Source organism: Ochrobactrum soli (assembly GCF_003664555.1).
GTDB lineage: Bacteria > Pseudomonadota > Alphaproteobacteria > Rhizobiales > Rhizobiaceae > Brucella > Brucella teleogrylli.
Genome location: NZ_RCHH01000015.1, coordinates 1 through 97,073, shown reverse-complemented (window position 1 = coordinate 97,073; position 97,073 = coordinate 1). Strand labels below are relative to the sequence as shown.

Sequence of the window (97,073 nt, the reverse complement as noted above, 5' to 3'; positions counted from 1 at the left end):
ATTGACCGTATAGCTCTTCGTGGTGGTTCCATCCTGCGCGGTAACAGTCGTGGTAACCGTGTTGCTCCCCACCACCAATGGGATTGAAGCGCTAGACGTTCCATTGGGCGTTGGAGAGCCGTTGACGACAGCCGTTGCGTTGGTATCTGCAAGCGATGGTATGAACGAAATGCTCTCCACATCGTTTGCGACATTCAACGTGTATGAGGTCGTATTTGTGGCAAAGGCAGGCGCCAAAGTACCGGCGCTAGGTAGAAGATTCTGCAAGTCCGGGTTTGGTAAGGGATTAAGTATAAGGTTCAGTGCATTGGAACTGAAGTTAGCATTGCCTGCCTGGTTGACGACGGATCCAGCTGGCACCCTCAATACCGCGACTCCAACTCCCGTCATTGTCACTCCAAAGGTGTAGGTAATATTATCGCTAGTCATCAAGGAATAAGCCACAGCGCTGACGGTCCCGGTTGTATCAAGATCAATGTCGGCCAAGGTGAATCCCGTTACCGGCTCAGAGAATGTAACTGTTACATTTTTGATGGCGTCAAACTGTGTTGAGGAAGTTGAAAGTACAACCGTAGGACTCGCAGTGTTGACCAATACTCCAGACGTCGATCCAACATTATTGAGAGTTAATACCGCTGAATCATTTGAGCTATTACTGATGGCCCCTCCGTTGGTCGAAAGTGCGCCAATTGCAATCCCGTTCAGGTCCATGTCGCCAGGGTGAACATTATAAGAAAACGTGAGGGTGTTGGTACCACTGCCGCCCGCATATGCTGCTGGCTTTGTGTCAGAGCCGATAACAACTGACAATGAAGGCGTGCCAGCGACAAATACAGCTTGATCAAAATTTACCGAAAAATTCAGTATTGAACCGACGCTGTAATAGCCGCTAGCCGGAACCGCAACTGACGTTACTCGCGGCTCGGCTGCTGAAATCGTGAAATACGCTGAGTTCTCCGAGTACTCGTTGCTGACATCCGTAGCGCGGAAAAGAAAAGAATCGTCACCTACAAATCCAGCATTGGGCGTGTAAGTAAAATTGCCGTCGGCATTAAGCACAACAGTGCCAGAGGCCGGGGCTGTCTCTAAACTGAATGTAACCTTATTACCAATAGCCGCGAGATTCCCAGATATCCATTTATTCTTTGAACCACTGAAGTATTGCGGTGAAGTCACCGGGCCGGCGGAGGCGCACACTGAAGATAGAAGTAGACCTAATATTGCTACAAAGGAAATTAAATACTGGCGCCATCTAGATACGCCAACCGTGCCCATTACCCCCATTGCTCGCACCCGCCCCCTGCTATAGCGAATAAATATAGCCTTAGTGTCACTAAAAAAGATGAGCGACAAGAGGCTTACTGGATAAATAGAAACAAAAAAGAAATACGGCAAATGCCGTATTTCTTAAACAGCCCTCACAAAAGTTGTCATGCGTCGTTGCACTGGATCTCGTTCTTCCACTTTTGACAAGAATCCTTCTTTGAACAGCGCCTTGGTTATCATGCCGGCTTTCTTCCGCTGTGCATCGTCGTCAGCGTCCAGTCCTACGGCATAGGCAATTGCCAGCCCAACCCAGTCCTTGGCGTTTGCCGCCTGCTTGTACATGCCGCCGTTTACAGCACCGCGGATGGCTTCTCGCTGTTCATCCGTCAGCCCTTCCGCCACTTCCTCGCTGGATGGCCAATGCCATTCCGTCACGACCGGCGCATGGTCCTGCGGTTGGGTTAGCCCTCGCCCGTTGCCCAGCGCCACACTTTCGATATGTCGCCAGTCCAGCCGGTGTGAAAGCGGCGTAAGGTTCGACTTGCCATATGTGATCGAGAAATATCCGAACCGATCCATGCCGGGAATACCGGCATCATTCGCCTGCCCTTCGGACATACGGTTAAGCACACGCACCGAACGTGCGGCACCGATCAGGGCCACGGCACCGCGCGCGTCTTCAACGGTTGCCTCGCGATCGCTGACCTTGCGCAGGTGGTGCACGATGTCGATCGAGCAATTCGTATAGTCCGCGATCTGCGCCCAGAGCTTTGCGACTTTGTCGATAGCGCCGTTGTCGTTTTCGTTGACCTGATGCGTCGACACAAATGGATCGACGATCATCACATCGATGCCATTGGCAAGGATGGTTTCAGCAACCGCCTCGACGATCGGCTCCTGGATTTTGACGCCCTTCTTGTCGTCAATCGCCACGACAAGCTCCTGCTCACGGCCACTGTCGAGGAACAGGTGCCCGTCGATGTCTTCCGGCTTGAGATTGAAGTGGATGCACGCCGCCATGATACGGCGCTCAAGCTCGTCACGCGGATCTTCGACGTTGAACAGCCAGACCTTCATGCGCTTGGGAGGCTTCACGCCGTTCAAGGCTTTACCCGATGCCATAGCGAGCGCTTCCACAATGCTGTTGGCAGTCTTACCAAGGCCGCCCGGTGCAACGGTCACAGAGACGTACTTGCGGATGAAATGCCGACCGAAAGCAAATTCGCGGCGGGGCAACGTCGACGGGTCTTTCCATTGGAACGGCGTAGCTGCGAGGATGGGCTGGTCGGTGGGCTCTTCTTCTACTACTGACGGCGCATCAGGTTCGTCATTGTGCGCTTCGGGTTCACGCTGCTCATCAACTTTCGCTCGTGCGTTGTCAAGCATGCGCGTGATATCCACGAGCTTGGTATTGTCATTGACGGCTTCCGGTGCCTGACGCGGATGCATCTTGCCAGCCTTCAGGCCGTTGTCGATCGTCTTGCAGCAACGCTGGAAGTCCCTGCCCCAGCCGCGCGCCACGTCCTGTAGCAAGGCCCGTGCTTCGGATTCCGACAAGGCGCCAGCACCGACGAATGTTCCCAGTCGGAACGCCGCGTCGTTCAGACGATTGTTGCGGTTGCCCATCGGTTCCATGGAGAGATCGTCCAGCTCAGACTGTACCGCGCGCTCGACATACCGATCGTTGATCGTGCCCGAAACCGACGGCGCCTGATACATAGTCGTGCTGTCGTATGACCGTGGCAGGACAAGCTCCAGCAGCCAGTCCGGCGCGTCAACCGGTTCCATATCGACCAACCAACGGTAAGGCTGGCCAACAGCAGGCACACTGCCAGCCGCAATGACATAGCCACCGTCGCCGCGAACGTCGATGCCAGCGCCCAATGCGCCACGATTGCGAACGCCAGCCTTGTGTTTGAAGAAGTAGTGTCGGCCGCCGCTCGTGGTTTCAGCCGTCAGCGTCGCCGGTAATGCACCGTGCTCCACTTCCAAAGCCGCGAGCGTATCCGGGCCACCGTGCTTCGGGTCGATATCCAGCACCCACGCAGCAATAGGCGCACCGGTCGGCACGCCGATCATTGCACCGGGATTGCGACGCCAAAGCTCACGCACAATGCGCTCATTCATCGTCGCCCCACGGAACCCGTTTGAAGTCAGCGGAGTTTTGGTCGCGAGAATTTCGATTATGCCATCCTCGTCGACGAATTCCTCGTCAGCGGCACGGCAAGGGAAGACAGGCCAGCTGCGTGCCGTGTAGGACAGGGCGACGTCGAGCATGGGGTCTTCACCCGAAAACACCTGAATGTTATTTTCCATCAATCTTCCTTATTGGAGCCTGTATATGTCCAAAGGACGGTATGAAATGAAGATAATGAGCAACGGCAAATGGTCGGTCGTCGATACTGAAACCGACCACGTGGCCAAGCTGCAAGATTCCTATTTAAGAGACCTCGATATCGATGAGGCCGAGGCAGCGACGGCACTAATGAACCGAATTCATGCCGCAGGCCTAAACGTCACGCCGCAGTGATTGTCGTTGGCGGGCGTTATCTCGGTCGCTAAGTACGCTTCGATGAAGGCTTGCGCTGCGGGTGCAACGATTGCATTGCCGTAACCGCGCAATCGTCCCACTCGGGCGGCAGCCCCATGAGCCAGCGGGAATGTGCCGGGTTCAACTGGCCGCCACTTTCCATCCCGGCAGAAGAGCCAGTCAGCATCTCGCCAGTGGCCGTTAGTCGGGCTGGGCCGGTCATTGCCGCCATTTGCGGCAAGCTGCTGCCCGTCATGTTGGGCGTTACGCCTGTTCCCGCCCTCTCTCCGTCTGTGGCAGACGGCGTCGTCCAGCCCGCCAGCATAGCAAAGTCGTTCAGATCGTTCGATCTCTCCGGGTTTATGGCCCTCGCCGCCTGCCCACCGCCCGATCCGTCCGACGCCTGCGCTGTCGGCCAGCCCGTCAACCAGGCCACTCGACCCAACAGCGCGTTCAGCGGTACGTTCTGGCACTCCGCACCGTCCTTGTGATCCCGACTTGTCGGAGTGGGCCACCCAGTAGAGCCGCTGTCGGATATGCGGCACACCGAAGCCCGCAGCGCAGGTATCGACCGCCCCGCTGGCGTAGCCCGATCCTTCCATGTCAGCTTGTACAAGGTCGAGCCAGCCAAGTCCGTCCTTACTCGCAACCTGCTCGCCAAAGACAACTGGAGGGCGGCAGTTTTCAATAAGCCAGTGGAAGTGCGGCCATAGGTGCCGCTCGTCAGTAAACCCTGCTCCTTTGCCTGCCGCGCTGAAAGGCTGACATGGGCAGGAACCGGTCCAGACGGGGCGGTCATCTGGCCATCCTGCTCGGCGGAGCGCGTAGGACCAGACGCCGATCCCGGCGAAGAAGTGGCACTGTGTGTATCCGATAAGGTCGGAAGGTCGAATATCGACAATTGAACGTTCATCAACATCTCCCGGTGCGATATGGCCAGCCTTGATTAGCTCGCGCAACCAAGCGGCCGCTTTCGGGTCGAACTCGTTGTAATAGGCTGTCATGGCGGCCTCAGAATGGAGCTTCGCTTAAAGCCGCGCGCATCCCACGCCCGCACCCTTCCCATGCGGCTTTCACCAGCATCCGCGCCTCTAGTTCATCCATGTCCTTGAGGTCGGTTTTTTGGATGGACTGCAAGTACTCCCCAACCGCCTCGACACCGGTATCAAGCGCACGCAGCTCGTATGGGTCTAACCGCCGCCGATGTCGGATATGCTCGGCAATGTCGGCGCATTCCTTGCACAGCCAGCGGATAGGCTCGCGGTCTGCCTGCACGCCGATACCTACGGCGTGGCGGGCGCAGACGTGGCAGACGTCGGTCATGCTTCCCTCCGCGAATACCAATGAGTTTTGTTCGGCGACACAATGGAAAAGGAATGCTGGCACAGACGTTCCATGAGGCGAATACCGAGATCACTGGCGCGCTCGACAATACAAGTTTCGTCGGATGGAAAACGTGGATAGTTTATAAACCCGACGCGAACGCCAGCTTCTTCCCCGCCAGTATAAATGAAATTGACAGGCTCGACGGTGACGCAGGCTCCGGCTTCCATACACCATTCGCGACAAACTTGCTTTGCTTGTTCCAGATCGCCGCCAATGTAGATAGATACAATCACTGTGGGTGATTTCTTGATCGTGATCATGCCGTGCACTCCCCTTCGTCGCGCTGGCATAGCGCGTCTTCGTCGTCCAATATCCAGTCGCCTTGGCGCTCCATGAACCAGCGCAGCGCGGCTTTGGAAAATCTCTTTGAGAAGGTTGAATTGTCCGCAGGGCGACCTTTTTGTGTTTCCAATGCACCTATCCGTGCTTCAGCAGCTTCCCACCATGCGTGGCGATCTGGAAAATCTCGTGCCAGGACGGCTTGCGACCGTTCGGATTTCAGGAAACAACCATCGCAGTTGCCGAGCCAGCAGTTACCGCGCACGTTCGGCAATTGAAGATCGAAGGGTTGCCCCTTCCAAAAATCACTGACAATTTGCCGCGTCACACCCGCAGCAGCCAGTGGGTGCCAGTTTACCCAACGGTCTTTGACTGCTTTGGGCTTGCCGTCCTTGTCGGTCAGCCGATGTGGCTCGTCAGCGCGGATGCCGACTGCTGCTGTCCAGCGATCCCAGCCGATGGAGCGAAGATATCGCTTGGCAGTTCTGATTTTTAGTTCTTGGGTACAGAACCGGGATTGTTGGTTGGGTAAATACTGTTTCTTGTCTATGAGCGCGTCGAATGGCTCACCGTTCCGGCTCGCCGCCTGATAACCTACTTCCTCGAAGAATGGCTTCTGCGCGCGATATTCCGTCCATATGATGAGAACACCCCACCGCTGGCCGCACTCGCGGACGAAATCCAGTGTTTCCTCCATTTCGCGCCCGGTGTTTTGAAACATCACTTTAACGCGATCCTCTGGAATTCCCCCGTTGGCTTCGAGGATTGCATGCAGCATATAGGCAGATGTACGACCGCCACTAAACGATATCTGTACATTACCTTCGGGTAGCTGGTAGAGGCCGCGTCGAGGCGCGGCCATTTGCAAAAATTCAGGACGTGCAAGGACGCAGCCGAAAGGCCCGCTCGGTAGCGGTTCATTCATCCTCATCTCCTCGTGTTTCGTGGTGGTAACGCGCCAGTTGGTGGCTGGCGGGGTGTTGATCGTGGCCCGAATATCTGCCAATCAACGCTTCAAAGGGTGGTGGCAGATGAAGAAAATTGCGTGGGCGGCTGGAGTTCTGTTTGCGGTTTGGTTGACCGCATTCATATGGATTAAGTGGTCAGATCTTGGCTGCTCACAAGATTGGACGGTTTGTGCTCATGAGACTGGCATATGGTTTCGTAAGTTGGTTTTGTTAGAATGGGCATCGAAGTGGCAGGCATTAATTGCTGGAATAGGTGCGCTATTGGGCGGCGCCTTTGTGATTATTGCAGCCAATAGAACTGCTGACCTTGCACGTTTTACGGAGCAGGAAACGCGAAAACGCCAAGCAACGATTGCTTGCAGCCTGATATCTGATGAGTTCAGAGATGCCGCTTATCAAATAGCGCACTATGCCCCCGACCGGGCCAGAAGTTATTTTCCCTCAACGTCGACCTATCTGCCAGCTCTTTCGCAAATAAACCCTATGTTGTCCTCGATCGTCAGCTCGACTAAACGAGATGCGTTACTGCACATCGAGGACAGCTTAGCGAAATCGGTGTCCGGCGGTGTTTCTCCCTCTGTTCGCCATATGGAGGCGGCAAAATGTTACGTGATATGGCGAATTTTATCCCACATCTCTGAGAATTTGACCGACACAGGCACATACGATTTATTTAAGGAGGGAAGTATCCCAGCCAATGAACTTCTCTTTATGTTAAAGGGACTCGCCGTTCGACCTCAATCGATTACGGGCCTCAGTGGGTTTTTCGACTGGTCTAAATAGCCCTCACCGCGCCACTCTCTCGTCCCAAACCTTGAACCCCGGCACCTGACGCATACCGGCGCGCACTGTTTCTTCGGCCATCGACTGCACCAGTTCCTTGAAGCGCTCCGGAGCTCGGCCATAAGCCCAATCGAGGGCCTTACCTTCATCCTCCAACTTGCAGTGCCAGATTGTGCGCAGCCCCGTGCCCGTGGTTGCTGACCGATCTTCGCGCTTCGCCCATCGATCGGCTTTCTTGGCCTCGGCAAGCAGTTCTTCGGCCTTTTCGCGCTCTTCAAGGTTGCCTGCGCTGGCACGCATAGCTTCCTGTGCTTCACGAGCAATGCGGTCCGCCTCTTCACGTGCGGCCTTGGCCGCAGCTTCTTTTTCGGCAACAAGCTTATTGCGCCACGGCGTCAACAAGGTCTGCAACGTCTCCTTGCCAAGAACGACCTTACCCTTGACCGACTTCGTATTGCCGATCAGCTTGTTGTAGCGGTCCTGTATCTCAGCCTTCGCATCGTCATGCGGCTTGGCTTCGCCCTTGCGGGCCTCGTCGGCGCGCTTTCCGGCGTCATGAAGCTTGTCGTGTAGTTCAGTGATCGCATCGGCCAACTGTTGATTGTGGATTGCTTCACCGTCTGCGAAATTCTTAGCTTCATCAAACAGGTCTTCGATTTCCTGTTTTACAGTCTCGTACGCGGAAAGCGGCGGCCCATTGTGACCAATAGGCGCCGGGTTATACGGGTCGTAATTGTCCGTCATTGTTGCTCCTCGTGTTTTGCTGGTTGGTTTTGCTGCGATAAGCAGCGGTAGGTAAGTTAACATGCCTCGCGGCGCATCCCGTTAACGGGTTGTCAAAATGGTATGTCGTCTGCCAGTATTTCTGCTAGTCCAGCGGACATGGGCTCATTGTCATTACCAGCCCCCGTCACGTTGTCATTCGCAGCACCTGGCATGGCGTCGACCACTTCCCAATATTTGCCGTTGGGCTTCACGACTATCTCCACGGTAGGCAGCAGCTCGTTTTGGCGCTCCATGAATTCCAGCACAGTTTTCGGGAACGGTGCCTGACCTCCGTGCTTTCGCCACCACCTGTCTGACTTCGACTTGAAGAAGCCGGCATGAGCCGGCCCCAACCATTCGTTGATGGACGACATTCCAACCCAGTAAGACACCTTCACGCTGTCCTGCTTGCCGCCCTTGCCTTCGTGGTATGCAAATGTGCGGCGCTCCACCTGGCGAGTGCTGGCGTTATCCTTCGACAACATCGGCACGTCTTCGGCCTGCGCTGATATCTTCGGCGTTTCATTGACCGGGAATTCGTATCCGCAATCCGGACAGGTGTGCAGCGATGCGTGAATTAGCGAGCCGCAACCTACTAGACCACGATCGTCGGGCTCTTGCGGACACTGCTTGACTGGCGCTTCCCCGTCGCCCTTCTTCATTCCGGGCGGGGTTACGGCATCGATGGGCCCGTGCTTGCGAACAACGCCCGCGAAATCCAGAAAGAGGCAGTTCTCCTTGCCGGGATAAAGACGCAGACCACGACCCGCCATCTGGACATAAAGGCCGGCTGATAAGGTTGGGCGGCAGAATGCGACCAGATCAATGATCGGCAGGTTCGTGCCGGTCGTAAGAACTGAATTGTTCGTCAGCGCGCGGATCTTGCCAGCCTTGAAGTCAGCTAGAATGCGGTCGCGTTCACCTGTCGGTGTGTCTCCAGTCACCGTCTCGCAGCTAAAGCCGCGACTGCGGATTTCGTCTCGCATATGTCGCGCATGTTCAACGCCGCTGCAGAAACAGAGCCAAGCCTTACGCTCAGCGCCCGATGCGGTGCCGTATGTGACGATCTCGTCGACCACGGAAGCGGTGATGTCGTCCTTGTCGATGGCTGCCTGCAGTGCGTTCTGCTTGTAGTCGCCGCCTTGCTTTCCCACACCAGACAAGTCGAATGCTGTCGCCATGCCCTTTGAAATAGGACGGCAGAGATACCCCTCCTCGATCATCTCGCCGATTGGCTTTTCAAAGCAGATGTCGTCGAAAAGCGCGCCGTCACCTTCCGTCAAAAGCCCCTCGCCCAAGCGATAAGGCGTGGCCGTGAGGCCGACCAGCTTCAGGTCTGGATTGATGGCGCGCAGGCCCTCGATCAGCTTGCCATACTGCGTTTCGGAATTGCGCGGCATGAGGTGGGCTTCATCGACCAGAACGACGTCAATATGGCTGATCTGCTCCGCCTTGTTTGCGATGGTCTGCACGCCGCCGAAAACGATCTGCGCCTTCGCATCTCGCCGGCCTACGCCAGCCGAAAAGATGCCAGCCGGAGCGAAAGGCCAGATGTTCAGCAACTCCTGATAGTTCGAGAGAATGAGCTCGCGAACATGTGTCACGACGAGCACGCGCATGTCGGGCCAGCCTTCGATCAGTTCCTTGCAGATCGTACCCAGCACGAGGCTCTTGCCACCGCCGGTCGGCAATACGATAAGAGGAGAGCCGGGTTGTTCGCGCCAGTAGTCATACAGGCCGTCAACAGCGGCGCGTTGATAATCGCGTAATTTTAGCATTTGGGGGAGTTACCTTGTCTGATAAAAAAAGTTGCGATATTTCTTCGGCAGTTCTCTATATTGCGACAGCCCTATACTGCCTCTTGCTTTCTGTATCGATGTGCGTTCTGATTAGTACGAGACCAGAAACGGCAACGTTACTTGAATCTTTTGCGAATTTTGTTAAAGATTACTCTTCCGCCATCGCTGGAATTCCAGTCTTGCTGGGAATTCTAGTCGCACGAGAACAACTGATTGCTAGCCGTCGGCAACATCATAATTTGATGTCATTCAATCTAATGCCTCATTATCAGACTTTTTCAGAAGTTATGGCTAGAGCCAAAGTTATTATTGCCGATATTCAAGACGAGTTCCCTAACGACATCAAATTAGATCCAACTAAAAAGAAGGTGCTTCGCGGATGGTCAATTCATCTTTCGCCGTTCATCGATGATATGATCCAAGCTATGGAAAAAAACTATTTTGAAGCGGAGAAACTCAACGCGACTCAATCAGACCCAATTGAGGCTGAACGTTGCTATGACTTAGCTCGAGATGCCGCTGAGAAAATAATTCAGTCGGTAGCCGCAAGGCAAGCCGCAGTAACCCAGATCACATCGTAGATCTAACCACCCTCTCCCCTCAACCCATCCACCCAAATCTCACCCGTGGCCAGCTGATACGTGACAGTTTCCGCAATCTCGTCCGCATCGATCTGCTCGCCATTTATCAGCCCCGGCAGGTAGAGGTGTGCCGGGCAGCCGTCTCGCTGCTCATCGATCGACAAGGGCTTGTTCCAGCGCGCGCATGACATATGGCAATCTCCGCCATGCTCTGGCTGAACATGAAGGCAAGTGCGGCAGTTTACGCGCGGCTGCACGCCTTCGTGGCAGACGCCACGGTGCTTGCAGAACATGCAGCCGAAGAACTCCGGATCTTCGCTAATCCGGCTGGGTGGCTCATCCGAAAACACGATGCGTTCGCAGCGTGCCAGCAACCGAAGGCAGAATTCGACATCGTATTCGATACGTTCGGCATAGAGTGTGTCGGTGTTCTTACACGAAGCCAGATACAGACAGCGCGTCAGTCCGAAATCGTGCATTCCAAGCTGGCACTGGGCGTAGTGAAGTGGTTTAGCCTTCTGGCAGCCCTGCTTCTGCAGTTCCTTGATGCCCTTCTCATTGCTCGACTTGAATTCCAGCAGGTGCTCGGTCTTCGGCGCTTCGGGTACGCCCATTGCCTTGCCGTCGCACTTGCCGCGCACAAAACCCGAGACCAGCCTGATTTTGTCTTGTTGCCCATAGACGTCGACGCCAATGCGTTCGAGGTCGGCGACTAAGCGATCTTCCTCGATATTGCCGGTGGCAAACAATCGAAGCTGACGGCCAGAATGAACCTCGTGAGCTGAGACCCAGCGGAAGCCGAACCACAAGGCTCTGTCACATTCGGTTCCCGCCTCGCCCACACTGATGCCCCACGAGTCCCAGGACTTAGCCTGGGCCTCGTAAGCGGCGTAGATGGCGCGGACAGTGCTGGATTCAGCTTTTGGAAGGGGCGCCAATTCTAAACCCTCACAGGCATCAAGACCGCGGTCCACTCGCCCTCGCCCTTGATGACGGCAGGCGAGCCTGCATCACCGAGTGCAAAGCGCACATTCGGTTCATCCAATGCTCCAAGCATGTCGTTGACGTACCGGGCGTTAAAGCCGATCTCCAAAGGCTCGCCTTCAAACTCAATCGAAACTTCATCGCTGGCCTTGTCAGCCAGCATTAGCCGCAGCACATCGCCGACGGCGAACTTCACAGCGCGCGATTTGTCGTCTGCAACAGCGGCGACACGCTCGACCGCCTTCATGAGAGCTTGACGGTCAACGGTAAGCACGTTGCTATTGCCGGTTGGAATGACGCGCACATAGTCGGGAAACGTGCCGTCGATCAGCTTGCTCGTGATAACCGTCGAGCCAGACGTGACGCGCACCTTGTTCGGCGACAGTTCAACGGTAACCGCCCCCTTCGGCAGCAACCCGACCAGCTTGCGCGGCAGGATCACGCCGTATTCCAAGCCGCCGGCAGGGCCGGTGTTTCGCATCAGCCGGTGCCCGTCGGTTGCGACAGCAACCAAGCGGCCGTCAACGGTATGGAGATAAACGCCAGCCAGGTAATAACGGGTCTCGTCCGTGGAAATGCAGTGCACACACGGCGCGACAAGCGTAGCCAGATCCAACTCAAGGGTTGTGTCGAATTTCCCGGCGCTGAAGGACGGAAAGTCTTCTGCAGGCAAAACGTCGAGCTTGTAACGGCTGCGACCGGACGCGACGGTAAGGCGGCCTCCATCTAAGGCAAGGGTAACGTCACCCGTCGCGCGCTTTGCGATGTCCGCAAGCATCTTGCCGGGAACAGTCACGCTCCCCGGCTGGCAGTCGAGCACCGGCAGGCTGGTCGTTATCTCGACGTCCAGATCGGTGCCGGTAAGCCGCAGTTGGCCGTCCTCAACCGCCAAGAGCACGTTGGCGAGAATAGGAATAGAATTGCGGCTTTCGATGGCACGGTTGACGGTTGCTAAGGCGTGCGCGAGCTGTGAGCGGTCAATAGTGACTCTCATCAAAGTCTCCTCGTGTTCGGTTCGGTACGGTGGTTGCTACCGGCGCTGTCGCGCCAGTAGCGGGTTGGCGTGGCTTAACCCCAAGGTCGCTTCTTGCCTGCTGCCGCAGCAGCCGGCGCCGGCTTGTTGCTGTTTGCCGCAGCCGGTCGGTTGTCATTGGCAGGGCGGGCCTGCGGTGCAGGCTGATTGGCGTCGATCGAAGGCTGGGGAACGTTGCCTTCATCGGGGAAGTAGTACTTCTTGATCTCTGCTCGTGCCGGGTACTGGCCGTCTTTTGAGGGCTTGCCGAGACCAATCTTTGCCGTAAACGCCTTGAAGTGCAGTTCTTCGGAATCCTCGACTTCCGAGACGCCGATCGCTCGGCAAAGGCTTGCGAACTGCCTCTGCCCGATCTCCTGGGCTTGCGCGTTCTTGTGTTCCAGATTGTAGAAATTGAAGACCTTGCGGCCCTGATATTCGTCAGGGCGTAGAACCGTCATCGTTGTCTTAAGGCCGGTACCGTTAGCGCCTTCCTTGACCTCCGATGCCTCGATTTCCAGCTCATAATCGCCGTTCGGCAGTTCCTCGTAGTCGCGCTGCTCCGTATCGTGAGCAGTCGCATCAAATCTGCTGGCTAGTTTTGCCATCTATAAATTCCTCGTGCTTGTGGTTGGGTTGAATGGTAATTCTTACGGATGTTTAACTATTAACCATTTTCTTCTCATGGTAATTCGCAGCTGCGTAAGTAATCAGGGGAGGAGGATTACTTTGCGCCGTCGCTCCGCGCGCTCCGTCCGCAGCGGAGCGACGTTATTTACTTAAAGAAGCTGCGCTGGGGTTTGGGCGTTTACGCCTTCGCCCGATGAATGGCCGGGCGGAAGAACCCGCCGATGAAACCGAGCGAAGCGCCTATCTGCCACATCGTCAGGCCCGCCGCGTTGATGCCAACGGCGGCAAGGAAAGCGTGGATTGTTTCTGCGAAAAACAGGCCCACGACCCAGCCGACGAATGCCCCTCCCAGAACACCGATGAGCGGTGCGAAGAATAGAATGGCCGCGATTGCTACGAGGCCAGCTAGTACTTTTTCCATTTAGTCCTCCATGCCGATTGTGTGGCGCCAGCCTTCAGTTCCAAACACATCGTCCTCGTCGTGATCGTCGAGAAACATTTCGAGTGCATCGAGATGATCGAAGACCTTCATGATTTCCTCTGGCGAGGCATGGCCGACCATTGCCTTGCCGCGTACCGTGTTGAGGAATTTTTCGGATTGGACGGCCATCAAGCCGCCTCTCTCTGGTCATTTTCATTGGCAACCGGCCAGAACTTAGCGACCTCAGAAAAGCCTTGCCCTTTTCGATAAGGTATAGTGTCAGGCATGCTGAACCTGTTCTTCGCAACGAAACCAGCTGCCTCATTCAGGTGAATCTGTCGCTCCTTGCCGCCTTCTGCATGGCTAACCTTCTTATTGAAACCAACATCCTTCTCTTTGAGAGTGATGCGGTGATTCATAAAGGCGACGACATCGGACTTTTCGCGAACCAATGCGCTTGCCCGTTTATGGGCCTTGATGGTGTATCGCGAATATGGATCGGTGATGGGGCTGTTGAAGGTCACTATTTCCGGGTGGGCGAGCATCACGACATAGAGCCCAGCCCGGGATAGCGCGCCAACTGCAGAAAGGAACTCATTCCACTCCGTATCCGCCTCTACATATCCCCGACCAAATCCAGCATCTTCGATGCTGTTAATACCAAGACGAGCGGCCGTCGCTCGCCAGACAAGCGGTTCCAACCCATCAATGCTATCGACGATTACGCTTTTGCGATCATGATCTTCCGTTAGGAGTTCGCTGAAAACATTCAGAAGATCGTCAAAGGATTCGATTGTGCCAGGCGTCGGCAGTTCAATGTCCGACGGCGTGCGCTCGCCTTCTGTCGGCAGATAAAGCGGATCTGGAAACTCAGCGGCAAGGCTGGTCTTCCCGACGCCATCTGGCCCGTAAATCAGGCACACTGGCGGGTCCACTCTTTTGCTGGATTTCAGGCTTGAAAGAGATAGAGCCATAAGTCTCCTCGTGTTCAGTAGGTGTGGTGGGTAACGGCGATTGCGGCGATGACAGCCGCAAGTATGAGCCAGCCGACAAGCCATGCAGGAGGGCTTGTTAGGGCGGCGGCGCAGTAGTCGCGGGGCGGTCTGATGGGCATTAGTGCCCACCCCACAGATAAAGCAGCCCGTAGAACGGCAGCAGCAGGTTCCAGAACAGGAAGGCTGCGATTGTCGTGGCGATTGCCAGCGTGAACGCTGCAAGCGCCAAGGATTGCCCGATGCGGCCGACACCGGGCTTTCGCCCGGGATCGATGAATGGCATGTCAGCCGTGGCCTTTGTGGCGACGTTCATGCCAGCACCCATGTGTAGAAGCCGACCGTCAAGGCGAGCACGGCGACTACTGCTAAGCCCCACAGAAAGCGGTCACCAAGGCCGAGCATGGTTTCCGGCTCATAGAAGGCGTCACCCTCCGCGTAGTCTTTGGGCGCATAGTTGCGCGTGTGGCTGTACGTGGTGGAGGTCATGCGGCCCTCCGAATAACCACATCGGCAATGCGCGAGTCAGCGAGAGCGAACACACCGAACTTCTGGCCCGGATATTTGACGGCAAGTCGTTCAGCCTCGTCGGTGGCGGACTCTTCGCTTATATGAACCTTCGGCTTTTCCGACGGCTTAGGCTGGCCGTTTTCGATCAGGGCAACGATGGCGGGTTTGGTCGCAGGCGCATTGTCATTGCTGGCTGGATCGTCGACCCATTCGGCGATGAGGTCTCTTTCTGATGGATTGCCGCCGATATCGAACGCGCCGTCAACTGCCCATGCAGCGTCGGTTTCATCAACAAAGCAGAACTTGCCCAATCGCGGTCGCACCCACCGCATCGGCCCAACCTTCCGCCCATCGCGGGTACGGTAGAACTTGCCGGTTTCGATGGTGAGGGGTGCTAGAGCGAAATACTCGGCAAACCAGCCATCGGCCTCGCCATTCTCTTTACGGATGCTAATATGATCCCCATCCACCCGGATCACGGTGGAAATACTTCCCTTCTTGATACTGTAGGCGCTGTCTTTCAGTGCAACAACCCGATCACCCACTTTGAAGTCAGGCTTGCCGGTTGTTTCCGCAGCGGGCACAAATTCGTCTTCATCGCGCGATCTCTCGTCGCCATCGTTGTCGATGAATTCAACGTACGCGCCATCGATCCCGGTTACCGTGAAAATATCGCCGACGCGATATCCGCCAAGCGGGTCGTGCTGCAGGATCTTTACCCGATCCCCCACTTTAAACTTAGCCATCACGCAGCTCCCCTCGTCTTGGTGTTTTTCGTAAGCTTCGCCTTCTTGGTGAAATCGACCGGGATGACGTTGTCATCTTCAGGCTTGTCAGCCTCGACGCCGCCGTCATCCTCTTCAAAATCTGGCTCAACTTCGAAGCGCGAGACCTCAAGCTGCACAAGGCCCGTGCCGGGAATCATGAAACGCACAGTCAGCCAGCGGTAATTGTCCCGCTCCTCGACAATGATGCCCTTCCACTTCCAAAGCCGGTGGACGACGATTTCGCCGGGCAAATCCCAGCATTCAGCGCATTCGCAGGTCATGCGGCACCTCTTTTCGGTGCGCGGTGGTAAGTGACCGGTGCGTTGGAGACGTACGTCCCATTCCGAAGCACGGCGTTCGTGCGCGCCTCTGCTTTTTGCGCAGCTGTCCGATAAGGCTTGCGGTTTGTCATGTCGCGCTCGCCCGTTCGTGTGTATTTCGTTTTCAAGTAATTGCCTCCTCAGTGGGAGGTTAGTCGTCGGCCCCGTCATCCTCGCGGTCGGCCTGCCTCAAAAGGCTAGTGGACTGTGCCTGTAAACGGCCCGTCCAGAATCGTTATGCGGGGCAGTGAGACATAAACGTCCATGCATCCTCCCGAATAACCGCCGTTGTAGGTTGTGCGGCGCACAACGGTCTTCTCAGTCGGGTTTGGCGGGGGTAGCGTGGGCGTTCTTTCCGAAAGCAGCGACCATGCGTGGCCTCTGGTAATGCCCATCAATTCCGCGATCTTCCCAAACGATGCGCCTCTTTTACGGTGCGCGGCGGCAGTTGCCTGCAGTTCGTGTCTTGTTGAATACGGCATGTCTCCTCGTGTCGGTTGGTGACGGTTGACAAGTGCCGCGTCTAACGGCATCTGTCTGGTCGGCCCGGGTGGTACTGGGCAAGGAAATCGTGGTGTAGAAGCGGCTTCGGCCCTCCTCGTGTTTATCGCGACGTACGGGCAGGCTGGGGTAACGGGTGGTGCCGACCCATAACAGCCTGCTTTAGATGTACGCCGAAAGCGCCAGCCGCGTTTCAGCGGCCAGCGTCCCTGATGATTTCTATGGCGGCACTTCAACGAGAGCCGGTTCGCTTCTGTCGGCAACTTTCGTCATTCGCTCTCTCCTCTATTTCGATTGCGCCTGAGCGCGGCTTCTATCTGTTGAGTGCCGATATCCTCGGGAGGATGTTTTCTGGCATCATGAGGTAGGCCCTCCTTCGAACTGTCCGGCGTCTTCTGCGTCGGTTGATGACGTATAGATATGACAGATTCGCATATATGTCAACAAGTGATGACACATTCGCACGTTACATTTTCACAACAATATGCGAAAAGCCCATCATGGATAAGGATTTCGCCTTTCGCCTTAAGAATGCGCGCGTAGCGCGGGACATGAGCCAAGCCCAGCTTGCCGACCTTGTTGGTCGCGACAAGTCTGCAATAAGCTTGCTCGAAAGCGGCAAGCGCGGAGCTAGTGTTGACTTCGTAGCTCGCCTGGCAAAAGCCTTGAATGTGCGCGAGGATTGGCTTGCCTTTGAAAAAGGCGACATGATTAGCCAAGAGGAGCGAATAGCGCTTGAGCGACCTGCCGATGTGTTCACTCCAAAAATTATTCCTGGCAACGAGCTGGTTGGCGATCAACGCGATCTTCCCGTCTATGCAGCGGCCAAGGGCGGCGATGGGCATGTAATTATTACGTTCGATCCAATCAGCTATATGAAGATGCCCGCTGTCCTGCAGGGCGTTAAGGGCGGCTACGGCCTGCTACTGTCGGGGGAATCGATGGTCCCGGCCTATCGCCCCGGCGAAACGGCGCTCGTGAACCCCAACCTTCCGCCCATGCGCGACGAAGATGTGATCCTCTATCACACCAGCGAAATGGACGAGAACGAAGCAATCATCAAGCGACTCGTCGGGTTCAACGACCGTGAATGGATGCTTGAGCAATACAATCCGCACAAGGAATTCAAAGAATTTCGCGGCGACTGGCCCGTATGCCACCGTGTCGTCGGGAAATATAATACTCGCTGACCCAGCTTCACATTATGGCGTCTAAGAAGCTTTCCGGCACTTCGCCTATGGCTGTAATGACCTCTGCACTCCCGGCCCATTTGTAGACGGCGAGAACCGCAGGCTTTGTCTTTGCCAGCCTCTCCGCCAACCGCTCGGCCTGAATAACGTCTCCGACTTGAATTGGTGCGTCTGGGACAACACCCCATCGACCGGCCGTAAACGATTGCACTACGCATACTGGGAACATCCAACCTCTCCTAACTACCCTTATTGATTCCATCAGGCGGCGAACATTTCAAGAACATTTATTAGTTATAAACCATGATTGCCTCGAATGGTGCGTTTTTGTCATCATATAGCGTTGACATTTGGTGACTATTTCGCATATACCTTCTCCTCAACAGCACGAAGACAGCCTCACCAGCTTGATCTGCTGACCCACCGACCAAAACACGAGGAGAAACCCACATGACCGCACCAGCACCGAGAAGAAGCAGCTCCAAAGCTCGCCCGAATGAAATCATCGGCGGCGGATTCTTCGTATTCCGCCGCGGCAAGAAGACTGGCCGCGTTGGCGTCTTCACCACCATGCCATACGAACACGGCTCGTTTGAGCAGGCCTTGGCCGAGGCGACGCGCCTCGCTGCCCTGTGCCCCGGCGAGACGTTCGAAGTATTCCAGACGAGCGGCGCCGTAGCCTGTTGCTCGCCGGTTGAGCTGGCGGAGGCTGCGTAAAATGGAGCGGAACCCAGCCACGGAACTTGAAGCCGCGCCCCTCCCGCGCGGACAGAAGAATATCGTCGATGCGCTGACAGCTATTTATCCGCGTCGCATCTACATCGACGATCTCGTCGACAACGTCTACGCCTTTGACCCAAACGGCGGCCCTGATGGCGCCCACAACGTTGTACGAGTGCAAATCAGTCGCCTCCGCAAGCTTCTACCCTCGTTTGGCTGGACCATCCCGATGAACCATCGGGGCGCGGGCAATCACGGGTTTTATCGACTGGAGCCCGTTGCCGCAAACGACAACGTACCAGCGGCGGAACGGGCGGCAAAAGACCGGAGGGCTGCAGCATGAACCGCGCGCTCCTGGAAATGCTCGCCGACGACGAGTTCGAAACGGAAACCGACGCACCCAAGGCCGGCAATGTCGAGCCTATGCGCCGCCCTGACTACAAGGCTAGGAAACATGGCCGCCCACAGCCGTGGGTGCGCTATGCGGCACGAGAAGCGGTGGAGATGACCGTCATCTTAGCCTTCTGCGTTGCCGCATGGGGCGTTGGGTTGGGGTTATCCGCATGAGGCGCGAAAGATAGCGACGGGGCGCTTAAGCCCCCGAACCTCAAAGAATGACAGTCTTGCGCGTTTTTGCGCCACGGCTTTTTGCACCCACCAAAACACGAGGAGAATAAACATGCACAGACATGTATCGACGACGCACGCCGTTATGGCGCCCATCCTGACCGCCGCCGAATTCCAGCAGCAAGGCACGAACGCCGCGCAAGTCCTATCTATTTCAAAAGCCGTCCGAGCGCTTGGCTATCACTCCGAGGCCGAGACGCTGCGAGACACGGCTTTCGAACTGGCTCGCATTACCGGCGTTCGGTTCCGCTATGGCGCTCCGCGCCAGCGTCGCAGCCCGGCCAACGACAACCGCCGCCGGGCGCGGAGGCAGTAAGAGCTCGAAGCACCTAAGCTGCGATATCTCTATCAAGGTTCATTAGGTATTCAACGAGCTCTTCCGCATCTCTCTTCCGGAGAGAACAGCACAATTGGCCATGAAGGGAGACGGGTTGGTTCGTTACTGTTTCTTGTACTGACCAAAGACCATCTGGTTGTTGAGAAATGTAATAAAAATGAGTTGTCATTTCCAACCCTCGCCACCGTGCATTTGACATCTTATCTCTCCAGCTATTCGATTATTAGGACAAGTAACCCATCAACCAGAGCACCAGAATTACAGGGAGGGGTAATCCAATGAGCCAAAGCAATCCGCCCTTCAGCATGTGCAAAATTCTCCATCATTTCATTCCGCGCTCTAACGCCGGAGGACCCTCGATGGTTCCGCTAAAGCTCATGAATTGGGAAGATTCATTAGCCATTTCGTGGGAGTAGCTATGACTCTCCTCGACCGCTTATCGCATACCGAAGCAGGCCGCGCCGCGCTGGGAGGGAAGTCGTCATGATGAGATTGATACTAGGCGCAACCATAACCACTGTGTTTCTGGGCCTCACAATTATGTTCGCACTGGCCCCGAATGCCGACCTGAAATGGCTCGTCGGCGCTGGCTTTCTTCTGCTTTTCGCTCAACGCGAGCTTCACAGGGATATGGACAAATGACTGACCTCATTACCCGCCTCTCCAAGCTAGACGCGCCGTGCAATCGGACTGACATTTTGATCGAGTTGGCGCTTTTCAAGCCCGACAAACGATATGCTTCCGCCCGCGCAAACAAGGCAGGGACGAAGATTATTTTCACCACAACGAAAGGGGAACGCGAAACGTACTGGGCTTACGATTACACGCTCACGCCAGAGCGACGGGCCAAGTACATCGCCCTCTTGCGCGCAAAGGAGGCATCGAATGCCGAGTAAGGAACTCATCGAGAAGGTGGCTACCGTTCTGAATGAGCAGGAAGGATGCTATTTCCAGCCACAGGATTATCACCGTGGTGCCGCGAAAGAAGTCATCGCCACCATCCGCGCCGCTCTGCAGGAGCCGACAGAGAGGATGCTTGACGCCTCCTGTGATGCATGGAGCGTCATCGCTGACCCAGACACCCGCGAAAATATGGATATGGAATGGCGCGCCATGCTCGCCGCCTCCGCACTTGGGGAGCAGAGCGAATGAAGCTGACAGCCGACGATATTCTGAACGCTCTCATCGCTTATTCCGAAGATAAGATTTGGGCTTCCGAGCTTGCCTTCAACGGCGGGGAGCGGCGCATTGATTTCTGGACGCTTGAGCCTCATCGGTCGAAGGGCTTCCGGTCGAGCGCATATGAAATCAAAATCAGCCGCGCTGACTTCAATCGCGATAGCGAGGAAAAGCAAGCCTATGCCTTAACCTTCACAGATCGCTTTTGGTACGTGACGCCGCAAGGAATGATCGACAAATCCGAAGTCCCGGAATGGGCTGGCCTGCAAGAATGGGATGGCCGTTTCTTCCACATTCGGAAAAAGCCGCCCATGCGCACCAAAGCGGACCCCACATGGGAATTTATCGTGTCGCTCATGCGTAACTCTGGCGAGACGCGCCGCGATATCGGCTTGATGAAGTCAGAGATTAACTTCCTCAAAATCCGCAATGACCGCTTGGAACAGCAGGCTAAAATTCGACAGGACCGAACCTTCCGCCGTTTCACCATGAAAGCGGATACGTCAGGCCGCGCCGCACTGCGGGAAAGGAAGTGAGGATGTCAGCACGAGTCTACAAGCGAATTCTCATCATCATGGTGGCCATTGTCGCCATCATAGTTGCCTATCAGAACATTCCGCAAATTTACATCGGAGAGCGCGCCCAAGGCGGCTACGAGGGCGGGAGCGCGTCCAACGAGGATGTTTCGAAAGCCGTACGGGAAGCGCAAGAAGCGGCAGAAAAAGCAGGGCATGTCGCATCGCAGGAAGGTGAGTAAGGATGACGGCTTACACCTACGCTGACACTGAACGATGGCTGGATGCCATAGCCGGTGTAATTGCCTGCTTCCCAGAATCGGAACACAATCTATTGCCACTTTACGAGCGTGTGGAAGGCATGCAGCGCAATCTCACTGCGAACGATAATATTCGCGACCGCATCAAATCACGGCTGCGTCGAACGGCAGCGTGAATTTTTCCATCTGTTCTTTCCGCCATTCCAAGGAACCGCCCGTGCCATATCGTGGGCGGTCAACTGTATGGCCCATCAACATCCGGCGCAGCTCATCGTCTAAGCCAGCCTCTTTCATGCGATCCTCGAATGAGTGGCGAAGCGAATAGACGGAATAGCCGGCACCCTTCGGAAACAGCTCGTTGTCCTTGAAATATTTATTCAGCGTCGCTGATAGTGTGTCTTCCTTGTTTTTGTAACGAGGGAAGCCATTCCTATGCTTCTTAAAAACCTCATGCGCTATACCGACTAAAGGCAGCTTGCGAACAGACGAAGCAGTTTTAATCTCGCGCGGATCTGCAGCGTCTTTTCGGGGCGCAATCAGGATATGCGGAACCTTATCGGCCAAGAATATGTGCTCGGCCGTAATGTTGCAAAGTTCGCTTGGTCGACAGCCCGTCTCGATCATGGCCAGGACTATACCACGAGCCTCTTCGTTTAAGCTGACGAGGGCCCCATAGGTCAGGAACTTCCCTTTGATGATATCCGTCGGGATCGGTGGGCGTGACTTTTCGACCTTCTCTGCAAAGCTCAAATCGCGGAAAGGGTTTGGCCGATCCCTATCGCCCATGTGCTTGAAATACTCAGCAAAGAGAACGCGCATCCCGCCCATCATGCGGTTGCCCATGCTGGCCGATATCGGCTGCTTCCCTTTGGCTGGCTTCGTTATCATTTGCAGCCAAACCTTATAGAATTTCTGGGCGTCCTCGCGCGTTATGTCCGCGATAGCCTTATCTGAAACAATCTTCACAAAATGATCGATCGCCCGCAGCTTATGCGCACGCCAACGCTTTTTCTGAATTTCGCTCTTACCCGTCAATTCGTCGGGAGTTATCTCATCAAAATAGATTTTCAGGGCTTGCGTCACGGACACCGACGGGGTGCTTGCCGCGCCCACCATCGCCGCATCTTCTACCGGATTGCCAGTTACGTGGTTTAGCCGGGCCGCTAGCGCGTCATCCGTAAAAGAAAGCAGCCTATCGGCTGGCACATATGATATTCCGATGGCTTCTGCGCGCTTAATGGCGGCATCATAAAGCGCCCTTGCCTTATCGCCATCAGCCCCAGCCTTCAGCATCGCCCATAACGCGTCGTCAGCAGATTCGTATTCGTTGCGCTTCGTCATAGCCCGAGCGAGATCGTTTGTTTTCAGGCTTATGCGGATGATGGGAGCGCGACTATCCTTGTCTGCAACAGACGTGGGAACGCGGCGAACATACTGATAAACGCCGTCGCGGTTTTTCAGATATCGGTGTGGATCAGTTTTGATACGATAGCCAGCCATATAGGCATGATAACATAGTGTGACACACATTGTAGCGCATTTTGTAGCACAGTTTGTATCACAAAACGGTACGTTTAAGATCGAACCAACAATAAAAAATCCGCCTAAGCGGTTGTTATCGTTACACAATTTCTAATGAATGGCTGAAAGTAATGGTACGGTCGGTTGGAGTTGAACCAACGACCTCAGGAGCCACAATCCTGCGCTCTAACCAACTGAGCTACGACCGCGTACCTTTGCCGGGATAAGCGCCTCAGCGCCGCCGACAGGGGGTCACATACGGAGAATCGATCCATATTGCAAGCGATTATAGCGCTTTTTTTCAGAAATTCCCAATTGTCGGATTCAATGTCCAATGCCACCGATAATCTAGACAGACTGGTAACCATCGCGGCTGGCTGGCTGTGAACAACCGGATTATTGACCGCAACCTGTAAAATTGCCTTTCCGGCATTAACTAATGAAACAGAAAATCGGGCTCATACCGTATGGAAATATGGACCCGCGGCCTCAGTGAGCTTATTAACAGGCGGTTAATGGCTACGACGGGGCGGTCGAAAGAACAGATAAGGACCGGTATGTCTGGATCATACCCATTCATCGATATTGCCGCGCTGGATACTATCCGCGAGGGCTTTGCCAAGGGCGATGCGCAGATCGTGCTGACGCGCGACCTGTCGGCTGTGCTTTGGGTGAACGGTGCCGGAGCCCGGCTGTTCGGCTTTGACCGTATCGAGGATATGATCGGCAGCGCCATTGATCTGCCCGTCTCAACACGCCGGCAGATTGCAGCCGCCAGCGACGATAACAGCGCTGAACCCCGCTCCGTGTCCGTGCGTCTTGGCGGTGGCCTGCGTTCGGAACTGACGCGTCTCTGGATATCCCATATTGTCCTGCCCGATGGCGTGGCCGGTCTTGCGATGACCACCAGCGGCACATCGAGCGACGCGGAAGACATCATTGCCGGTCTGAGCGATGACGACACCCATGTCGCGCTGATCGATGCCGACTGCAAGGTCATTGCCGCAAGCCCGCGCTTCGCCGCGCTCGATATTTCCGCCGGAACGCTTGAAGATCTGGTCGTGGAAGTCGCCGATGCGGCTGACCGCATCGTCAAGCGCCGCATCCGCGCTGGCCGCCAGTCGGTTCCGGGCGCCATTGCCCGGCTGATCGACGCACCCGCTCTGCATCTTCTGTGCATCGTTGCTGAAGCCCCGGCGCAGGCCGTGGCGAAGCCAGCTGCCCAGCAGCCTGAAGGCGCGGAAGAAATTCTTGAAGAGATGCTCCCTGAACAGGAAACAACCCTTCGGGAAGAGCCGGTCGCCGAACCCGCAGTCGAAACGCCAAAGCCACAGGGCTTCCAGTTCGACCGGGATGCGCCGCCTGCCCGCTTCATCTGGAAAACCAGCGCCGACGCTGTGTTCAGCGAAATTTCGCCGGAGTTCGGCATAACCGTCGGCCCCAACGCGGCTGATGTCACCGGACGCCGTTTCAGCGATGTCGCCAATGTGTTCGGCTTCGATCATGATGGCAGCATTGCTTCGCTGCTCAACAAACGCGACACCTGGTCGGGCAAGCGGCTGATGTGGCCGGTCGAAGGCACCAATCTGCGCGTGCCGGTGGAACTGGCCGCTTTACCGGTCTATTCCCGTGATCGCGTGTTCATCGGTTTTCGCGGTTTTGGTCTCGTGCGGCCTGACGAAGCGGTGGAAGACCCGGAAGAAATCGGCCTCGCTCTGGCCGGAGGCATTCCGCAAAAGCGCAAACCGGAAATTCAGGATGCCATCAACGCCGATGCTCCCGATGACGACGTGCTGGCGCTGACCGAAGAAATCGCCAATGACGATCATCCCGGTGATATTCTGCCGAAGCCGCCGCTCAATATTGCGCCGACAGCCGGTCGTCGCGATTCCGACAAGGTGATCAACCTTCTGAATGCGGCTGCACAGGAAAAGGTGGCCGCCGATCAGGCGAAGCTCCTGAAAGTCAGGGAACGCGAACAGCGTCCCGAAGGCGGGCTGACCAAGACCGAGCGCAATGCGTTCCGCGAAATCGCCGATCGCCTGCGCAAACAGGGACTTTCCAGCACACAGAGCGAGGCGCCTGCCGTTGAGACGCAAGACGTGGCGGCGGAAACGACGCCGGTTCCACCGGTTGCAGATATCCCCCTTGCACAGGTCGAAGAGCCGCAGGCGGATCATGCCGCGCATGAAACGGTGGCCATCGACGAGACAGCCCTTTTGGCCAATCTGCCGGTTCCGGTCATCATTCATTCCGGCGATGAAGTGCATTATGTCAATCAGGCGCTGCTCGACCTGACCGGCTATGACGCCATTGAGGACATTCGCCATGCGGGCGGCGTGGAAGCGCTGTTCAACAGCGAGAGCGACGACAATGCGCCCCGCCAGGGCATGGTGTTGCGCCGTGCCGATGGCAGCGAACAGCCCGTCGATGCGCATCTCAATGCGATTGCTTGGCAAGACGGTCGCGCCCTGTTGCTGAGCCTCATGCCGGTTGCAGAAACCCCAGCCGCGCCAGCACCTGTCGAGGCAACCGTGCCGCAATCCGTCACGGACGACGAAGAAAAGCAGGCGCTGGAAGCCCATGTGGATGAGTTGAAAACCATCCTCGACACGGCAACCGACGGCGTGGTGCTGATCGACCCGGAAGGGCGCATCCGTTCGATGAACCATTCGGCATCCGCACTTTTCGGCTATGACCGCGACGAGACGGAAGGCAAGTTCTTCTCTATGCTGTTCGCCATTGAAAGCCAGCGCGCCGCGATGGATTATCTGAGCGGACTTTCGGGCAATGGCGTGCTGAGCGTGCTCAATGACGGACGCGAAGTGATCGGTCGTGAAGCCAAGGGCGGTTTCATCCCGCTCTTCATGACCATCGGCAAGCTGCCTCAAAAGCGTGGTTTCTGCGCCGTGCTGCGCGATATCACGCAGTGGAAGCGCACCGAGGAAGAACTAACCAATGCGCGCAAGGAGGCCGAACGCGCCTCCAACCAGAAGACCGATTTTCTGGCGCGCATCAGCCATGAAATCCGCACGCCGCTCAACGCCATTATCGGTTTTTCCGAACTGATGGCCGACGAGAAATTCGGCCCCATCGGCAATGACCGCTATCGCGATTACCTGCGGGATATCAACCGCTCGGGCAATCATGTGCTGGCGCTCGTCAACGACCTGCTGGATATTTCCAAGATCGAAGCCGGTGCGCTGGAAATGCAGTTTGAAGCGGTGTCGCTCAACGATGCGATTGCCGAGGCGATTGCGCTGATGCAGCCGCAGGCGAACCGCGAGCGCATCATCATCCGCTCCAGTTTCCAGTCCAATCTACCCGACATCGTCGCCGATGCGCGTTCGATCAAGCAGGTGGCGCTCAATCTCCTGTCCAATGCGGTGCGGTTTACCGCGCCCGGTGGTCAGGTGATCGTTTCGACCAGCTATGAGATGAATGGCGACGTGGCCATGCGGGTGCGCGACACCGGTATCGGCATGACCAAGTCTGAAGTCGAACAGGCATTGAAGCCGTTCCGTCAGGTGAACGCTTCGCAGCGCCGCCAAAGCGAGCAGTCGCGCGACTGGCGCAATGAGGGCACCGGCCTTGGCCTGCCGCTCACCAAGGCGATGGTCGAAGCCAACCGCGCCCAGTTCGCTATCGACTCGACGCCTGGACGCGGCACTGTTGTGGAAATCCTTTTCCCGCCAACAAGGGTTCTGGCTGACTAATCAGTCTCAGCATAACCAGACCAAAAAAAAGCGCCGGATAAAACCGGCGCTACGAGAAACTCAGAGACAAAGACACAATAGCAACTTGCAAGAGGATGCCGGAAACGGCGGCTCGATCATTACCCGTTGTGTTAACGCTTTCTCGCATAATCCCAGTTAATGCGAAATTAATCTCACCGTTCCAAATTTACGCATTGGTAGCCACTGTAAAATCAGGGTTAAATTTCAGCACACAATTGATTAACCATAGCGCGTTGCCAGCAAAATTGTGACACGGTTTTGCGTCAGGAACTGCGCGAAAACAATTTGAGCGATTCCCTTGAAGGAAGAACCGTTCTAAACCGAATCTGCGAAGGCGGCTTTGCTTTGTGATTTCGCTCGTTTAAACGATAGTAAGGGGAATTAGGGATCGGATGGTTGATGCGCTGGCCTAAATTCGCACGCCTTGTCATCGCGCTCGTCATTCTTTGTGCCGCGGCTGCAGCGACCTTGCTGGCCGTGGTGCCTTTCATCGTCTCGACCGACGCAATCCGCGTGCGTGTGGCGCAGGAAATCAGCGCCTGGACCGGCTATAGCGTGGAATTGCGCGAAGCCCCGCGCCTCAAAGTCTTCCCCATGCTGCGCGCCTCGCTGAACGGCGTCACCTTGAGCAAGATGACGGATCAGGGCCAGAAACCCTTCATGAGCGCCGCCCGCATCGATGTGGAACTGTCGCCGCTCGATGCGATCATGGGACATATTTCCTTTTCGGAAACGCAGATCGTGCGCCCGCATGTCAATCTTGATGGGCCGGTTTCCAATTTCCCTGCCTTGCTCGATGCCATTGCCAATTCCAACGGTCGGCTTGGCACGGCCATCCGCGCCCAGCGCGCCTTGCAACAGCGCGGCACGAACAACGACACGCAGGCCACCGAACAGGCATCGCAGCCTTTTGGCCGTGTGGTGGTGCGCGACGGCACGGTTTCGTTTCCGCGTGCCGAAAACGGCGCAGACACCGCGAAAGACGACCAACTGACCAATGTGAACATGACGCTGGAATGGCCCCAGACGTCGAGCGCAGCGACCTTGCGCGGCAGCGGCAAATGGCGCAACGAAGAATCGCAATTCAGTATCACGGCAGCGCAGGCTTTGCCGCTTCTGGCAGGCGGCACGTCCGACGTAACGGCGAGCCTCACGGCCAATCCGCTGAGCCTGACCTTTCAGGGCAAGGCCAATATTTCGGAAGACCGCTTCTTCGAAGGGGACCTCAGCGCCAAGACGCCGTCCTTGAGCGGCGCGGTGCGGTGGCTGAGCCTGCCGCCGATTGCCGGCAGCTCGGAAGTCGGGGCTTTCTCGCTGGAATCCACCATCACCGCCACGCCAAAGCGCTGGAAATTTGCCGATGTGAACATGACCGCCGGTGACAGCCTCGCCAAAGGCGTGATCGAGATCGGCCTTGAACAGGAACAGCCCGCCGTCACGGGCACGCTCGCCTTCGACAAGCTGGACCTGCGCAGCCTTTTTGCCGCTTTCGTGCCCTTGCCGGATACAACCGCGCGCGCGCCGAATGATCGCGGCAATGTCGACACCATCAATACCAGCTTCTTCGACCGCTCCGAATTCGACCTGCGCCTTTCCGCCCAGAATGCTACGGCAGGCCCTGTGGCGCTGACGGGTGTTGCGGCGGCGATCCAGATTCGCGGTGGCCGCGCAATTTTCGACATTGGCGACGCCAAAGCGTTCAATGGCACCTTGCAGACGAATGTGCAGATCGTGCGCGATCTCAAGAGCGCCACGGGCGAATTGCGGTTCAACGCCAGCGATATTGAAAGCACGCAGTTTCTCACGGCGCTTGGTTTCGAAAAGCCGTTCATCAGCGGCAAGGGCAATGTTTCGCTGTTCATGAAGGGGCCGGTCAATCGCTGGTCCAGCCTGCTTTCCGGCGCGCAGGGCAATGTATCCGTGCAGTTGAACAACGGTCAGATGCAGGGATTTGCCGTTCAGGATTTTCTGACCAAGGCAGAGAGCGAGCGCTTCTTCGCGCTGGAACGGAAAGATAATGTTGCGCTGGCCTTCAACCGGCTCGACCTCAAGGCCAATCTTTCCGAAGGCGTGGCATCGCTGGAAAGCGCGCGCCTCGACACATCCGATGGCACGCTCAATCTGGCGGGCATCGTGCCTTTCGTGGATCGCAGTCTTGCGCTGAGCGGCGAAGTCATCTTCCCCAACAGCCAGCCGGAAACGCCGCAACAGCAACCGCAGGCAGGAACGGAAGGCCAGCCAGCGCCCGCGCCAGCTGAAAACGCCACGCCCGCCAAGCCGCCGCTGCATTTCTTTGTCGGCGGTTCCTGGGACCGGCCTTTCATTTCCCCGTCCTCAATGGGATCGGCGGGATCGGGCGCATCGGGGCAATAAAGCCCCTTCCCCTTTTTTAAGACATACGGAATGCCGCCTGCTCATCGCGGCGGCGCTGCACTTCGCGGCGCTTGTTGACGATGGATGCGACGATGACACCTGTGGTCACCAGCCCAATCAGGATGGTGCAGATCGCGTTGATTTCCGGGGTCACGCCAAGGCGCACCTGGCTGTAAATCTTCATTGGCAGGGTGGTTGCGCCCGGCCCTGACGTGAAGCTTGCGATCACCAGATCGTCGAGCGACAGCGTGAAAGCCAGCATCCAGCCGGACACCACCGCAGGCAGGATCACCGGCAGGGTGACCTTCATGAAGGTTGTAACTGGCGGCGCACCAAGATCCATCGCCGCTTCCTCCAGCGAACGGTCAAAGCTCACCAGACGCGACTGCACCACGACGGCGACGAAACACATGGCAAATGTGATATGCGCCAGCGTGACCGTCCAGAAACCGCGGTCGAAATTCATCGCCACGAAAAGCAGCAGAAGCGACAGACCAGTGATGACATCTGGCATGACCAGCGGCGCATAGACCATGCCGGAAAACAGGATGCGACCGCGAAAGCGGGTATAGCGCGTCAGCGCCAGTGCCGCGAGCGTGCCCAGCACGGTTGCAATCGTTGCCGACAGGAAGGCGACGCGGATCGTCACCCATGCCGCATCCATCAGCGCCTGATTGCGGAACAGTTCCCCATACCACTTGGTCGAGAAGCCTGCCCAGACGGTCACCAGCCGGGATTCGTTGAAGGAATAGATGACCAGCAGCACGATGGGCAGATAGAGGAAGGCGAAGCCGACAACCACCGATGCGATATTGAAACGGGACCAGTTGTTGTTCATCGCTTATTTCCCCTTTTCCTGCTGGCGCGCCTGCACCTGCTGGAAGATCACAATCGGCACGATCAGCAGGATCAACAATACCACCGCCACAGCGGACGACACTGGCCAGTCGCGATTGGAGAAGAACTCGCTCCAGATCGTCTTGCCGATCATCAAGGTCTGCGATCCGCCCAGAAGATCGGGGATCACGAACTCGCCGACAGCCGGGATGAAGACAAGGAAGCAGCCCGCCAGAACACCGGCCAGCGACAGCGGAAAAGTGATTTTCCAGAAGGCGGCAAACGGCGTGCAGCCCAGGTGCTGCGCCGCTTCGATCAGCGAATAATCCATCTTTTCGAGTGACGAATAGATCGGCAGCACCATGAAGGGCAGATAGGAATAGACGATGCCGATAAAGACCGCCGTATCTGTGTTCAAAATGTTGAGCGGCGTATCGATCACGTTGAGCCACATCAGGAACTGGTTCAGCAAACCTTCCGGCTTCAGAATCCCGATCCACGCATAGACGCGGATCAGGAACGAGGTCCAGAACGGCAGGATCACCAGCATCAGCAACGTCGGGCGGATCGTCGTCGGCGCGCGCGCAATGCCATAGGCCATCGGATAGGCCAAAAGCAGCGTGAGGAAGGTCGAAATGGCTGCGATGCGGACGCTCGACAGATAGGCCTTGTAGTAAAGCGGATCGTCGAGCAGCCAGAAATAGTTATCGAAGGAGAGTTGCTTGATCTTCTCCCAGTTCGCCGCAAAGCCCTGCGTCAGATCGAAAGTCGGCATATAGGCCGGGATCGCCATCGCGACTTCCGACAGGGAAATCTTAAAGACGATGAAGAACGGGACGAGAAAGAAAACCAGCAGCCAGAAATAGGGCACCGTGATGACGAGGCGGCTGGCAATGGAAGCGATCAGCTTCTGCATGGTCTTGCCCTCCTCAGGCGGTCAGCACCAGACCGGCATCGGTATCGAAAGAGACCCAGACGCGCTCGTCATAGGTCAGCGGATTTTCCGTCTTGCGGACCGCGTTGAGGCTCGCGGCCTTGATGGTGCGGCCATTGTCGAGGCGGACGTGGAAAACCGTCATGTCGCCGAAATAGGCGATATCCCAAAGCTCGCCCTCGACGGCGTTGACCGCAGCCTCTTCCGGCTTGCTGCGCGAGATGCGGGTCTTTTCCGGGCGCACCGCATACCAGACCTTCTGGCCGGGATTGAGCTCCTCGCGGGTTTCGGTCTGGATATGGAAGCCGAATTTTTCGGTGGCGATTTCCGCCTCGCCATTGGCGGCCTTCACGACTTCACCTTCGATGATATTCACATTGCCGATGAAGTCGGCCACGAATTTGGAACGCGGCGCTTCATAGACTTCCGCTGGCGTCGCCACCTGCTTGATGCGGCCCTTGTCCATGACCGCGATACGGTCGGACATGGTCATGGCTTCTTCCTGATCGTGGGTCACGACCATGAAGGTCATGCCGAGCTTGACCTGCAAATCCATCAGTTCGAACTGGGTTTCCTCGCGCAGCTTCTTGTCGAGCGCGCCAAGCGGCTCGTCGAGCAGCAGCACCTTGGGGCGCTTGGCGACGGAGCGGGCGAGCGCGACGCGCTGGCGCTGGCCGCCCGACAGTTGATGCGGCTTGCGCTTGCCATATTGCTCCAGCTTCACCAGCTTGAGCATTTCGGCAACGCGCGCATCGATTTCAGATTTCGCCATGCCGTCCTGCTTGAGGCCGAAGGCGATATTGTTCTCCACCGTCATATGCGGAAACAGCGCATAGGACTGGAACATCATGTTGACCGGGCGTTTATAAGGCGGAATGCCGCGCATGTCCTGACCGTCCAGCGTGATGCGACCCGATGTCGGCTCCTCAAAGCCTGCCAGCATGCGCATCAGCGTGGTCTTGCCGCAGCCGGAAGCACCCAACAGCGCAAAGAATTCGCGATTGAAAACATTCAGCGACAGATCATCGACGGCAGTGAAATCGCCGAAGATTTTTGTCACATTCTCGAAAGAAATATAGGGCTTGGCCGCCGGATCGTTCCAGGGTGCAAATTTGCGGCGAAAGCTGCCAAAAGATTCCATTCCGTTCCCCTATCGATCTAGCCGTGCCCGATGTTTCGTCAGGTTTTACAAGACGTAGAGCGGCTCTCTGTCCAACAGTGAGCCGCTCTTCACAATGTCATGCCCAAGGGCATTCCGGGATCACACCCCGACTTAGAGCGGCTCCGGTTAAAACGGAATCGGGCAACCGCTCTATCTATTTATTTTTACGCATTATCCTACGCAAAACCGCTACGCACTTTTGCTGGAAATGCTCTAGCGTTCGATTATTACTGGCCTGTGACGATCTTGGTCCAGGCACGGGTAACGACGCGCTGGGTCTTGGTGTCGTAAGGCGTCGGCACGAACAGCTTCTTCATGACGTCGTCCGTCGGATAAATCGCCGGATCTTCAAGGATTTCCTTGTCGATGAATTCCTGCGACGCCTTGTTGCCGTTGGCGTAAAACACATAGTTCGAAGCCTTGGCCGCCACTTCCGGACGCATGATGTAATTCATGAATTCCAGCGCTTCCGGCACGTGCTTGGCGTCAGCCGGGATCGCCATCTGGTCGAACCACATCAAAGCGCCTTCCTTCGGGATCGAGTAACCGATCTCGACGCCCTGATTGGCCTTCTCGGCGCGGTCACGCGCCTGGAAAATATCGCCCGAATAGCCAATCGCCATGCAGATATCGCCATTGGCCAGCGCATTGATATATTCCGACGAATGGAACTTGCGGATATTCGGACGGATCTTCAGATAAAGGTCCTGCGCCTTCTGCAGATCGTCCGGCGACGGCGAATTCGGATCGAGACCGAGATAATTCAGGGCCGGACGCAGCATTTCGCTGGCGGAATCCAGCAGATAAATGCCGCAATCCTTCAGCTTGGCCGACTTTTCGGGGTCAAACAGCACATCCCAAGAATCGATGGTATCCGTGCCGAGCGCTTCCTTGATCTTGGCCTTGTTGTAGCCGATGCCGGTCGTGCCCCACATATAATTGACCGAGTATTCGTTGCCCGGATCGTAGGTGGCAGCGCGGGTGGAGATTTCATCCCACATGTTCTTGAGGTTCGGCAGCTTGTCCTTGTCGAGCTTCAGGAACACGCCAGCTGGAATCTGACGACCCAGGAATTCGCCCGACGGGACAACGAGATCGTAACCGCTGCCACCAGCCAGAAGCTTGGTTTCGAGGATTTCGTTGGAATCATAGACGTCGTAGACGACCTTGATTCCGGTTTCCTTGGTGAAATCCTTCAGGATGGAATCGTCGATATAATCCGACCAGTTATAGATATTGACCACCCGCTCCTGCGCGCTGGCGGAGAATGTGGCGGCGGCGACAACGCTCGTCACGACGGTTGTGGCCAGAAGGAAGGATTTGATCCCCATTTTTTGCTCCATTCTACACGCTCATTTCCGGTGCAGGTACAGGTTTGGATATACTATTCCTTGATTGCACTTTTTTAGATTGCACCGGTTTCGTCAACCGCCTGCGGCCATCACGAACATAAAAAATGCACTCGTGTTTTTATGGTCACTGAAAGTCGAATGCCGAAAGCCCCGCCACCATCTCGTCCAGCCCCAGCGGACGCGTCAGCGGCGGCTCGGCGCGGGTCACGCAGCCTTGCCGCTCGCACAAACGGCAGGCGGGGCCGATCCCTGTATTGCCAGCCTTGGCGATAGCTCCGCCGTAAACGGTTTCCTCCCCCGCATCGAGCGCGCAGCCAAGCAGGATCGCGGTGCGGCGCGGGCGCTCATTAAATGCGCCTTGCGGCCCTTCGAGCGTACGGGCAATGGTCAGGAATGCCGTCCCGTCTGGCAGTTCCGCCGGTTCGACCAGCACCTGCCCCGCCTGCGCAAAAGCCGCATAGACCGGCAGTTTGGGGCACTGGCCGCCAAACCGCGCCGGAAACCCCTCGGCGCCTGCAACGCGCAGCCGATTGCCGGCATGGTCGATTTCCATCACGAAGAAGGGCAGCGCGCTCGCCCCCTGCCGCTGCAAGGTCGTCAGCCGGCTCGCCGCCTGCTGGAACGAAACGCCAAATCGCGAGCGCAGCGCATCGACATCATAGCGCATCCGCACGCTAGCATCGCGAAACTGGCGATAGGGCATCATCAGCGCCTGCGCGGCATAGCGCGCCAGCTCGAACCGGGCGATGCGCTTTGCTTCACCGGAAGACAGTTTCAGCCCTTCGGTCTCTGCGCCGATCACCACCTGCATACGGATCAGCGCCGCCTCCATGGCGATTTCCTGCAACTGATCGAAAGGCGACAGACGCTCCGAAATGAACAGGCGTTGCGAATGGCGGTCATAGCGCCTGCGCCAATTGGGCATGGTAGCGACAGGCAATGTGCGCACCGTGATGCCATGCTCACGCCGCAGCCAATCCTTCAAAGCTGCCGACAGATCGCCATCCGGCTTCAACAACGCGAAAAAACTTTCCGCCTCTTCCTCGATACGCGGATAATGATTGGGCCGTCGCGCCATCACATCGCGCACTTCATCCAGCGGCAGGCGCGTGGCGGAAAGCTGCGCAGCGCTCCCCTCATGCGACAGCAATTGCGAGAGATCGGACAGGCGCTGCTGCTGTTCGCGATAGGCGCGATAAAGCTTCATTATACCCACAGCTGCGTTGGGGGCCGCCTCGCCAATCTCCACCAGTTCCTGATCGCCCGGCAATTCGCCGGTCAAAAGCGGATCGGAAAACACTTCCTTCAGTCCGGTGATCGTCGCGCCGCTTTCTGCCTGCAAACTATCGAGATCGAGCTTGTAAACACTGGCGAGCTTCAACAACAGCTGCACCGTCAAGGGCCGCTGGTTGCGCTCGATCAGGTTGAGATAGGACGGTGAAATGCCGAGCGCTTCGGCCATAGCCGTCTGCGTCAGGGACCGCTCGTTGCGAATACGCCTGATGCGCGGTCCGGCAAAAATCTTGCGTTCGCTCAACTCCGTCCTCCCAAACCCGCAACGGCGACTTTTACAATTCATGACAAAATAGCCGTAAATTCTACTTTTGACAATCTTTACAAATTTACAGAGCCAGTCCGTCAAAGTTCCGACAGCTTAACTTCAATTATCAGGCGTATTTGCTGCTTTTTCTAGCGTCCCACCGACTGCGAATGTAAATTCAGTCACAGAAAGAGCAGCGACCAACCGCTCTTGAAAAACCAGTGATAAGTGTGAGGAGACACCGAAATGACAGATTTTTACAGCCTTATTCCTTCGGCGCCCAAGGGTCGTTTCGACGGTATCGAACGTGCGCATACGGCCGAAGATGTAAAAAGGCTGCGCGGTTCGGTGGAGATCAAGTATTCGCTGGCTGAAATGGGCGCGAACCGCCTCTGGAAGCTGATCCATGAGGAAGATTTCGTCAACGCGCTGGGCGCGCTTTCCGGCAATCAGGCAATGCAGATGGTTCGCGCCGGACTGAAGGCGATCTACCTCTCCGGCTGGCAGGTTGCGGCGGATGCCAACACGGCCTCGGCCATGTATCCGGACCAGTCTCTCTACCCGGCCAATGCGGCCCCGGAACTGGCCAAGCGCATCAACAAGACCTTGCAGCGCGCCGACCAGATCGAAACCGCCGAAGGCAAGGGACTTTCGGTCGACACCTGGTTTGCCCCGATCGTCGCCGATGCCGAAGCAGGCTTTGGCGGACCACTGAACGCTTTTGAAATCATGAAAGCTTTCATCGAGGCCGGCGCAGCAGGCGTGCATTATGAAGACCAGCTCGCTTCGGAAAAGAAGTGCGGCCATCTTGGCGGCAAGGTTTTGATCCCGACGGCAGCGCATATCCGTAACCTCAACGCGGCGCGCCTTGCGGCAGATGTGATGGGCACGGCCACGCTGGTCATCGCCCGCACGGATGCGGAAGCTGCCAAGCTTCTGACCTCGGACATCGACGAGCGCGACAAGCCTTTTGTCGATTACGATGCGGGCCGCACGGCGGAAGGCTTCTATCAGGTGAAGAACGGCATCGAGCCATGTATCGCCCGTGCGATTGCCTATGCGCCTTATTGCGATCTGATCTGGATGGAAACATCCAAGCCGGATCTCGAACAGGCTCGCCGCTTCGCGGAAGCCGTGCACAAGGTGCATCCGGGCAAGAAGCTCGCCTATAACTGCTCGCCGTCGTTCAACTGGAAGAAGAACCTCGACGACGCCACGATTGCCAAGTTCCAGCGCGAGCTGGGCGCGATGGGCTACAAGTTCCAGTTCATCACGCTGGCCGGTTTCCACCAGCTCAACTTCGGCATGTTCGAACTGGCACGCGGCTACAAGGACCGGCAGATGGCAGCCTATTCCGAACTGCAACAGGCGGAATTCGCAGCCGAAGCCAACGGCTACACCGCGACCAAGCATCAGCGCGAAGTCGGCACCGGCTATTTCGATGCCGTGTCGCTTGCAATCACCGGCGGCCAGTCTTCGACCACCGCCATGAAGGAATCAACTGAAACAGCACAGTTCAGACCGGCTGCTGAGTAACACCGGCCATAAAACAGGAGGAACAGTTCCATGAATTCGCCAGCACGCGTCAAGGAAAGAGCAGAAGAACAATCGTCAAGCATGACCACGGATCAGCAGACCGTTATCCGCATGCTCGCCAACGATCTGCATCGCCTCAACTACACCGTCATGAAGGCGGTCGAGGCAGGCGTCTCGGTGGAACTGGTCCGCTCCGCCCGGCATCATGGTGGCGACGGTAACTGGGGTGATCTCTTGATCCCCGTCATCGTCACCCACGAAAAATGATGACGATCCTGACAATCGCCGTCGCCACCATGTTCTTTTATTTTGTGTGCCTTCGGCAACACGGGAATGGCGGCGGTAACTGGGGCGATCTCTTGATCCCCGTCATCGTCACTCACGAAAAATGATGACGATCCTGACAATCGCCGTCGCCACCATAACTATTCTTCATGCCGGTGGCGGCGGCAGCAATCCCACCCCGGCCAACGCCTTCAAAAGGCTTTGACCGGCTCTCTGCCCCATGCCTTCCTTGCCTGAACTCCACCCCGGCTGCCCCCTCCAGCCGGGGATTTTTTGCACCGGAAAAGAAAAACAGGCAACCGACAGACGCTATTTCAATAAATACAGCATTTATCGAAATTTGAATAATTGTGAATATAAATTTAATTCTATATTGGATATCGAAGTAAAATAAATTATGTGTTTTCAATAAAAGCGCAATATAGCGAAAAGGAGAAAAATATGCGTAAGTATATCTTCATTCTTTCAATTGTTTCAAGCGCTTTAATTGCCGAAACAAACTATTCCGCCGCCGCTGCAATGACTGCAGATATGCGCCCGGATCAAGCGGTGCGCGGCCTTATCAACGATTTGTTTTGCTTCTACGAGAAGGGATTTCTCCATCTCGAATGCTGGTATTCATAAACGCAAGTGGCACCCAATAAGCATAAGGATATTCCTATGAATTCACTTCTCATATTTCTGGCGACGGCGCTTATAGCACTGGCATTCGGGCAAAAATATTCGTTTGTTAAAGATGCGAATGCTAACGCGTTAAAAGCGCAGCAAGTATCGAACCCAAATTCCGCAGATCTCAAGCTTCCCATATGCGTTGATAGCCGAGAGTTATGCTCGCCCCGCAAATCGGGACTATAAAGAGGTCGATTGTCTGCGGGTAGCGCATGAACGTCCTCCGCCAACGCCTCCCGCAGATTTTTCTTTATTCTATCCCATATCAGTCAGACGACATGCTGACGCTCGCGAAGGGAAGAACACCGGGCGTTCCAGACAGCGCCACAGATTTACGCAGAAATTTCAGGCCGCACTCAATCGTTATTGACGCCGTGCTTTTTTGACAAAGCATGCCAATAAGATCAATTTCAAACGAATATGAAATATCTTGCAAAAAAATAATTCATTATTGGAATGTATAAATCGAAAAACATTGTGCTTAACTCTAGATGCATTAATTAACATTTAATTTTAAAATTAACATTAGGATCTATATTATGAAGAAATATTTTGTATACACGACACTTGCACTTGCAACCATGGCTGCTACTGCTGGGCAATCTTATGCAAGCCCTCTTCAGGATTCTCAGAGCCAGCTTTCCGCGGACGGCCAGGCCAAGAGCATTATTTGCATCGTAACACCTTTCGGCAAGTGGTGCCCATTTAAGTAAGAACTCACAGATGGAGCTTGGGCATCAGCCCAAGCTTCTCGCGTCAGCAGGTAATTGCCAGGATGCGGAAGGTCCGGCGGATTACCTGTTCCCAAGGCTCCACGCAGCTTGGTCTCAATGGTAACGGCAATCGCATCAGCCCCTCATCACCCGGGCGTCAAGGACAGAACAGTTGCGGTCCGGTGCTCCTGCATGCTCCTGTCTTTTCTGACCGTAGAAAGCCGCAACGATCCTGATCATTCTGGGCATTCAACACCGCCCGGATCACGCAGGATAAAATGTCCGTCCAGTCCATCATCGATAGCGTCGCATTGAAGACCGGCATCGACTCTGCGGTCGCCGAACGCGTTGCGGGGATCATGTTCTCCGTCGTGCAACATGAGAGGCCAGACCTTGCGGCGCGCCTGTTCGACAAAATCCCGGGCGCGGCGGAATTGGCAAACGCCAATGATGTCATGGCACGAAGCACCGAAGGCGGATTGCTCAGCTGGGTCGCCAACGCAGCCGGCAGTGTTGCGGGCGAGAGAATCGGCGCATTGCTGAAGGGGCTCGCCGCGCTGAAAGCAATCGGTCTGACCATGGAGCAGATCAGGCAGGTCGGCTTGCATGCCCTCAGTCACATTCGGGAACTGGACGACCTCCTCGCGGACGAGATCAAAGAGCATTTTCGGAAATTGAAGGCGCGGTTCGGCCTTTAAGACCACCACAACCCTGCCAGCCAGACCCGTTTTCCGGCTCCCAAAAAAGCCTGCTGGCCCCATTTGTCAACCACAGCCGACGCAGCTATCATGCACCCATCGAAATCATTTTCTGGTGATGGATGTCTGCTGATACGACGGAAAAGAAGGTTACGCGTGCGCCGCGTCGCCGTACGCCTGCCTATGTCAAATCCCTGCGTGGGGTGAAGAACTGGAAGCAGGCAACCGAATGGCTGGCCTGGCGGGATATCGAAGACATCGAATGCATCACCCCCGATCAGGCGGGGGTTGCGCGCGGCAAGATGATGCCGTCCAAGAAGTTCACGTCCAACACATCGCTGGCCCTGCCGTCCGCCGTTTTCATGACGACGATTTCCGGCGATTACCCGGAAGACGGCTACGGCTTCCACTATCCCGAAGACGATGGCGATCTCAGACTGTTGCCCGACCTCTCCACCCTGTCGGCGGTTCCGTGGGAATCTGACCCGACGGCGCAGGTAATCTGCGATCTGGTCTATCAGGACGGACGCTTGGTCGAATTCACCCCGCGCAACGTGCTGCGCAATGTCGTCGCCGCATACAACAAGCGCGGGTTGAAGCCGGTTGTTGCGCCGGAAATCGAATTCTATCTGGTGCGCAAAAACCCCGACCCGGATTATCCGCTGACCCCGCCGGTCGGTCGCTCGGGCCGCGCCATTGGCGGCGGACAGGGCTATTCGATTGCGGGCGTCAACGAGTTCGACGAACTGATCGACGATATCTACCATTTCTCCGAGGGTCAGGGTCTGGAGATCGACACGCTGATCCACGAAGAAGGCGCCGGTCAGCTGGAAATCAACCTGCGCCATGGCGATCCTGTCGAACTGGCCGATCAGGTTTTCATGTTCAAGCGCACGATCCGCGAGGCGGCGCTCAAGCACGACATGTATGCCACCTTCATGGCCAAGCCCATTCAGGGCCAGCCGGGCTCGGCGATGCATATCCACCAGTCGATCGTCGACAAGAAAACAGGCCGCAACATTTTCACCAACGAAGACGGTAGCGAAAGCGAAGCCTTCCGCCACTTCATCGGCGGCATGCAGCGCCATGTGCCGAATGCTCTGGTGATGTTCGCGCCCTATGTAAATTCCTATCGCCGCCTGACGCCGGACGCTTCCGCGCCGGTCAACGTTAAATGGGGCTATGACAACCGCACCACGGCCTTCCGCGTGCCGCGCTCAGACCCCAATGCGCGCCGCGTGGAAAACCGCATCCCCTCCTCCGACGCCAATCCCTATCTTGCGCTGGCAGCTTCGCTTGCCTGCGGCCTGATCGGTCTCGTCAACAAGATCGAGGCGGAACAGCCCGCCACCACGAGCGTCAACACCAAGGAAGTGGAGCTGCCGCGCGGCTTGATCGACGCCGTGGAACTGTTCGAAAAGGACGACGAACTGCGCAATCTGATCGGCAGCTCCTTCGTCACGACCTATGCCGCCATCAAGCGCGCCGAGTTCGAAACCTTCATGGAAGTCATCAGCCCGTGGGAACGCGAGTTCCTGTTGCTTAATGTGTAGGTTAGGGGAGTAGGGGAGTAGGGGAGTAGGGGAGTAGGGGAGTAGGGGAGTAGGGGAGTAGGGGAGTAGGGGAGTAGGGGAGTAGGGGAGTAGAAAATATGCGGGGGCATAGATATGGCAATCAATTCTTATCGCGATATTCTTGCGTGGCAGCAGGCAATGGAGCTGGTAACGGCAATCTATAAATCGACGGAGATGTGGCCAAAAGAAGAGGTCTATGGGCTGACAAGTCAGGTGCGTCGCGCAGCAGTATCAATTCCGGCGAATATAGCGGAAGGTTACGGGCGGGATACACGTGGCGCCTACCAGAACTTTTTGCGTATCGCGCAAGGTTCGTTGAAAGAAGTGGAAACCCATATACTGATTGCTGAGAGATTGGGATTCATCAAACAAGACACTATCGATCCGATCATGGCGAAGAGTGAGAGTATTGGAAAATTACTTAGGCTTCTCATTCGCAAGCTATCGGACGGCTAACACACTCCCTTATTCCCTTATTCCCTTACTCCCCTATTCCCCTACTTCCTTAAAGCGCGGAATCGCCGATGCCCCACCAGTCCCCAATCTCCCCCGGCCTTTCGTGGTACGAAGCGAGCGTGCCCGAGCGGCCAGAATATCCGGAACTTGACGGTTCGCGGCAGGCCGATGTTGTTATCATCGGCGGCGGCTATACGGGGCTTTCGGCTGCTTATCATCTGGCGAAACAGGGCGCAGATGTGGTTCTGATCGAGGCCGAACGCTTCGGCGATGGCGCGTCGGGGCGCAATGGCGGCCAGTTCGGCACCGGTCAGCGCACATGGGCAGAAGACCTTGAAGCCGAATATGGCTTCGAGCGCGCCAAGGCCCTGTTCGATGTGGCCGAAGAAGCGAAAGCCTATCTGCTCGCCTTTGCGAGCGAACATCAGATCGACATGGACTATGTCCCCGGACAGATCTCCGTCGTGCACAAGCCGCGCTATCTCAAGCAATATGAGCGCCATGCGGAACTGATGCAGAGCCGCTTCCACTATCCGCATTTGCGTTTTGTCACCCGCGATGAAACCGCCTCTCTGTTAGGGTCGAGCCGCTATCACGGGGGCGTTTATGATGCGGGCACCGGCCACATCCATCCGCTGAAGTTGCTCATCGGCACGGCCAAGGCGGCGAAAGCGGCGGGTGCGCAGCTTTATGAAAACACCAGGGCAACGGGGATAAGCACGTCCAGCGGGCGTGTGGAAGTCGCGACCACAAAGGGCACAATTGTTGCGAAACATGCCTTCATCGCGGTCAATGCTTATGGTGGAACGCTGGAACCGACCAGCGCATCGCATGTCATGCCGATCCGCTCCTTCATCGGCGCGACGGTGCCGCTGGGCGACGACAGCCCGGTGATACCGGGCGGCGAGTCCGTCGACGATTCCCGCTTTGTGGTCCGCTATTTCCGCCGCTCGAAAGATGGGCGACTGTTGTTCGGCGGTCGCGAAGCCTATACGGCGGATAATCCGCGTGAGATCAGCACGCATATCCGCCGCCAGATCGCTGAAATCTATCCCGCACTCGGCAATGTCGAGATCACCCATGCCTGGGGCGGCTCGGTCGGCATAACCATGCCGCGCCAGCCTTTTGTCCGCGAAGTGATGCCCGGCGTCATTTCGGCAGGCGGTTATTCCGGCCATGGGGTGATGCTGGCGAATTTCATGGGCAAGCTTTATGCCGACACCATTTCCGGCAAGCGCGACAAACTGAGACTGTTCGAAGAACTGCGCATTCCCGCCTTCCCCGGCGGGCGCACATTCCGCGCGCCGCTGCTCTTCCTTGCGCTGTCATGGTATGCGCTGATGGATCGGATATGAAATGAAGGCGAGGCGCCATTTGGCGCCTCGCCTTTCTTCGACCTGCATTTTTGCAGACCGCTCCCCTTACACTATTTGCTCCCCGGCCCTCAAAGCCAGACGCTGATAGGTTTCCTCCACCACGTCACGCATCGGCAGAACACCGCTCAGGCACAACAAAGCGCGCATATGCTCGCGTCCGCCCTCATAGCCCATGATCGGCGCGAAGGGCTGCATCACGATGTTCGGCTCGTCGGTATAAAGCTCCTGATATTCGGCGAAGTTCATGAAGCTTTTATAGCTGTCGCCCAGCAGCAGATAGGTCTCCACCGCAGCCCCTTCGGCGAATATCGCTTCATGGCTGTCGAGCAGAATATTGTAGTAGTCGATTGCTTGCTCCATCGGGACACGCGTGATGGAACGCCCGTTGACGAGATCCTTGGCGCGGATCAAAACGCCGTCGATGAAAAGCGCATGGTTGGGCGACAGATAAAGATCGCGTCGCGGCGTCATGCGGTCGAGCGCGTGACGTGCAATACGGATCGGCATCACGTCCTCGCCCCATTCCACACCGCCCTTCCTATAGCGCTGCCAGCCGACCCATTTCACCGGCACCACCTTGCAATTGGCGGTCACGACAAGATCGCCAACGGCCAGGTTTTCCACGGCAACGGGTCCGCTCATTGTTTCAACCAGCGTGCCTTTCAAAAGGCAATTGGTGCCACTGCCACCGTCACCGCCGCCATCCTCCCACCATTTCGTCCCCAAGGCGCGGGCTGGCGTTGTGAAAGACGACGCCAAAGCGCCAAGCGCGGCGGCCTTTGCGGCAGCAGCGCCCGCCACTCCTAAAAAATGGCGTCGCGCACGATTGCGTGGTGAATGCCTGTTTTGTTGTTCTGTCGACATAAGTCCCTCCGCTCCGTCTGTCTGTTTCGACGCATCGCCAGCATCAAGCGCCGCGCGCTTTTGCCGGAAATGCAGTTGAACATCGGCCCGAAAACCAGTGCGGAGTTTTGCAAAGCACGATGCGCAGATTGAAAACCCGAAACGCCGCTCGCCATTACGTGGAAATTCGTCGTTTCGAACGCTTTGCCCCAAGACTACGTTTCTGATCTTAGCCGATCATGCCCCGCTGAATATTCCGGCAAAACGGACGAAACCCACCATAAACAGGCGTAAAACCTACCTCCAAAGGTGCAGGTTTTTGGCATTTTCCCACACGCGTTAAAGCAGTGCGAACTGATCGAGATTAATTCCCATCATCTGAAACATCCGATTCCACTTCTTGTCGAAACGTCAAAAATAGTATACCCCCCTATTTTATAGGAGGCCGCGATATGGGCACGCATCATCCGTATGAACGTCAGCTGGAAGCGCGGCACGACCATGTGTTTCTGGGTGACAACCACCGGCGCAACGAGCGGCGCACGTGGATCGTCATCGCCATTACCGCCGCAATGATGGTGATCGAGATCGTTGCCGGGAACCTTTATGGTTCCATGGCGCTGGTTGCCGATGGCTGGCACATGTCCACCCATGCAGCAGCGATGCTCATCGCAGCACTCGCCTATCTCTATGCCCGCAAGCAGGCCCACAATCCGCGCTTTACCTTCGGCACCGGCAAGCTCGGCGATCTGGCGGGCTTTGCCAGCGCCATAGTTCTAGCACTGATTGCGTTGCTGATCGGCTGGGAAAGTTTCCAGCGTTTCAGCGCCCCGGTCGCCATCAACTTCCATGAAGCCATTCTGATTGCCTGCCTCGGCCTCGCGGTCAATCTCGTCTGCGCCTGGCTGTTGAAAGACGATCACGCGCATCACCACCACGGACATGATCACGCCCATCACCACGAAAGCGGTCACGACCAGAACCTGCGCGCTGCCTATATCCATGTGCTCGCCGATGCATTGACTTCGGTGCTGGCGATTGCCGCCCTTCTTCTCGGCAGTCTTTACGGCTGGCTCTGGCTCGATCCGGCCATTGGCATTGCCGGTGCCTTGGTGATTGCGCGCTGGTCCTGGGGCCTCATTCGCGATGCGGGCGCGACGCTTCTCGATTACATCCCTGAAGGCGAGGACCTCCCCGAAGAGATCACTGAAATCATTGAGAAGGAAGGCGGCGAAATCGCCGATCTGCATGTCTGGCAGCTTGGGCCGGGCCATCACGGTGCCATCGTGTCGATTGTCACGGCCACGCCAAAGGCGCCGTCCTATTACCGCAAGAAGCTTGCAGCGATCCACGATTTGTCGCATGTGACGGTGGAGGTGGAAGTCCGCCCCGCCTGACATATCGCAAAATCAGGAGTCCCCATGACCCATACCCTCCGCGAAAAGCAGAAGCTTATCAACCGCGTGCGCCGCATTCGCGGGCAGCTTGAAGGTGTGGAGCGGATGCTTGAGGAGGAAAAGGGCTGCTCTGAAGTCATGCAGGTGATTGCCGGTGTGCGCGGCGCGGTGAACGGGCTGATGGTCGAGGTGATCGAGGATCATATTCTCATGCATGTCGCCGATGGTGATCTGCCGCAGAAGGAGCGCGACGAAGGCGCTGGCGAACTTGTGGACGTGGTTCGCGCCTATCTCAAATAATGTGAGCACAGCGCTCATATTTCATCAACCCGTGCTATCAGACACATAATCCTTCGACAGATTCGGATTTTCTGCATGGCGACAGGTTCAGCCTCCACCGACAAGACGCACGCAATCCCCTCAACCGTGTGGGTTCTGGGCGTTGTCAGCCTGTTGATGGATATCTCATCCGAAATGGTGCAGACGCTGCTGCCGCTTTATCTGGTGGCGGGATTGGGCGCATCCGCGATGACGATCGGCTTTATCGAAGGCCTGTCGGTTGCCATCGCCACGGTGACCAAGCTCTTTTCCGGCGTGATATCCGACTGGACTGGCCGCAGAAAGCCGCTCGCGGTGGCAGGCTATGGTCTCGCCGCCCTCTCCAAGCTGATCTTTCCGCTTGCCACCACGGCTGGCGGCATCGTCACCGCCAAAGCCATCGACCGCGTTGGCAAGGGCATACGTGGCACACCACGCGACGCCCTGATTGCCGATGTGACGCCGCCGGAAATTCGCGGCGCGGCCTTTGGCCTGCGCAAGTCACTCGATACGGTTGGCGGCTTTGTCGGTCCGCTTGTCGCTATCGGCCTGATGGTGGCGACAGGCGGCAATATTGTCGCGATCTTCTGGATTGCCGTTATCCCGGCCTTCCTTGCGGTTGCGCTTTTGATCGTCGGTATTCGCGAGCCGGAAACACCCCCTGCCCGCTCTAAAGGCTTGCCCCGTTTTGCCGATACGGGAAAACTGAACACCGCCGTCTGGATCGTCATCGCCGTCGCGTCGGTCCTGACGCTTGCCCGGTTCAGCGAAGCATTTCTGCTGCTCAAGGCGCAGGAAGCCGGTTTTACCGCCGCTTGGGTGCCAATCACCATGGTCGTCATGCATGCCGTCTATGGGCTGACCGCCTATCCCGTCGGCAGCCTGTCGGACCGGATGGGCCGCAAGGGCCTGCTCGCCGCAAGCCTCGGCTTTCTCGTTGCCGCCGATCTGGTGATCGCTCATTCAACGACGATCTATCCGTTTCTGGCGGGTATTGTCCTGTGGGGCCTGCATATGGGCTTTTCACAAGGCATTCTGGCGACGCTTATCGCCGATACCGCACCCCCGCATCTCAAAGGCACCGCCTTCGGCATCTTCAATGTGATCACCGGCTTTGTCATGCTGGCGGGCAATGTCGGCGCTGGCTGGCTATGGGAAGCCTATGGCTCGTCCTCGACCTTCCTCGCCGGAGCGATCCTTTCGGCCATAGCGCTTGTGAGCCTGCTCGCGCTTCCCGGAACGCCTAAAGCGGCATCGCCGAAGTCTGCTTGACCGTCTGGCTCGGAACGTCGGTCTTCAGGTTCTGCACGCCTTTGATGCGGCTTAGATATTCCGACTGGAAACGCCGATATTCCTCGATATCCGCCGCGACCACGCGGATCATCGCGTCGTAATCGCCCAGCATGAAATAACATTCCAGCACTTGCGGCAGCTTCAATATTTCGCGTGCAAACTCCTGAAGCGTTTCCTCATCCTGCCTGTCCAGCCGGATGCGGGTGAAGAAGGTCAGCCCCTTGCCGATCTTGGCCGGATTAAGCACCGCAACATAGCGGTCGATCACGCCCGCCTCTTCCAGAAGCTTGACCCGCCGCAGACACGGCGACGGCGACAGCCCGACCTCGCGCGCCAGATCATTATTGGCGATGCGCCCGTCGCGTTGCAGCACACGCAATATCCGCTTGTCGATCTCGTCCAGCTTCATTGGCCACCGATTTCATTTACACCCAAACTATTGGCATTTTCTGCCAAATATTAATGCCATACACTAGCTCCCACAAGGCAATTGCTCAAGATACTGATTACATTAGCGAATACTTCCAGACCAGCGCACCGCATGCGCGAATTTCCGGCAAAGGTTATGAAGCGGCCAGTTTGCCGCGCAAAGCCAGAAAGAGATCAAGTGGTTCCAGCAGCTGTGTCTGGACTGGGAACCACGCGGATAAGGGGCAGCCGCGAGGCCAGCCAACGGGATTTTTATGGATATTCCACCGTTCTATGCATCTCAAGAAAGCACATTTAGCAGCCATCAAATTAGAAGGTCAGAATTCCGCCGCGGAGCCATTGCCGTGCTTCCGGTTCTGCTGGGTGCTTTTCCCTATGCCATGGTTATGGGCGCGCAGGCTGTACACAAAGGCCTCAGCCTGTTGTCCGTCATGTTGATGGCCGGCATGAACTTCGCGGGCGGTTCGGAGTTTTCGGCAATCCGGCTCTGGACGTCGCCACCGCATGTCCTGCTCATCGCGGCGATTACCTTTCTGGTCAACAGCCGCCATCTGCTGATGGGTGCCGCCCTTGCGCCCTTCATCAGCCATTTGCCGAAGCGCACGGCCTTCATCAGCCTGTTCCTGATGTGCGATGAAAGCTGGGCGCTTGGTCTAGCCGATGCGAAGCACCGCCAGTCTAAGGACGTCAACCCGGCGCTGAGCCTGAAATTTTATATGGGCGTTGCCATCCCATTCTACGTGGCATGGCTGTCCGCCGCCACGTTGGGCGCTGTCCTCGGACCGATGGTGGGGGATCTCCGCCCCTATGGCTTCGACATGGCGTTTCCGGCGGTCTTTCTGGTGCTGCTCGCAGGCATGTGGAAAGGCCTTAACGCAGCGCGTCCGTGGTTCGTCAGCCTCGCCGTCGCCGCAGTCACCTACCTCACCATTCCAGGCGCATGGTATGTCGCCGCTGGCGCAGTTTCCGGCCTCGTTGCAGCCTATCTTCTGGCAGATGCAGAATGATTGACCCCTTAGTCCTGCTCACCATCATCGCGATGGCCAGCGTCACCTATCTGACCCGCATCGGCGGCTATGTACTGCTGCGCAATCGCACACTCAGCAAACGGTCGATGGCGGTGATGGAGGCCGCGCCCGGCTGCGTACTGATTTCAGTCATCGCACCGGATTTCGTCTCCGACAGGCCCGCCGATCTTCTGGCGCTGGCGATTACCGTTCTCGCCGCCACGCGCTTTTCCATGCTGCCGACCGTGCTGATCGGCATCGGCACTGCCGGTCTTTGCCGCCACTTTATCGGATAGCTTCTATATCGCCCCGCGCTTCATTGGCCACGAATTCCATTTATGCCGATATTGTTGGCATTCACTGCCAAATATTGCTGCAATCGGCCAATCTTTGCAACCCGATTGCTCAAGACATTGGCTATATTGCCGTTCGCTCTCAAGCAAAGATGCTGGGGCAATAGACAAGGGGCAGCCGCGAGGCCAGCCAACGGCGGTTTTATGGATATTTCACAGGCCTATGTGCCACAGCAAAGTAAACCGGCGTCGGAATTCCGTCGGGGTGCCACCGCCGGACTACCGGTTTTGCTAGGCATTATTCCCTATGCTCTGGTGCTGGGCGCGCAGGCTGCACAAAAGGGCCTAAGCGTCCTCGAAGTGCCGTTGATGACGGGCCTGAATTTCGCGGGCGGCTCTGAATTTGCCGCGATCCAGCTCTGGACCTCGCCGCCGCATGTTTTGCTCATTGCCGCGATCACGCTTCTGGTCAACAGCCGCCATCTTTTGATGGGTGCCGCCCTTGCGCCTTTCATCCGCCATCTGCCAAAGCGCAAGGCTTTCGCCAGCCTGTTTCTGATGTGCGATGAAAGCTGGGCGCTCGGCCTCGCCGATGCGAAGCGCCGTCAGGCGAAGGGCGTCAATCCGGCGCTGAGCCTCAAATTCTATGCCGGTGTCGCCATCCCGTTCTACATTGCATGGGTGCTTTTCACCACGCTGGGCGCGGCCTTTGGCCCGATGATGGGCGACTTGCGGCCCTATGGTTTCGACATGGCGTTTCCGGCGGTGTTTCTGGTGCTGCTGGCAGGCATGTGGAAGGGCTTTGCCGCAGCGCGCCCGTGGCTGGTCAGCCTTGTTGTCGCCGCCGTTACCTATCTCACCATTCCCGGCGCTTGGTATGTCGCCGCCGGTGCACTCTCCGGCCTCGTTGCCGCCTATCTTCTGGCAGGTGAAGAATGATCGATCCGTTAGCCGTTCTCACCATCGTTTTGATGGCCAGCGTCACTTATCTTACCCGCATCGGCGGATATGTACTGCTGCGCAATCGCACACTCAGCAAACGCGCGACCGCCGTTATGGAAGCCGCGCCCGGTTGTGTGCTGATATCGGTGATCGCACCGGATTTCGTCTCCGACAAGCCCGCCGATCTTCTGGCTCTGGCGATCACCATTTTCGCCGCCACGCGCTTTTCCATGCTGCCGACCGTGATCATCGGCATCGGTGCTGCCGGTCTCTGCCGCTACCTGATCGGATAGCGGCAGCACAGGTCAGTGCAGGTGCTGCAACTTGTCGGGATTGCGGACGACATAGATCGCCGCAATCTTTCCGTCTTCGATATCGAGCGCCGTGGTCTGGATCTGACCATCCGATTCCAGCGAGATGAAGCCCGGCAGACCATTGATGAAGGTGGTGCGCACCAGCGTTGAACCATTGGCCCTGAAATAGCCGGCAAGCTTCTCGTGAATTTCCATAACATCGGTAAAGCCGAAAATCGGCTTCGGGAAGGCCGGGCGTTTTCCGCCGCCATCCGCATGCATATGCACGTCGGCGGCCAACATGGTGCCCAGCGCATTCATGTCGCCGCTACGCGATGCCGTGAAGAAAGCCTGCGCCAGCTCAATCCCGCGCTCTCTATCGACCTGAAAACGCGGTCGTTCTTCGCGAACATGCTTGCGCGCGCGGGTCGCGAGTTGTCGGCAGGCCGCCGCATCGCGCTGAATTGTTTTCGCTATTTCGTCGAAGTCGAGACCGAAGACATCGTGCAGCAGAAAGGCCGCGCGTTCCAGCGGTGAAAGACGCTCCAGCGCCAGCATCAACGGCAGGGTCACATCGTCGTCTTCCTCTTCCTCCTCGACCACCGGATCTGGAATCCACGGGCCGAAATAAGTTTCGCGCTGCCGCTGGCCGGATTTAAGCCGGTCGAGACAAAGCCGCGTCACCGTGCGCCGCAGGAAGGCTTCCGGCTCGCGCACCGCGCTGCGGTCGGCGTTCATCCAGCGGATGAACGCCTCCTGCACCATATCTTCCGCATCGGCGACGGAGCCGAGCATGCGATAGGCGACACGGATCAGTTTCGAACGCAGCGGATCGAAAATCTCCGCTGCATCGTCATGCGCCGCCCCCCCTGCCATCAGGCGACCGCCTCAGCAGTCTTTTGGGCCGGAGCCTTTGCCGCCGCTGGTTCAAACCAGAGGCCGAAGCCAACGGCCATGCGGTTCCAGCCGTTGATAATATTGATCATCAGCGTGAGATTCACCTGTTCCTCCTCCGTAAACTGCGCCTGCAGGGCCTTGCGCGCTTCGACAAGATCATGCCCCTGCGAGAGACGCGTCAGCGCATCCACCCAGCCAAGAGCCGCCCGTTCCCGCTCAGAATAGCATGGCGCTTCCTGCCAGGCCGAGAGCAAATAAATGCGCTGTTCGGTTTCGCCCAGCGCGCGGGCTTCAATCGTGTGCATGTTGATGCAGTTTGCACAGGCATTGATCTGCGACGAGCGGATTTTGACCAATTCGATCAGGCTCCCTTCCAGACTGGCAGCAACGGCTTGCGAGGTGGTCATCCAGGATTTCATCAGGGCAGGAGCAGCATTGAATGGGTTCAGCGTGGCAGTCATGGTCTCGTTCCTTTCGGGTTTGATTTGATGGTTCGAAAGACATGACGAGCGAGCATCGCTGAATGTGACATGTGGGCAAAAAAATTTTTGCCGATAGGCGTTATTTTCCAAGTTCTCCCATAATCCATGCCCGAAAAGCCCGGATTTTCGGCACGTTACGGCGGGATTCGGGATAGACCAACCAATAGGAACGGCCATCATCGCAGAGGAGGTCGAAAGGCTGGATCAACAGACCCGCCGCAACTTCCGCCGTGTGAAAGGCAGGGGTGAGGATACCCATACCGAGGCCTGCCGTGGCCGCCCGCCCTTCCAGATGCTGCGCGCCCAGTCGGTTCTGCGTGTTGCCCCGCAGTTGCGGATCAGGAACACCAGCGGCTTCGAACCACAGCCGCCACCAAGGATCGCTGGCATCGATGGCGGGCAGGCGCAACAGATCAGCCGGCTCGCGCACCCCGCCAATGCTTGCCGCAAGTTTCGGGCTCAGCATGGGCGTGAACTGCGCCTTGATCAGCTCATGACTGACCAGCCCCGGCCAGTGGCCGGTGCCGGTGCGGATGGCGAGATCGACCTCGCTCTGGGTGAAATCGATCAGCTGGTCATTGGTATCGAGCCGCACCGCCAGAAGCGGGTGCTCCATCTGGAACGAACCAAGGCGCTGAACCAGCCAGTTGGCGGCGAAAGTGGCGACCGAGCTGATCGTGAGCACGCCTTCCGCATCCTCCCGCAACGTGGCGAAAGCCGTGCGCATCGTTTCAAAAGCCTCTGTAATGGACGGCGCCAGTCGCTCACCAAGCTCGGTCAGTTTCACTTGTCGCGGCATGCGCAGAAACAAGGGCGCGCCGACCCGCTCCTCCAGCATCTTGATCTGATAGCTGACGGCGGCCTGCGTCATGCCAAGCTCTTCCGCAGCCTTGGTAAAGCTTGCATGACGGGACGCGGATTCAAAGACGCGAATGGCGGATAAAGGGGGTAGCGACGACACCATGATACATAAGCCCTCCTTATGTATGGTAATCGACGTTCAATTGGAAAACAACAGCTTTTCCGGCCATATCTATAGGCAGAATTTAACTGAGCTGTCTCCCACAGTTCACAAAAGCAAAGCCGGAACCATGCAAAATATCGAGATCAATGCACCAGCCCATGCAGGCGCTTGCGCTGCGTCTGGCCCTGCCGGCAAAGCCACCACAGGCTGGTATCGTCTTTTCACCCGCTTGTTTCAGCGCAAGCCAGCGCCCTATGTCGTCAGCGAACACTCGCCCGACTATCTGCTGCGCGACCTTGGCCTCATGGAAGGGCGCACCTCCCGCCTTCCGCGCGGCGGACACAGACTGCCGGATTGGCGCTAACTCAAGCGCTGATAACGGCAAATCCCCGCGCCTTCAGGCCGCGACGATCCTCGTGCAAACTGCTGACGAGACGGTCGCGGCTGCCGCCCAGATGCGCGCTCAACAGCTTCGCCGCCTCGTCGGCGTCGCCTTCGCGCACCGCATCAAGGATCGCGTGATGCTCACGCCATGCGCGGGCAAGGGCCGCTTCGTCGCGCACTTCCAGCCAGCGCGCTCGTGACAGGCGCTGCATCGCATCACGCACGCCACGGCTCAAAAACTCATTACCCGACAGTCGCGCCAGTTCGATGTGGAAATCCATGCCGACCCGATGCCATTCCTCCCGCGAGGTTTCGGCGTCGCAACTGTCCAGCATCGCGCCAATCGGCTCGACGCCGCTGCGCTCATCAAGCGTCGCAGTCAGCCGGATCGCCGCCACTTCCAGCGCCTCACGATAAACGCCGATCTGATCGATTTCAGCAAGATTGATCGGCGAAACCGTCCAGCCGCGCCCTTCCCGACAGACCAGCCCTTCGGCTTCCAACCGCAACAGCGCGGCGCGGATCGGCGTGCGCGAGGCGGCGAACTGCGTCTCCACCCAGCGCTCGGTCAGGCGTTCGCCCGGCCCAAGCTCAAGCCCCAGGATCATGTCGCGGAGTTGCGTTTCCACTTGCCTCATCTGTGACATTGCCGACCGGTCTCCTGGAGCGGTTCCGGTTAAAACGGAATCGTGGAACCGCTCTATCTAGTTGTTTCACGCATTATCCCACGCAAAACCGCTACGCACTGTTGCTGGAAATGCTCTCGTTCACCACACCGTGAATGCTTGTTCCTGACGGGAGTTGACAAGACGAAGCAACAGGCGCATGCATGTATTCCGCTTTGGTATCCCAAAATGGAATACAATACAATCCCATTCCCGCATCCGCATTCATTCGCAGGACATGACATGAGTACGACCCAAGCTGCCGCCAGGGACGCCGCCGCGTTAGACGGCACCACTGGCCCTTTGGCTGGCCCGAAACAGGCTGAGGAAAACCACGAGCGCTACTGGAAACAGAACCTCCTCATTTGCCTCATCGGTTCGTTCACCACGCTTGTGGCCATGTCGCTTCTGCTTCCTTTCCTGCCGCTTTATGTGGAGCAGCTTGGCGTGTCCGACCATGCGGCCATCGTGCAATGGTCCGGCATCGCCTATGGCGCAACCTTTCTCGCCGCCGCCTTCGTCGCGCCGCTCTGGGGCAAGCTTGGCGACCGCTATGGTCGCAAGCTGATGCTGATCCGCGCCAGTCTCGGCATGGCCATCGCCATGTCGCTGATCGGCATGGTAACGAGCGTCTGGCAGCTGGTCGCGCTACGCCTGTTCGTCGGCATTGCGGGCGGTTATTCCTCCGGCTCAATGATCCTCGTCGCGACGCAGACCCCGAAAGACAAAACCGGCTGGGCGCTGGGTGCGCTTTCGGCGGGCATCATGGCGGGCAATCTGGCCGGGCCGCTGCTCGGCGGCGCTTTGCCGCCGTTGATCGGCATCCGCGCCACTTTCTGGCTGGCGGGCGGTGTGATCTTCCTGACTTTCCTCGCCACAACTTTCCTGATCCGCGAAGAGCGCAAGCCGCCGAAACCGACCAAGGAACAGAGGGCGGAATCCATCTGGGCTGCGATCCCCGACAGAAAGCCTGTTCTGGCCATGCTGGTGACGGGCATGCTGCTGCTGTTCGCCAATATGTCGATCGAACCGATCATCACTGTCTATGTCATACAACTGATGGACGACCAGACCAAGGTTACGCTGATTTCCGGCGTCGTGATGGCGGCGGCAGCCTTGGGCAGCATCCTGTCCTCATCGCGCCTCGGACGACTGGCCGACCGCATCGGGCACAGATATGTCATCATCGGTGCGCTGGCGATTTCCGCATTGTTGCTGATCCCGCAGGCATTCGTCACACAAGCCTGGCAACTGATCGGCTTGCGCTTTCTGATGGGACTGGCGCTGGGCGGCCTCCTGCCCTGCATCACCAGCGTCATCCGGCACAATGTGCCGGACCGGGTTGCTGGCGGCATACTCGGCTATTCGGTCTCGGCGCAATATGTCGGACAGGTCGCAGGCCCGGTGGCAGGTGGCTTTGTCGGCGGCCATTTCGGGATGCGCGCCGTCTTTCTCGGCACCTGCCTGATGATGGCGTTTGGCGCGTTTTATAACTGGATCGTGCTGCGCCGCGCTTCACAGAACTGACGCAACCAAGGGATACTGGCTGTCATTCCATCGATTCCATGATTCTGGGACATTGAATGACAGACCATATCTTCGCGCCCTTCGAAGCGCTTGCAGCTGAACTTCTGCCGCATGCGCTGGAACATGGTGAGGACGGATCGCACGACCTGTCCCACCTCGCCCGCGTCTGGAAAAATGCCTCAGCCATTCAAAGCGTGGAAGGCGGCGACGCCGAAATTCTTTGCACAGCGGCAATTCTGCACGATTGCGTGAGTGTGGAGAAAAATTCCCCCGACCGGCACAAGGCTTCGCGCCTTGCAGCCGACAAGGCCTCCGCACTGCTGCGCAGCCTCGGCTGGGACGATGAGCGCATTGACCGCGTCGCCCATGCGGTTGAAGCGCACAGTTTTTCAGCCAATATCGAGCCTGTGACCATCGAGGCACAGACCTTGCAAGATGCCGACAGGCTCGACGCCATTGGCGTGATCGGCGCAGCACGCTGTTTTTATATAGCAGGCCGTATGGGAAGCGCCCTTTATGATTGGCGCGACCCGCGCGCGGAAGACCGCGCGTTCGACGATAAAACTTTTGCGCTCGACCATTTCCGCACCAAGCTGTTCAAGCTTGCCTCCGGTTTCAGAACGGAAACCGGACGGCGCATGGCCGCCGAACGCCATAAGCGGCTGGAAGCCATCTATGATGATTTTCTCGCGGAAGCAGGTGCATGAGATGGATTGTGGTTATGGTCAGCCGAAAATGGTGGAGTTTGAGAACCGGAGCGGAGTGTACTTAAAGGTACATGAGCACCGGAAGCGCAAAACAACGCCATTTGCAGGCGGCCAGAGCCGCAATCTCAGATAGAATAGCCGCCGTCGACACTCAGCGCCGTCCCCGTGACCATCGCGGCGGAGTCGGATGCGAGCCAAAGGGCAGCTTCGGCAACATCTTCCGGCGTCGAAAAGCGATCGAGCGGGATGGTTGCTTTCAAGGCTTCACGCGCTTGCGGCGTATCGTCTTCCAAAAACAGCTTCAGCGCTTCACTGTCGCTTTCCGCCGGGCAGATGCAATTGACGCGAATATTCTTGTTGGCCAGTTCCAGCGCCATCGCCTTGGTGGCGCTGATGATCCAGCCCTTGGACGCGCTATACCAGACCAGCCCCTTGCGCGGGCGCAGCGCGGTCGCCGAAGCAGTGTTGATGATGACGCCGCCACCCTGATGCTCCATGATCGGCACGACGATCTGCGTCGAATAATAGAGCGCCTTCATGTTGACGGCATGGATGAGATCGAAATTGTGCTCATCCACCTCGGTCAATGGCATGTTGCGATGCGTGAAACCGGCATTGTTGACCATGATGTCGATGCGCCCGAAGGCCTCGAAGGCCGCACGCGCCACGCGCTCCACATCGTCCTTGCGCGACACATCCGCCTGCACGGACAAGGCATTCTTGCCGATATGCGCCAGCTCGTCTTCTACGCGCTTCACATTGACGTCAGCCAGCACGACTTTCGCGCCTTCGGCTGCAAATCGGTGCGCCATGCCTGAACCGAAACCCGATCCGGCACCGGTGATGATTGCGACCTTATCCTGCAGCCTCTTCATGTCATTCTCCTTTGACAAAGCCGTTTCAGACTTTGTGTGCAAATCACTTGAAACACGATTGTTTGTTCCAATATGGCTTTAAGATGAACATGTCATGTGTGCATAAGCGGTTAACCCGACAAAACCGACAGGCTGCCTCCATGCGCGGTCATATCCCGATATCTGGCCCACATTTGACGCCCAGTTCAAATTCACGAGAATGCGGCAATCGGACGGTTGAATTTAAATCGATTAAATTATAAAGATGGGCCGCGCATATGGCACCGTTGTCATAGTAGGCTATGACTGACAGACTGATTTGCGCGAACGAAAGAAGAGAGCGACAGATGACCAGCCAGACTATTCCGGTAGAGCCTTTCGACTGCATCGTTTTTGGCGGCTCGGGCGACCTAGCCGAACGCAAACTGATCCCGGCATTGTATCAGCGGCAGCGTGCAGGCCAGCTCTCCGACCCGACGCGCATTATCGGCGCTTCGCGCAGCCCCATGACCGATGAGGAATATCGGAAGTTTGCGCGCGATGCCATTCATGAGCACGTCAAGCCTGCCGAAATCGATGAAAAGCAGATCGAAGAATTTCTGACCCGTCTCAGCTATGTCGCTGTCGACGCCAAGTCCGAAGAGGGCTGGGATGCCCTCAAGACCCTGATCGGCAAGAAGCCGGAAAAGATTCGCGCCTTTTACCTCGCAGTCAGCCCGACCCTGTTCGGCGATATCGCCACGCGCCTGAAGAGCCATGGCCTCATCACCCGCGACACCCGCATCATCGTTGAAAAGCCGATTGGCCGTGATCTGGATTCGGCAATGGCGCTCAACGACACGCTGGGCAGCGTGTTCCGCGAAGACCAGATTTTCCGTATCGACCACTATCTGGGCAAGGAAACGGTGCAGAACCTGATGGCGCTGCGCTTTGCCAATGCGCTTTATGAGCCGCTTTGGAACTCAGCCCATATCGACCATGTGCAGATCACCGTTGCCGAAGCCGTCGGCCTTGAAGGTCGCGCCGGTTATTACAACACGGCCGGCGCGCTGCGCGACATGGTGCAGAACCATATTCTCCAGCTGCTCTGCCTTGTGGCCATGGAACCGCCTTCGTCGATTGAAGCGGACGCGGTGCATGACGAAAAGGTCAAGGTGCTGCGCTCGCTCAAGCCCATCACCAATGCCAATGTCGAGGATGTGACCGTGCGTGGCCAGTATCGCGCGGGCGCTTCGGCGGGCGGAGCGGTACGCGGATATCTCGAAGACCTCGAAAGCGACACCAGCAACACGGAAACCTTCGTGGCGTTGAAGGCCGAAATCGCCAACTGGCGTTGGGCGGGCGTGCCGTTCTATCTGCGCACAGGCAAGCGTCTGGCGACCCGCGTTTCGGAAATCGTCGTGACCTTCAAGCCAATTCCGCATTCGATCTTCGGTGAAAGTGCTGGCAAGGTCATTGCCAATCAGCTCGTCATCCGCCTGCAGCCCGATGAAGGCGTCAAGCAGTGGCTGATGATCAAAGATCCGGGCCCGGGCGGCATGCGCCTGCGTCACGTTCCGCTCGATATGAGCTTTGCCGAATCCTTCAACGAGCGCAATCCGGACGCCTATGAACGGCTGATCATGGATGTGGTTCGCGGCAATCAGACCCTGTTCATGCGTCGCGACGAAGTCGAGGCCGCATGGCGCTGGGTCGATCCGATCCTTCAGGGATGGGAGTTGAACAGTCAGCCGGTCCAGGGTTACACCGCAGGAACGTGGGGGCCATCGTCGTCCATCGCATTGATTGAACGCGACGGTCGCACCTGGCACGAAACGTTATAAAGGACCCTGAAAGGAACAGCATGACCATCGAACGGCACGATTTCACCAGCGGAACGGAACTGGCGCAAGCGCTCTCGGAGGCAATTGCAATCAAGCTGGCTGCCGCAATCGCTGAGCGGGGACAGGCGACGCTCGCCGTCTCCGGCGGCACCACGCCGCTGAGGCTGTTCGAAGTGCTGTCGCGCAAGATGATCGACTGGAACCTCGTCACGATCACCCTCGTTGACGAGCGTTTCGTGGCCACAGACAGCGATCGTTCCAACGAAAAGCTGGTCCGCGACCATCTTTTGCGCGATCATGCGGGCGTGGCCAAATTCGTCGGCCTCTATAATCCGGCGGCGACGGCCGAAACGGCGGCGCTGGCCGCGGCCAGCCGCATCGACGCATTGCGCCGTCCCTTCGACGTGGTGGTGCTTGGCATGGGTAATGACGGTCATACCGCTTCATTCTTCCCCAATGCCGACCGGCTCGATCAGGCGATCGACCCGGCAACACGGGCGCTCGTTCTGCCAATCCATGCCGAAGGTGCTGGTGAAAAGCGCCTGACGCTGACCCTGCCACTGGTTGCAGAGGCCGACATGCTGGTGCTGCACATCGAAGGCGCGGCCAAGCAGGCGACGCTGGAAAAGGCGCTGTCCGGCGACGACGAACATGAAATGCCGGTACGGGCGGTTTTCCACCATGCCCGCACCCCCATCCAGCTTTACTGGACCAGTTAATTCTATTCAGGCCAGATTGGCACAGGTGATACCCATGCCCATGCAATCCGCTCACAAACGCATTCAGGAAATCACCGCGCGCATTCGCGAACGCTCCAAACCGACCCGCGAGGCCTATATTGGCCGCGTGCGCGAGGCGGCGTTGAAAAAACCGAACCGAACGGTTCTGGCCTGCGCCAATCTGGCTCATGGTTTTGCGGCCTGCGGGCCGCATGACAAGGCGGCGTTGACTGGCGACGAAGTGCTCAATCTGGGTATCATCACCGCCTATAACGACATGCTCTCGGCGCATCAGCCGTTCGAAACCTTCCCGCAGCTGATCAAGCAGGCGGCCCGCGATGCGGGCGGCGTGGCGCAGGTGGCGGGCGGCGTACCTGCCATGTGCGATGGTGTCACCCAAGGTTTCGCGGGGATGGAACTGTCGCTTTTCTCGCGTGAAGTCATTGCCATGGCAGCAGCTGTCGGCCTGTCGCACGACATGTTCGATGCCGCCGTTTATCTTGGCGTCTGCGACAAGATCGTGCCGGGCCTCATCATTGGCGCGCTGACTTTCGGGCACCTGCCTGCGGTCTTCGTTCCTGCCGGTCCGATGACCAGCGGCCTGCCGAATGACGAGAAGGCCAAGACCCGCCAGCTTTATGCCGAAGGCAAGGTCGGGCGCGCGGAACTGCTGGAATCGGAATCGAAGTCCTATCACGGTCCTGGCACCTGCACCTTCTACGGCACGGCTAATTCCAACCAGATGCTGATGGAAATCATGGGCCTGCATCTGCCGGGCGCGTCCTTCATCAACCCGGGCACGCCGCTGCGCGATGCGCTGACGCGCGAAGCCGCCAAGCGCGCGCTCGCCATCACGGCCTGCGGCAATGAATATACGCCTGTCGGCGAAATGCTGGACGAACGTTCTTTCGTCAATGGCATCATCGGCCTCAATGCCACCGGCGGTTCGACCAACCATACGATCCATCTGATCGCCATGGCTGCGGCAGCGGGCATCAAGCTGACCTGGCACGACATTTCCGAGATTTCGGACGTGGTGCCGCTGCTCGCCCGCGTCTATCCGAACGGTCTTGCCGATGTGAACCATTTCCATGCCGCAGGCGGCATGGGCTTCCTCATCCGCGAGCTTCTGGACGGCGGCATCCTTCATGAAGATGTGCGCACCGTTTGGGGCGAGGGTTTGCGTCCTTACGCCATTGAGCCGAAGCTCGGTGCCGATGGCACGGTTCTGCGCGAACCCGTCCCCGAAAAGAGCGGCGACGACAAGGTACTGGCGAAAATCCATGCGCCGTTCCAGCCAACCGGCGGCATCAAGGTTCTGACCGGCAATATCGGCAATGCCATCATCAAGGTTTCCGCTGTGAAGCCCGAGCGCCATGTGATCGAAGCGCCCGCAAAGGTGTTCAACGATCAGGCCGAGTTGCAGGCTGCCTTCAAGGCGGGCGACCTGACCGGCGATTTCATCGCGGTGGTTCGCTATCAGGGACCGAAGGCCAATGGCATGCCGGAACTGCACAAGCTGATGACCGTTCTCGGCATCTTGCAGGATCGCGGCCAGCGCGTGGCGCTTGTCACCGATGGTCGCTTGTCAGGTGCATCGGGCAAGGTGCCGTCCGCAATCCACGTCACGCCGGAAGCACTCGATGGCGGCGCAATCGGCAAAATCCGCAACGGCGATGTTGTCCGCCTGGATGCCGTCAATGGTACGCTGGAAGTTTTGATCAATCACGCGACATTCGACGCCCGACTGGAGGAACGCCCCGACCTTTCCGCCAACGAACATGGCATGGGGCGTGAATTGTTCCGCGCCTTCCGGCAGATTGCCGGGCGGGCCGATGAAGGCGCTTCGGTGTTCTGAAGCAATTAAGGCAAAGCGGGTTTTGCACCGCTTTGCCTTTCAAATCGCATCAAATTGCGGGAACGAGGCGCGAAAACGCCTCTCAATTATGTCAAAAAACGGGCTTTTTTACGCCAGCACTGCGGCAGGCCGCCGTCAGCGTATTGGCCATCAGCATGGCGATGGTCATTGGGCCGACACCGCCCGGAACCGGCGTGATTGCGCCTGCAACTTTTTCTGCATCCGTAAAATCGACATCGCCGACAAGACGGGTTTTGCCCTCGCCTCTTTCCGGTGCCGGGATGCGGTTGATACCGACATCGATCACCGTCGCGCCGGACTTGACCCAATCGCCCTTGACCATCTGCGGACGGCCAACGGCTGCAACCAGAATATCCGCCGTGCGTGCAATCGCCGGCAGGTCCTTGGTGCGGCTATGAGCAACCGTGACCGTTGCATTGGCGGCGAGCAGCAGATTGAACATAGGCTTGCCGACAATATTGGAGCGACCGATCACCACGGCATTGAGGCCGGAAAGATCGCGTCCGTGAACGCGCTCGATCATGATCATCGCACCGGCTGGCGTGCAGGGCACGAACGCCGTATCGACCTCGCCAGTGCCGAGCTTGCCGACATTGATGAAGTGGAAGCCATCCACGTCCTTGTCAGGCGAAATGGTCTGGATGACGCGGCCTGAATCAATGTGTTTCGGCAGCGGCAGCTGCACCAGAATGCCGTGAATCGCCGGATCGTTATTGAGGCTTTCGATCAGGTCGAGAAGCTCCTGCTCAGAGGCGGTGTCCGGCAGATCGTGCTGGATGGAATGGAAGCCGCATTCCTTGGCCTTGCGGCCCTTGGAGGCGACATAGACTTGGCTCGCCGGGTCTTCACCCACGATCACCACGGCAATACCGGGAACCACGCCGGTCGCTGCAACGAGCTTTTCGGTTTCGGTCTTCACCGTGGAAACCACATCCTCGGCGAGCTTCTTGCCATCGATCAACTGGGCCATAGCGAGCGCTTCTTTCTTTTCGAAATATCGGCTTTGCGAAATAACGGAGCGGAATGTCTGGGAGATACATCACATCCGTCGGGCATACATGCCAATAAGCGTCATGACGCCCGATGACAATTACCGAATACGCGACAAAGGCGAAAATCAGGGCAGGATTTCAGAAGTTTCAGAACCGGACGCCGCGGTTTGCGCGCACGTCGTCGATGGTGCGCTGCAATTCATCCGCTTCTGCGGCTGTATGGGCGCGATTGTTTTCGACTTCCCAGCGCTCGTTCGCTTCCCGAATGACGGCGGCAAGCCGCGTTTCGCCATAGGTCTCAAGCACGTCGTCGACTTCCGGCTCCTCCCGCTCCCGCTTTTCTGCAACGGGCGCGTGCTTGTTTCCGAACAGGCACGAAAACAGACCAAGCCAGAGGCCGCCGAGCAGTCCGGCCAGAACCGAAGTCTGCAAGGACACGCCGCGCCAGCCGTATGAATCCTTGGCTGGCGGAACAAGGCGCACCGTGGCACCCGTCGCCGACAGGGTGCTCATGTCGCCTTGCGCCGCGCGCATTTGCGCATCTTCATAAAGCGCCTGCCGCGCCGCCAGATCGCGCTGCATCGCTTGCAGACGATTGCGGTCTTCATCGCTAGCTGGAGGCGCATTCAGCCCGGTCATGGCCGATGCCGCCTTCTGCTCGTTTTCAACGGCTTTGCGCAAATCTGCCTGAATCAGACTGCGCTGATTGGCGATTTCCGTATCGATTTCAGTGGCAAGGCTTTTGGCCGCTTCGCTTTGCCCGGCTGCGCGATATTGTTCGACCAGCCGGCCCAACGCGCCGGAACGCATATCTTCCGGCAGGCCATCCCGCAACAGGCTTTCCGCCGTCATGCTGCTCAAGCGGCCAGCCTCGGCGACAATCCGCGCCGTTTCGGCCTTGGCCTCGGCAAAGGCCTTTTCAAGCGCCGCCTGGTCGCCGTCGCCGAAATTCCGGCTGGCGCGGAACGCTTCAACCGCCGCCTTAACCGCAGTCGCATCAGCTTCCAGAGCCTGCAATCGCTCGGGCAGACCGGCATCCGGCGCGCCCGTGCTGCCCGTCAGCTGGTCACGGAAGGCCTGTGTCACCGCATTGGCAACCGCCACTGCTGTTTCCGGCTTCGCGGCCTTCACCTCGACCGTGACGATGCCGCTATCGAGCGCCTGCGAAAATTCCAGATGCGGGCGCAGAATGGCCGCACCCGTTTGCGCGGCCTGTGCTGCGGGCGCAGCCTCGCCTTCGGCTGTGGTGAACCGGGCAAGGGCTTGCCGCAGTTGATCGAGAAGCGGCGGCGGCCCGAAATCTCGTGGCGACTGGATATGCGCCAGTTGCGCGGCGCGGTTCAGCACCGCTTCGGATGCAATCTCGCTGCGACGTTCGGAAGGAAACACCTGCATGGATGTCGATACGCGATAATGTTGTGGCTCCAGCATGGCATAACCAAGCCCAAGCAAACCGCCCAGCACGGTAAAACCCACGATGCGACCCCAGCGCAAGCGCCAACGCCTGCGCGGTTTGGCGGACGGTGTATCACCGGTCGGAGCGACAGCGGCGGGCGCTGTTGGCTCCGGCGCTGGCATCGGCAGCTTTGGCGCTTCCTCCGGTTCAAGCCGGGACTGCAATTCGGCCCTGATCGCGCTCATGCGCTGGCGCATATCGGCGGCAGGATCATGGACCGCCGAAGGGGCAGCCGGTTCGCCGTCCAGCATTTCCTGCTTGCGGCGCAAAAGTTCCTCACGCCGCCTTCGATGCTCGCGCTCGGTCAGCAATTCCTCGGCCAGTTCGGCAGTGGTCTTGGTCGGCCCTACATCCGGTGTCCTGACCAGAAACTCGGGAGCATAAGCCAATAAGGGGCGCGCGGCAGCAGCTTGTCCCTTGTTCTTTTGCTCAACCATCGCTTTTTCCCGATGCCTATCCAAGCCCATTGACTGGCCCCTTTGCCCGGACCATCCACCCATGATCTGCCCATATTACAGACCATGAGAATTATGGCATCCATCATGGCAAACAAACCGTTAAAATTGTAGTTTTCCATAATGATTCATATCGATGCGCAACTTGAGGAACCCTCGATGCAAACCAAAATGGAACATCCGGTCGATATGAAACGCCTTGAGGGCATCATTGAGTTCATTCAGGCAGCCGAACGCCTGAAAAGCACATTGCGTTCCGGCCATACTGCCGAGGGCCGCCCGGAAAGCACTGCCGAACACAGCTGGCGGCTCAGTCTGCTGGTCACGCTTTTCGACAAGGAACTTGGCGATTGCGACCGGCTGCGCCTTCTGAAAATGTGCCTCGTACATGATCTGGGCGAAGCGATTTCCGGCGATGTTCCGGCCATTCACCAAAGCGCCGATGATGGCCGCGCCGAACGGGAAAAGGCTGATCTCATCGAGCTATGCGCGCCTTTGCCCGATGATCTGCGGGCGGAAATTCTCGACCTTTGGACCGACTATAATCGCGGTGTCTCCCCGGAGGCGATCTTCGCCAAGGGGTTCGACAAGATCGAGACCATGCTGCAACACAATATCGGGCTGAACCCGCCCGATTTCGATTATGCGTTCAATCTTGGCTACGGCCTCAAGCAGACCGAACGCCACCCGCTCCTGCGCCAGTTTCGCGCCGTGGTGGATGCGCAAACCGCGCGCAATGCGGAGCGGCAGAAGTGATCAGTTCAGCGTCGCGAAATGCCGCAGCGTGAAGATGATCTGATAGAGCAAGGCGAATGTGACGAATATCCCATGATAGCGGCGGCTATCCGTATACATGGCGATGATGCTGAACAGGATGAAGCAGACCGTCTGGATCGGATATTCGATCCCGTAGAGTTGATAGTGATCCACGCCTTTCAGCAATGTGTCGAGCACATCCACCACATGGATCAGCGCCAGAATGCCGAAAAACCATTTGCGCCGCGACATGAAATAATCGCGATAGCCAGTATATTCCTCCATGCTGTCGGGAAACAGCAGCGTGCATTGCAGGAAATAAAGCCCGGCATAAAAGATCACGAAAAGATATTTTTCGAACGTCCATAGCGGAATGGTTCTGAGGCCGAACTCGAACCACCAGAAATGCGCCACCGACAACAGCACGAAGGCGACCCAGGCCAGATGTACCGGATAGATTATCTGTTTGCCGGGATGCTGGATGAAGCGCGCAAAGCCGGTGAGCAGGCGCGATACGCACAGGCCCAGAATGATACCGATGATGATGCGAACGTGACCGAATGCCTCCGCTGGCGGAATACCTGTAGTCAAAGACGGATCCATTGGCCCCTCATTCCAACAGCAGCGCGGATAAGCAAATTATCCGCTCTTTCATGCAATTTCGTCGGGACATACTGGTCGATAATTTATGAGGCATCAATAATTTACGGGCAATAAAGCTATAATTTCCGCAGTTTTATGTTTTGTCCGCGCGCAACGATCAAATTTGGCCGCGCCGCCTTGCAGATTGCAAAGGCGCAAGGCTATACCGGCTTTGATCAATCCTGGCGCAACGGCGCCGACACATTCAGACAGGCGGAACAATCAATATGCAGGACACGGTAATTCTCGTCGGTTGCGGCAATATGGGCTTTGCCATGCTCAAAGGCTGGCTCGACAATGGCATTCTGAAAGCAGGCGATGTTCACGTCGTCGAGCCGACGGATGCGCTGCGCGAACGTGCAGCTGGCGCCGGCGTTCACGCCTATGCCAGCGCGGATGCGCTGCCTGCTGACCTTAAGCCGCGCATGATCCTGGTTGCCGTCAAGCCGCAGGTGATGAACGCCGTCCTGCCTGCCTATAAGCGCTTTGCGCCTGCCGCCACCTTTGTCAGCGTTGCAGCTGGCATTCCGGTTGCGCTGTTTGAAAATCATCTGGGCAACGACGCCGCCATCCTCCGCTGCATGCCCAACACGCCTGCCGCCATCGGCAAGGGCATGATGGTGACCTTCAAGAACGCCAATGTGACCGCCGACAACGAGGCGTTCGTCGCACGCCTGCTCGCAACGTCGGGCAAGGTCGCCAGCGTCGATGACGAAACGCTGATGGATGCCGTCACGGCGGTTTCGGGTTCAGGCCCGGCCTATGTGTTCCACTTCATCGAAGCCTTGACCGATGCTGGTGTTACGGCCGGTCTGCCACGCGAAACGGCGGCACTTCTTGCCATGCAGACCGTGATGGGGGCGGGCGCGCTTGCCGACGCCAGCACCGACACCCCGTCGCAACTGCGCGAGCAGGTGACGAGCCCGAACGGCACCACGGCGGCGGCGCTTGACGTGCTGATGGGTGGCGACCGTCTCAAAACGCTGGTTGCCGAGGCCGTTGAAGCAGCGCGCAAGCGTTCGGTGGAACTCGGCAAGGCCTAATCAGCAAGTCTCGGCACCGCATCAATCAGCGCTCTGGTGACAGGCGCTTGCGGTTTCAGGATCAGCTCCCGCGTCGGGCGGTTTTCAACAATCCGCCCGCGCTCCATCACCGCAATGCGATCCGCCACTTGTGCAGCAACCGCGAGATCATGGGTGATGAAGAGATAAGCCGTCTGCTCGGCCTTTTGTATCTCCTGCAACAAGTCGAGAATTGCGCCGCGCACGGTCACGTCGAGCGCGGAAACCGCTTCATCCAGCACGATCAGCGACGGGGATGTCGCAAGCGCACGGGCAATTGCCACCCGCTGCCGCTGGCCGCCGGAAATTTCATGCACACCGCGCCGAGCAAGCGCTGGATCAAGCCCGACCGTTTGCAACAGGTCTGCGATATCGCGGTCGATGCCATGAATGCGCAGCGGTTCGTGCAGAAGATCGCCCACGCTGGCGCGAGGGTTGAAAGCCGATAGCGGGTCCTGAAACACCATCTGCATCCTTGCGCGACGCCTGCGCAGCGCCGCACCTTGCCATGCCAGCCAATCCTCACCCTCAAAGCGGATTGTCCCGCTCTTCAGCGGCTGCAAGCGCAGCAAGGCACGCGCGAGCGTAGACTTGCCGCTGCCCGACGGGCCGACCAGCGCCAGTGTCTCGCCCCTGTTGACCGCAAGGCCGACATGATCGAGCGCCAATGCAGCGCCATAGTGCACCACCAGCCCGTCCGCCTGCAACAAAGCCTCAGTCATGGGACGCCAACTCCAGTGCAGGCACGGCGGCAATCAGTGCGCGCGTATACTCCGTCTGCGGTGTGCCGATGATTGCGCGCACATCGCCGCTTTCCACCAGCGCGCCCCGGCGGAAGACCGCGATGCGATCCGCCAGCCCGGAAGCGAGTGCGATATCATGCGTGATGAAGATCAGCGTCATGCCGTCTTCACGCACCAGCTTGCGCAGCAGCGCCACGATTTCCCGTTGGACAATCGTATCGAGCGCGCTTGTCGGCTCGTCGGCGATCAGCACACGCGGATTGGCGGCGATGGCGAGCGCTATCGCGATACGCTGTTTTTGCCCGCCAGAGAACTGATGCGGGTAGCGGTGAAAACTATCCTCCGCATCGGGGATATGCACGCGCTCAAGCAGTGCGAGCGCCCGCATCCTCGCGGTGTGGCAATCCAGCTTTTCATGCGCGCGAATGGTTTCGACCAATTGCGCGCCGATGCTCATCAGCGGATCGAAGCTTGATGCCGGGTCCTGAAAGACAAAGCCGATATCGCGTCCCGGCTTCATCGGCCCATCGGCCCAGTCGATCCGCCCTGATACTCGCGCATTGGCAGGCAGAAGGCCTGCAAGCGCCAGCGCCAGGGTGCTTTTTCCGGAGCCGCTTTCGCCGATAATGGCAAGCGTTTTGCCCGCCTCTATATCGAGCTGAACGTTGCCCAGCGCCGTTTCGCGCCCATAGGTGACCGAGAGGTTATCCAGTTTCACGAGCAGGCTCACGATTGCACCTCGCGCCGTGCCGCGGCGGCAGTCACGCCCTCGCCCGCCAGATAGACGCCAACGACGGTCAACGCCAATGCCAGTCCCGGCACAATGGAAAGCCACGGTGCAGAGCGCAGAACCGTGCGGCCTTCCGCAATCATGCCGCCCCATGTGACACGGTTCGGATCGCCAAGGCCGAGAAAGGACAGTGCGGCCTCGATCAATATAGCCGAAGCGACGATCACCGGCACCAGCGCCAGAACCGGCGGCAGGGCGTTGGGCAATATCTGGCGAAAGGCGATCTCCAGCGGATGCATGCCTATGACCCGCGCCGAGGCCACATAGTCGCGCTCGCGGATGGACAGCACCTGCCCGCGCGTCAGCCGTGCAGCCTGCGTCCAGCTTGAGAGTACGATTGCGGCGACCAGAACCGGCAATGACGGCCCGGCAAGACTAACCAGCGCCAGCGCCAGCAAAAAGCCCGGCACAGTCTGGAACGCCTCTGTAACCCGCATCAGGACTTCATCGACGATCCCGCCTGCAAAACCCGCCAGCACGCCGACCGTGCTGCCGACGAGGATGGAGGCCACAGCCGCCGCAAGCCCGACAACCAGCGAGGTGCGCCCGCCGTGGAAAAGTTCGGCCAGCACATCGCGCCCAAGCCGGTCCGTGCCAAGCGGAAAGGCGCTGTTTTCGAACGGTGCCAGCAAGGGAGACGCGACAATCCGCAGCGGATCACCAGGAAAGAGCAGCGGCGCGAAAAGTGCTGCTGCGACGAGGATCGTCAGGATAAGCGAACCTGCCAGACCCTCGCCCGTCTTGAGACTGCGCAGAAAAACCGTCATGCGCTGGCCTTTCCTGTCGGCCTTTGGGCAATACGCGGATCGAGCCAGACATAGAGAAGATCGACAAGCAAATTGACCATGATCACCATGATCGCGCTTGTGAGAATGACGCCCAGAAGCAAGGGCGTATCGCGGCTTGCAACGGCCTCCTGCGCCAGTCGTCCGAGACCGGGAACCGCAAAGACGCTTTCGATCACCACGCTGCCGCCCAACATGCTGGCCGCTTGCAATCCGAGCAGGGTAACGAGCGGCAACAACGCGTTGCGCGCCACATGGCGCAACACAATGCGTGGTCGCGAAATGCCGCGCGCCCGCAAGGCTCGCACAAAATCCATCCGCCATATGTCGGCCATCGCGGCGCGCATGACCCGCAGATAAAGCGCCAGATAAATCAGCGCCAGCGACATGACCGGCAGCACCAGATGGCGCGCTATGTCGCCTGCCCGCGCCAGTCCTTGCTTGCCGGATGCAATGGTTTCGATGCCACTCGACGGTAACCAGCGCAGCCGGATCGAAAACAGGATGACCAGCACCAGCGCCAGCCAGAAACCCGGAATGGCGTAGAGCACCAGAGAGGTAACCGACAGAAACCGGTCGCGCAAACTGCCCGGCCTTGATCCGGCGACAAGCCCAAGCAGTGTACCGATGGCAAAGGACAGTGCCGTCGCCGCACCCATAAGCAGCAGCGTATTGGGCAGCCGTTCCAGAATGACGCCGAGGATAGGGCGGTTGAAACTGACCGACCAGCCAAGATTGCCCTGCAAGAGAGAGGCAAGATAGGCGGCAAGCCGATACCAGACCGACTGGTCCAGCCCCCAGCGGGCACGCATTTCCGCAATCTGCGCCGCATCACCGCCGAAGCTGACGGCATAGGCGTCCACCGCATCGCCCGGCGCCAGTTCCAGCATCAGAAAGCAGCCGACAACGACAATCAGCAGCACAAGGATGCTGCCGATCAGACGTTTCCGGAGAAGGGTTAGAATCTGCGCCACGTCGCGACGATACAATCAACACGAAGCTTCGTCACCGTCTATCGCGGTTCCGGTTAAAACGGAATCGTGGAACCGCTCTAGCTATTTGTTTTAAGCATTATCCCGCGCATCGAAGCAGGATCAGAAATCAGTCCAGTGGACTGATTTCCCTGCGTAGACGCTACGCACTTTTGCTGGAAATGCTCTATCGCGGTTCAACCCAGGTATCGGCCCAGTTGGAAACCGCCCAGCGCGGATTGTTGGAAATATTCTTCACCCGCTCATTGGCAACCGTGATGAAACCCCATTCGGCAACATTGATCAGCGGCAGATCCGCTTCCACTTTTTGCTGGAACTCGTGATAAAGCGCCGTGCGTTTCGTCTCATCGATCTCGCGTGCTGCGGCGGCGATCAGGGCGTCCAGTTCGGCATTGGTATAGCCGCCCTGATTGGAGAACGGCACACCCGCCGGAATGCCACTTTCCACCAGAATGGTGGTGGAGATGGCCGGATCGCCGCGATAGACGGTCGGCGCAATGGCAAGGTCAAAATCGTGATCGGTATAGACCGCCTTTTGATGCGCCGCCGCGTCATTGTTGACGATGCGCGCATCGATACCAATCGCAGCCAGAGCCTGACGCAGATAATCGCCAAACTGTCTGGTCTCGTTGAAATAGGGCGCGGGCAGAAGCTTCAGCGCAAAGCGCGTTCCGCCCCCGCCGCGCTTGTAACCCGCTTCGTCCAGAAGCTCATTCGCCTTGGCCACATCGAACGGATAGGACGGCACATCACGCGTATAAAACTGGTTGTCATAGCGCGGCACGGGGCCGGTCGAGGTTTTGGCGTAGCCAAGGAAGATGGTCTTGACCACGAAATCGCGGTCGATCGCATGGGCAATCGCCTGACGAACCTTCAGGTCCGCCAGTTCCTTGCGACGATGATTGATTTCCACGACAAGCTGATAGGTCAGCGCCTCATAGCCCTTGGAAATAACCGCTAGCCCCGGCACTTTCGAAATGCGGTCGAGGTCGGCCAGCGGCACGGCGGAGAAAGCCGCCAGATCAATCTCTTCCGCTTCAAGCGCTCCGGCTGCGGCAGCCCGGTCCGGCAGAACACGATAGATGATCTCATCGAGATGAGGTTCGCCCTCGCCCCAATAGGCGTCGTTCCGGACCAGTCGATAATATTCGCCGGTCTTGTGCTCGGCATATTTGAACGGTCCGGTGCCAATGAGCTTTTCATTGGCCGGATTGGCCGCAATATCGGTGCCCGCGAAAACATGTTTCGGCAGAACCGCGGTCAGCGCTGGCAGAGCGTTGCGCACGAGCTGAAACGGCGTCGGCTCCGAGAAATGAAAGACGGCGGTATGATCGTCCGGTGTTTCCACCTTATCCAGCGCCTTGAACACGACGCGGCCAAGATTTTGCAGCGGCTTCCAGACTTCCAGTGCGGAGAAGGCCACGTCCGCCGCCGTAAACGGCGTACCGTCATGCCACGTGACGCCTTCACGCAGGCGGAACGTCACAGTCAGCCCGTCAGCCGAGCCTTCCCAGGCCGTGGCCAGTCGCGGGCTCAAGCCGTTTTCGCCGTCGAAAGAGGCTTCGGCCAAGGGCTCGACGATCTTGCTTGCAACGAAAAACACGCCATTGGAGGCGACGATAGCCGGGTTGAGATTACGCGGTTCGGAATCCGCCGCCACTACAAGTCGTCCGCCCTTTTCTGCACTGTCCTGCGCCTGCGCCCATTTCGGCCACGCCACCGATGCGGCCAGAAAGGTCGAGCCGACCAGAAAACCTCTTCGCGACGCAATGAACCGAGACATAACCCCACCTGCCCTGCATTTTTATTCCCATCGGCTTATTTCTATCGCAGCCACGGCCGAATGACAGGGTCAAAACCTGTCACCACGACAATAAATATTGAAAATCATTTCCTTTTTGGGAAATTTTGACCAACAGATAAACGTAGTATAATCCAATAATATGCTCACTGATTGTTCAGTATTTTGCAGAATACTGCTGAATTAATTTTTTACAAAATTGCCATCTTAAGAAATTCTCCCCTTGCCAAAGGGGCGCCTTTGCATAGATCATGGTTAATTATGTGTTGTCGTATTTCGTGAAGAGAGAACCGAATATGGCCAGCACATGACCACAGGAGTTTACCCCCGCTCCTGTTTCGCCCACTTGCAGGCCCGATAGATAAATCCGGCTGCAAGTTTTGAAGCTGAACCACATTGGAAGAGAGGAAACAGAAATGTCTAGTTTGCTGCCCCCGCTTCATGACGGTCACGCACCGATCTATCTACATCACGCATTTCAAGATGCGGTCGATGCTTATGAAGATTGGACACTGGAAACGGCAGAGCCGGTTGTTCAGGTCAATGGCAAGATTACACGTATCAGCGTTGTCTTCCGTCGCCTGTGGAACTGCACCGACATGGTGCCGCGCCACACGCTGGAAGCATTGAAGGATATCGTTCCGTCGACACTGGTTCATGCGGAACGCTGGAAAGAAAACGCAACTTTCTCAGAAGCCGCCCATGTGATGCGCGCGGCTTTGGAACGACGCAAGGCGCGACGGCTTCCGGTCGTGTGCTGATAGCGTGAAACCGGACAGGCGGGCGGGTTTTCCCCGCCCGCTTTTTTGTGCATGACAGGTCGGCCGCCGCTTTTCACTTTTGCTGGAAATGCTTTATGAACCGGACCTGATGAAATCATCCTCCCCAGGTCGCATACCAATTATCTCAGGAGTTCCGATGCGTAAGCTGCTAACCGCCGCCCTTATTCTCGCCGTCTGCACAGCCGGATCGGCGATGGCAAAAACCATACGCGTCGGCGTCACGCCCGGCCCGCATGCCCAGATCATGGAAAAGGTGAAGGAAGTCGCTGCCACCAAGGGTCTGGAAATCGATATTCAGGAATTTTCCGATTACGTCATTCCAAATATGGCGCTGGCCGATGGCGCGCTGGAAGCCAATTCATTCCAGCACCAGCCCTATCTCGATAATCAGGTTGCCGACCGCAAATTCGATATTGTCAGCGTGGCACAGTCCGTCAACTTCCCGATGGGCATGTATTCGAAGAAGCTGAAGAACATCTCCGAACTTGCCGATGGCGCGACGGTGGCGATCCCCAACGACCCGACCAATGGCGCGCGTGCGCTTCTGGTGCTGGCCGATAACGGTCTCATCAAGATCGATCCGGCCAAGGGCTTACGCGCCAGCGTCATCGACGTGACCGAAAACCCCAAGAACCTGAAATTCGTCGAGCTTGATGCCGCACAGCTGCCGCGCTCGCTGGAAGATGTCGAGGCGGCTGTCATCAACACGAACTATGCCATGGAGGCCGGTCTTAACCCGGCCAAGGACCCGCTGATCCGCGAAGGCGAAAAGGCGCCCTACTTCAACGTCATTGCCGTGCGCACCGCCGACAAGGACGCCGACTGGGTCAAGGAACTGATCACCTCCTATCACAGCCCGGAAGTGAAGACCTTCATCGAAGAAACCTTCAAGGGTTCGGTTCAGCCTGCCTGGTAAGCCTATCCCGCAAAAAGAAAGCGCCGGTCCAATTGTTTCGGACCGGCGTTTTTATTGCGTGACGCAAACTATTCAGAGCTTGCGGAAACGCACCCGTGCGCTGCGCTCGATGGCGGCAACCGTCAGCTCGTCCAGCGTCCAGCGGTCGCGCAGCATCTGGAGGAATTCCAGCTCTTCCTGCTCGACATGGAGATCGGCAGCCGCCACTTCCACCGCCAGCGCATAGGCCGTGTCATAAAGCTTTTCAGGCAGCGCTTCATGCGCAAGGTCGAGGATCTTTTCCAGACCGTCTTCATAGGCCAGCAGCGCGTAGCATTCATTGGCAAGACGCGGCAGTTCCGCCGTATCGAAGCCACGGAACACCGGAAGGCGCGTCACCACATTGCCGATGGACTCCAGTTCCGCGTCGGTCATCGTCGTGTCGGCAGCCGACGTCGTGATCATGATGTAGACGAGTGCATCCTGCGGCGAGATTTTCTTCATCGGGTACTCCTCAGCGACACCATGATCGGAATCAGCTTTTCCGGTTACAATTTGCCGGAAAGTTAGGAAGCCTCCCGCGGTTAGGCAAGGAAATTCCGCACCAGCCGTTGACGGCACGGGGTTGTCGCGCCATAGAGCATAGGCACGGATGCGTGCACCGTTTTTCAAGAATAACGCCCTTCACAGGATATCAGGACAAAACCATGACTTCGCATCGTCTGCCCGAAATTACGCTGACCCCGGAACTGACCGCGGCGGCTGCGGACGCGAAAGCCTGGCCCTTTGAAGAAGCGAAGAAAATCCTCAAGCGCTATGCCAAGACCGGCCTGCCGGACACAGTGATTTTCGAAACCGGCTATGGCCCGTCGGGTCTGCCGCATATCGGCACATTCGGCGAAGTGGCGCGCACCTCGATGGTGCGCCATGCCTTCCGTATTCTGACCGAAGACAAGGTGAAGACGCGCCTGATCTGCTTCTCCGACGATCTCGACGGCATGCGCAAGATTCCAGACAATGTGCCGGACAAGGCAGCACTTGAGCCTTATCTGCAAATGCCGCTTTCGTCGGTGCCGAACCCGTTCGGCGGCGAATATAAGAGCTTTGCCGAGCATAACAATGCTATGCTCTGCCGCTTCCTCGACACTTTCGGCTTCGACTACGAATTCGCCAGCGCGACAGATTACTACAAGTCCGGCAAGTTTGATGCGGTGCTGCTCAACGCCGTCGAACGCTATGACGACATTATGAAAGTCATGCTGCCGACGCTCGGCGAAGAGCGTCAGGCGACCTATAGCCCGTTCCTGCCGATCTCGCCCAAGTCGGGCCGCGTGCTTTACGTGCCGATGAAGAGCGTGGACGCCAAGGCTGGCACGATCACATTCGACGATGAAGACGGCGTCGAAACCACGCTTTCCGTCACCGGCGGCAAGGTAAAGCTGCAGTGGAAGCCGGATTTTGGTATGCGCTGGGCGGCACTCGGCGTCGATTTCGAAATGTTCGGCAAGGATCACCAGACCAATGCGGGCGTATACGACCGCATTTGCGAAATTCTCGGCGGACGCGCGCCGGAACATTTCGTTTACGAGTTGTTCCTCGACCAACTTGGCCAGAAGATTTCCAAGTCCAAGGGCAACGGCATCTCGATTGACGAATGGCTGGCCTATGCGCCGACCGAAAGCCTTGCGCTTTACAATTTCCAGAAGCCGAAGACCGCAAAGCGCCTTTACTTCGATGTCATCCCGAAGGCGGTGGACGAATATTTCACCTATCTGTCGGCCTATAACCGTCAAGAGTGGAAGGACCGGCTGAACAATCCGGTCTGGCATATTCATTATGGCAACCCGCCAAAGGTTGACCTGCCGGTGACCTTCGCGCTGATGCTCAATCTGGTCAGCGCATCAAATGCGGAAAGCCCGTCGGTTCTGTGGGGCTTCATCTCGCGCCACGCGCCGGGCGTCACGCCGGAAAACAATCCGGAACTGGATGCGCTGGTTGGTTACGCGATCCGTTACTTCAACGATTTCGTCAAGCCGACCAAGCAGTTCCGTGCGCCGGACGACGTGGAACGCGGCGCACTGGAAGCGCTGGACGCCAAGCTTGCGACCCTGCCTGCCGGGACCGATGGCAACGATATCCAGAACGCCATTCTGGACGTCGCCCGCGCCATCGAACGCTATCAGGATCACACCAAGAAGAGCCCGGAAGGCGGCCCCGGCGTGTCGGTTTCCTTCTTCCAGATGCTCTATGAAGTGCTGATCGGACAGGAGCGTGGCCCACGCTTCGGCTCCTTCGTCGCGCTTTACGGCATCGAGGAAACCCGCGCCCTGATCAAAAAGGCGCTGGCTGGCGAACTGGTCTGAGCCGCTCAATAGCCGAACAAAACGACAAGCCCCGCAGCCACCCGGCGCGGGGCTTTTTTGCGCCCGAAACGCTGGCACATTTGCTCCGATTGACTCTGCATCTCGTAGTAGGTAGAACGGTATACCTATCACAAGGATTACTGCGATGAAGTCCGTTCAAACACCATTTCCGGCTTCCACGGAAAGCGCGCGCGAAAAGCTTTTGAATGCTGCTGCCGTGCTGTTTTACGATCACGGCATCGGCGGCACCGGCATTGACGCCATCGTTGAAAAAGCGGGCGTCGCCAAGAAGAGCCTCTATAATAATTTTGCGTCCAAAGCCGATCTGGTGAACCAGTATCTGGAAGTGCGCCATGCCGAATGGCTGGGCCTCTATGATGCGCGGCTGCAAAAAGCTGTCACACCGCTGGAAAAGGTTCTCGCGGTTTTCGACGCCTATCAGGACCATGCTGAATTTGCCTATGAGCACGGCTTTCGCGGCTGCGGGCTGCTGAATGCTGCTGCCGAATTGATGGTCGGCGATATTGGGCGCCAGGCAGTGAAACACCACAAGCGCGAGGTCGAAGCGCTGCTGGCGGGCCATCTGGCGGAACTGCTGCCCGACGCGCCTGAGAGAGCGGCTGCATTGGCGCGGCAACTGTCTTTTCTGCTGGAAGGGGCAATGTCGCGCGCCGGACTTGAGGGGAACAGCGCCTGCATTCAGGAGGCGCGGGCTATGGCATCGGACATGTTGGGGGCATTGTGAACACATCATCGCGCAATTATGCGATTGGCGTCGCCGCCATTTTGTTTTCCTCTGCCGTCTGGGGGACGACTGGCACAGCCGCAACATTTGCCCCGGAGGTGGGTTCTGCGGCAATCGGCGCTGCGGCCATGGGCGTCGGCGGGCTGATGCAGGCGCTTCTCGCCGGACCCGGCATCATCCGTGCACGGCCGCAACTGGCCAGAAACTGGCGCAACCTCGTTCTCGGCGGACTGGCCGTCGCCATCTATCCCCTCGCCTTCTACGCCTCGATGCGTATGGCTGGGGTCACCATCGGGACCGTCGTCACACTCGGGTCCGCGCCGCTGCTTTCCGCCCTGATCGAATATGTATTCGATGGTTCCCGATTGTCCCGACAATGGCTGTGGGGTGCCCTGATCGGACTGCTCGGCATGATCCTCATATCCATAGCCGAGGGATCGGCGCATAGTGGTGTGCAGACGGGCAACTCTGTGCTGATCGGCATTGGACTTGGCCTGATTGGAGGCTTCACCTATGCGCTCTATTCATGGACTGCGCGCGGCCTGATCCTGCGCGGCATCCATTCATCGGTCGCGATGGGCGCGACATTCGGCATTGGCGGCCTGTTGCTGATGCCGGTGCTGCTGATGACCGGCGCGCCCTTCCTCGCCTCTTGGAACAATGCCGCCGTCGGCATCTATATGGCGGCGGTGCCGATGTTCCTCGGTTATGTCTGCTTTGGCATCGGCCTTGCGCGGGTTCCTGTCAGCATGGCGACGACGATCACACTCGTCGAGCCTGTCGTCGCCGCGCTGCTGGCCGTAGTTATTGTGGGAGAACGTCTCCCAGCCATGGGCTGGCTCGGCGTCGTACTGGTGATCGCTTGCCTCGTGGTGATCACCGTTCCGCTGAAATCAGTATCAGGCAGAAGCCCGAAGGCAGCAGCCGAAGCCTAGTTTGCAGGTGTTGGTGCTGGCGCAACAGGCGCTGGCGGAAATTCACCCTGCTGCGGAGACGGCGCAGAGGGTTGCGGCTCTGGCTCAGGTGCCAGCGGCGATGGATTGCTGAGACTGTTGCCCGGATCAGGCTCCAGACTTTGCAAGGACGCATCCGGCTTGTCTCCGAAAATGCCAAGGCGCGCTTCTTCCGCCTTGCGTCCCGCATCAGCATAGGAACCGTCTGGCGTCGCCCTGGCCCAGCCATTCGTCACCAGCCACTCAGCGGCATCGTCATTGCCAAGCTTGCACCCGGTCGCAATGGCGGCACCGCTATCGTTCTGCGGCAGGCGGCACATGATGGCGCGCGAGCGCAGCCACTGGCGGAAGGCCGTCCGCGCCTGCATACCGCATGGCCAGTTCTGGCCGGATGTGGTCTGGCAGGTCTGCTCGACCGGCAAAACCTCGATGCCCTGCAAATCGATCATGCGTCCCTGACTTTCGAGCCGCCCGGCGGCAACCGCGACTGGCCGCTGCAACAGCTGCATGTCCTCGCCCTCCCCGACAGGCACGGCAGGGGTTGGCGCAACCGGCTCAGCCGGAGCGACCGGCTCCGGCGGCTTTGGTGTCGCCGCAAGACCGAGATCGCTGAGCGGCGGTCGCGGCGCTTCGCGCTGAAGCCCGTTTGCCTCATCGCTGGAATTGCCCGGCTGCGGCGTGGTCTCAGGAGCGGATTGCGCGTTCTGCTGACCATCCGTTTTGGTACCCGGCTCGTCATAATCGAATTGTTCGACGACGATGCCGTTGCCCGAACTGCCGGTCGGCGCGGTCGTGCCGCTATCCGCAGCGATCACCGGCACGGGCCCATCCAGAGCGCCATAAAACGGAGCGATGAAAGCAGCGGCCAACAGCGCGCCGGTCAAACCGGCGAGACTGCCATAGACCATGCGCGAATGGCTTCTCGTATGCGACTGCGCCATTACTGGCTGGCCCATAGAATTCTGGCGATCCATTCCACATCCTTGGTCTCAAAGCTGCGGTTTGAATGCTCTGGATTAAGCGAATGCAATTCGATTGTCCGTGGTGTCTGGCGATAGAGTATCTTGGCCATGACTTCTCCGTCCTTGGTTCGCACCACCACGCGGTCGCCGCGACGCACCGGCGCATTGGGCGCGACAATCAACGTATCGCCGTCACGGTAAAGGGGCAACATGCTGTCGCCCGAAACTTCCAGCGCATACACACCTTCGCTGGCACCCACTGGAAATTCTACAATGTCCCAGCCCTGCCCCGCCGGGAAACCCGCATCGTCGAAATAGCCGCCCGTGCCAGCCTCCGCCATGCCGAGAAGCGGGATCGGTTGCGCGTCCTGCGTATATTCGCCGAAACCCTGGTTCGTATTAACGCCGCCGCCGATCAGGCGGGTGAGTTCTTCAAAGCTTGCCCCGGTGGCTTCCATCACCTTGGCCAGCGATTCCGTCGAGGGCCAGCGCGCGCGCCCGTCGGCGGCGTAACGCTTCGACTTGTTGAAGGTCGTGGGATCAAGACCAGCGCGGCGGGCAAGGCCCGACGCACTCAGGGAATGGCGTTCTGCCAGTGCGTCTATCGCCGCCCAGACGCTGTCGTGAGAAAACATGTGTTATCCGCCAATTTCAGGCAGGCATCGTCCCATGGCGAACTCGGGCCGTGAGAATGCGCCGCGTAGGATTTTAAACCTAATACCCTTACCAACTTTTGTCAGAACCTACCGAAAATTGGTGTTTTACGCAAGACGCATGAAATAACAGGGAAAATTTCCTAACGAGATCGAAAGGGACGCCGGAAAATTAAAAGGCGCGATGTTTTCACACCGCGCCTTCCAGACTTTAAGAGATTACGGATCAAGCCGCTTTTTTGGTTTCGCTCTTGTAGGGATTGAAACGCTGATAGAAACTTTCGCCATTCTCGGCCAGGTCGAGCAGAAGCTTCGGCGCCTTGAACTGCTGGCCGTATTTCTTCTGCAAGTCCTTGGCAAGCTTGACGAATTTCTTCGCACCCATGCCATCGATATAGGACAGCGTACCGCCCGTATAAGGCGCGAAACCGAAGGCGAGGATCGAGCCGACATCGGCTTCGCGCGGATCGGTGACAATGCCTTCTTCCATCACGCGGGCAGCTTCGAGAGCGATGGTGACGAGGAAGCGTTGCTTCAGCTCGTTCACGTCGATCTTGTCGGGGTTCTGCTGCGGATAGAGATCCTTGAGACCAGCCCAAAGATGCTTCTTGGCGGGCTTGGCCGGGTATTCGTAGAATCCCTTGCCATTCTTGCGGCCCTTGCGGTCGAACTCGTTGACGAGCCTGTCCACCAGCTCGACATGGCGCGGATCAACGGCCTTGTCGCCCAGATCGGCAAGCGTGGCTTTCAGGATCTTCTGCGACAGGTCGATGGCGGTTTCGTCGTTGAGCGCCAGCGGGCCGACCGGCATACCGGCCATGCGGGCGGCATTTTCGATCATGGCCGCCGGAACGCCTTCAACCAGCATGTTGTAGGCTTCCGACATATAGCGCAGCACGCAGCGATTGACGTAGAAGCCGCGCGTGTCGTTGACGACAATCGGCGTCTTCTTGATCGCGCGGACATAATCGAGCGCGACGGCCAGAGCCTTGTCCGAGGTCTTCTTGCCGAGGATCACTTCCACCAGCATCATCTTGTCGACCGGCGAGAAGAAGTGGATGCCGATGAAATTCTTCGGACGCTTCGATACCTTGGCAAGACCGCTGATCGGCAGGGTCGAAGTGTTGGACGCGAAGATCGCCGAAGACTTCAGCACTTCCTCGGCCTTCTCGGTCGCGACACGCTTGACTTCACGGTCCTCGAACACGGCTTCGATCACCAAATCGGCACCGTCGAGTTCGGCATAGTCCGGCGTCGCGGTGATGAGCGACAGAAGCTTTTCCTTGTCGGCCTCAGTAGCGCGGCCCTTCTGCATTTCCTTGGTGACGAGATCGGCGGTATGCGCCTTACCCTTGTCGGCGGCTTCCTGATCGCGGTCGATCAGCACCACCGGAATGCCCGCCTTGGCGGTCACATAAGCAATGCCCGCCCCCATGAAACCAGCGCCAATGACGCCGATTTTCTTGAGCTTGGTCGGCTTTTCATCCGCAGGGCGGCGTGCGCCCTTGTTCAGTTCCTGCAACGACACGAACAGCGAACGGATCATCATGCCCGCTTCGGTTGTTTGGAGGATTTCGGTGAAATAGCGCTGCTCTATCTTGAGGCCGGTATCGAACGGCACCAGAAGGCCCTCATAAACCGACTTCAGAATAGCCAGCGCCGCCGGATAATTGCCCGATGTTTCGCGGCGCAGAATGGCGGTTGCGGCGGGCCAGAGATTGGCACCGGCAGCCGAATAGATCGCGCCGCCCGGCAGCTTGAAGCCCTTTTCATCCCAAGGCTGAACCGGCTTGAGGCCGCCCTTGATGAGCTTCTTGGCGGTTTCGACCAGCTTCTTCGCCGGGGCGACTTCCGTGACGAGGCCCATCGCCTTGGCGCGCTGCGCCGTCAGGCTGGAGCCGGTCGTCATCATCTGAAGCGCGTCCTGCTGGTTGGCTAGGCGCGGAACGCGCTGCGTTCCACCAGCGCCCGGGAACAGGCCGACCTTCACTTCAGGCAGCGCAAGCTTCACGCCCGGAGCATCCGACACAACCCGCGCATGGCAGGCGAGCGACATTTCAAACGCGCCGCCCATGCAGGTGCCGTTGATGGCCGAAACCCAAGGCTTGCCGCAGGTTTCAAGCTTGCGGAACAGGCCGCTCATCTTGCCGACATTGTCGAACAGGGACTGAACCGCGCCCTGCGGGTCCTTGGCCTTCTGCTTCTGGAACGCCTTGAACATGCCTTCCAGCATGGTCAGGTCGGCGCCACCGGAGAAGCTTTCCTTGCCGGACGTGATGACCACGCCCTTGATCTTGTCATCGGCAACCACCGCATCGATGATGGCGTTCAGTTCCTGCATCGCCTCGACGGTGAAAACATTCATCGACTTTTCAGGCATGTCCCAGGTGACGAGGGCAATGCCGTCGGCGTCGGTCTCAACTTTGAAATTCGTGTAAGCCATTCGTAAAAACCTCCCTCGCCCTTATACGCGCTCGATGATCGTCGCCGTGCCCATGCCAGCACCGATGCACAAGGTCACCAGCGCGGTGTTGAGATCGCGGCGTTCCAGCTCATCCAGCACCGTACCGAGGATCATCGCGCCGGTTGCGCCGAGCGGATGGCCCATGGCAATCGCGCCGCCATTGACGTTGATCTTGTCGTGCGGAATGTCGAAGGCCTGCATATAGCGCAGCACCACAGCGGCGAAGGCTTCGTTGAGTTCGAACAGGTCGATATCCGAAATCTTCAGCTTTGCCTGCTTGAGCAGTTTTTCCGTCACGTCGACCGGGCCGGTCAGCATCAGCGCCGGGTCGGAGCCGATATTGGCGAAAGCGCGGATACGGGCGCGCGGCTTGATGTCGAACGCCTTGCCAGCCTTCTTGGAGCCAACCAGAACGCCCGCTGCGCCATCGACGATACCCGACGAATTACCGGCATGATGAACGTGATTGACCGTTTCGATTTCCGGATGCGCCTGAATGCCGACAGCATTGAAGCCGCCCATTTCGCCCGGCATCACGAAGGACGGGTTCAACTGGCCCAGCGCCTGCATGTCGGTCGTCGGGCGCATATGCTCGTCATGGTCGAGAATGGTCAGGCCGTTCTGATCCTTGACCGAAATGACCGAATTCTTGAAATAACCCTTTTCCCACGACTTGCCGGCGCGCTTCTGGCTTTCGACAGCATAGGCATCGACGTCGTCGCGGCTGAAACCGTATTTCGTGGCGATCAGATCGGCGGAAACGCCCTGCGGCATGAAATAGCCCGGGAAGCCAACCGATGGATCCATGTACCAGGCGCCGCCCGACATGCCCATACCCACGCGCGACATGCTTTCAACGCCGCCCGCTATCACCAGATCATCGGCGCCGAAGGCAACCTTGGCAGCCGCCAGATTAATGGCATCGAGACCCGAAGCGCAGAAGCGCGAAATCTGGATGCCCGGGGCCTTGAAGTCGTATCCGGCTTCAAAAGCGGCAGAGCGCGGAATGACGGCACCGGCTTCGCCAACCGGATCGACACAGCCAAAAATAATGTCATCGACCTTGGCGGTATCGATGTTGTTGCGGTCGCGCAGGGATTCCAGAACCTTTGCGCCCAGACGCACAGCAGGCACTTCATGCAAGGACCCGTCCTTCTTGCCGCGCCCGCGCGGCGTCCGCACGTGATCGTAAATATAAGCCTCAGCCATTTTTTCTCCTTCCCGCCGGGTCCGAAGAACCCGGCCTAACCTTTAAAATATCGGCAGAAAATCAGAACGCATCCGCAGGCAGCGCCATCATGCTATCCGCACCCGACTGGATGCGCGCCAGATGGGCGGCACTTTCCGGCATGATACGCTCGAAATAGTACCGGGCAGTGACAAGCTTGGCTTCAAGGTAAGCCTTGTTGCCTTCACCTGCCGCCAGCTTTTCCTCGGCGACCTTGGCCATGCGGCCCCACATCAGGCCCAGAGCAACCAGACCGAAAAGGTGCATATAGTCATTGGAGGCTGCACCGGCATTGTCGGGCTTCGCCATGGCGTTCTGCATCAGCCACATGGTGGCGGCCTGAAGGTCGTTGAGCCCCTTCTTCAGATGCTTGGTGAAGAAGGACAGCTTCTCGTTGTCGCGATTGGCTTCGCAGAACTCGCCCGCTTCCTTGAAGAAGGTCGTGACCGCACGACCGCCATTCAGCGCCAGCTTGCGACCGACCAGATCGAGCGCCTGAATGCCGTTCGCACCCTCATAGATCATCGCAATGCGCGCATCGCGCACATACTGGCTCATGCCGTGTTCTTCGATATAGCCGTGACCGCCGAACACCTGCTGCGCCATGACGGCATGTTCAAAACCCTTGTCGGTCAGAACGCCTTTCAGCACCGGCGTCAACAGGCCGACCAGATCATCGGCGGCCTGACGCTCACCCTCATCACCGGAACGGTGCGCGATGTCGGAATTCAGCGCCGTCCACAGGATGAGCGCGCGGCCTGCTTCGTTGAAAGCGCGGATCGTCATCAGGTTGCGACGGATATCCGGATGCACGATAATCGGGTCAGCCTTCTTTTCCGGCTCTTTCGCGCCAGAAAGGGCGCGGCCCTGATTACGCTCGCGGGCATAGATCGCGGCATTCTGATAGGCGGTTTCGGCAATCGAAAGCCCCTGCAGCGCCACGCCGAGACGCGCTTCGTTCATCATGGTGAACATGGCGCGCAGGCCCTTATGCGCCTCGCCGATCAGATAGCCGGTCGCATCGTCATAGTTCATGACGCAGGTGGCGTTGCCGTGAATGCCCATCTTCTCTTCGATAGACCCACAGGAAACGCCGTTGCGCGCACCCGGGTTGCCGTTTTCATCGAGAATGAACTTCGGCACGATGAACAGCGAAATGCCCTTCACACCTTCCGGCGCGCCGTCGATACGGGCCAGCACCAGATGGATGATGTTTTCCGACATGTCATGTTCGCCAGCCGAGATGAAAATCTTCTGGCCGGAAATCTTGTAGGAGCCGTCGCCCTGCGGCGCCGCGCTGGTGCGCAGGAGACCCAAATCCGTGCCGCAATGCGGTTCGGTCAGGTTCATCGTGCCGGTCCAGGTGCCTTCCACCATCTTCGGCAGATAGGTGTCCTTCTGCTCATCGGTGCCATGGGCAAGGATCGCGGCAATCGCGCCCTGCGTCAGACCGGGATACATGGTGAGCGCCATATTGGCCGAGGACATATATTCGCCGACGGCGGTGTGCAGCAGATAAGGCAGACCCTGGCCGCCATATTGCTCCGGCACGGCGAGACCGAGCCAGCCGCCTTCGCGGTAAAGATCGAAGGCCTCCTTGAAACCCTTCGGCGCGGTGACGCTGCCATCGGCAGCGCGCTTGCAGCCTTCGCGGTCGCCGCTGTGATTGACAGGGAACAGGGTGCCTTCAGCGAGCTTTGCACCTTCCGACAGGATTGCCTCGACCACGTCGGGCGACGCGTCGGCAAAGCCCGGCAGATTGTTGTAACGCTGATAGTTCAGAACGTCGTTGAGCACGAAATTCGTATCTTCAACGGGCGCGCGATAGCTCGGCATCAAAATCCTCCAAATTCATCACCTGAGCCAGCCCGTAACGGACGGATACCAGCTCCAAACCGCGTTTCATGCATGCTGTCTGCTTAACTGGCAAAACGCCGTGACAACCTGCATGCTGCAACAAAAAGGACCGTTCTCACTCGAAAACCTGCCATTTTTGCAGCATTCTGGCCAGCCTTAACCCGTTCTCGGGTCGCAGCCGACCAGTTCGGACTCAAAACTAGCGCAGTTTGACGTTTCCGTAAACGTCAAAATTTCGCGAGCAGGCGTGTGGTGTAAAATGGGATTGGGAAGAAGGCCATGGTAGGCTTTGTCGGCGGGACTGGCGCAGTATGGCAGAATCCTTTCGCCGAACCAAAAACTCGCCCGCAAGAATCAACACTATAAAAAGCAATCTCTGATATAAAATTGCCAGCGCTCCTTTGCTATTTCGCGAAATAATAAATGACTTCAATAATAAGCTACCTTCATAAAAAGGCACATTTTAAAAATTGGGAGAAGTTCAATGCATAATCCAAACAACACCGTAAGCAAGCAATCAATTGCATTTGAAGATGTATTGAAGGGACTCTCTTCAACACTCAGCTGTATTGATTTTCTTTATGTTTATGACTGCAACAATAAGAAGAAATAATATTATCTCTGCTAAGAACGCCCGTTACTAACTTCTGGATGGAGATTAGGGGGTAGTTCACTCCCTAATTTTCCCGCTGGAAAGATAACTCTCATGACGAAACACTTTGAAACTCCGGTTATCTTTTCGCTGCCTCACCAGGCCGCAAGCGACTTTTGTGAGCACTATCTCACCAAGAGCGGCATCATGATTTCGCTCGCGGATTTGCGTGACAAGGAACTCGCGGCGGATCTGGCCGACCAGGCCGCACATGTCTTCGCAAACTTGCTCAAAGATTTGCAGTATCAGTTGGATTGCCCGGAAATCGGGATCGTCGCGGTCGATATACCGTCCATCCTTGACGATGCGACATTGGATGCCATTGCGGGTGCGCTGCTGGCCGTTTCGCTGACCCAGGCGCTTATGCCGACGTTAACCGACGGGAGAAACCAGACGCCGTTTTCCGTCTTCACCACTTCCGCAGACAGTCTCGAAAGACTTGAACGCGCCGGATTACAGGATCTAACGCCAACGAACCGATTGGAGTTTCATTCCGACAGTGCACTTACCGGCACAGAGGTGGCCGTTCCCGACTACATATCAGTCTATAACATTGCCATTAATTTCGAGGAACGCGGCTATTTTCATTGGGTTCCGACCTGCAAACTCGATGGTCTGGCAGCGCTTGTGGACAGAATAGGCTTATCGGATGCGTATTATTTCAAGCTCAATCCGACTGTCTATGAAGACGGGCAAAATGACGTGATGGTCATAGAACATCGCGTCAAGGCAACCATTTTCAGCCATGACCAGAACGGCTCGATTACAACTTATATGAGCGGCCAGTTCGACGGGAAGGTGGGCGAGGAGCATACCCAATCCCATGACGTCGTCACTGACATGGTGAATGCCATATCAGAAAACAAATTTCGCTATTCCATCCCGCAGGAAAGCCGCAGGTTGCTTATAATGAATAACGCAAACGGCTTTCACGCCCGCGACGCTCTTGAAAAGCCCCTGCCCGGCGTTGCCGTGAACCGGGTCTATCTTCGCTGCACGTCTGTAGCGGGCAAAGTTGTCGGCGAAATTGTGGGAGAATAGGCCCGATCCGACGCAGACGGGTGGTTCATTGGCTCAACAAAGCCTGCATCCGGTCCTGATTGCGCAGCCCGACTTCCCGAACGATCTCGGCGATCTGCGAGAGTTGCGACGACAGCGGGTTGCTTTTGCGCCAAACCAGACCGATGGTCCGCGACGGGCGCGGTTCGGCAAGGCGGAACATGCAGACATTCGCGGCGAGTGTTTCCGTATAGACCGCCATCTCCGGCACAAGCGTAATGCCGATGCCAGCACCCACCATCTGCACAAGCGTGGACAGTGAACTGCCTTCCATCAATTCACGCGGCGGCGCATTCGCAATATTGCAGAAGGATAGCGCCTGATCGCGGAAACAATGCCCTTCTTCCAGAAGAAGAAGCCGCATTTCATGCAGTTTTTCGGCGCTGGGAACCGGCTTGCCCGCATCTTCCAGCGGGCGCATCAGCACGAATTCCTCTTCAAAGAGGGGCACTTCCTGCAAGGCAGGCTCGGAAATCGGCAAGGCGACAATCGCCGCGTCCAGTCTGGCTTCCAAAAGGTCTTCGATCAGTTTCTGGGTGATGGCCTCACGCGGGCGTGGTTCCAGCCCCGGATAACGCTGGGTGAGCGTCTTGATCACTTCCGGCAGAAGATAGGGCGCAACCGTCGGGATCACGCCGAGACGCAGGCGCCCCGTGAACGGGCCATGCGCTGCCCGCGCCAGCTCTTCCAGTTCGTCGACCGAACGCAGAATGCCGCGCACCCTCTCCGCGAATTCCTCACCGAGCCCGGTCAGGCGGATTTGTCTGCCACCACGCTCCACCAGAGGCGCGCCGATCAGGTCTTCCAGTTCCTTGATCTGCAAGGATAAGGCGGGTTGAGAGATGGAGCAGGCCGCTGCCGCGCGCCCGAAATGGCTCAATCGCGCCAGCGAGTCGAAATAGCGAAGGTGTTTCATGGAGAGGCCAATCATAAGCTGAGCATATCGCAGCCTTTAGAATATACAATTGGAATTTATCGGAAGCATTGATTACCGTACCAAAACTGACTGTGGCCCGGAGTGTCCGCCTTCATAAAGCGGACGCTTTGGCATGCCAGTGTCAGCCGCTCGTTCAATTTAGCGAAAGCCATCTTTGGGAAAGCCATCGGAGAGCAATCATGGACGTTAAGACGAAATCGGCCGGAAAATGTCCGGTCATGCATGGCGGCAATACCGCGCTTGGCAGTTCTGTCATGGAATGGTGGCCCAATGCGCTGAACCTCGACATTCTGCACCAGCACGACAGCAAGACCAATCCGCTGGGCAAGGACTTCAACTATAAAGAAGAGCTGAAAAAGCTCGACGTGGAAGCCCTCAAGGCCGATCTGCGCGCGCTCATGACCGATAGTCAGGAGTGGTGGCCTGCCGACTGGGGCAGCTATGTCGGCATGATGGCTCGCGTGACTTGGCACGCCGCCGGTTCCTACCGCACCTCCGATGGTCGCGGTGGCGCCAGCACCGGTAACCAGCGTTTTGCGCCGCTCAATTCCTGGCCGGATAACGTCAACACCGATAAGGGTCGCCGTTTGCTGTGGCCGATCAAGAAGAAGTACGGCAACCGGCTCTCCTGGGCCGACCTGATCGCGCTTGCCGGTACGATTGCCTATGATGTCGCCGGTCTTAAGACCTTTGGTTTCGCCTTTGGCCGTGAAGATATCTGGGCGCCCGAAAAAGACACCTATTGGGGCAATGAAAAGGAATGGCTGGCGCCAAGCGATGGCCGTTACGGTGACGTGACCAAGCCGAGCACGCTGGACAACCCGCTGGCGGCGGTCCAGATGGGCCTGATTTATGTCAACCCGGAAGGCGTGAACGGTAAGTCCGATCCGTTGGCAACGGCAGCGCAGATGCGCGAAACCTTTGCCCGCATGGGTATGGACGACGAGGAAACCGTGGCGCTGACAGCTGGCGGCCATACGATCGGCAAGACCCATGGCAATGGCGATCCGGCTAACCTCAGTCCCGATCCGGAAGATGCAGGGCCTGAATATCAGGGGCTGGGCTGGATGAATACCAAGGGTCGCGGCATCGGTCGTGATACCGTGGTTTCGGGCCTCGAAGGCGCATGGACCACGGAACCGACCAAGTGGGACAACGGTTTCTTCGAAATGCTGTTCAAGCATGAATGGCATCTGGTCAAGAGCCCGGCTGGCGCATCGCAATGGGAGCCCATTTCGATTGCCGAGCAGGACAAGCCGGTTGACGTGGAAGACCCGTCAATCCGCCTGAACCCGATGATGACCGATGCGGATATGGCGCTCAAAGTAGACCCGATCTATCGCGCGATTTCCGAGCGTTTCATGAACGACTTCGACGCGTTCTCGGATGCCTTTGCCCGCGCATGGTTCAAGCTGACCCATCGCGACATGGGCCCGAAGACCCGTTACATCGGGCCTGACGCGCCGACGGAAGACCTGATCTGGCAGGACCCGGTTCCTGCTGGCCGCACGGATTACGACGTGAAGGACCTCAAGGCCAAGATCGCCGTTTCCGGCCTTTCCGTGTCCGATCTGGTTTCCACCGCCTGGGACAGCGCCCGCACCTATCGCGGTTCGGATTTCCGTGGCGGCGCAAACGGCGCGCGTATCCGTCTGGCTCCGCAGAAGGATTGGGCAGGCAACGAGCCGGAACGTCTGGCCCGTGTTCTCTCGGTTCTGGAACCGATTGCAGCGGCGTCTGGCGCAAGTCTGGCCGATGTCATCGTGCTGGCTGGCAATTACGGTGTGGAACAGGCAGCCAAGGCCGCCGGTTTCGACATTGAAGTGCCTTTCGCACCGGGACGTGGCGATGCGACAGCCGAGCAGACCGATGCCGAAAGCTTTGCTCCGCTCGAGCCGCTGGCAGACGGTTTCCGCAACTGGCAGAAGCAGGACTATGTGGTCAGCGCCGAGGAACTGCTCCTCGACCGTGCCCAGCTCATGGGCCTCACCGCCCCTGAAATGACGGTCCTTGTCGGCGGCATGCGCGCCATCGGCACCAACCATGGCGGCACGGCGCATGGCGTCTTCACCGACAAGGTCGGCGCGTTGACGACGGATTTCTTCGCCACGCTCACCGACATGCGCTACACGTGGGTTCCGACCGGCGAAGGCCTGTATGAAATCCGCGACCGCAAGACCGGCACGCCGAAGTTCACCGCAACGCGCGTCGATCTCGTTTTCGGTTCGAATTCGATCCTTCGCGCCTATGCCGAAGTCTATGCTCAGGACGACAGCAAGGAGAAGTTCGTGAAGGACTTCGTTGCCGCCTGGACCAAGGTGATGAACGCCGACCGTTTCGATCTGGCATAAAAGCCGATCTAGAGCATTTCCAGCAAAAGTGCGAAGCGGTTTTGCGTAGGACAATGCGTGAAAACAAATGGATAGAGCGGCTCCAGCGATTCCAATTTAACTGGAACCGCTCTAACGAAAAAGCCTCCCCCGAAGGTTTCGGTGGAGGCTTTTTTATTTATTTCGCCATGTCGATGGCGGAGCTGAGCTCTTCAACCGCCTGATCAGCCGTCAGCTGGCCATTGAACTGGCGGGTGATGACATCGAACATCGCATTCTTGATCGCGGTTGGCTGTGCATGCGACTGCGAGAAGGAACCAAGCAGCGATCCGCTCTTGTCGGCGGCGGCCAGATCCTTGATCGCCTTTTGTCCGCATTCGTCAAATGCCGTGGTCGGCACATCCGTGCGCGCCGGTGCCGAGCCCTTCACCACATTGAAGGCCGACTGGAAATTGACGTCTTCCACAGCGGCTGCGAGTGCAAGTTGCGCCTTGCGCTTGTCCTCACCCACTTCGAAGACAGCGAACTGATCGGCATTGAAAGCCACGGAACCTTCCGTTCCCGGAAAACGACCGCAAACGAAATCCGCGCCCGGCTTTTTTTCGGCCTTGGTGAACTCGCCCTTGGCCCAGTCGCCCATGAACTGCACGCCCGCCTTGTCGTCGATGACCATTGATGAGGCAAGATTCCAGTCACGTCCGGAGAAGTTGTCGTCCACATAGGTGCGCAGCTTCGCCATCCGCTCGAAGACCTGCTTCATGGTATCGCTCTTCAGCGCTTCCGGATCGAGATCGATCAGCGCCTTCTTGTAGAAATCCGGCCCGAACGACATCACGACACTTGTGAAGATAAGCGCTTCCTGCCAGGGCTGGCCGCCATGGGCAATCGGCGTGATCCCCTGTTCCTTGAACTTGTCGAGCAGCGCGACAAGCTCGTCCCAGTTCTGCGGCACTTTTCCGCCTGCCTTGTCGAGCGCGGCCTTGTTGTACCACGCCCAGTTGGTGGAATGCACATTGACCGGCGCGGCGATCCAGTGGCCGTCATATTTCGAGAAGCGCTGGATTGCAGGCGGGATGACCTTGTCCCAGCCTTCCTTGTCGGCGACTTCATCCAGATTGCCGAGCACGCCCTGCTCCGCCCAATCCAGAATGTCGAAACCCTGCATCTGCACGGCGGCAGGCGCATTGCCCGCCGTCACACGGGCGCGCAAGGTCGTCATGGCAGCCTCGCCCGCACCGCCGGCGACCGGCATATCGACCCAGCCAATACCCTGTTTCTGAAGATTTTCCTTCAAGAGATTAAGCGCTGCCGCCTCACCGCCCGAGGTCCAGTAATGGAGAACTTCCACGCTTTCCTCGGCTTGCGCCAGGTTCGCCCCACCCAAAATACTGACACCCGCCAGCAGCATTCCCATCATCAAGCGCATTCTCATATCTCCTCGTTAAGAGCGCATCCCGAAAAGTGTGAAACGGTTATCGGAGAAGATGCGCGTTATAACAGAAAAATTAGAGCGCGGTTCGATCTGATTCAATCAGATCGAACCGCGCTCTAAGAATGGCGCACACAACCATGTGTCCAGCGAAACGAAATTCACTATCGCGTTGGCGTAAACATGCCGTGGGCGACACGCCTACACTTCATTTTTCAGCGTTTCTTTCTGCGTAATCAGACGCGCTGAGTGCTGCCCCGAAATGAAGACCCAGAGCCAGCTGAGCGCCACCGCCAGACGGCTGCGCGTGCCAATGAGAAAATAGATATGGGCGAGGCCCCATATCCACCATGCAATCCAGCCTTTGAGCCGCAGCGACCCGAAATCGATGACGGCTGCACTTGGACCGATGGTGGCAAGGTTGCCAAGATGCTTGTAACGGAAGGAACCGGGCGCGGCATGATTGGCAAACCGCGCCTTGATCACCTTCGCCACATATTTGCCCTGCTGCTTGGCGGCAGGCGCAATGCCCGGCACTGGCTTTCCATCAGCGGTTTTGACCAGAGCCGTATCCCCGACGATAAAGATTTCGGGATGGCCCTTCACTGTCAGGTCCGGCTCGACCACGGCGCGCCCGGCGCGATCCTGTTCGGCGCCCACCCATTCAGCCGCTTTCGAAGCCTGCACACCCGCCGCCCAGATGACGGTGCGGCTCGCGACCTGTTCGTCACCGATGGAAATGCCCCTGGCATCGCAGGCAGTGACGGGCGTTCCGGTTCTGACCTCCACGCCCATTTTCGTCAGCGACTTCTCCGCATATTCCGAAAGCGACGGCGGGAAAACCGGCAGAATGCGCGGCCCGGCTTCAATGAGTATGATGCGGGCTGTGGATGTATCGATATTGCGGAATTCCTTGACCAAGGTGCGGTGGGCCAGTTCCGCAATGATCCCCGCCAGTTCCACGCCGGTCGGCCCCGCGCCGATGATGCTGAATGTCAACAGCGCTTTGCGAACTTCGGGATCGGCCTCCAGCTCGGCCTGTTCGAAAGCCAGCAGGAGACGGCGGCGAATAGTCGTCGCATCTTCCAGCGCCTTCAGGCCCGGTGCATAAGGCTCCCATTCGTCGCGTCCGAAATAAGCGTGCCGCGCACCGGTCGCAAGCACAAGCGTGTCATAATCAACGGCGTGCCCATCGCGGAGATGCACCTTGCGCGCCTGCGTGTCCACGCCCGTCACTTCAGCCAGCAGGGTGGAAACCTCTTCGCGATTGCGAAAGACGGAGCGGATCGGCCAGGCGATTTCCGATGTTGCAAGAACAGTCGTCGCGACCTGATAGAGCAAGGGCTGGAAAAGATGATGGTTTCTGCGATCGATGATCGTGATCGATGTATCCGGACTTTGCAGATCTTTCGCCAGCTGCAAACCCGCAAAACCGCCGCCGACAATCACTACGCGATGCTGAGCCAATTCGCTTTTCCTTTCGCCGCCTGCATCCTGTCGAGGACTCACCATACACGCGAGCGCTTGCTCTGCCTTTCAAAAACCATCGCAAGCGTGGGGGATGTCCGCTCCATGTAATAAGTAGCGCCGCGCGGAAAAAAGTCAGCCCGCAACCGATGCTCGGATGCGGGCTTTTAAAAGGGCGCGCGGGCTGGCTTCAGCGCAGCAGATAGGCAGGTATTTTGGGATCGAAGCCGACAATGCGCTGCCCTTCGGCAAAGGCTGCGCGCAGCGTCTCGCGAAGCGACAGGCGCGCCTGCATGGCCGCCGCTGGATCTGTCGCAAGCAGCTGGTCGATATCGCCGGGAAATTCGACGCGACGAATATCGGCGGGAAATTCAGGCGCCTGCCCTTTGGAACGGGCTTCGACACGCGGATCGTCCAAGTGCCAGTCGGCTACGATGCGATCCGACGGAAGGCCCGCATTGATGCCGACCATCGGACCATAATAGTCGATGTGATAGGTGGACGACGTGGCGCCAAGGCTTGCAATATTCAACCCGGCATTGACCGCGCGAATGGGATCATAGGTCCAGCGCACATGGGTCACGCCGCGCGCAAGGCACCAGTCACGCTGGAACCACTTCATGCGCGCACCAAGCTTCAGGCCCCGCGCTTCCGGCAAAACCGCCAGACGATGCGAATGCTGGATGCCCGGTGTCGCAGTCGGGAAACCGAAGATGAAACCCAGCATCTTCTCACCATCGAAGGCACCGGCGACAAGCCCGCCTTCATGCTGGATAGCAAGCAACAGATCGGAGGCATCGACAGGATCGTCGTCGCCCCAGACAAGCCGCTGCACAGTTTCCGAATCCTTCATCTCGGCCAGCGATGCGAGTTCGCGGATGACTATTTCGCTCATGCTGCGAATTCCTCGCGATGGTTCGTCACCGTATCGAGGAAGGCGCGGTCGAGCGTCACACCAATACCCGGGCCGTTTTTCGGCACAGCCATGCGGCCGTTTTCGGCTTCCAGCGGCTCATTGACAATGTCGCGCGGGAAATAGCGACTGGCGGACGAGGTATCCCCCGGCTTGGTGAAATTCACCAGCGTCGAAAGATGGATATTGTGCGCACGTCCAATGCCTGCCTCCAGCATGCCGCCGCACCATACAGGTACATCGAAAGCCGCGCAGACATCATGAATGGCCCGCGATGCGCTGTGGCCACCGACGCGCCCGACCTTGATGTTGATGACCCGGCAGGCACGCGCGACGAGCGCCTTGCGCGCATCGACCGAAGAGCGAATGCTTTCATCGAGACAAATGGCCGTCAGCAGTTTTTCCTGCACATGCACATGGTCGGTAATGTCGTCAAACGCCAACGGCTGCTCGATGTAATCGAGCGCGAATGCGTCCATGGCTTTCAAAAGCGGCAGGTCCGACAGGCGATAATCCGTATTGGCGTCAACGGTCAGCTTGGCGTCCGGGAAGCGGTCGCGCACGGCTTGCAGCATCGCCAGATCATGGCCGCGCTTGATCTTGAGCTTCACGCGCTTGTAACCGGCGTCGAGCGAAGCCGCGACGCGGTCAATCGTCGTTGGAATATCGGCGATGCCAAGGCTGACACCAACATCGATGGCATCGCGAACGCCACCAAGCGCAACGCTCAATGGCAGGTTCAGCGCTTTCGCCCACAAGTCCCACACGGCCATTTCGACCATGGCCTTGCTCATCCTGTGCCCGCGCCACGGATCGAGAATGGCGGCAAGATCAGCCGGACCGTTGAAACGCTTTCCAACAATCTGCGGCAGCAGCACATCGCGCAGGAATGAGAGCGAGCCGGAGATGGTTTCTTCGAGATAATCCGGCAAGGGGTCCATCACGCCTTCGGCATAGCCTTCAAGACCTTCCGCCTTCAGGGTGAGGATCGGTATCACCTTTTCAGTCATCGTGCCGGTGGAGATCACGAAAGGCACGAGCAGCGGCAACCGGATAACCCGTATTTCAGCCGCCTCGATTTTTAATCCGGCGAAAATTGGCGCTGTCTGCATCGGATACTCCATCCGTGGGTATGATTGATTACGTCAGATCGAAACGGTTCTAGAGCGGTTCCGATTAAAACGGAATCGTGGATCCGCTCAATCTATTTGTTTTACGCACTATCCTACGCATCGAAGCGGGATTAGAAATCAGTCCAGTGGACTGATTTCCCAGCGTAGGCGCTACGCACTTTTGCTGGAAATGCTCTAAATTCCCTGTTCGCTGGCAAAAGTCCAACAGATTCAGTTGGGACTTTCACTGATGTACTCACGAGAGTGTATCCAGTGGGAAAACCGGACGCCGCAGGCGCGAATAAGTGCGTCTCGAAAGATCCGGCGAACTCAACCCACCAGCATCGGTCACGATGATCTGCGCCGCAATCGGGCCGAAAGCCCCCTTGAAATGCTGCATCGACTTGACCGCAACAATTGCCTTTTCCTTCGGCTCGATACCGACAATCCGGAAGATGTTCTGATCGAGCATCTGCATCCGTTCGGAAACGATCATGATGTCGATCCCCTCCACGCGCAGGCACACGGATTTTCCGGTCGTTCCGGGCAGACCCGTAAACATCGGCCCTTCGAAAACGAAGCTGCCTTCGCTGATCGCCATGACACGGCCCGTCACCGTCAGCGGGCCACCGCCGACCGTTGGATCAGACTTGCCGCCAATCGTCACCGTGAGGGTCTCGCCCACTGCCTTGGCTGCAATCTCGGCCACCGCTTCGGGGTCCAGCAGCGCGCCAGCGGCGGCATCGGTCACACCGGCGTCCAGCATCGCCGCAATCAGCGCGGTGCAATCGCTATAAGCGCCCGAGCCGGGATTATCCGAGAAGTCCGCAACAACAATCGTGCCCTTGGCGCCGCGCGCCTCTTTCAATCGCGCGATGCACGCATCAAGAGGCATCGGCTGCGTCCACTGATCCTTATAGGACCAGATTTCATCACACATCTTGCCTGCAACATCGAAAGCGGCCTGCCGTTCAACACTTTTCGCATCGAAGGTGACAATAACACTTGGTCCCGCCGCCCAAACATCGGCATCGGTGAAACCGGCATTGATCGCCACATTGAGGATGCCCGGCTGCTGCATTTCGCGGTCCGCGCTTTCGAGCAGACGGCACATCGGGCCATTATCCGTCGTGCGACCGTCATCGCAACCGAGCAGCATTGGCGGGCGGGCGATGGCGAGAGCAGGTTCGATCTCGCCCTTCATCGCCCGATCCAGCAGCGAACAAGCCTCAACCCCAACCTCATTCATATCGACATGCGGATAGGTTCGGAATGAAACCGCGATCTGCGCCAGATCGGCCAGTTCGTCGAAAATATTCGCATGAAGATCGAGCGTGATGGCAATCGGTACATCATACCCAACCACCGAGCGGATTTCGCGCAGGAACTGGCTGTCGCCATCCTGATCCGTTTCCGTCACCATGGCACCATGCAGAGCGACGAAGATACCGTTGAACGGTCCGCATTCCTTCAACCGCCGCAGGCATTCGCCTGTGATTTCCAGACGTGCGCTTTCCAGCACCGCGCCATTCGGCTCCGCATGGGCGGCAGTAATATAAACAGGTGTCCATCCCTTTTCATCCGCGACCTTTATCGCGCCGCCGACCTCCGAGCCGGTGCCGCGGAAATTGGCCGGAATCTCATCACCCTTGAAATAGTGGGACGCACGGAAATCGCCAATACTCGTGCGATTTTTCGTGAAGGTATTACTTTCATTGATGAGTTCGATGATCGCAACGCGATAGGACACGGGATCGACCTTTCTTAGAGCGGTTCCGGTGAAAACGGAATCGTGGAACCGCTCTATCTATTTGTTTTTACGCATTATCCTACGCAAAACCGCTACGCACTTTTGCTGGAAATGCTCTATGTCGGCGAAGACCAGTCTGGATTGGTCGAGAATGTAACGGCTGAAGCATGATCGCGCCGCCGCAACCTTGCGCATGGCACAAGGCGGGCACCCGATCTGATGTGGTGCTTCAGATCAGGGCCCTTTCGGAACGAACTATTTTGCGAAGATTTCGCTGGCGAATTTCGGCTTTTCCCGAATGTCGAAGTCAAAATACTTGGCGCGGATCTTGTCGTAGGTGCCGTCCTGGATGATCTCTTCCAGCGCCTTGTTGACGCGCGCGCGCAGCTCCTCATCATCCTTGCGGAAGGCCATGCCAGCGCCCAATGTGCCATCGAGCAGGAACTCGTTACCGACAAACTCGCAGCAGCTCGCTCCCTTAGAAATCCAGTTGCTGAGCGCGAACTTGGATTCAAGCACGAGGTCCACGCGACCGTTTTCAATGTCGAGGAAAGCTTCTTCCAGCGTCGGATAGAGCTTCACCTCATTATCAGGGAAAAAGCGCTGCAAAACATCGACCGCGATAGAGCCGGTCTGGGTGCCTATGACCTTCCCCTTGGCGCTTTCCGGCGTCACGTCCTTCAGGCCAAGTTCCTTCAACGCAACAAACCGCATGGTATTGTAGTAGTAGGGATTGGAAAAATTGACCTGCTGCATGCGCGATTCCGTGATAGCCATCGACGACGCCATCACATCAAATTTCTTCGCCTGAAGAGCAGGAATAATCCCGCTCCATTCATTGGCGCTCCACACGCAATCCGCTTTCAGTTTCTCGCAGATCGCATCGCCGACGTCGATATCGAAGCCCTGCAGCTTCCCATTGGGATCGAGGTAATTGAACGGCGCATAAGCGCCCTCGGCTCCCATGCGGATTTCCTCGGCATAGGATGGGAAAGCACCGAACACGGCGACAACCGCTGCAATAATTCCCATTTTGGCGTGCTTATGCATGTTCCGATCTCCTGTTATTCGCCCTTGCCCGGCAATGTCTGATCCCAGAAAATCAGCGTCACCTGAGATCATCAGCCGGTGGGAATGCTCCCTTGGGCAGCTTTTATTGATTGACGATTATGCTTGTGCCCGCAGCCGATCAATGCAAAAGAACTATTCAATGTTATTAGAAAATTTAATGGGACTATGAATTCACGAGCCGGGCGGAGAAGACTTCCAAGCTTGAAAGCGTTGCGGGCTTTTGAAGCCGTGGCGCACTGCCAGAGCTTTACCGCTGCGGCGGAAGAGCTTGCGGTCAGCCAAGGCGCGGTCAGTCATCAGATCAAACTTCTCGAACAGGCCTTGGGCTGCCAGTTGCTTATTCGCGGGCCTCGTGGCGTGACCGTTACCGCAGAGGGCGCATTGCTGGCCGAAGTTTGTGGGCGTGCCCTTGACGAAATCGGTGCTGTGACGGCCCTTATCGGTCAGGACAACAGGGCGCAAATTCTCCGCGTCCGCGCCGGGCCTTTCTTCTCTATGGAAGTCATTGCCAGCCGCATTGCTGGATTCCTCAAACAGAACCCGGGTATACAGCTGCATCTGAACAATCTCGAGATCGATTCCATTGCGCATGACAGAGAAGACGCGCAGATCAAATATTGCCTGAACGCCCCTGCCGGTGCCTACAGCATCGACCTGTTGACCGAAAAGCTCGTTCCCGTCTGTAGCCCTTCTCTTCTCGAAGGCGTGGCAAACCCGGAAGACCTTCTCACAAACCCCGACATTCCGCGCCTACACTACCGCGACATGAGCGATTGGAAGCGATGGATATCGCACCACGGCATTGGTGATATAGCCGCAAACTCAAATCTGTTTTTCGACGACCAGCACACGCTTCTGGCGGCGGCGCGGTCGGGACAAGGCATTGGCTTTTCTCATCGACCGCTTCTCGAAAGCGACGTGCAGCGCGGCAGTCTCGGCATCGTATCGGAGAAATTCTTCCAGCCCAAGGAATCTTACAAGTTCATTTGCAGCCATGAGACCATTGCCTCAAACCATGCATTACAGCTCTTCCGCGACTGGCTGATGGCTGAGGTTTCGACGATCTGCTAGGCGGCACGACTTTTAAAGCATGTCGCTGTTAACCGGATTCGGGATTCCCGTTTGGCTTGATCTGTGATTCACTTGTCTCATGGAAGGAGATGCACCATGGGCAAGC

General features: G+C 57.6%; 99 protein-coding genes and 1 tRNA gene. 45 read left to right on the top strand and 55 right to left on the bottom strand.

Annotated elements, in window-relative coordinates; genetic code table 11:
* Positions 1-1,284 (bottom strand): cadherin-like beta sandwich domain-containing protein (locus tag D8666_RS19735; protein WP_167836127.1); only part of this gene is annotated, 1,284 nt, incomplete at its 3' end.
* A gap of 123 nt (positions 1,285-1,407) precedes the next feature.
* Positions 1,408-3,582, bottom strand: a complete 2,175-nt coding sequence (locus D8666_RS19730) for a bifunctional DNA primase/polymerase (RefSeq protein WP_235859022.1) — start codon at positions 3,580-3,582, stop codon at positions 1,408-1,410.
* 46 nt (positions 3,583-3,628) lie between these two features.
* Between D8666_RS19730 and D8666_RS19725 the strand changes: the two genes are divergently transcribed.
* On the top strand, positions 3,629-3,796 hold the full coding sequence (locus D8666_RS19725) for a hypothetical protein (RefSeq protein ID WP_167836126.1): 168 nt from the start codon (positions 3,629-3,631) through the stop codon (positions 3,794-3,796).
* Here the strand turns inward: D8666_RS19725 and D8666_RS19720 are convergent.
* Genes D8666_RS19720 through D8666_RS19705 form a run of 4 tightly spaced genes read right to left on the bottom strand, consistent with a single transcriptional unit; the run spans position 3,763 to position 6,386 of the window.
* A complete protein-coding gene (locus tag D8666_RS19720) occupies positions 3,763-4,800 on the bottom strand; it encodes a DNA cytosine methyltransferase (RefSeq protein ID WP_121539121.1) in 1,038 nt (345 codons plus the stop codon). The genes D8666_RS19725 and D8666_RS19720 overlap by 34 nt on opposite strands.
* Positions 4,801-4,807: 7 nt before the next feature.
* Complete coding sequence (locus tag D8666_RS19715) at positions 4,808-5,119, bottom strand: DUF6511 domain-containing protein (RefSeq protein ID WP_121539120.1); 312 nt, start codon at positions 5,117-5,119, stop codon at positions 4,808-4,810.
* Positions 5,116-5,442, bottom strand: a complete 327-nt coding sequence (locus D8666_RS19710; protein ID WP_121539119.1) for a hypothetical protein — start codon at positions 5,440-5,442, stop codon at positions 5,116-5,118. Before D8666_RS19710 ends, D8666_RS19715 begins: the two co-directional genes overlap by 4 nt.
* On the bottom strand, positions 5,439-6,386 hold the full coding sequence (locus tag D8666_RS19705) for a phosphoadenosine phosphosulfate reductase domain-containing protein (protein ID WP_209446000.1): 948 nt from the start codon (positions 6,384-6,386) through the stop codon (positions 5,439-5,441). Before D8666_RS19705 ends, D8666_RS19710 begins: the two co-directional genes overlap by 4 nt.
* Positions 6,387-6,492: 106 nt before the next feature.
* Here D8666_RS19705 and D8666_RS19700 point away from each other — a divergent pair, with 106 nt between their 5' ends.
* Positions 6,493-7,212: a hypothetical protein gene (locus D8666_RS19700; RefSeq protein ID WP_121539117.1), complete on the top strand. Its 720-nt coding sequence runs from the start codon at positions 6,493-6,495 to the stop codon at positions 7,210-7,212.
* A gap of 3 nt (positions 7,213-7,215) precedes the next feature.
* Here D8666_RS19700 and D8666_RS19695 read toward each other — a convergent pair whose 3' ends face one another.
* Positions 7,216-7,956 (bottom strand): hypothetical protein, encoded by a 741-nt coding sequence (locus D8666_RS19695; protein ID WP_121539116.1) that lies wholly within the window; start codon positions 7,954-7,956, stop codon positions 7,216-7,218.
* Between the two features lie 92 nt (positions 7,957-8,048).
* The gene (locus tag D8666_RS19690) at positions 8,049-9,755 is read right to left on the bottom strand and encodes a DEAD/DEAH box helicase (RefSeq protein WP_121539115.1); all 1,707 of its coding nucleotides are present in this window, start codon (positions 9,753-9,755) and stop codon (positions 8,049-8,051) included.
* 14 nt (positions 9,756-9,769) lie between these two features.
* Between D8666_RS19690 and D8666_RS24035 the strand changes: the two genes are divergently transcribed.
* On the top strand, positions 9,770-10,357 hold the full coding sequence (locus D8666_RS24035; RefSeq protein ID WP_147438016.1) for a hypothetical protein: 588 nt from the start codon (positions 9,770-9,772) through the stop codon (positions 10,355-10,357).
* 2 nt (positions 10,358-10,359) lie between these two features.
* Here D8666_RS24035 and D8666_RS19680 read toward each other — a convergent pair whose 3' ends face one another.
* From D8666_RS19680 to D8666_RS19640, 11 genes are all read right to left on the bottom strand, one after another.
* Complete coding sequence (locus tag D8666_RS19680; protein WP_235859021.1) at positions 10,360-11,331, bottom strand: PDDEXK family nuclease; 972 nt, start codon at positions 11,329-11,331, stop codon at positions 10,360-10,362.
* Positions 11,298-12,335 carry a DNA polymerase III subunit beta gene (dnaN, locus tag D8666_RS19675; RefSeq protein WP_121539112.1) on the bottom strand — a complete coding sequence of 346 codons (1,038 nt, stop codon included), beginning with the start codon at positions 12,333-12,335 and terminating at the stop codon, positions 11,298-11,300. The genes D8666_RS19680 and dnaN overlap by 34 nt, the downstream gene beginning before the upstream one ends.
* A 74-nt stretch (positions 12,336-12,409) precedes the next feature.
* Positions 12,410-12,961 carry a DUF669 domain-containing protein gene (locus D8666_RS19670; protein ID WP_121539111.1) on the bottom strand — a complete coding sequence of 184 codons (552 nt, stop codon included), beginning with the start codon at positions 12,959-12,961 and terminating at the stop codon, positions 12,410-12,412.
* A gap of 200 nt (positions 12,962-13,161) precedes the next feature.
* Positions 13,162-13,404: a hypothetical protein gene (locus D8666_RS19665; protein WP_121539110.1), complete on the bottom strand. Its 243-nt coding sequence runs from the start codon at positions 13,402-13,404 to the stop codon at positions 13,162-13,164.
* Positions 13,405-13,593: a hypothetical protein gene (locus tag D8666_RS19660; protein ID WP_121539109.1), complete on the bottom strand. Its 189-nt coding sequence runs from the start codon at positions 13,591-13,593 to the stop codon at positions 13,405-13,407. It abuts the gene before it with no gap.
* Positions 13,593-14,378 carry an ATP-binding protein gene (locus tag D8666_RS19655; RefSeq protein WP_121539108.1) on the bottom strand — a complete coding sequence of 262 codons (786 nt, stop codon included), beginning with the start codon at positions 14,376-14,378 and terminating at the stop codon, positions 13,593-13,595. Before D8666_RS19655 ends, D8666_RS19660 begins: the two co-directional genes overlap by 1 nt.
* Before the next feature lie 14 nt (positions 14,379-14,392).
* Positions 14,393-14,518 carry a hypothetical protein gene (locus tag D8666_RS24585; protein WP_268967060.1) on the bottom strand — a complete coding sequence of 42 codons (126 nt, stop codon included), beginning with the start codon at positions 14,516-14,518 and terminating at the stop codon, positions 14,393-14,395.
* Entirely contained in the window at positions 14,518-14,712 is a 195-nt protein-coding gene (locus D8666_RS19650; RefSeq protein WP_235859020.1) for a hypothetical protein, read from the bottom strand. Before D8666_RS19650 ends, D8666_RS24585 begins: the two co-directional genes overlap by 1 nt.
* Positions 14,709-14,885 carry a hypothetical protein gene (locus D8666_RS24300; RefSeq protein WP_167836125.1) on the bottom strand — a complete coding sequence of 59 codons (177 nt, stop codon included), beginning with the start codon at positions 14,883-14,885 and terminating at the stop codon, positions 14,709-14,711. Before D8666_RS24300 ends, D8666_RS19650 begins: the two co-directional genes overlap by 4 nt.
* Positions 14,882-15,652, bottom strand: coding sequence for a hypothetical protein (locus D8666_RS19645; RefSeq protein ID WP_121539106.1), 771 nt, complete (start codon positions 15,650-15,652; stop codon positions 14,882-14,884). Before D8666_RS19645 ends, D8666_RS24300 begins: the two co-directional genes overlap by 4 nt.
* A complete protein-coding gene (locus D8666_RS19640) occupies positions 15,652-15,954 on the bottom strand; it encodes a hypothetical protein (protein WP_121539105.1) in 303 nt (100 codons plus the stop codon). Before D8666_RS19640 ends, D8666_RS19645 begins: the two co-directional genes overlap by 1 nt.
* A 1,040-nt stretch (positions 15,955-16,994) precedes the next feature.
* Between D8666_RS19640 and D8666_RS19630 the strand changes: the two genes are divergently transcribed.
* From D8666_RS19630 to D8666_RS19585, 10 genes are all read left to right on the top strand, one after another.
* Positions 16,995-17,684, top strand: a complete 690-nt coding sequence (locus tag D8666_RS19630; RefSeq protein WP_121539103.1) for an XRE family transcriptional regulator — start codon at positions 16,995-16,997, stop codon at positions 17,682-17,684.
* A gap of 450 nt (positions 17,685-18,134) precedes the next feature.
* Complete coding sequence (locus D8666_RS19620; RefSeq protein ID WP_121539101.1) at positions 18,135-18,401, top strand: hypothetical protein; 267 nt, start codon at positions 18,135-18,137, stop codon at positions 18,399-18,401.
* Between the two features lies 1 nt (position 18,402).
* On the top strand, positions 18,403-18,747 hold the full coding sequence (locus D8666_RS19615) for a helix-turn-helix domain-containing protein (RefSeq protein WP_121539100.1): 345 nt from the start codon (positions 18,403-18,405) through the stop codon (positions 18,745-18,747).
* Positions 18,744-18,971: a hypothetical protein gene (locus D8666_RS19610; RefSeq protein ID WP_121539099.1), complete on the top strand. Its 228-nt coding sequence runs from the start codon at positions 18,744-18,746 to the stop codon at positions 18,969-18,971. Before D8666_RS19615 ends, D8666_RS19610 begins: the two co-directional genes overlap by 4 nt.
* Positions 18,972-19,083: 112 nt before the next feature.
* Positions 19,084-19,347: a hypothetical protein gene (locus tag D8666_RS19605; RefSeq protein WP_121539098.1), complete on the top strand. Its 264-nt coding sequence runs from the start codon at positions 19,084-19,086 to the stop codon at positions 19,345-19,347.
* Between the two features lie 504 nt (positions 19,348-19,851).
* Positions 19,852-20,010: a hypothetical protein gene (locus D8666_RS24295; RefSeq protein ID WP_167836124.1), complete on the top strand. Its 159-nt coding sequence runs from the start codon at positions 19,852-19,854 to the stop codon at positions 20,008-20,010.
* Positions 20,007-20,264 carry a hypothetical protein gene (locus tag D8666_RS19600; protein WP_121539097.1) on the top strand — a complete coding sequence of 86 codons (258 nt, stop codon included), beginning with the start codon at positions 20,007-20,009 and terminating at the stop codon, positions 20,262-20,264. The genes D8666_RS24295 and D8666_RS19600 overlap by 4 nt, the downstream gene beginning before the upstream one ends.
* Positions 20,254-20,520, top strand: coding sequence for a hypothetical protein (locus tag D8666_RS19595; RefSeq protein WP_121539096.1), 267 nt, complete (start codon positions 20,254-20,256; stop codon positions 20,518-20,520). The genes D8666_RS19600 and D8666_RS19595 overlap by 11 nt, the downstream gene beginning before the upstream one ends.
* On the top strand, positions 20,517-21,083 hold the full coding sequence (locus D8666_RS19590) for a hypothetical protein (RefSeq protein WP_121539095.1): 567 nt from the start codon (positions 20,517-20,519) through the stop codon (positions 21,081-21,083). Before D8666_RS19595 ends, D8666_RS19590 begins: the two co-directional genes overlap by 4 nt.
* A gap of 2 nt (positions 21,084-21,085) precedes the next feature.
* A complete protein-coding gene (locus tag D8666_RS19585; protein WP_121539094.1) occupies positions 21,086-21,304 on the top strand; it encodes a hypothetical protein in 219 nt (72 codons plus the stop codon).
* A gap of 162 nt (positions 21,305-21,466) precedes the next feature.
* On the opposite strand, the gene D8666_RS19580 is transcribed toward D8666_RS19585, so the two are convergent.
* Both D8666_RS19580 and D8666_RS19575 read right to left on the bottom strand, forming a co-directional pair.
* Positions 21,467-22,822 (bottom strand): site-specific integrase, encoded by a 1,356-nt coding sequence (locus D8666_RS19580; protein WP_235859019.1) that lies wholly within the window; start codon positions 22,820-22,822, stop codon positions 21,467-21,469.
* Between the two features lie 153 nt (positions 22,823-22,975).
* Positions 22,976-23,052: transfer RNA gene (locus tag D8666_RS19575), tRNA-His, on the bottom strand.
* A gap of 348 nt (positions 23,053-23,400) precedes the next feature.
* Between D8666_RS19575 and pdhS the strand changes: the two genes are divergently transcribed.
* Together pdhS and D8666_RS19565 are read left to right on the top strand one after the other, a co-directional pair.
* A complete protein-coding gene (gene pdhS / locus D8666_RS19570) occupies positions 23,401-26,559 on the top strand; it encodes a cell-division control histidine kinase PdhS (protein WP_121539092.1) in 3,159 nt (1,052 codons plus the stop codon).
* A 420-nt stretch (positions 26,560-26,979) separates the two neighbouring features.
* Positions 26,980-28,953 (top strand): AsmA family protein, encoded by a 1,974-nt coding sequence (locus D8666_RS19565; protein WP_121539091.1) that lies wholly within the window; start codon positions 26,980-26,982, stop codon positions 28,951-28,953.
* Positions 28,954-28,969: 16 nt separating this feature from the next.
* Here D8666_RS19565 and D8666_RS19560 read toward each other — a convergent pair whose 3' ends face one another.
* From D8666_RS19560 to D8666_RS19540, 5 genes are all read right to left on the bottom strand, one after another.
* Positions 28,970-29,791, bottom strand: coding sequence for an ABC transporter permease (locus tag D8666_RS19560; RefSeq protein ID WP_109367048.1), 822 nt, complete (start codon positions 29,789-29,791; stop codon positions 28,970-28,972).
* A gap of 3 nt (positions 29,792-29,794) precedes the next feature.
* A complete protein-coding gene (locus tag D8666_RS19555) occupies positions 29,795-30,706 on the bottom strand; it encodes an ABC transporter permease subunit (RefSeq protein WP_121539090.1) in 912 nt (303 codons plus the stop codon).
* Between the two features lie 13 nt (positions 30,707-30,719).
* On the bottom strand, positions 30,720-31,865 hold the full coding sequence (locus D8666_RS19550) for an ABC transporter ATP-binding protein (protein ID WP_121539089.1): 1,146 nt from the start codon (positions 31,863-31,865) through the stop codon (positions 30,720-30,722).
* A 248-nt stretch (positions 31,866-32,113) separates the two neighbouring features.
* Positions 32,114-33,217 (bottom strand): polyamine ABC transporter substrate-binding protein, encoded by a 1,104-nt coding sequence (locus D8666_RS19545; protein ID WP_109367045.1) that lies wholly within the window; start codon positions 33,215-33,217, stop codon positions 32,114-32,116.
* A gap of 145 nt (positions 33,218-33,362) precedes the next feature.
* On the bottom strand, positions 33,363-34,775 hold the full coding sequence (locus D8666_RS19540) for a helix-turn-helix domain-containing protein (protein ID WP_109367044.1): 1,413 nt from the start codon (positions 34,773-34,775) through the stop codon (positions 33,363-33,365).
* Positions 34,776-35,024: 249 nt separating this feature from the next.
* Between D8666_RS19540 and aceA the strand changes: the two genes are divergently transcribed.
* Together aceA and D8666_RS19530 are read left to right on the top strand one after the other, a co-directional pair.
* Positions 35,025-36,314: an isocitrate lyase gene (aceA, locus tag D8666_RS19535; RefSeq protein ID WP_109367043.1), complete on the top strand. Its 1,290-nt coding sequence runs from the start codon at positions 35,025-35,027 to the stop codon at positions 36,312-36,314.
* Between the two features lie 30 nt (positions 36,315-36,344).
* Positions 36,345-36,581: an SMc00767 family acetate metabolism repressor gene (locus tag D8666_RS19530; protein WP_006473055.1), complete on the top strand. Its 237-nt coding sequence runs from the start codon at positions 36,345-36,347 to the stop codon at positions 36,579-36,581.
* 112 nt (positions 36,582-36,693) lie between these two features.
* Here the strand turns inward: D8666_RS19530 and D8666_RS24030 are convergent, their stop codons facing one another.
* On the bottom strand, positions 36,694-37,008 hold the full coding sequence (locus D8666_RS24030) for a hypothetical protein (RefSeq protein WP_124916082.1): 315 nt from the start codon (positions 37,006-37,008) through the stop codon (positions 36,694-36,696).
* A gap of 32 nt (positions 37,009-37,040) precedes the next feature.
* Here D8666_RS24030 and D8666_RS19525 point away from each other — a divergent pair, with 32 nt between their 5' ends.
* The 5 genes from D8666_RS19525 to D8666_RS19505 all read left to right on the top strand — a co-directional run bounded on the left by D8666_RS19525 (position 37,041) and on the right by D8666_RS19505 (position 42,064).
* Positions 37,041-37,223: a hypothetical protein gene (locus D8666_RS19525; protein WP_109367042.1), complete on the top strand. Its 183-nt coding sequence runs from the start codon at positions 37,041-37,043 to the stop codon at positions 37,221-37,223.
* A 1,036-nt stretch (positions 37,224-38,259) separates the two neighbouring features.
* Positions 38,260-38,679, top strand: coding sequence for a hypothetical protein (locus tag D8666_RS19520; protein WP_109367041.1), 420 nt, complete (start codon positions 38,260-38,262; stop codon positions 38,677-38,679).
* A 122-nt stretch (positions 38,680-38,801) separates the two neighbouring features.
* The gene (locus D8666_RS19515) at positions 38,802-40,232 is read left to right on the top strand and encodes a glutamine synthetase family protein (RefSeq protein ID WP_109367040.1); all 1,431 of its coding nucleotides are present in this window, start codon (positions 38,802-38,804) and stop codon (positions 40,230-40,232) included.
* 114 nt (positions 40,233-40,346) lie between these two features.
* Positions 40,347-40,709 carry a four helix bundle protein gene (locus tag D8666_RS19510; protein WP_109367039.1) on the top strand — a complete coding sequence of 121 codons (363 nt, stop codon included), beginning with the start codon at positions 40,347-40,349 and terminating at the stop codon, positions 40,707-40,709.
* Between the two features lie 68 nt (positions 40,710-40,777).
* A complete protein-coding gene (locus tag D8666_RS19505; RefSeq protein ID WP_121539088.1) occupies positions 40,778-42,064 on the top strand; it encodes an NAD(P)/FAD-dependent oxidoreductase in 1,287 nt (428 codons plus the stop codon).
* Positions 42,065-42,130: 66 nt separating this feature from the next.
* Here the strand turns inward: D8666_RS19505 and D8666_RS19500 are convergent, their stop codons facing one another.
* Positions 42,131-42,949: a Hint domain-containing protein gene (locus D8666_RS19500; RefSeq protein ID WP_121539087.1), complete on the bottom strand. Its 819-nt coding sequence runs from the start codon at positions 42,947-42,949 to the stop codon at positions 42,131-42,133.
* 431 nt (positions 42,950-43,380) lie between these two features.
* Between D8666_RS19500 and dmeF the strand changes: the two genes are divergently transcribed.
* The 3 genes from dmeF to D8666_RS19485 all read left to right on the top strand — a co-directional run bounded on the left by dmeF (position 43,381) and on the right by D8666_RS19485 (position 45,915).
* Positions 43,381-44,325 carry a CDF family Co(II)/Ni(II) efflux transporter DmeF gene (gene dmeF / locus D8666_RS19495; RefSeq protein ID WP_121539086.1) on the top strand — a complete coding sequence of 315 codons (945 nt, stop codon included), beginning with the start codon at positions 43,381-43,383 and terminating at the stop codon, positions 44,323-44,325.
* Between the two features lie 24 nt (positions 44,326-44,349).
* Positions 44,350-44,625, top strand: coding sequence for a metal/formaldehyde-sensitive transcriptional repressor (locus tag D8666_RS19490; protein ID WP_121539085.1), 276 nt, complete (start codon positions 44,350-44,352; stop codon positions 44,623-44,625).
* A gap of 75 nt (positions 44,626-44,700) precedes the next feature.
* Positions 44,701-45,915 carry an MFS transporter gene (locus D8666_RS19485; protein WP_121539084.1) on the top strand — a complete coding sequence of 405 codons (1,215 nt, stop codon included), beginning with the start codon at positions 44,701-44,703 and terminating at the stop codon, positions 45,913-45,915.
* Here the strand turns inward: D8666_RS19485 and D8666_RS19480 are convergent.
* The gene (locus D8666_RS19480; RefSeq protein WP_109367034.1) at positions 45,887-46,345 is read right to left on the bottom strand and encodes an Lrp/AsnC family transcriptional regulator; all 459 of its coding nucleotides are present in this window, start codon (positions 46,343-46,345) and stop codon (positions 45,887-45,889) included. The two genes, D8666_RS19485 and D8666_RS19480, sit on opposite strands and share 29 nt — an antisense overlap.
* A 274-nt stretch (positions 46,346-46,619) precedes the next feature.
* Here D8666_RS19480 and D8666_RS19475 point away from each other — a divergent pair, with 274 nt between their 5' ends.
* The 4 genes from D8666_RS19475 (at position 46,620) to D8666_RS19460 (ending at position 48,900) form a co-directional block, all read left to right on the top strand.
* Positions 46,620-47,372 carry an AzlC family ABC transporter permease gene (locus tag D8666_RS19475; protein WP_109367033.1) on the top strand — a complete coding sequence of 251 codons (753 nt, stop codon included), beginning with the start codon at positions 46,620-46,622 and terminating at the stop codon, positions 47,370-47,372.
* Positions 47,369-47,668, top strand: coding sequence for an AzlD family protein (locus D8666_RS19470; RefSeq protein WP_109367032.1), 300 nt, complete (start codon positions 47,369-47,371; stop codon positions 47,666-47,668). Before D8666_RS19475 ends, D8666_RS19470 begins: the two co-directional genes overlap by 4 nt.
* A 201-nt stretch (positions 47,669-47,869) precedes the next feature.
* Positions 47,870-48,604 (top strand): AzlC family ABC transporter permease, encoded by a 735-nt coding sequence (locus tag D8666_RS19465; protein WP_109367031.1) that lies wholly within the window; start codon positions 47,870-47,872, stop codon positions 48,602-48,604.
* Complete coding sequence (locus tag D8666_RS19460) at positions 48,601-48,900, top strand: AzlD family protein (protein ID WP_109367030.1); 300 nt, start codon at positions 48,601-48,603, stop codon at positions 48,898-48,900. The genes D8666_RS19465 and D8666_RS19460 overlap by 4 nt, the downstream gene beginning before the upstream one ends.
* 12 nt (positions 48,901-48,912) lie before the next feature.
* On the opposite strand, the gene D8666_RS19455 is transcribed toward D8666_RS19460, so the two are convergent.
* The 3 genes from D8666_RS19455 to D8666_RS19445 all read right to left on the bottom strand — a co-directional run bounded on the left by D8666_RS19455 (position 48,913) and on the right by D8666_RS19445 (position 51,243).
* Positions 48,913-49,776, bottom strand: coding sequence for a sigma-70 family RNA polymerase sigma factor (locus D8666_RS19455; protein ID WP_109367029.1), 864 nt, complete (start codon positions 49,774-49,776; stop codon positions 48,913-48,915).
* Positions 49,776-50,258, bottom strand: coding sequence for a carboxymuconolactone decarboxylase family protein (locus tag D8666_RS19450; RefSeq protein WP_109367028.1), 483 nt, complete (start codon positions 50,256-50,258; stop codon positions 49,776-49,778). Before D8666_RS19450 ends, D8666_RS19455 begins: the two co-directional genes overlap by 1 nt.
* A 100-nt stretch (positions 50,259-50,358) precedes the next feature.
* On the bottom strand, positions 50,359-51,243 hold the full coding sequence (locus D8666_RS19445) for a LysR substrate-binding domain-containing protein (protein ID WP_109367027.1): 885 nt from the start codon (positions 51,241-51,243) through the stop codon (positions 50,359-50,361).
* 127 nt (positions 51,244-51,370) lie between these two features.
* Here D8666_RS19445 and D8666_RS19440 point away from each other — a divergent pair, with 127 nt between their 5' ends.
* Positions 51,371-51,607, top strand: a complete 237-nt coding sequence (locus tag D8666_RS19440; RefSeq protein WP_109367026.1) for a hypothetical protein — start codon at positions 51,371-51,373, stop codon at positions 51,605-51,607.
* Between the two features lies 1 nt (position 51,608).
* Here the strand turns inward: D8666_RS19440 and D8666_RS19435 are convergent, their stop codons facing one another.
* Positions 51,609-52,274, bottom strand: a complete 666-nt coding sequence (locus D8666_RS19435; protein ID WP_109367025.1) for a GntR family transcriptional regulator — start codon at positions 52,272-52,274, stop codon at positions 51,609-51,611.
* A gap of 261 nt (positions 52,275-52,535) precedes the next feature.
* Between D8666_RS19435 and D8666_RS19430 the strand changes: the two genes are divergently transcribed.
* Positions 52,536-53,819: a multidrug efflux MFS transporter gene (locus D8666_RS19430; RefSeq protein ID WP_121539123.1), complete on the top strand. Its 1,284-nt coding sequence runs from the start codon at positions 52,536-52,538 to the stop codon at positions 53,817-53,819.
* A gap of 56 nt (positions 53,820-53,875) precedes the next feature.
* Positions 53,876-54,526: an HD domain-containing protein gene (locus D8666_RS19425; RefSeq protein WP_109367024.1), complete on the top strand. Its 651-nt coding sequence runs from the start codon at positions 53,876-53,878 to the stop codon at positions 54,524-54,526.
* 125 nt (positions 54,527-54,651) lie between these two features.
* On the opposite strand, the gene D8666_RS19420 is transcribed toward D8666_RS19425, so the two are convergent.
* Positions 54,652-55,401: an SDR family oxidoreductase gene (locus D8666_RS19420; RefSeq protein ID WP_109367023.1), complete on the bottom strand. Its 750-nt coding sequence runs from the start codon at positions 55,399-55,401 to the stop codon at positions 54,652-54,654.
* Positions 55,402-55,727: 326 nt separating this feature from the next.
* Here D8666_RS19420 and zwf point away from each other — a divergent pair, with 326 nt between their 5' ends.
* The 3 genes from zwf to edd are packed head-to-tail and all read left to right on the top strand — an operon-like array spanning position 55,728 to position 59,780.
* On the top strand, positions 55,728-57,203 hold the full coding sequence (gene zwf, locus D8666_RS19415) for a glucose-6-phosphate dehydrogenase (RefSeq protein ID WP_109367022.1): 1,476 nt from the start codon (positions 55,728-55,730) through the stop codon (positions 57,201-57,203).
* A gap of 20 nt (positions 57,204-57,223) precedes the next feature.
* Positions 57,224-57,922 (top strand): 6-phosphogluconolactonase, encoded by a 699-nt coding sequence (gene pgl, locus D8666_RS19410; RefSeq protein WP_109367021.1) that lies wholly within the window; start codon positions 57,224-57,226, stop codon positions 57,920-57,922.
* Positions 57,923-57,956: 34 nt separating this feature from the next.
* The gene (edd, locus tag D8666_RS19405; protein ID WP_121539083.1) at positions 57,957-59,780 is read left to right on the top strand and encodes a phosphogluconate dehydratase; all 1,824 of its coding nucleotides are present in this window, start codon (positions 57,957-57,959) and stop codon (positions 59,778-59,780) included.
* A gap of 91 nt (positions 59,781-59,871) precedes the next feature.
* Here edd and folD read toward each other — a convergent pair whose 3' ends face one another.
* Together folD and D8666_RS19395 are read right to left on the bottom strand one after the other, a co-directional pair.
* Positions 59,872-60,771, bottom strand: coding sequence for a bifunctional methylenetetrahydrofolate dehydrogenase/methenyltetrahydrofolate cyclohydrolase FolD (gene folD, locus D8666_RS19400; protein ID WP_109367019.1), 900 nt, complete (start codon positions 60,769-60,771; stop codon positions 59,872-59,874).
* Between the two features lie 169 nt (positions 60,772-60,940).
* Positions 60,941-62,686 carry a GumC domain-containing protein gene (locus D8666_RS19395; RefSeq protein ID WP_121539082.1) on the bottom strand — a complete coding sequence of 582 codons (1,746 nt, stop codon included), beginning with the start codon at positions 62,684-62,686 and terminating at the stop codon, positions 60,941-60,943.
* Positions 62,687-62,863: 177 nt separating this feature from the next.
* Here D8666_RS19395 and D8666_RS19390 point away from each other — a divergent pair, with 177 nt between their 5' ends.
* Complete coding sequence (locus D8666_RS19390) at positions 62,864-63,460, top strand: HD domain-containing protein (RefSeq protein ID WP_109367952.1); 597 nt, start codon at positions 62,864-62,866, stop codon at positions 63,458-63,460.
* Here D8666_RS19390 and D8666_RS19385 read toward each other — a convergent pair whose 3' ends face one another.
* Positions 63,461-64,063: a hypothetical protein gene (locus D8666_RS19385; RefSeq protein WP_109367017.1), complete on the bottom strand. Its 603-nt coding sequence runs from the start codon at positions 64,061-64,063 to the stop codon at positions 63,461-63,463.
* Between the two features lie 266 nt (positions 64,064-64,329).
* Here D8666_RS19385 and proC point away from each other — a divergent pair, with 266 nt between their 5' ends.
* A complete protein-coding gene (proC, locus tag D8666_RS19380) occupies positions 64,330-65,145 on the top strand; it encodes a pyrroline-5-carboxylate reductase (protein ID WP_109367016.1) in 816 nt (271 codons plus the stop codon).
* Here the strand turns inward: proC and D8666_RS19375 are convergent.
* From D8666_RS19375 to D8666_RS19355, 5 genes are all read right to left on the bottom strand, one after another.
* Positions 65,142-65,885, bottom strand: coding sequence for an ABC transporter ATP-binding protein (locus tag D8666_RS19375; protein ID WP_109367015.1), 744 nt, complete (start codon positions 65,883-65,885; stop codon positions 65,142-65,144). The two genes, proC and D8666_RS19375, sit on opposite strands and share 4 nt — an antisense overlap.
* The gene (locus D8666_RS19370) at positions 65,878-66,636 is read right to left on the bottom strand and encodes an ATP-binding cassette domain-containing protein (RefSeq protein WP_109367014.1); all 759 of its coding nucleotides are present in this window, start codon (positions 66,634-66,636) and stop codon (positions 65,878-65,880) included. The genes D8666_RS19375 and D8666_RS19370 overlap by 8 nt, the downstream gene beginning before the upstream one ends.
* Entirely contained in the window at positions 66,633-67,463 is an 831-nt protein-coding gene (locus D8666_RS19365; RefSeq protein WP_109367013.1) for an ABC transporter permease, read from the bottom strand. The genes D8666_RS19370 and D8666_RS19365 overlap by 4 nt, the downstream gene beginning before the upstream one ends.
* Positions 67,460-68,470 carry an ABC transporter permease gene (locus D8666_RS19360; protein WP_109367012.1) on the bottom strand — a complete coding sequence of 337 codons (1,011 nt, stop codon included), beginning with the start codon at positions 68,468-68,470 and terminating at the stop codon, positions 67,460-67,462. The genes D8666_RS19365 and D8666_RS19360 overlap by 4 nt, the downstream gene beginning before the upstream one ends.
* 169 nt (positions 68,471-68,639) lie before the next feature.
* Entirely contained in the window at positions 68,640-70,256 is a 1,617-nt protein-coding gene (locus D8666_RS19355; RefSeq protein ID WP_109367011.1) for an ABC transporter substrate-binding protein, read from the bottom strand.
* Between the two features lie 434 nt (positions 70,257-70,690).
* Here D8666_RS19355 and D8666_RS19350 point away from each other — a divergent pair, with 434 nt between their 5' ends.
* Entirely contained in the window at positions 70,691-71,035 is a 345-nt protein-coding gene (locus D8666_RS19350; RefSeq protein ID WP_109367010.1) for a BRA0787 family protein, read from the top strand.
* Between the two features lie 157 nt (positions 71,036-71,192).
* On the top strand, positions 71,193-71,972 hold the full coding sequence (locus D8666_RS19345; protein ID WP_109367009.1) for a MetQ/NlpA family ABC transporter substrate-binding protein: 780 nt from the start codon (positions 71,193-71,195) through the stop codon (positions 71,970-71,972).
* A gap of 72 nt (positions 71,973-72,044) precedes the next feature.
* Here D8666_RS19345 and D8666_RS19340 read toward each other — a convergent pair whose 3' ends face one another.
* The gene (locus D8666_RS19340) at positions 72,045-72,455 is read right to left on the bottom strand and encodes a tellurite resistance TerB family protein (protein ID WP_109367008.1); all 411 of its coding nucleotides are present in this window, start codon (positions 72,453-72,455) and stop codon (positions 72,045-72,047) included.
* A 203-nt stretch (positions 72,456-72,658) separates the two neighbouring features.
* Here D8666_RS19340 and D8666_RS19335 point away from each other — a divergent pair, with 203 nt between their 5' ends.
* The 3 genes from D8666_RS19335 (at position 72,659) to D8666_RS19325 (ending at position 75,994) form a co-directional block, all read left to right on the top strand.
* Positions 72,659-74,314 (top strand): lysine--tRNA ligase, encoded by a 1,656-nt coding sequence (locus tag D8666_RS19335; RefSeq protein WP_109367007.1) that lies wholly within the window; start codon positions 72,659-72,661, stop codon positions 74,312-74,314.
* A 145-nt stretch (positions 74,315-74,459) separates the two neighbouring features.
* The gene (locus D8666_RS19330) at positions 74,460-75,059 is read left to right on the top strand and encodes a TetR/AcrR family transcriptional regulator (protein WP_121539081.1); all 600 of its coding nucleotides are present in this window, start codon (positions 74,460-74,462) and stop codon (positions 75,057-75,059) included.
* Positions 75,056-75,994 carry a DMT family transporter gene (locus D8666_RS19325; RefSeq protein ID WP_209445999.1) on the top strand — a complete coding sequence of 313 codons (939 nt, stop codon included), beginning with the start codon at positions 75,056-75,058 and terminating at the stop codon, positions 75,992-75,994. Before D8666_RS19330 ends, D8666_RS19325 begins: the two co-directional genes overlap by 4 nt.
* Here the strand turns inward: D8666_RS19325 and D8666_RS19320 are convergent.
* The 5 genes from D8666_RS19320 to D8666_RS19300 all read right to left on the bottom strand — a co-directional run bounded on the left by D8666_RS19320 (position 75,991) and on the right by D8666_RS19300 (position 83,155).
* On the bottom strand, positions 75,991-76,953 hold the full coding sequence (locus D8666_RS19320; RefSeq protein WP_109367005.1) for a thermonuclease family protein: 963 nt from the start codon (positions 76,951-76,953) through the stop codon (positions 75,991-75,993). The genes D8666_RS19325 and D8666_RS19320 overlap by 4 nt on opposite strands.
* Positions 76,953-77,609 carry a S24 family peptidase gene (locus tag D8666_RS19315; protein ID WP_109367004.1) on the bottom strand — a complete coding sequence of 219 codons (657 nt, stop codon included), beginning with the start codon at positions 77,607-77,609 and terminating at the stop codon, positions 76,953-76,955. Before D8666_RS19315 ends, D8666_RS19320 begins: the two co-directional genes overlap by 1 nt.
* 244 nt (positions 77,610-77,853) lie before the next feature.
* A complete protein-coding gene (locus tag D8666_RS19310; RefSeq protein ID WP_109367003.1) occupies positions 77,854-80,070 on the bottom strand; it encodes an FAD-dependent oxidoreductase in 2,217 nt (738 codons plus the stop codon).
* A 21-nt stretch (positions 80,071-80,091) separates the two neighbouring features.
* Positions 80,092-81,300: an acetyl-CoA C-acetyltransferase gene (locus D8666_RS19305; protein WP_109367002.1), complete on the bottom strand. Its 1,209-nt coding sequence runs from the start codon at positions 81,298-81,300 to the stop codon at positions 80,092-80,094.
* Positions 81,301-81,361: 61 nt separating this feature from the next.
* Positions 81,362-83,155, bottom strand: coding sequence for an acyl-CoA dehydrogenase C-terminal domain-containing protein (locus D8666_RS19300; protein WP_109367001.1), 1,794 nt, complete (start codon positions 83,153-83,155; stop codon positions 81,362-81,364).
* 727 nt (positions 83,156-83,882) lie between these two features.
* On the opposite strand from D8666_RS19300, the gene D8666_RS19295 reads away from it, so the two are divergent.
* Positions 83,883-84,869: a hypothetical protein gene (locus D8666_RS19295; RefSeq protein ID WP_109367000.1), complete on the top strand. Its 987-nt coding sequence runs from the start codon at positions 83,883-83,885 to the stop codon at positions 84,867-84,869.
* Between the two features lie 25 nt (positions 84,870-84,894).
* On the opposite strand, the gene D8666_RS19290 is transcribed toward D8666_RS19295, so the two are convergent.
* On the bottom strand, positions 84,895-85,818 hold the full coding sequence (locus D8666_RS19290; RefSeq protein ID WP_109366999.1) for a hydrogen peroxide-inducible genes activator: 924 nt from the start codon (positions 85,816-85,818) through the stop codon (positions 84,895-84,897).
* 185 nt (positions 85,819-86,003) lie between these two features.
* Here D8666_RS19290 and katG point away from each other — a divergent pair, with 185 nt between their 5' ends.
* A complete protein-coding gene (katG, locus tag D8666_RS19285; protein WP_109366998.1) occupies positions 86,004-88,175 on the top strand; it encodes a catalase/peroxidase HPI in 2,172 nt (723 codons plus the stop codon).
* 157 nt (positions 88,176-88,332) lie between these two features.
* Here the strand turns inward: katG and D8666_RS19280 are convergent, their stop codons facing one another.
* From D8666_RS19280 to D8666_RS19255, 6 genes are all read right to left on the bottom strand, one after another.
* Entirely contained in the window at positions 88,333-89,580 is a 1,248-nt protein-coding gene (locus D8666_RS19280; protein WP_121539080.1) for an ABC transporter substrate-binding protein, read from the bottom strand.
* Between the two features lie 204 nt (positions 89,581-89,784).
* Positions 89,785-91,050, bottom strand: coding sequence for an NAD(P)/FAD-dependent oxidoreductase (locus D8666_RS19275; RefSeq protein WP_209445998.1), 1,266 nt, complete (start codon positions 91,048-91,050; stop codon positions 89,785-89,787).
* 190 nt (positions 91,051-91,240) lie between these two features.
* Positions 91,241-91,945 carry a GNAT family N-acetyltransferase gene (locus D8666_RS19270; RefSeq protein WP_109366995.1) on the bottom strand — a complete coding sequence of 235 codons (705 nt, stop codon included), beginning with the start codon at positions 91,943-91,945 and terminating at the stop codon, positions 91,241-91,243.
* Positions 91,942-93,075, bottom strand: coding sequence for an o-succinylbenzoate synthase (gene menC / locus D8666_RS19265; RefSeq protein WP_109366994.1), 1,134 nt, complete (start codon positions 93,073-93,075; stop codon positions 91,942-91,944). The genes D8666_RS19270 and menC overlap by 4 nt, the downstream gene beginning before the upstream one ends.
* Positions 93,076-93,331: 256 nt before the next feature.
* A complete protein-coding gene (locus D8666_RS19260; RefSeq protein ID WP_109366993.1) occupies positions 93,332-94,825 on the bottom strand; it encodes a M81 family metallopeptidase in 1,494 nt (497 codons plus the stop codon).
* A 255-nt stretch (positions 94,826-95,080) separates the two neighbouring features.
* Positions 95,081-95,875, bottom strand: coding sequence for an ABC transporter substrate-binding protein (locus tag D8666_RS19255; protein WP_235859018.1), 795 nt, complete (start codon positions 95,873-95,875; stop codon positions 95,081-95,083).
* 123 nt (positions 95,876-95,998) lie between these two features.
* Here D8666_RS19255 and D8666_RS19250 point away from each other — a divergent pair, with 123 nt between their 5' ends.
* Positions 95,999-96,967 carry a LysR family transcriptional regulator gene (locus D8666_RS19250; RefSeq protein WP_235859017.1) on the top strand — a complete coding sequence of 323 codons (969 nt, stop codon included), beginning with the start codon at positions 95,999-96,001 and terminating at the stop codon, positions 96,965-96,967.
* The last annotated feature ends 106 nt before the right edge of the window (positions 96,968-97,073 follow it).

Bases quoted from the DNA above. Each gene is read 5' to 3' on its own strand.
- D8666_RS19640 (WP_121539105.1), bottom strand. From the start codon at position 15,954: ATGACCTGCGAATGCGCTGAATGCTGGGATTTGCCCGGCGAAATCGTC.
- D8666_RS19655 (WP_121539108.1), bottom strand. From the start codon at position 14,378: ATGGCTCTATCTCTTTCAAGCCTGAAATCCAGCAAAAGAGTGGACCCG.
- D8666_RS19350 (WP_109367010.1), top strand. From the start codon at position 70,691: ATGTCTAGTTTGCTGCCCCCGCTTCATGACGGTCACGCACCGATCTAT.
- D8666_RS24300 (WP_167836125.1), bottom strand. From the start codon at position 14,885: ATGACCTCCACCACGTACAGCCACACGCGCAACTATGCGCCCAAAGAC.
- D8666_RS19300 (WP_109367001.1), bottom strand. From the start codon at position 83,155: ATGCCGAGCTATCGCGCGCCCGTTGAAGATACGAATTTCGTGCTCAAC.
- D8666_RS19385 (WP_109367017.1), bottom strand. From the start codon at position 64,063: ATGGATCCGTCTTTGACTACAGGTATTCCGCCAGCGGAGGCATTCGGT.
- D8666_RS19345 (WP_109367009.1), top strand. From the start codon at position 71,193: ATGCGTAAGCTGCTAACCGCCGCCCTTATTCTCGCCGTCTGCACAGCC.
- D8666_RS19490 (WP_121539085.1), top strand. From the start codon at position 44,350: ATGACCCATACCCTCCGCGAAAAGCAGAAGCTTATCAACCGCGTGCGC.
- D8666_RS19500 (WP_121539087.1), bottom strand. From the start codon at position 42,949: ATGTCGACAGAACAACAAAACAGGCATTCACCACGCAATCGTGCGCGA.
- D8666_RS19280 (WP_121539080.1), bottom strand. From the start codon at position 89,580: ATGCGCTTGATGATGGGAATGCTGCTGGCGGGTGTCAGTATTTTGGGT.
- D8666_RS19395 (WP_121539082.1), bottom strand. From the start codon at position 62,686: ATGGTTGAGCAAAAGAACAAGGGACAAGCTGCTGCCGCGCGCCCCTTA.
- D8666_RS24585 (WP_268967060.1), bottom strand. From the start codon at position 14,518: ATGCCCATCAGACCGCCCCGCGACTACTGCGCCGCCGCCCTAACAAGC.
- D8666_RS19465 (WP_109367031.1), top strand. From the start codon at position 47,870: ATGGATATTTCACAGGCCTATGTGCCACAGCAAAGTAAACCGGCGTCG.
- D8666_RS19445 (WP_109367027.1), bottom strand. From the start codon at position 51,243: ATGGTGTCGTCGCTACCCCCTTTATCCGCCATTCGCGTCTTTGAATCC.
- D8666_RS19270 (WP_109366995.1), bottom strand. From the start codon at position 91,945: ATGAGCGAAATAGTCATCCGCGAACTCGCATCGCTGGCCGAGATGAAG.
- D8666_RS19550 (WP_121539089.1), bottom strand. From the start codon at position 31,865: ATGGAATCTTTTGGCAGCTTTCGCCGCAAATTTGCACCCTGGAACGAT.
- D8666_RS19480 (WP_109367034.1), bottom strand. From the start codon at position 46,345: ATGAAGCTGGACGAGATCGACAAGCGGATATTGCGTGTGCTGCAACGC.
- katG (WP_109366998.1), top strand. From the start codon at position 86,004: ATGGACGTTAAGACGAAATCGGCCGGAAAATGTCCGGTCATGCATGGC.
- D8666_RS19450 (WP_109367028.1), bottom strand. From the start codon at position 50,258: ATGACTGCCACGCTGAACCCATTCAATGCTGCTCCTGCCCTGATGAAA.
- D8666_RS19650 (WP_235859020.1), bottom strand. From the start codon at position 14,712: ATGAACGTCGCCACAAAGGCCACGGCTGACATGCCATTCATCGATCCC.
- D8666_RS19475 (WP_109367033.1), top strand. From the start codon at position 46,620: ATGGATATTCCACCGTTCTATGCATCTCAAGAAAGCACATTTAGCAGC.
- D8666_RS19610 (WP_121539099.1), top strand. From the start codon at position 18,744: ATGAACCGCGCGCTCCTGGAAATGCTCGCCGACGACGAGTTCGAAACG.
- D8666_RS19530 (WP_006473055.1), top strand. From the start codon at position 36,345: ATGAATTCGCCAGCACGCGTCAAGGAAAGAGCAGAAGAACAATCGTCA.
- menC (WP_109366994.1), bottom strand. From the start codon at position 93,075: ATGCAGACAGCGCCAATTTTCGCCGGATTAAAAATCGAGGCGGCTGAA.
- D8666_RS24295 (WP_167836124.1), top strand. From the start codon at position 19,852: ATGATGAGATTGATACTAGGCGCAACCATAACCACTGTGTTTCTGGGC.
- D8666_RS19505 (WP_121539088.1), top strand. From the start codon at position 40,778: ATGCCCCACCAGTCCCCAATCTCCCCCGGCCTTTCGTGGTACGAAGCG.
- D8666_RS19580 (WP_235859019.1), bottom strand. From the start codon at position 22,822: ATGGCTGGCTATCGTATCAAAACTGATCCACACCGATATCTGAAAAAC.
- D8666_RS19705 (WP_209446000.1), bottom strand. From the start codon at position 6,386: ATGAATGAACCGCTACCGAGCGGGCCTTTCGGCTGCGTCCTTGCACGT.
- pdhS (WP_121539092.1), top strand. From the start codon at position 23,401: ATGTCTGGATCATACCCATTCATCGATATTGCCGCGCTGGATACTATC.
- D8666_RS19645 (WP_121539106.1), bottom strand. From the start codon at position 15,652: ATGGCTAAGTTTAAAGTGGGGGATCGGGTAAAGATCCTGCAGCACGAC.
- D8666_RS19690 (WP_121539115.1), bottom strand. From the start codon at position 9,755: ATGCTAAAATTACGCGATTATCAACGCGCCGCTGTTGACGGCCTGTAT.
- D8666_RS19720 (WP_121539121.1), bottom strand. From the start codon at position 4,800: ATGACAGCCTATTACAACGAGTTCGACCCGAAAGCGGCCGCTTGGTTG.
- D8666_RS19305 (WP_109367002.1), bottom strand. From the start codon at position 81,300: ATGGCTGAGGCTTATATTTACGATCACGTGCGGACGCCGCGCGGGCGC.
- D8666_RS19420 (WP_109367023.1), bottom strand. From the start codon at position 55,401: ATGAAGAGGCTGCAGGATAAGGTCGCAATCATCACCGGTGCCGGATCG.
- zwf (WP_109367022.1), top strand. From the start codon at position 55,728: ATGACCAGCCAGACTATTCCGGTAGAGCCTTTCGACTGCATCGTTTTT.
- D8666_RS19295 (WP_109367000.1), top strand. From the start codon at position 83,883: ATGACGAAACACTTTGAAACTCCGGTTATCTTTTCGCTGCCTCACCAG.
- D8666_RS19335 (WP_109367007.1), top strand. From the start codon at position 72,659: ATGACTTCGCATCGTCTGCCCGAAATTACGCTGACCCCGGAACTGACC.
- D8666_RS19440 (WP_109367026.1), top strand. From the start codon at position 51,371: ATGCAAAATATCGAGATCAATGCACCAGCCCATGCAGGCGCTTGCGCT.
- D8666_RS19340 (WP_109367008.1), bottom strand. From the start codon at position 72,455: ATGAAGAAAATCTCGCCGCAGGATGCACTCGTCTACATCATGATCACG.
- D8666_RS19585 (WP_121539094.1), top strand. From the start codon at position 21,086: ATGTCAGCACGAGTCTACAAGCGAATTCTCATCATCATGGTGGCCATT.
- D8666_RS19545 (WP_109367045.1), bottom strand. From the start codon at position 33,217: ATGGGGATCAAATCCTTCCTTCTGGCCACAACCGTCGTGACGAGCGTT.
- D8666_RS19595 (WP_121539096.1), top strand. From the start codon at position 20,254: ATGCCGAGTAAGGAACTCATCGAGAAGGTGGCTACCGTTCTGAATGAG.
- D8666_RS19730 (WP_235859022.1), bottom strand. From the start codon at position 3,582: ATGGAAAATAACATTCAGGTGTTTTCGGGTGAAGACCCCATGCTCGAC.
- D8666_RS19565 (WP_121539091.1), top strand. From the start codon at position 26,980: ATGCGCTGGCCTAAATTCGCACGCCTTGTCATCGCGCTCGTCATTCTT.
- pgl (WP_109367021.1), top strand. From the start codon at position 57,224: ATGACCATCGAACGGCACGATTTCACCAGCGGAACGGAACTGGCGCAA.
- D8666_RS19375 (WP_109367015.1), bottom strand. From the start codon at position 65,885: ATGACTGAGGCTTTGTTGCAGGCGGACGGGCTGGTGGTGCACTATGGC.
- D8666_RS19365 (WP_109367013.1), bottom strand. From the start codon at position 67,463: ATGACGGTTTTTCTGCGCAGTCTCAAGACGGGCGAGGGTCTGGCAGGT.
- D8666_RS19390 (WP_109367952.1), top strand. From the start codon at position 62,864: ATGCAAACCAAAATGGAACATCCGGTCGATATGAAACGCCTTGAGGGC.
- D8666_RS19355 (WP_109367011.1), bottom strand. From the start codon at position 70,256: ATGTCTCGGTTCATTGCGTCGCGAAGAGGTTTTCTGGTCGGCTCGACC.
- D8666_RS19605 (WP_121539098.1), top strand. From the start codon at position 19,084: ATGCACAGACATGTATCGACGACGCACGCCGTTATGGCGCCCATCCTG.
- D8666_RS19315 (WP_109367004.1), bottom strand. From the start codon at position 77,609: ATGTTTTCTCACGACAGCGTCTGGGCGGCGATAGACGCACTGGCAGAA.
- D8666_RS19430 (WP_121539123.1), top strand. From the start codon at position 52,536: ATGAGTACGACCCAAGCTGCCGCCAGGGACGCCGCCGCGTTAGACGGC.
- aceA (WP_109367043.1), top strand. From the start codon at position 35,025: ATGACAGATTTTTACAGCCTTATTCCTTCGGCGCCCAAGGGTCGTTTC.
- edd (WP_121539083.1), top strand. From the start codon at position 57,957: ATGCCCATGCAATCCGCTCACAAACGCATTCAGGAAATCACCGCGCGC.
- D8666_RS19670 (WP_121539111.1), bottom strand. From the start codon at position 12,961: ATGGCAAAACTAGCCAGCAGATTTGATGCGACTGCTCACGATACGGAG.
- D8666_RS19255 (WP_235859018.1), bottom strand. From the start codon at position 95,875: ATGCATAAGCACGCCAAAATGGGAATTATTGCAGCGGTTGTCGCCGTG.
- D8666_RS19630 (WP_121539103.1), top strand. From the start codon at position 16,995: ATGGATAAGGATTTCGCCTTTCGCCTTAAGAATGCGCGCGTAGCGCGG.
- dmeF (WP_121539086.1), top strand. From the start codon at position 43,381: ATGGGCACGCATCATCCGTATGAACGTCAGCTGGAAGCGCGGCACGAC.
- D8666_RS19320 (WP_109367005.1), bottom strand. From the start codon at position 76,953: ATGGCGCAGTCGCATACGAGAAGCCATTCGCGCATGGTCTATGGCAGT.
- D8666_RS19715 (WP_121539120.1), bottom strand. From the start codon at position 5,119: ATGACCGACGTCTGCCACGTCTGCGCCCGCCACGCCGTAGGTATCGGC.
- D8666_RS19425 (WP_109367024.1), top strand. From the start codon at position 53,876: ATGACAGACCATATCTTCGCGCCCTTCGAAGCGCTTGCAGCTGAACTT.
- D8666_RS19470 (WP_109367032.1), top strand. From the start codon at position 47,369: ATGATTGACCCCTTAGTCCTGCTCACCATCATCGCGATGGCCAGCGTC.
- D8666_RS19700 (WP_121539117.1), top strand. From the start codon at position 6,493: ATGAAGAAAATTGCGTGGGCGGCTGGAGTTCTGTTTGCGGTTTGGTTG.
- D8666_RS19455 (WP_109367029.1), bottom strand. From the start codon at position 49,776: ATGGCAGGGGGGGCGGCGCATGACGATGCAGCGGAGATTTTCGATCCG.
- folD (WP_109367019.1), bottom strand. From the start codon at position 60,771: ATGGCCCAGTTGATCGATGGCAAGAAGCTCGCCGAGGATGTGGTTTCC.
- D8666_RS19510 (WP_109367039.1), top strand. From the start codon at position 40,347: ATGGCAATCAATTCTTATCGCGATATTCTTGCGTGGCAGCAGGCAATG.
- D8666_RS19460 (WP_109367030.1), top strand. From the start codon at position 48,601: ATGATCGATCCGTTAGCCGTTCTCACCATCGTTTTGATGGCCAGCGTC.
- D8666_RS19525 (WP_109367042.1), top strand. From the start codon at position 37,041: ATGCGTAAGTATATCTTCATTCTTTCAATTGTTTCAAGCGCTTTAATT.
- D8666_RS19590 (WP_121539095.1), top strand. From the start codon at position 20,517: ATGAAGCTGACAGCCGACGATATTCTGAACGCTCTCATCGCTTATTCC.
- D8666_RS19555 (WP_121539090.1), bottom strand. From the start codon at position 30,706: ATGCAGAAGCTGATCGCTTCCATTGCCAGCCGCCTCGTCATCACGGTG.
- D8666_RS19515 (WP_109367040.1), top strand. From the start codon at position 38,802: ATGTCTGCTGATACGACGGAAAAGAAGGTTACGCGTGCGCCGCGTCGC.
- D8666_RS19665 (WP_121539110.1), bottom strand. From the start codon at position 13,404: ATGGAAAAAGTACTAGCTGGCCTCGTAGCAATCGCGGCCATTCTATTC.
- D8666_RS19620 (WP_121539101.1), top strand. From the start codon at position 18,135: ATGACCGCACCAGCACCGAGAAGAAGCAGCTCCAAAGCTCGCCCGAAT.
- D8666_RS19520 (WP_109367041.1), top strand. From the start codon at position 38,260: ATGTCCGTCCAGTCCATCATCGATAGCGTCGCATTGAAGACCGGCATC.
- D8666_RS19330 (WP_121539081.1), top strand. From the start codon at position 74,460: ATGAAGTCCGTTCAAACACCATTTCCGGCTTCCACGGAAAGCGCGCGC.
- D8666_RS19485 (WP_121539084.1), top strand. From the start codon at position 44,701: ATGGCGACAGGTTCAGCCTCCACCGACAAGACGCACGCAATCCCCTCA.
- D8666_RS19615 (WP_121539100.1), top strand. From the start codon at position 18,403: ATGGAGCGGAACCCAGCCACGGAACTTGAAGCCGCGCCCCTCCCGCGC.
- D8666_RS19600 (WP_121539097.1), top strand. From the start codon at position 20,007: ATGACTGACCTCATTACCCGCCTCTCCAAGCTAGACGCGCCGTGCAAT.
- D8666_RS19725 (WP_167836126.1), top strand. From the start codon at position 3,629: ATGAAGATAATGAGCAACGGCAAATGGTCGGTCGTCGATACTGAAACC.
- proC (WP_109367016.1), top strand. From the start codon at position 64,330: ATGCAGGACACGGTAATTCTCGTCGGTTGCGGCAATATGGGCTTTGCC.
- dnaN (WP_121539112.1), bottom strand. From the start codon at position 12,335: ATGAGAGTCACTATTGACCGCTCACAGCTCGCGCACGCCTTAGCAACC.
- D8666_RS19435 (WP_109367025.1), bottom strand. From the start codon at position 52,274: ATGTCACAGATGAGGCAAGTGGAAACGCAACTCCGCGACATGATCCTG.
- D8666_RS19310 (WP_109367003.1), bottom strand. From the start codon at position 80,070: ATGGCTTACACGAATTTCAAAGTTGAGACCGACGCCGACGGCATTGCC.
- D8666_RS19710 (WP_121539119.1), bottom strand. From the start codon at position 5,442: ATGATCACGATCAAGAAATCACCCACAGTGATTGTATCTATCTACATT.
- D8666_RS19560 (WP_109367048.1), bottom strand. From the start codon at position 29,791: ATGAACAACAACTGGTCCCGTTTCAATATCGCATCGGTGGTTGTCGGC.
- D8666_RS19660 (WP_121539109.1), bottom strand. From the start codon at position 13,593: ATGGCCGTCCAATCCGAAAAATTCCTCAACACGGTACGCGGCAAGGCA.
- D8666_RS19290 (WP_109366999.1), bottom strand. From the start codon at position 85,818: ATGATTGGCCTCTCCATGAAACACCTTCGCTATTTCGACTCGCTGGCG.
- D8666_RS19695 (WP_121539116.1), bottom strand. From the start codon at position 7,956: ATGACGGACAATTACGACCCGTATAACCCGGCGCCTATTGGTCACAAT.